We start from the raw sequence: 86025 nt of genomic DNA on the forward strand, positions 1-86025 counted from the left end.
CGGATCTGGCCAAGCCTGCGATCGGCTTCAAGAGTTCGGCCCGTGATTCCGACGACCAGGAGGCGATCAACCGCCTGTTCGCGCCGGAGTTCCGCAACCGTCTCGACGCGATCGTGCAGTTCGGCAATCTGCCGATCGAGGTCGTGCACAATGTCGTGCAGAAGTTCGTGCTTCAGCTCGAGGCGCAGCTGGCCGATCGCGGCGTCACCTTCGATCTCTCGCCCGAGGCGGTCGATTGGCTGGCGCACAAGGGTTACGATCGCCAGATGGGCGCGCGTCCGCTTGGCCGTGTGATCCAGCAGTACATCAAGCAGCCGCTGGCTGACGAGGTGCTGTTCGGCAAGCTCCGCAAGGGCGGCACGGTCAAGGTCACGGTCGAGACTAGGGAGAACGGCGAAACCGAGCTGCATCTCGAGCCGATCGAGGACGGACCGGTAACGCCGAAGCCGGAGCCGGAAGAACCGAAGGCGAAGGCCAAGCCGCGTCGCAAGGCGGCGAGCGCCACGGCCAAGAAGGCGGTGGCCGAGAAGCCGCCGACCTCGCCGAAGCGCGGAGGTCTGGTGCCGAAGGTGCCGCTGAAGACGGAGTGATCCGTTCAGCCCAAACGAAATGAAACGAGGCGCAGAGATGCGCCTCGCTTTTTTTTGGGGGGGGGCGTTCAGGCCCTATGCAGGAACGATGCGGCCGCGGCCAGCTTGTCCGGATTGCGCATGATGTAGATCGCGACGATACGGCCGTTCTCGATCTCGAGCGCCGTCGTCTGGACGAGGCCCTTGTCGTCGGCCGAGACATAACCGGGCAGACCGTTGATCCAGAGCGGCCCAGACCACGCCTGGAAGGCCTCCGGCCCGTGCTTCTGCGCGACGCCGGCGAAGAAGCGGCTGATCCGGTCGGCGCCGTGAATCACGTTGAGCGTTGCGATCCGCTTGCCGCCGCCATCGCTGTGCATCCGCGCGGCCTCGGCCAAGAGGTCGCGCAGCCGGGAGGCGTCGCCGCTGCCGATCGCCGCGAAGAACGCGGTCGTGACGTGAGCCGCTTCGTCGGGGTCGACCTCGAACCGGCGACGACCCTCGCCGACATGGCCGCGGGCGCGAACCAGCAGTTGGCGGCAGGCCGCCTCGTTGCGGTCGATCGCGCCGGCGATCTCGCCGAAGCCGATATCGAACAGGTCGTGCAGGATGAAGACGGCGCGCTCCAGCGGCGACAGCCGCTCCAGCGCCAGCATCAATGCGACCGGCGCGTCGATGCGTTCTTCGACAGCCAGCGTCGGATCGCTGGCGAGCGTCGCGATCACCGGCTCGGGCAGCCACTGGCCGACATATCTCTCGCGCTGGGAGCGGGCGGATTTCATCAGATCGAGGCAGAGACGGGTGACGGTCGTGCTGAGCCAGGCACGGGGACTGGCGATGCCGGCCAGCGCTGCCCCGTGCCAACGCAGAAAGGCGTCCTGCACGACGTCCTGGGCATCGGCCAGCGATCCAAGCATGCGGTAGGCAAGCCCGGTCAGGAAACGTCGGTGCTGTTCGAACTCGGCGGCGGAGACGTCGACCATCTGGCTCCTGTATCGCATTGTCTCCCGGCCACGACATAGCTGGCCGTGGCCGGAAGAGGGTTGGTCAGGCCGCGGCGCGGGCCGCCGCCCTGCGGTCGTTCGGATGAATGGTGCGGAAGCCGACGGACAGCCGGTTCCACGCATTGATCGTCCCGATCAGCAAGGTCAGCTCGACCTGCTCCTTCGGCGTGAACTCCGCCTTCAACGCCTCATAGTCGGCGTCGGGTGCCTGCGTCTGAGCGATCAGCGTCAGCGCTTCCGTCCAGGCGAGGGCCGCGCGCTCGCGCGGGGTGTAGAGCAGCGACTCGCGCCAGGCGTTGAGCAGGTAGATCCGCTCCTCGGTCTCGCCATGCTTGCGCGCGTCGGCCGTGTGCATGTGCAGGCAGTTGGCGCAGCCATTGATCTGCGAGGCGCGGATCTTCACCAGTTCCTGCAGGCTGTGCTCGATGCTGGAGGCAGTGAGCTTCAGGCTCGTCTCCTGCATCGCCATCACGGCGTCCGGGGCGGCGGAGTAGGCGTTGAGTCTCTCGTGCATGATCAGCTCCGTTGGTTGACGGAGTAAGACGAGTCAGTCGCAGCGTCTGTGACACGGCCTGAAGAATTATTCCGCGGCCAGCGCCTTGCGGACGCGTTCGGCGTTCTCGGCCAGGATTTCCGGCTTTTCCATCGTGCCCGAATGCGGATGCAGCGGCTCGCCGGCGAAACGCGGAATGATGTGGACGTGGAGATGAAAGACCGTCTGGCCGGAGGCCGGCTCGTTGAACTGCATCACGGTCACGCCATCGGCGGCGAAGGCGCTCTTGGCGGCGCGAGCGAGCTTCTGCACCACCGGCATCAGCCGGGAGAGTGTTTCCGGTGCTGCATCGAGCAGATTGCGCGAGGCGACCTTCGGCACGACGAGCAGATGGCCGGGGCCCTGCGGCATGACATCCATGAAGGCGATCGTCTCGGCGTCCTCATAGACGCGGTGCGACGGAATCTCGCCCCGCAGGATCCGGGCGAAGATGTTGGCGTCGTCGTAGCTGGTCATGGAGTTCTCCCGTCGTGGTAGCCAGATTTTCTAGGCTCGCTCCGGCACGGCTGACAAGGCCGGCGCAGCCTTGCCCAGATCGATCATGCCCTGCTCGATCAGCGTGCGGTGGAAGCGGTTCTTCCGTTCCGATTGGGTCGCCATATAGAGCGCGCCGCATTCGCGGATGAGGTCGGCGCGCGTGGCGGAGACGGCGTCCAGCGGCAGGCCCGACGCCTGTAGCGCCACGGTGCCGAGCATGGCGATGTCGAGTTGCGGCGGCACGGCTGCGATCTGCGGTTCGAAATTGACGCCTTCGATGACATAGAAGGTCTCGAACTGGCGCGGATCGTCCGGGGAAATGCCGCGGGCCTCCTCGATGGCGCGGGTCATCGTCGGCTGGTGATCGCCATAGCGGACGATCAGCATAGGCCGGTCGGGATAGCGCGACTGCAGCGCCGCCTTGAACGCGGCGTAGCTCTCCGCCGTCTCGGCGAGGCGGGCATAGTATTCGCCGTAATTGCCATCGGGCAGCGCGGCGAGCGCGAACTGCCGCTCTTCCTCGTAGCGCCCCGGCGGGACCAGCCGTGTCTCATGCGGGCCGTGGTTGAAATTGGTCAGTGCCATGACGAAACGCGGGGTCGGATCCCGGTCGATCGACCGCTCCAGCGCGCCCCGCGTTGCTGCGAAGAAGGCGGCGTCGGAATTGCTGATCTCGAAGGCGGCGAGGTCGAAGGGTGGCGGAAACTCGTCGGAAAATACACGCTCCTCGACCCCGAGGCCGGCATAGAAAGCGTCGTAGTTCATGAATTCGCGCCGGCAGCTGGTCGAGAGCAGGGTGCGATAGCCGAGCGCCGAAAGTTCGCTCGGCAGCGAATGGCGGAAGCGACCGACGCCCTTCTTGAACAGGAAATAGGAATCCGGGCCGAAGCTGGCGGAGGACAGGCCCGTCAGCAGGCTGAATTCCGTCTGCCACGATCCGCCGCCATAGATGTCTACATGCAGCCGGCCGGCCAGCGCGCCTTCCGGCGTCAGAAACTCGGCGATCCGCTCGTCGACCGGCAGGTCGTAGAGGCGGGGATCGAAGACCGATTCATGCTGGATGACGATGATGTCGGGGCGGCGATCCGAGCGCGCTGGAAGCGGTGGCGCCAACGGCAACGGGACCGGCGCGACGTCGAGCATTCGGAGGCCACCGGTCGGCCACCAGCTCGCAATATCGACCAGCGACGCCATGAAGAAGGAGAAGAACCGCTTCTGCTGCGTGACGTCGGTCCGGTAGGCGGTGGCGCCGCCCGTCCGCCAGAATGCGTAGAGCGCCGCGGTCGCGAGCGCCAACATCGACACCCGCTCGGGAACACCGAAGGCAGCGCCACGCACCCATGTCAGCGTCGCGATGGCGGCGAGGGCGAGCAGCGCCATGCCAGCGATGGTGAGTGTCGCCGTGCGTCGATACTGACGCAGCATGAAGGGGATCGTGCCGGCGAAGGTGAGGCCCAGATCGGCGACGGCGAGCTTCATGCCGCTGTGATGATGCTTGACCGCCGAGGCGCCGACGATGGTCAGTGCCAGGATCAGCGCCAGCGACGTCGCTCGCGGCAGGTCACCGACGACGAGCAGGAAGATGGCGGTCAGGAACGCGAAGGCCAGCAGGGCGAATACCGGCTTCGTCGCCTGCCGCTCGGTCGCGAGCACGATGGCGGCCGCCACGCCCCAGAGAAGAATCGCTGTCATGGAAAATCACGTATCAGCTTTGAAGGGGGTGTGCTCGTCGAGGAACTCATGGTCTGCGGCGACGGCGGCGCGCTCGCGGGCCAGATAGTCCGCCACAGCCCGTTTCAGGCCGCGATCCGCGATCCAGTGGGCAGAGCGGGTGACGATCGGCCGATAGCCGCGCGCCAGCTTGTGGTCACCCTGGGCGCCTGCCTCGACACGCGGCAATCGATGCGCGATCGCCCAATCGACGGCCTGATGGTAGCAGAGCTCGAAATGCAGGAACGGCACGTCTTCCGATGCGCCCCAATAGCGGCCATAGAGCGCGTCCGAGCCGATCAGGTTGAGGGCGCCGGCGATCGGCATGCCGTCCCGCTTGGCGAAGACCAGCAGGATCCGGTCGGCCATCCGCTCTCCCAGCAGCGAGAAGAAGCGCCGGTTCAGATAGGGGCGCCCCCATTTGCGGGCGCCGGTATCCATGTAGAAGCCGAAAAAGGCGTCCCAGTCCGCCTCGGTGATGTCCGCGCCAGTCAAATGCTCGACGGTGATGCCGCCGGCCAGGGCCTCGCGCCGTTCCCGCCGGATTGCCTTGCGCTTGCGAGAGGCGAGCGCATTGAGGAAATCGTCGAAGCTGCCATAGCCCTCGTTGAGGAAATGGAACTGCTGGTCGGTTCGCGCGAGAAAGCCGCTGTCGCCGAGGATGTCGGCGTCGACCGGATCGAGGAAGGTCGCGTGGATCGACGAGATGGCGAGCTGGCGGGCCAGTTCGATCAGGCCGGCGGCGAGCAGATCGCGGGTACCGGGCGGGGCGTCGGCGCGAACCAGCAGGCGCGGGCCGGTGGCGGGCGTGAACGGCACCGAGACCTGCAGCTTCGGATAGTAGCGGCCGCCGGCGCGCTCATAGGCGTCGGCCCAACCTTGGTCGAAGACATACTCGCCCATCGAATGGGGCTTCTGGTAGCAGGGAACGATCCCTAGGGGGCGGCCATCGGCACCCTCCAGCACGAGGTGGCGCGCCTGCCAGCCGGTCCGAGCGGTGGCCGAGCCGGATTCCTCGAGCGCCTTCAGAAAATCGTATGAAATGAAGGGGTTATAGGCCGGTCGCTGAGATTTTGATTCAGGTGTGCCCGGTTCAGGTCCTGATTCCGTTCCGCCATGGTAAGTCCTTAGAAACGTTGATGGATCGTCGCCGAACGGGCGGGCCGACGGCCAGCCGGGATTGGCGCAGGCGTCCCAGTCCTGGCGTTCGATTTCCGTGAGGGATGAAAGGACGCTGAGACGCGCATCGGGGGCAGCGGTCATGGGGGAAGGCGCTCTCGCTTCGCAGAATGCGGCATCCCAGCATCTAAGGCGAAACCCCGCAAGCACAAGTCGCGGCGGGCCACGCCATCGCGGCGAGAACTGGAAACCATCAGGCGGGGCGTGCGGGTCGACCCGTCGCTCGACGTTGAGGCCACGGCTGAATGGATCCCGGCTCGGGGGCCGGGATGACGGCGAGGGTGGGCGGAGGGCCGCCGTACGAGCGTGAGAGTCGGGCTCTCAGCCCTTGTCCGGATCAAAACCCTCGAAGGTGATCTGGTCGCTGTAGAGCTTTGCCTTTGCCGCCTGTTCGCGGCTGCGCACAGTCCAGGTGATGAGCGGCAGACCATTGGCGCGGACCTTCGATGGGGCGAAGGAAGGCAGGCCGTTCAGGTCATAGGAGACGAAGCTGGCGCCGACCTGGGGCACGGCCGAGAGATTGCGCAGCGCGAAGCGCCGGCGCGGCGGCAAGAAGCCCCATTCGTCGAGATCGGTGTAGCGATCGGCGACGATGCCGCGCGGCACGGTCGGCAGCAGCCATTGCATGACCGCCATCGAGTCCGGATCGAAGGACATGACCACGGCAGGCCCGGCATAGGCGGCGAGGATGGGGGCGACCGCTGCTTCCAGCCGTCGGTTGCCGTCCCAGTTGCTCTTCAGCTCGATGACCAGCGGCACCTTGCCGGCGACGGTCTCGAGCAGCTCGGCAAGCGTCGGCACGCTGTCGCTGCCCTGCTTGAACGCCGTCTTCTTCAGCGCAGCGAGCGGGATCGCGTCGACGCGACCGGTCGCCTGCAGCAGGCGATCGACCGTGTCGTCATGGAACACCACGACGGCGCCGTCGGCGGTCAGCTGCAGATCGACCTCGATCGCGAAATTGTGGTCGATCGCGGCGCGAACGGCCGACAGCGTGTTCTCGATCCGGCCGCTTGCCGGATCGTGATAGCCGCGATGCGCGATCGGGCGCGCGGTGAGCCAGGCGGGCGCTGGCGGGGCCGATTTGACCATGGTCGTCAGGCGATCTCGAGGATGGCTTCGACTTCGACGCCGACATTGAACGGCAGGGCGGCGACGCCGACGGCCGAGCGGGCGTGCCGGCCCTTGTCGCCGAGAACCTCGACCATCAGGTCGGAGGCGCCATTCACGACTTTGGGATGATCAACAAAGCTGGTGTCCGAATTGACGAAGCCGACCAGCTTGACGACGCGGCCGATCCGCTCCAGGTCGCCGAGCGCGGCCTTGGCCTGGGCCAGGATGTTGATGGCGCAGAGGCGCGCCGCGGCCTGTCCTTCCGGGATACCCAGCTCGCGACCGAGCTTGCCGACATATTCGACGCCGTTCGGCCCCATCGGAATCTGGCCGGAAATATAGAGATATCCCTTGCTCTCGACATAGGGGACGTAGTTGGCAGCCGGCGCGGCTGCCGCCGGAAGCACGATCCCGAGGGCTTCGAGGCGACTGTCGATCTGGCTGGTCATTCAGGGTCTCCCAAGAGCATGGATACGGATGGCTTCCGGTTTCGCCCGAAAGCGGAGCCGCCGCAAGGGTCGTTGAAACCAGGGCTTGTGGTGCGGCGAAAGCGGCTCGTAGACCTTTTGCCTTTTTGCTGATTGAAATGCGTCCTATGTCAGCCCTATGTCGGCTTGACGACGATGGGAGCCAGAATGACGTCCGTATCGATAAACGCAGGTCGTGGGGCGGTGGTCGCTGGCGTGAAGGCCGCGCTGGCCGTCGGCGCCTGCTGGCTGGCCATGACCGGGGCCGCCTCGGCGATCTCGGCCGCGCCGGCGCTGGGGATGTCGCCGCATGAGGCCGTCTATGACCTGAGCCTCGACACGGGCGGCAGCACGGACACGATCAGCGATGCCGAAGGCCGGATGGTCTATCATTTCTGGGGATCGCGCTGCGACGGCTACAATACCAAGCTCCGCTTCGTCACCCGCATCAGTGACGGCGACGGCAATGCGCGACTGACCGATGTCGCTACCTCGACTTTCGAGGATTCGGACGGCAAGAGCTTCTCGTTCGCCACCAAGAGCTATGTCGATGGAACGCTCGCCGAGGATTCTACCGGTTCGGCCGAGCGCGAGAACGGCAAGCTGCATGTGACGATGGCCAAGCCGAAATCGATCCGGTTCGACATCAATCCAAGCTTCCAGTTCCCGAACCAGCACCTGACGAAGATCATCGACGCCGCCATCCGAGGCGAGCATTTCGTTCAGGTCGACCTCTTCGACGGTTCGGAAAAGGGCGAGAAGCCCTATTCGACGGCGGCCGTCATCGGCGCGGCCAATACGGGCGCCGACAATCTCGGCGACGAGGCGACCGCCAAGGCGGCCGGCATCGCCAATGTCCGCCATTGGCCCGTGACGCTCAGCTATTTCGACGAGAACGCCACCGGCGAGCAGAAGCCTTCCTACGAGCTGTCGTTCATCGTCTACGAGAACGGCGTGACGCGGCGGATGCGGCTCGACTATGGCGATTTCGCGCTGACGGGGAAGCTGGTCCGGCTCGACATGAAGCCGGTCAACGTCGCCGCCAAGCGCTGTCCCTGACGTCGGCCTCAGGCGCGGACCAGCACCGTCGCGACGGCCTCGGCGAGCTGGTCGAAATGGCTGATGACGATGTCGGGACCGAGTTCGGTCACTGGCACCGGCGTGTAGCCGAAATCCACTGCGACGACGGGGACGCTGGCCGCCTTGGCCGTGTCGATGTCCGTCTTCGAATCGCCGATCATCACGGCGCGGCGCGGGTCGCCGCCGGCGCGCCGGATCGTCTCGGTCAGGGCGAGCGGATCGGGTTTGCGGGCCGCGAAGGTGTCGGCACCGCAGATCGCGACGAAACGGTCCGACAGGTCGAGTGCGTCGAGCAGCAGCATCGACAGGCCCTCGAGCTTGTTGGTGCAGACGGCGAGCAGCCAGCCCTCGGCGGCGAAATGGTCGAGCGCCGCGATGACGCCATCGAACGGGCGGCTGGTGTCGGCGATGTGGGCTGCATAATAGGCGATGTAGGTGTCGAAGAGGCGCTCGACGGTGGCGGCGTCGCGCGTCACGCCGTTTGCGGCGAGACCGCGTTCGATCAGCGCCCTGGCCCCATGTCCGACCATCGAACGGGCCTCCTCGTAGGCGACCGGGGTCAAACCTTCCTGTTCGAGAACGACATTGAGCGTCGCGACGAGATCGGTCGCTGTGTCGACGAGCGTGCCGTCGAGATCGAAGACGAGAATGGGGCGCATCGGGGAGGGGATTCCGCTACTGAGATTGGCGGAGCCTAGCAACTCATTCCCCCCTTCGAAAGGCTGGACGATGTCGCGGAGACGTTGGCGGCGGCGCTGCCCCATGCTAACAAGCCGCGCCGGTTCGGCGTCAATTCCATCATTTTGAAGTGTCTGATGATCACCAGCGATGAACTGAAAAAGCAGGCGGCGCTCGCAGCGCTCGAGAAGGTCGAGCCGGGAATGAAGCTCGGTCTCGGATCCGGATCGACCGCCAATCACTTCATTCGCGGTCTCGGCGCGCGCGTGCGCGACGGTCTCCAGGTCGTCGGCGTCCCCTCGTCCGAGCGCACCGCGACGCTCGCCCGCGCGGAGGGCATTGCCCTCACGACACTCGACGAAACGCCCCGCCTCGACCTGACGATCGACGGCGCCGACGAGCTCGACAGCCGACTGCGCCTGATCAAGGGCGGCGGCGGCGCGCTGCTGCGCGAAAAGATCGTCGCGGCGGCCTCCGGTCAGATGATCGTCATCGCCGACGGTTCGAAGCTGGTCGAGACGCTGGGCGCCTTTCCGCTGCCGGTCGAAGTCAATCATTTCGGCATCGGCGCGACCACGGCGGCCATCGCCGACACGGCCGAACGGCTCGCCATGCCGGTCACGCTGACGCGGCGTCTGGCCGCCGACGGTTCCCCCTTCGTCACCGATGGGGGACACGCTATCATCGATGCATCTTTTGGCCGTATTCGCGATCCAGAAGCCTTGAGTCTTGCCCTTGCGGCGATTCCGGGGGTCGTGGAGCACGGGCTCTTCATCGGACTTGCCTCCGCCGCCGTCATCGCTCGTCCGGAAGGCATCAGCTGGTTGGTGGCTTAACATCACTTCGCCCATCGGGAGTTTCTCCATGACCTTCATCCGCAATTCCATCGGCGCCGCCGTGCTGGCCGCCGGCCTTGCCATGGGCTCGGCCGGTTTCGCTCAGGCCCAGGAAGTGACCGATGCGCATGTCGCGGCCGCTCTGGACGCTGTCCATGCCGCCAAGACGTCGCGCGGCTTCGACAATCTGCTGCCGCTCCTGTCGCAGCAGACCCAGAACAAGCTGATCCGCATGCGCCCCGACCAGCACCAGGCGATCGCCGAGGTGGTCGACGCGCAGGCGCTTGAGCTCGTCGCCCGCCGCAAGGACCTCGACAACGACGTCGCTCGCATCTGGGCGAAGCACTTCTCCGAGGACGAGCTGAACGCGATCTCCGCCTTCTACAAGAGCCCGGCCGGTTCCAAGCTGGCCGAGATTGGCCCGAAGGTCGTCGGCGAGACGCTGCAGTCGGTCAAGGGATGGTCGGACCGCGTCGGCGAGGAGCTGTTCGAGAAGTCCCGCGAGGGCCTGAAGAAGAAGGGCATCGAATTCTAGGCCGACAGATCTCATGAGCCAGTTCGACGTCGATCTCTTCATCATCGGTGCCGGCTCCGGCGGCGTTCGCGCTGGCCGGATCGCGGCGGGCTACGGCGCCAGCGTCATGGTCGCGGAGGAATACCGCGTCGGCGGGACTTGCGTGATCCGTGGCTGCGTGCCGAAGAAGCTGTTCGTCTATGCGTCCCGCTTTGCCGAGGAGTTCGAGGACTCCGTCGGCTTCGGCTGGACGCCCGGGGAGGTGACCTTCGACTGGTCGCGCCTCGTGGCGGCCAAGGACAAAGAGATCGACCGTCTGAACGGCATCTATATCCGCAATCTGGAGCGCTCCGGCGCGACCATCGTCCAGAGCCGGGCGGTCATCGTCGATCCGCATACGGTGCGGCTGGTCGCGGAGGAGCGTCTCGTCACGGCGAAGTACATTCTCGTCGCGACGGGCGGCACGCCCTACGTCATGCCCGACCTGCCGGGCCGTGAGCTGGCGATCTCGTCGAACGAGGCGTTCCACCTGGCGAGATTGCCCGAGAAGATCGTGGTGGTCGGCGGTGGCTATGTGGCCGTCGAGTTTGCCGGCATCTTCAATGGCCTCGGTGTCGAGACGACGCTGATCCATCGCGGCGACGCGCTATTGCGCGGCTTCGACGGCGAAGTGCGGCGTACGCTGCGCGAGGAGATCGAGAAGAAGGGCATCCGCGTCCTACTGAACGAGACGCTCGCCGGTATCGAGAAGAGCGGCGACGGGCTGATTGCCCGGACGAGCAGTGGAGAAGCGCTCGACTGCGGCGAGGTCATGATCGCGACCGGACGCCGGCCGAATACCAGCGGACTGGGTCTGGAGAGTGCCGGCGTGGCGGTCGACGGCGCCGGAGCGGTGATCGTCGATGCCTATTCGCAATCGAATGTGCCGTCGATCTATGCCGTCGGCGACGTTACCAACCGCATCAATCTGACGCCCGTGGCGATCCGCGAGGGCCATGCCTTCGCCGATACCGTGTTCGGTGGCAAGTCGATCTCGGTCGATCATCTCGGCGTGCCGAAGGCTGTGTTCTCGCAGCCGGAGATCGGCTCCGTCGGCCTGACCGAGGAAGAGGCGCTGGCGGAATTCGAGGCTGTCGACGTCTACCAGACGAGCTTCCGGCCGATGAAGCACACGCTGTCCGGTCGCGACGAGCGCACGCTGATGAAGCTGCTCGTGGATGCCGACAGCGACCGCGTCGTCGGTTGCCACATCCTCGGACCGGATGCGGGCGAGATGATCCAGATCGTCGCCATCACGCTGAAGATGCGGGCGACCAAGGCCGATTTCGACGCCACGATGGCGCTGCATCCGACGGCGGCCGAGGAACTCGTCACCATGCGAACCCCGAGCAGCCGGCATCGCCGCAACGGCTGACAGGATCCCGCTTGCCGGTCCCGCGTGATGCTCCTCTGCGGACGCGGGGCGGGCCGACACCCTCCGGCGAATTCGAGAGCAAGAATCGGATCGCGCCATGGGCTCGATTTGCGTAGCCGACGCTCCGGATGGTTGAGACGAGGTCGGGATGAGCGTTGAAATCGAACCGGCTGCCGGCGGCGTTCTGGCATTGCCGCTGGGCGACAGCTATCGGCCGGAATATCCGCTCGCCTATCATGGTCGTGATCGGCTGAGCGTCAGCGAGCGCGTCGAAGGACGGACGATCGTCAAGACGATCCTGGTCGATGGCCGCGCGCATCTGCTGGAGATTGACCTCACCGAGGCCGATGGCGCCCAACCTCCCGTCGCGCGTGTCCGGATCGATCACGACGCCTTGCCGCCAGATCGGGTCGAGGCGATTGCCGCCCGCATGCTCGGTCTCGCCAGCGATCCTGTTGCCTTCGAGGCGTTGATCGCTCCCCGTGTCGATAGCGACAGGATTCTCGGCTCGCGGCGCGGGTTGCGTATTCCGCTGACGGCCGACATCTGGGATGCCGTGTGCTGGGCGGTGATCGGCCAGCAGATCAATCTGACCTTCGCCGCGGCGCTACGTCGGTCGATGATCGAGTTGACCGGTCCGCTGCATGCGGTGAGCGGCCTGCGGGCTCACCCGGATCCTGCCCGCGTCGCCGACCTCGAAATCGAGGATCTGACGGCGCTGCGGTTTTCCCGCTCGAAGGCGAGCTATCTGATCGGTGTTGCCAGGCTGGTCGCAGACGGCGCGCTGCCGCTCGACGATCTGGCGAAGGGAACGCCTGCCGATGCCGAGGCGGCTCTCGTCGCCGTGCGTGGCATAGGCACCTGGACGGCGCGCTACATCATGCTGCGCGGTTTCGGATTTCCGGATATGGCACCAATCGGCGATTCCGGTCTCGCCGCCGCCCTGCAGCGGCTGCTGGATCTGCCCGAGCGACCGGATGCCAAAATGCAGGAGGCTTCGATGCAAGCTTTCGCCCCGCATCGAAGCCTGGCGACCGCCCATCTCTGGGCCGGCCTTTCGGAGCCCTAGGACGCCGGGGCGAAGTCGAGGAAGCCGACAATATCAGCGAGCCTGCCTGCCTCGATGGTGGCGAAGTCGGTGCCACCGGCGAGGGAGGCCCCGCCGTCCGGACCGAGCTCCCACGAGAAGCGGACCCGGTTGTCATAGCCGTCGACCTTGCCGACCTGTTTGAAGGTGAGGCCGGCGAAGCGCTCCTGAAAGGCGACGAGCATCTGGTCGATGCCGTCATGGCCGTCGCTCTTCATCATCGGATCCACATAGGACGTGTCCGGCGTGAAGGTCGTGGTGATGAGGGCACGCCGCTTGGTGGCGTCCGTCTCGTTCCAGCTTTCGATGTAGCGCGCGATCAGGGTTGCGGTGTCGGTCATGTCGATCTCCATGGGTTGGGTTCGGGGCGGGCAGGATGGCGAAGGCCTTGCCTTCACCTGGGAAGGTTCAGGCGATCACGTGCGGTGCCTTGCGCAGGCTCATGGCCTCCAGTTCCGCGACGACGGCGACGATGAGCGCCTGCGCGATCACGAGGGCGATGCCGAGGGCCGTCGGCGCTGCGAAGCCACCGATCAACAAGGCGGCGCTGCCGACGACCCAGGCCGCGTTGCCGCCGATGATCAGCCAGACGGCGGGCCGCGAGAGGATCGGTCGGCTGGCGACGAACAGGACGAAGGCGGCGAAGGGCAGCAGCACCAGACCGGCTCCGCGCAGCAGGGCCGCCGGCAGTCCGAGCCTGTCGGCGACGAGCCCGGCGCCGAGCGCCAGAGCAGCGCCTATGGCGAGGCAGCTGGCAGCGTCCGCCAGGAGAAGGTTGCGCAGGAAGTTGGGGTGGCGGGTGATGTTCATGGTCCGGTTCCTCGGTTCGTCGTGGTGGCTGACAGGCCGGAGATTTGCCGGTGCGGGGCATGAAGTCGATTACGTCCGAGGTAATTGGATCGACGCCCGGGCTTGCCGTATCATCGTTCCATGGAACCGAATCCGCGCCCGGTCGGCGAACAGATCCGCGACTGGCGCCAGCGCCGCCGCATGAGCCAGATGGACCTTGCCGGCGATGCCGAGATGTCGACGCGGCATCTGAGCTTCATCGAGACCGGCCGATCGCGGCCGAGCCGCGACATGGTGCTGAAGCTCGCAGCCGAGCTGGAGGTTCCCTTGCGCGAGCAGAACCTGATGCTGGTCGCAGCCGGCCACGCGCCCGTCTACCGGGAGCGAAAGCTGGACGATGCCGGACTTGCCGTCGTCCGCAGCGCCGTCGAGCGCATCATCGCCGGACACGAACCCTATCCGGCGCTGGCGATCGACCGGCACTGGAACCTGGTCGCGGCGAACCGGGCCGTCATGCGACTCGTCGCGGGCGTTTCGCCGGACCTGCTGGAGCCGCCCGTGAACGTGCTGCGCTTGGCGCTGCATCCGAAGGGGCTGGCACCCCGCACCGTCAATCTGGCCGAATGGCGGGGGCATCTCCTCGGCCGTCTGGCCCATGAGATCGACCTGACAGGCGACGCCGCGCTGGCGGACCTGCTGGACGAGTTGCGCGCCTATCCCTCCGGCAGCACCGGCCGGCCGGCCGCCACGGACGATCTTGGCGGCATCGCCGTGCCGTATCGGGTCCGGCTCGGCGACGAGACGTTGTCCTTTCTCTCGGCGACGACCCTGTTCGGCACACCGGTCGACGTCACCTTGTCGGAACTCGCGATCGAATCCTTCTTTCCGGCCGACGAGGCGACGGCGGAAGCCTTGCGCCGGGCCGCCGCTGCGTCATGATGCAGGCTTCTGACTGGGGGAAGGGTCGATGGCGTCGGCGAAGCGAAGTCTTTCCGAACGGCTGAAGGTGCGCAATCTCGTCACGATCCTGGTCGTGGCGCTCGCGCTCTATGGGCTCGCGGCCTATGTCGTTCTGCCCATGGCCTGGACACATTACGAGCATCAGCCCGGCCTCGCCGATCGGCCGATGGTCACCCATACCGGCCAGGGCATTCCCGGCGATCCGCTCAATGTCGGCCTCGTCGGTGTGAAGGAGGACGTGCTCACCTCGATGCATGCCGCCGGCTGGTATCCCGCCGATCCGGTCACGCTGCGCTCGAGCATCGAGATCATCGGCAGCGTGGTGCTCGATCGGCCCTATCACGACGCGCCGGTGAGCCCGCTTTACTATGATGGCCGGCGCGAGGATTTCGCCTTCGAAAAGCCGGTCGGCGAGAGCGCCGACAAGCGCGACCATGTCCGGTTCTGGAAGGTTCTGGACAAGGGAGCCGAGGGACGCCCCGTCTGGCTCGGCTCGGCCACCTACGATCGCGGCGTCGGCCTGAGCCACGATACCGGCCAGGTGACACATCACATCGGACCCGATATCGACGCGGTCCGCGATGCGCTGACCGACGATTTGAAGAAGGCCGGCATGGTCGAGGCTACCTATCAAATCACCGGCATCGGTCCGACTGTGAACGGGCACAATGGCGAGGGCGATCCCTACTATACGGACGGCGAGATCTGGATGTCCCGGCTGGTGCCGGCGGGCGCCAAATCCACGGCGCCGCCGGTCGTCTTGCCGCCGCCGGCCTTCGTCGGCCTGAAGGATCGCCTGTGGCATTGGGCCGTTTCCTGGCTCTGAGCGATGCCGGCACGCGGCCCATCGCGTGTTTCCTCAGCGGGAGCGAGCGTGTATAAGGCACCACCTTTCAAGACCCGATGAGGTCCGTCGCGCGCGGTGGAGCGCGAAGGCGGGCAAGGGTGTGGAGTGCTGACGATGAAGACGAGTTGGAAGCCGGATAGCTGGCGGTCGATGCCGATCCAGCAGGTGCCGGACTATGCCGATGCAGCCGGTCTCGCGGCGGTCGAGGAACGGCTCTCGAGCTATCCGCCGCTGGTCTTTGCCGGCGAGGCGCGCAAGCTCAAGAAGAGCCTGGCCGCCGTATCGCGCGGCGAGAGCTTCCTGCTCCAGGGCGGTGATTGCGCCGAGAGCTTCATGGAGCATCACCCGGACAACATCCGCGACTTCTTCCGCGTCTTCCTGCAGATGGCCGTTGTGCTGACGTTCGCCGGCTCGATGCCGGTGGTGAAGGTCGGCCGTATCGCCGGCCAGTTCGCCAAGCCCCGTTCCGCGCCGACCGAAACCATTAACGGGATCGAGCTGCCGAGTTACCGGGGTGATAACATCAACGGCATCGAGTTCACGCCCGAGGCCCGCATCCCCGATCCGCGCCGGATCGAGGATTCCTATCGCCAGTCGGCCGCGACGCTCAACCTGCTGCGCGCCTTCGCGCAGGGCGGCTATGCCAATCTCGAGCATGTGCATCAGTGGATGCTCGGCTTCGTCAAGGACAGCCCGCAGGGTCACCACTACCAGGAGATCGCCGACCGCATCTCCGAGTCGATGGCGTTCATGCGTGCCTGTGGCGTCGATCCGGATTCAACCCCGTCGCTGCGCTCGACCGATTTCTTCACCTCGCACGAGGCGCTGCTGCTCGGCTACGAGCAGGCGATGACGCGCGTCGATTCGACGACCGGCGACTGGTACGCAACCTCCGGCCACATGCTCTGGATCGGTGATCGCACGCGCCAGCCGGATCACGCCCATGTCGAGTACATGCGCGGTGTGAAGAACCCGATCGGTCTGAAGTGCGGTCCGTCGTTGACGGCCGATGGCCTGCTGCAGCTGATGGACCTGCTCAATCCGGATAACGAGCCGGGCCGGTTGACGCTGATCTGCCGCTTCGGCGCCAACAAGGTGTTTGATCACCTGCCGCAGCTGATCCGCGCCGTCGAGCGGGAAGGGCGCTCCGTCGTCTGGTCCTGCGATCCGATGCACGGCAACACGATCAAGGCATCGAGCGGCTACAAGACCCGTCCGTTCGACCTGATCCTCAAGGAAGTGAAGAGCTTCTTCGAGGTGCATCAGGGCGAGGGCACGTTGCCAGGCGGCATCCATATCGAGATGACCGGCAAAAACGTCACCGAATGCACGGGCGGCGCCCGCGCGATCACCGACGAGGATCTGTCGGATCGCTATCACACCCATTGCGATCCGCGCCTCAACGCGGATCAGGCATTGGAGCTGGCCTTCCTGGTGGCGGAGCTTCTCAAGGCGAGCCGCCAGGGCGAGACCCGGCAGCGTCTCGTCGCCGGCCTCTGACATCGATGGCGGCGGGCGAGGAAATCCATTCCGGCGCCTGCCTCTGCGGCGCGGTGCGCTATCGCGTCGCCGGCCCGCTCGAGCCGGTCGTCGGCTGCCACTGTACGATGTGCCGCAAGCAGACCGGGCACTTTCTCGCCTCGACCTCGGTCGCGACCGAGGACCTCACGATCGAGGGCGCGGACAATCTTCGCTGGTACCAGTCATCCCATTTCGCCCGCCGCGGGTTCTGCGGCGAGTGCGGATCGGTGTTGTTCTGGGAAAGCGACAAGCGGCCCCGGACGGCGATCGCCATGGGTGGCTTCGACGGGCCGACCGGCGTGACCTGGGACAAGCATATCTTCGTCGCGGACAAGGGCGACTATTACGAGATCGAAGGCGACGCGCCAGCCTTCGACCGGCGTCTCAAACCTGCATCGGACGTGTGAGTTCCGGCTGCGGACGCACGAGGGTCCGCAGCCGGTCCTCTTTGGCCTTTAGCGGCCGCTGCCCGTGCGGGTCAGGTGCAGCGAGCTGACGCCGGCGGCGAGGTTCAGGCCGGTCTGCGCCGTCACCGACAGCGGCTGCAGCGCGACGCTGTTCTTGCCGCCGCCGACCAGCACGTTGGCGCCGAGGCCGACACCGATCGTCGCCTGAGCCGTCGCGCCGGTATAACGGCCGGACAGGTCGCCATGGCGGCGCGTCGGCTCGAACACGTTCCAGACGATCACGCTGTTGCGGGTGACGCCGACATCGAGGCCGATGCGGTCGATGCGGCCGCTATAGAACTCGACGCCACGGTTGGAATGGAATTCGCAGGAGACGCTGCGGCGCGAGCCGACGATCAGGCCGACGCCGGCGGCGACGCGGCAGGTCAGCACGCCGGTCTTGACGGCGGCCTGCGCCGTCGAGGCCAGCGGCAGCGTCGCAGTGATGGCAACGGCAGCCGCCAGAAGTACCTTGTGCAGCTTCGACATGTTCGACCTCATTCGTGGACGGAAAGTGCGGCGCGGGGGTTCGATGTGCGCCGCACTCCTTTTACACGCGAAACGTGCGCCCGGGCTATGCCGAGAAGCACATATCCGTGTTCACGCCAGCGCTGGCTTGAGTTGCGGCTGCCTGCGGCTGATCATCAGCGATAACAGCGCGGCGAGGATGCCGGTGGCGCCAGCGATCAGGAAGGCGTCGAGATAGTTGCCCTGGGTCGTGCGCATGTACCCGGCGAAATAGGCGGCGGATGCGGCGCCCAACTGGTGGCCGGCTGCGATCCAGCCGAAGACGATCGGCGCCTTGCTGTCGCCGAACGCTTCGTTCGCGAGGCGCACGGTCGGCGGCACGGTGGCGATCCAGTCAAGGCCGTAGAAGACGGCAAAGATCGACAGGCTGTAGATGTTGAAGTCGGTGAAGGGCAGGAACATCAGCGAGATGCCGCGCAACGCGTAGTAGACGAACAGCAGCTTGCGCGGGTCGAAGCGGTCGGTCAGCCAGCCGGACGCCGTTGTGCCCACCAGGTCGAACAGTCCCATCACCGCGAGCAGGCTCGCCGCCTGGATCGCCGGCATGCCCATGTCGCCGCAAAACGCGATCATGTGGGTGCCGACGAGGCCGTTGGTGGTGAAGCCGCAGATGAAGAAGGTGGCGAACAGATACCAGAACGTCTTGGTGCGCGCGGCTTCGAACAGGGCCTTGAAGGCGTTGGCCAAGGCGTTGCCCTGTGGGGCGGATTGCGGCAGTTCACCTTCGGCAGCGCCATAGGGGCGAATGCCGATATCCTGCGGACGCTCGGGCACGAAGAAATAGGCGAGGGGGACCAAGGCCGCCGAGACGATCGCGACGGTGATGACGATCGCCTGCCAGCCGCCCCATTCCGCCAGCGCTGCCATGCCGGGCAGGAAGATCAGCGTGCCGGTCGCGGTGCTCGCTGTCAAAAGACCCATCATCAGTCCGCGATTGGTGACGAACCAGCGGTTGACGATGGTCGCCCCGAGAACCATGGCGACCGAACCGGAGGCGATGCCCGAGAATACTCCCCAGGTGGCGATGTACTGCCATGGCTGGGTCATGAAGGCGCTGATGGTGGTCGATGCCGACATCAGCAGCAGGGCGCCGATCAGGACCCGGCGAATGCCGAAACTCTGCATCAGGGCGGCTGCGAACGGGCCGGTGAGACCGTAGAGAAAGATGCCTATGGCGGCGGCGAGCGAGATGGTGTCGCGGCTCCAGCCGAAGGCGGATTCGATCGGCAGGATCATTACGCCGGGAGCGGCGCGCAATCCGGCGCCGGCCAGCAGGCAGACGAAAATCACGCCAGCGACGACGAAGGCATAGTTCTGGCCGAAGGGCCGCCGACGGACTATATTCATGTTACTGACCGTTCCGTTACAAGGCGTCGGATGATACGTACCGTTCAGTTACATCGTCAAGCGGTAGGGAGGAATATGTGACCGCCAGTGCCGAAAAGCCGGCGAGCCGGGCCCGCGCAGCCGCAGAGGCGCCGCCGCGCGCCGCCGACCGGATTCGCGCGACCGTGCGTGATCTCTTCTACCGCCAGGGCATCCGCGCCGTCGGCATCGAGGAGATCGTGGAACGGGCCGGCGTCACCAAGCCCAGCCTGTATCGCAATTTCGCCTCCAAGGACGAGCTGGCGGCTGCCTATCTGCGTGACTACGACGTCGACTTCTGGGGCCGGTTCAACGCGATCGTTGCCCAACATCCCGGCGACCCGCGCGCGCAGGTTCTTGGCTATTTCACCGGCCTTGGCGTCCGTTCACAGAGCGCGGAGTATCGCGGCTGCGGCATGACCAATGCCGCGGTCGAGTTTCCCGACAAGGACAATCCGGCGCGTCTTGTCGCCGTCGAAAACAAGCGCGAGCTGCGCCGTCGGTTCACCGAACTGGCACAGGCCATGGGCGCGGCGGAGCCGGAGATCCTGGGTGACGGCCTCTATCTTCTTGCTGAGGGCGCCTATTCCAGCGGTCAGTTGTTTGGGGAAGGCGGTCCGTCGCGCTCGCTCGCTGCCGCGGCCGAGCGCCTGATTGATGCCTGCCTCAAGCAGACGGGTGCGTCCAGGATTGATCATGCAGGTTGAACACTGCGTGCGTTCTTGTGCACCTTCTGGATGAGGCGCGTCGGGACTACCTTTCGGTCAACACGCAAAGGATAGTCCGATGTCGCTCCCCACTTTCTTCCTGTCGCATGGCTCACCGATGCTGGCGCTGACCGATACGCCGGCGCATCGCTTCCTGCGGTCCTTCGCATCAACCGTTGGCCGGCCGCGCGCGGTCGTTGTCGTATCGGCTCATTTCGAGACTGAGACGCCAACCGTGGTGTCGGATGACAAGCCGGAAATGATCTATGATTTCCGTGGCTTCCCCAAAGCCCTGTATGAAATAGATTATCCCGCCCCGGGTGATGCGGTGCTCGCCCGCGAGGTGGCCGATCGGCTCGCCGCCGCCGGCTTGCCGGTGGACGTGGCGCCGAAGCGCGGCTTCGATCACGGCACCTGGATCCCGCTGTCGCTGGTCTGGCCCGAGGCCGACGTGCCGTTGGTGCAGCTGTCGATCCAGCCGCAACGCGATGCGTCCCATCATGTAGCGCTTGGCCGGGCGCTCGCCGCGTTGCGCGGGGACAATGTGCTGGTGATCGGCACCGGCGCTGCGACGCACAATCTCAGGGTCCTGTTCCGCAACCCCGGCGGCATGCCGGCAGTCGACGCGGCGCCTGTCGACTGGGCGCGGGAGTTCGCCGATTGGGTCGCCGAGAAGGCCGCGGCGGGCGATATCGCCGGTCTCGTCGACTATCGGGCGCAGGCACCGCATGCGGAGATGGCGCATCCCGAGGACGATCACTTCCTGCCGTTCTTCGTCGCGCTCGGCGCGGCCGGCGAGGGGGCCAAGGGCGAGCGCATCCACAATTCGTATGAATATTCCGCGCTTTCCATGGACATGTACCGCTTCGATTGAGGCGGAGAGCGGGTCGGAAGCGCCGGTGGCCGCGACGTTTTTCGGCGGGCCGAACACTTCCCGTTGCCGCCGGTCCGGCGGCGCGCTAAAGGCAGAATATGACCCGCCCCGATACGCTCCGCATCGCCCTTGCCCAGATCAACCCGATTGTCGGCGACATCGCCGGCAATCTCGAGAAAGCGCGCGTCGCGCGCGCGACCGCCGCGGCGGGACGCGCCGACGTCGTCATGTTCAGCGAGTTGTTCCTGTCGGCCTATCCACCGGAGGATCTGGTGCTGAAGCCGGCGTTCCAGGACGCCTGCCGCGCCGCCTGCGAGGCGATCGCGGCCGAGACGGCCGATGGCGGCCCCGCCGTGCTGATCGGCCTGCCCTGGCTCGAGGACGGCAAGCTCTACAATGGCTATGCGCTCTGCGACAACGGCCGCATCGAGAGCGTCCGCTTCAAGGTGGACCTGCCGAATTACGGGGTCTTCGATGAGAAGCGCGTCTTCACGCCAGGGCCGCACCCGGGTCCCGTCTCGTTGCGGGGGGTGCGCGTCGGGCTGCCGATCTGCGAGGATATCTGGGGCCCGGATCCCGTCGAGTGCATCGCCGAGACGGGCGGCGAGATCTTGCTAGTGCCGAACGGCTCGCCCTATCGCCGCCGTATCATGGACCAGCGCTTCAACGTTGCCGTCGGCCGTGTGACGGAAGCGGGCCTGCCGCTCGTCTATCTGAACCAGGTGGGCGGTCAGGATGAACTGGTGTTCGACGGCGCGTCCTTCGTGCTCAACGGAGACGGTTCGCTCGCTGTCCAGATGCCGGCCTTTCGCGAGGCGATCGAGATCGTCGAATTCGCGCGGGTCGACGGAGCCTGGCGCTGCGCCGACGGTGCGAAGGCTCGGGTCGAGGAAGGCGAGGAGGCCGACTATCTCGCCTGTGTGCACGGCCTGCGCGACTATGTCGGCAAGAACGGATTCCCGGGCGTCGTGCTTGGCCTGTCCGGCGGCATCGACTCAGCCCTGGTCGCGGCCATCGCCGTCGACGCGCTCGGAGCGGAGCGCGTTCACTGCGTCATGCTGCCCTATCGCTACACGTCGCAGGACAGCCTGGTCGACGCCAAGGCATGTGCCGAGAAGCTCGGGGTACGCTACGACATCGTGCCGATTGCCGAGCCGGTCGAGGGCTTCATGCATGCGCTGGCGCCGATGTTCGCGGGCCGGTCGGCTGACATCACCGAGGAAAACCTGCAGTCCCGTACGCGGGGCACCATCCTGATGGCGATCTCGAACAAGTTCGGCGACATGGTGGTGACGACGGGCAACAAGTCGGAAATGTCGGTCGGCTACGCCACGCTCTATGGCGACATGAATGGCGGCTTCAATCCGATCAAGGACCTCTACAAGACGCAGGTCTTTGCCATATCGCGTTTCCGCAACGGCCAGGTGCCGGAGGGTTGCCTCGGTCCGTCCGGTGAAGTCGTTCCGGAGCGGATCATCACCAAGCCGCCCACGGCGGAACTGCGCGAAAACCAGACGGACCAGGACTCGCTGCCGCCGTACGACATTCTCGACGACATTCTCGAAAGCCTTGTCGAAGGCGAGATGCGGGTCGGTGACGTTATCGCGCGCGGCCATGAGGCGGCGACGGTGAAGCGGATCGAGCATCTCCTGGCGATCGCCGAATACAAGCGCCGCCAGGCGGCTCCGGGCGTGAAGCTCAGCCGCCGCAATTTCGGCCGCGACCGCCGCTATCCGATCACCAACAAGTTCCGGGACAAGGCCTGATCCGGCCCTTGTCCGGAATGTCGTTGCACAAATGAAAAGGCCCTCCGGAAGGAGGGCCTTTTTTGTAGGTCGGGGCCGTGGCGATCCATCGTTGATGCCGGCCGGCCGAACCGGGTCGGACACTGGGCCGTCGTTGCTGGACGGGTCTAGCTCGGACGCGTTCCGCCCTTCGGCTGATTGGCCGCGACTGGCTCCGGCGTCGAATTGCCCAGTACCTGAACCTTGGTGCCGATCGGCGCGCGGTTGTACAGGTCGATGATGTCCTGGTTCATCAGGCGGATGCAGCCCGACGACAGCGACTTGCCGATCGACCAAGGCTGCGTCGTGCCGTGGATGCGGTACAGCGTGTCGACCTTGCCCTGGTAGAGATAGAGCGCACGGGCGCCGAGCGGATTGCCGGGGCCGCCGGGCATGCCGTTCGGCCACTTGGCCGCGTTCGGGTCGCGTGCCATCATTTCCTTGGGCGGATGCCACTTCGGCCACTGCTGCTTGGCCTGGATGGTCGCGTCGCCCGACCAGGCGAAGCCCTCGCGGCCGACGCCGACGCCATAGCGCAGCGCCGTGTTGTTCTCGAAGACGAGATAGAGGAAGTGGTTGTACGGGTCGACGACGATCGTGCCCGGCGCGGCATTGATGCTCGACGGCAGATCGACAACCTGGCGATAGTAGCGCGGGTTGATCTTCGACAGGTCGATCGCCGCGATCGGGAACGGCTCATCCGTGATCGGGCCGTACATGGAGGCAAAGCCCTGATCGATCGGAGGGGCGCTGCCCGGACCGGTGACGATGCTGGACGACGAGCCGGGAGGCTGCGTCGTCTGGCAGGCTGCGAGCACGACGGGGAGGCCAATCATGAACGTACGGCGGCTGAGCTTGCCTGCCGACTTTAGAGGCTTCGTATCGTTCAAAGCCTGTTCCTTTTCATCATCATAATGGGACGAACCCAATGAAAGACCGGAACGCCGGGGGAGCGGATCCGGGACCAATCGTCTCGATTGGCTCGTTTCCGCCGCCGCCCTGGCGGCGCGATCCAATAAGAATGATTGACAGTCTTACTGGTTGCTTTCGCATTTCACCGCAATGACAATTTCGCCACACCAATGGCCAATCCAATGCCCATGAAGCCAAGGATGACGCGGCGTAGGCTCAATTTGTGCGTTCGAGATGAGCCGAAACCAAGGCGCGTTAAGCATGTTGCAGCGGTTGGGCCGCGATGCCGGCGACTGTTGCCGAAATGACGCGGCGTTTCCCCGAGCTTGTTTCTACATGTCGTGCGTGAATCGGCTATCAGGGGCGGGTCAAAGTTCGGAGCCTTCATGCGCTGGTCACCCCAACAGGAAAATGCGCTCTCCGCCGTGTCCGAATGGCTGCGGCGCGGAGACAGTCCCGTCTTCCGTCTGTTCGGCTATGCCGGAACCGGCAAGACGACGCTTGCCCGCCATATCGCCGAGGACATCGACGGTGACGTCGCCTTCGCGGCCTTCACCGGCAAGGCGGCGCATGTGCTGCGCTCCAAGGGGTGCGAGGGCGCCGGCACGATTCACAGCCTGATCTACCGGCCGCGCGCCGGCGATGACGAGGAGCAGCCGGTCTTCGCGATCAACCATGAGAGCGCCGCCTCCAAGGCAGATCTCATCATCATCGACGAATGCTCGATGGTCGACGAGGAGCTCGGCCGCGACCTGCTGTCCTTCGGGACCCCGGTGCTGGTGTTGGGCGACCCGGCGCAGCTGCCCCCCGTCAAGGGCGGCGGGTTCTTCACCGAGCAGGAACCCGACTCGATGCTGACCGAGGTGCATCGTCAGGCCCAGGACAATCCGATCATCCGCCTGTCGATGCAGGTGCGGGCCGGCGAGCCGATCGAATATGGCGAGCACGGCGAGAGCCGGGTGATCTCGCGCCGCGAGATCGACGCCGCCCAAATTCTCGCCGCCGACCAGGTGCTGGTCGGCACCAACAAGACGCGACGCCTGTACAACCAGCGCATCCGCGAGCTGAAGGGCCTGTTGAGCCCGATGCCGGCGGTCGGCGACAAGCTGGTCTGCCTGCGCAACGACAAGCAGAAGGGCCTGCTCAACGGCGGTACCTGGGTGGTCTCCGAGCTCGGCGCGCCGCGCAAGAGCCTGCTGCGCCTCAGCCTGAAGCCGGAGGAAGATGCGACCGGTAAGGCGGTGAAGGTCTCCGTGCATCCGAACTTTTTCGAGAATGGCGGCGAAGACCTTCCCTATGCGCAACGGCGCAATTCGGACGAATTCGACTATGGCTACGCGCTGACCGTGCACAAGTCGCAGGGCTCGCAGTGGGACGATCTCGTCCTGTTCGACGAGAGCTACGCCTTCCGCGAGCATCGCGACCGCTGGCTCTATACCGGGCTGACCCGGGCGGCGAACTGCATCACCATCGTGCGCTAACGAACGAGGCGAGCGCGAAGGCGCCATCGCCTCGATGTCGCTTTTCAGGCAGGATAGGTGCGCTCGGCCGGACGGATCCGGCCGGCATTGCCGAGCTCGATGACGTAGCCGAAGTCCTTCTCGGTATCGAGGTAGTAGTGCTCGTCGTCATCGATCCGGCCGCTCTGGATCACTGGGTAGCCCTTGCGGGCGAAATTCTCGACTGCCTTTTTGCAGTCGGCATAGAACAGCTTGATGTGATGCAGGCCCTCGCCGTGCTTCTCGAGGTGTTCGTCATAGATGCTGTAGCCGGTCAGCGGCTGCATGAGTTCGAGCTGGGTGTCGCCGCTCCAGGTGACGGCGATCAGGCAGGTGTGCGTCGCCGGCTTGCCGCGATAGATGTAGTCCTGAACCTTGCCTGCCTCGAACTGGTAGATATCCCAGGGGCCGATCCCGAAGGTCTCCCAGTGCCGCTTCATCGCGGCTTCCAGGTCGCGGACGACATAGGCGACCTGCATGGTGCCGCCCTCGGTGAAAATTCGCATCCTCGTTCCCCTCTGACCGCGTCGCCGGTTTCCGGCAGGCGGAGCGCATCCTGACGGCGGGTATCGGAACTATGGCCCGCTGCTCCCCATGCCGCGTCCTTCCGCGCGAGGCGCAGAACGTCAGCTATGCATGGGGTCCGCAGGCGGTCAAGCCACCGGATTCCCTACGGCAGGTGGCGCGGCGGTGGAAGCGGGAGGGCTGGCGAAAAGGCCGCTCAGTTGTGAGCGGGCAATGCCGGGCGGGCGCGGGGAAGCGGCGCGGCGATACCCCCCGCGGCTGAAGGTTGCTGGCAGCAGGCCTGGGCATCCGACAGGGACCCCTCATGCGTGGCGGCGAGGCGGACGGCTGTGGGCAGCGGGGAGGTGGCGGTCTGCCGTGGTGCCGCCCGGGGAAGTGCGATCGCGGCGGAGGTGGCGTTGCTGGCAAAGGTGGAGGCTGTTCCGGCCAGCGCCAGTTCCGGCTGAGCGATGATCTGGTCGGCGTTGACCGATTGCGCCATCCTCGATGGCGGAACCAGCGCAGTTGCGTAAAGAAGGCCGCGCGGCGGAGCGGGCTTCGGCTCGACGAGAGCCGCGAGCTGGACCAGTGCCGCCGGCCGTCGCCGCGGCAGAAGAGGCATGGCGATCTCGGCCTTGGCCACGACGGGCTTCGCCACCTCCGCTGGGGGCGCGTCCAGCTCGACGCTGACGGTCGCCGGCTTGGCGATGGCGGGCTTCTCGGCTTCGGGCTTGGCGGCCAGGCTGGCGACGACCAGCTTGCCGCTTTCCGGGGCTGCCGCGGCCGGCTCGGTGACGGTCCTGCCGGCGACCATCACCGGCGCGGTGCCCATGGGAACGTTGATCAGCTTGGCGAGCAGGCGCTTGCGCTTGGCTTCGTAGTAGTAGCCGCTCTTGTAGAGGCTGTGTGCGCGCCGGTCGTTGCCGCCGGCGACGATATAGGCGTTGGCGAGATAGGCGCCGCCATAGATGAGATTGGTTTCCGCGTCGAGGAGGCCGGAGGCCGGACCGCGATAGCCGAGGCCCTTCGCCGTGTCGTGCCGGATCTGCATCAGCCCCCAATAGGGCCCGTTGCGGGCCGCCGGATTGAAGGTGCTCTCCGTCTTCACCACCTTGCGCAGCAGCGCGAACGGGATGCCGTAGACCTTGGCGTAATGCGCGATGCGGGCTTCGATTTCGGCTTGCGTCGGACCATCGTCGGCAAGCACCGCCGCCGGGATCAGGACGCAGAATAGCAGCACCAGAAGGCTGCGCATCCGTCCGGCGAATGCGGATGTGATGCGACCGGAACCGCGGCGCATCAAGGGCGAGGGGCTGATCAAGGAGGCTCCGAGCCTGGTTAATCGTTCGATAAAACTCTCACGCGCCGGCCGAGGAGGCAAGTCGTGCGTCCAGCATGCGTGCCATGCAGGGTCGCGAACCGCTCCATCGGGCCACCATTGTCGCCGTCAAAATGGCGTTTCAAGGGCGCCTTGGCGTGTGCGCGCGGCTGGCGCCAAGGACCTCTGAAAGCGGCACGCTTGTGCCGTCGCCGCTTGCTGCTACATTGGGGGCAACAAGGCACGCGATGAGCTGCGCGCCGGGCCCTTTTGCCCTGTGTCCGCGCAGCCGAAGGATTTGATGTGACAATTTCGGGCGAGGATCCGCTGATCGCGGAGTCCAGGACGCCCGCCACTGATTCTGCGGCCGGGCCGCGGGATCATGTCGGGACCGCCGGCGGTTCTGCCCAGGGCCCTCGTGGCGCTGGACAGGCACTGCCCGGCAAGAAGAAGGGCAGGCGGCGCAAGAAGCGCCGGCCGGTCTATGCCTCGGGCGAAAAACCGGCCGAGGCGAAGGCGACCGAAAAGAGCCGATCCGGCTCCGTCGATCGCGCGCAGAACGGGCGCGGTATCGCCATGGGCGGCAAGCCGGGCCCCGGACAGGTGCGCCCGGCCAGCGTCCCGTCGCGCAATGGATACATTCCGCAGCCGCAATCCATTGCCCGCGCCGTGCCGCGCCAGGACGAGCGCCAGCGTGCCGATTTCGCGGCGCCGCAGGAGACGCTCTATGCCGCGCTCGATCTCGGTACCAACAACTGCCGCCTGCTGATCGCGCAGCCGCGCGAACGGGGCTTTCGCGTCGTCGATGCGTTTTCGCGGATCGTTCGTCTCGGCGAAGGCGTCGGTCGCAGTGGCCGGCTTGGCGAGGCGGCGATGGACCGCGCCGTCGAGGCGCTTCGCATCTGCCGTTCCAAGCTTTCCGATCGTGGGGTCTTGCGAGCGCGCCTAATTGCGACGGAAGCGTGCCGCTCGGCTGAGAACGGCGCGATCTTTCTCGAACGGGTGCGTAGCGAAACAGGCCTCGGGCTCGAAATCGTCTCGCGCGAGACCGAGGCCCGGCTCGCCGTGTCCGGCTGCGCATCGCTGATCGATCCCAATTCCAACGGCGCGCTGCTGTTCGATATCGGCGGCGGATCGTCGGAGCTGGTGTGGATCGACCTGACGCGCCCCGCCGAGGGGCGTCGCCGTCGCATGTCGGATCGCATTCGCACCTGGGCGTCGCTTCCGGTCGGCGTCGTGACGCTCAGCGAGCGCCATGGCGGGGAGACGGTGACGGCTGAAGTGTTCGAGGCGATGGTGTCGGAAGTGGCCGACATGCTCCGCACCTTCCCCGAAGCCGTGGCCCTCGATCAGGCGGTCGCGGCCGGCAATCTCCATATGCTCGGCACGTCCGGAACCGTGACAACGCTGGCGGGTGTCCATCTCGGCCTCGAGCGTTATGATCGGCGCCGGGTTGACGGCACCTGGATGACGGCCGATGAGGTCAATCTGATGATGAACACGCTGACCGGCATGGACTACGCCGCCCGCATCGCCAATCCCTGCATCGGCAAGGAGAGGGCGGATCTGGTGCTGGCGGGCTGTGCGATTCTCGAAGCCATTCGCCGACGCTGGCCTTGCCAGCGGCTGCGGGTGGCTGATCGCGGTCTGCGTGAGGGAATTTTGGTAGAAATGATGGCTGAGGACGGCGTCTGGCGACGCGCGCCCCATCGACAGGGGGGACGCACGTCATGAGCGCAACCAAGGGCAAGGGATCGGGTGGACGCGAGCTGACCGTTCGGGTCAAGACGTCGCGCGGCCGGACGGCGTCGTCGCAGCGTTGGCTCGAGCGCCAGCTGAACGATCCGTATGTCGCGCGCTCTAAGCGCGAGGGCTATCGCTCGCGCGCTGCTTACAAGCTGATCGAGATCGACGACAAGCATAAGATCCTGCAGCCGGGCATGAGCGTCGTAGACCTTGGCGCGGCGCCGGGCGGCTGGTCGCAGGTCGCCGTCGACCGCGTTGGCTCCACCGACGAAAAGAAGCTCGTCGTCGCCATCGACTATCTGGAAATGGACGAGCTTCCGGGCGTCATCCTGTTCCAGAAGGACTTTCTCGACGAGGACGCTCCCGCGATGCTCGAAGAGGCCTTGGGCGGACGCGCCGATGTCGTCATGTCCGACATGGCGGCTCCGACGACAGGCCACCAGAAGACCGACCATCTCAGGACGATCTTCCTCTGCGAGGTCGCCGTCGACTTCGCCATCAACGTTCTGAAGCCCGGTGGTCACTTCCTGACCAAGGTGTTCCGCGGCGGAGCCGAGGGGACGGTGCTGACGCAGCTGAAGCAGCATTTCACCAGCGTGCACCATATCAAGCCGCCGGCGAGCCGGGCAGGCTCAGTCGAGCTCTTCCTGCTCGCCAAGGGCTTCAAGGGCCGCAAGGCGCATGCCGACGGCGGCCCGAGGGAAGACGATGCGGTCGACGAGGGCTGGCGCCCCTAGACGTCTCGCACTCCGGCAAGCACGTCGGGTCGTGTCTCATCGCATGAATGCCGAGCGCGCCTTTTCAGGCGCGTTCTCGCATGGCGGTGACCGGGTCAGGCGCCAACTCCTTGGTAACGAGCTTCCGGCCTGACATTTCCTCGCCCGCGTCGCGCGGCATGCGGAGGAAGAAGATGACCGAGCTCATGGCGATCAGGCCGACGGCGATGAAGGCCGGATGAAAATCAGCGAGGCCGAGCTCGCCGCCATGCGCCGACATTGTCAGTTGCAGCGAGATCGCGCCGGTTGAGATACCGAGCGACAGCGACAATTGCTGGAAGACGCTGGTCATGCTGGTGGCCCGGCTCATCTTCGACAGCGGCACGTCGGCGAAGGACAGCGCGTTGGCGCTGGTGAACTGCAGCGACCGGAAGAAGCCGCCGATAAACAGCAGTCCGGTGATCAGGTGCATCGGCGTGCCGATCGAGAAGGCGGCGGGAATGCCGACGAAGAACGCCGCGATGAATGAATTGGCGATCAGCACCGGGCGGAAGCCGAACCGGCGCAGCAGCGGTGGCGCGACGAACTTCATCGCGATCGCGCCGAGTGCCGAAACGAAGGTGATGGTTCCCGACTGGAAGGGCGATAGCCCGTAACCGAGCTGCAGCATGAGCGGCAGCAGGAAGGGCAGGGCGCCGATGCCGATCCGGAACAGCATGCCGCCGAAGACGCTGGCGGCAAAGCTCGGAATGGCGAACAGCGACAGGTCGAGGATCGGGTTGGCGACGCGCCGGCTGTAGAGGAAATAGGTGATGAGCAGCGCAGCGCCGCCGAACAGGCAGGCGAGCACATAGGGCCAGGGCATCAGGTTGAGACCGAGCGAGGTCGAACCTGTGATGAAGCCGGCTATGCCGAAGGCGGTCAGCAGGAAACCGATGAAATCGAAGCGAACCCGCTCCTCGCCGCGAATATCGGGAATGAACAGCGTCGCCAGCGTCACGCCGAGAATGCCGATCGGCACATTGATCCAAAAGATCCAGCGCCAGTCGAAATAGGTGGTTATGAAGCCGCCGACCACGGGGCCGACCACCGGGCCGATCAGCGCCGGTACCGTCAGCCAGGCGAGGGCGCCGACCAGTTCGCTCTTCGACACGGACTTCAGGATCACCAGTCGCCCGACCGGCACCATCATCGCGCCGCCGATCCCTTGCAGAACCCGCGAGGCAACGATCTCGGGGATCGAACTGGACAGGCCGCAGCAGATCGAGCCGATCGTGAAGAGCGCAATGGCGAGCCGAAACACCGACCGCGCGCCGAACCGGTCCGCGATCCATCCGGAGGCGGGAATGAAGATGGCGATGGTGAGCAGATAGGAGGTCAGCGCCAGCTTGAGATCGATCGGGCTGACGCCGAAATCCCGTGCGATCGCCGGAAGCGACGTCGAGAGCACCGTCGAATCGAGGTTCTCCATGAACAGCGCGCAGGCGACGATCAGCGGGAGTAGAATCCGGGCGGGAGGGCGATGCGGAGCCATGAGGCCTCTGGGCGGGCAATGCTATGCCTACCTTAGAGCGACCGCGGGGCGATTCCGAGGCGGGATCGCCAGTTCACGCTTCCGTGATGGCCACGCCCATGTCGCGGATCGAGCCGAACAGCGCCGGGTCTTGCCAGAGGCGGCCGAACAGCCTGTCGCAGCCAGGATGGCTCCACTTTGTCTGCCCTGCGCCGTGATAGGGTGTCAGCTCGCCGATCCGCAGCCCCTGGTCGGTGAGGTAGATATCGACGCGCATATGGCTGAAGCCGGCGGCGGCCTTTGCCGAGACGGCGGCCAACCGGCGCGCCATCTCAGGCGCCAGGACAAAATCACCGGGGCGGTATTTCAGGGAGTGGAACGGCAGGCGGGCGCCATGGACGTCGAACCAATTGTCGAGCCGGTCCGGCGAGTGCTTGGCGCCCGTGTAGATCCGGATCGCCACCGTCTGGCCATGGAAGGTCATGACGTTGGCTTCCGGCACGCCACCGCCATCCGGGCCGATCAGAAGCGGCTCGGCGAGCACCCGGCGCGGGATGCCCCGATAGCCCCACTCTGGCGAGAGGTCGAAGTAGTCGTGCTGAAGCCACTCCTGCGCTTCTTCGGTGAGGGCTTTGAAATCGCAGCTGGACTTGTCGTGGATAATCGCGAAGGGCCCCGAAGTGTGGCTGGGCTTGAGGACGAAACGGTCCGGCAGCGCATGCCACGGGATTTCATCTGGACTATCCCAAAACCCGATTATCGGCGTAACATAGTCTTCGCCAAGCCGCTCGCGGATGACGCCGCGCACCGCGATCTTGTCGCAGATGCGCTTCAACATCGGGTCGCGATCGTAAATCAGGCGATGGACGATCAGTGCATTGAAGCCCGCGGGCGGATCCATGGCTAACGGCTCGCCCAGGAACGCTTCGCAGCGCTGCACAACCTTGGCTCGGTTGAGCCTGTTGCCGATCAGCGGCGCCCGCGACAGTGCGCGCTTGAACGCGGCTTTCGAGAGCCTGATACGCCGGCGAGGCCGCGCCTGGCCACGCTTGCCCGTCAAATCAAGTAAGTTAACCATTCGATGTATCACCGTGCCAGCCGGCGGCTCGAAACGTCCCCCGTGACATGTGCTTCTCCATGATTCTCCGTCCAATACCAACCTGAAGCTGTAGGGGAGATCGATGTATGCCGGCGTTGGGGCGCTGGGCGAGCTTTCGCCATGCGGATTCACTTTTGGACGCCGCGAGCCTTTCCTCCGCCGGCTACTCCGTGATAGAGACCACCGCCAACTCTATTCGCTGAAACCTCGATCCGCCGGTGACCCTTTGGTCCCACGGCTGGTCTTTTGCATTCGGAGCGTTGGCCATGGCCCAGATCGTAGAATTGTCGACCGGACGCGAGGCCCTCACGTTCGACGACGTGCTGTTGCAGCCGGGCCATTCGCTGGTCATGCCGGGCGAAGTCGACATCCGCACGCGGCTAACACGCGAGATCGAGCTCAACATCCCGATCATCTCCTCGGCGATGGACACTGTCACCGAAGCACGGCTCGCCATCGCCATGGCGCAGGCCGGCGGTCTTGGCGTCATTCACCGGAACTTGTCGCCCGAGCAGCAGGCCGAAGAGGTCCGGCAGGTGAAGAAGTTCGAATCGGGCATGGTCGTGAACCCGGTCACCATCGAGCCGGACGCGACGCTGGCCGATGCACTGGCGCTGATGAAGGCGCACCGGATCTCCGGCATCCCTGTCGTCGAGGGCGGCGGCAATCCCGGCCGGCTGGTCGGCATCCTGACCAACCGCGACGTGCGCTTCGCCTCGAACCCGAACCAGAAGGTCTACGAGCTGATGACCCGCGAGGGTCTGATCACGGTCAAGGAGGGCGTCAGCCAGGAAGAGGCCCGCCGGCTCCTGCACCAGCACCGGATCGAGAAGCTCGTCGTCGTCGACAAGTCCTATCGCTGCATCGGCCTGATCACCGTCAAGGACATGGAGAAGACGCAGCTCAATCCGAACGCAGCCAAGGACGAGCAGGGTCGCCTGCGTGTCGCCGCCGCCACCACGGTCGGCGACAACGGCATCGAGCGGACCGAGCGCCTGATCGATGCCGGCGTCGATTTGATCGTCGTCGACACGGCGCACGGCCATTCGCAGCGCGTCCTCGACGCCGTCGAGCTGGTGAAGAAGTTGTCGAATCGCGTGCAGATCATGGCCGGCAATGTTGCCACCGCCGAGGGCGCCCAGGCGCTGATCGATGCGGGCGCGGACGCCGTCAAGATCGGCATCGGCCCCGGCTCCATCTGCACGACCCGCGTGGTCGCCGGCGTCGGCGTCCCGCAGCTGACCGCGATCATGGAAGCCGTCTCGGCCGCCGACAAGGCCGGCGTACCGGTGATCGCCGATGGCGGCATCAAATATTCCGGTGATCTTGCCAAGGCGCTGGCCGCCGGCGCCAGCTGCGCCATGATCGGCTCGCTGCTGGCCGGCACGGAAGAGAGCCCTGGCGAGGTCTACCTGCACCAGGGCCGTTCGTTCAAAGCCTATCGCGGCATGGGCTCGGTCGGTGCGATGGCGCGTGGCTCGGCCGATCGTTACTTCCAGGCCGAGGTGCGCGATACGCTGAAGCTGGTGCCGGAGGGCGTCGAAGGTCAGGTTCCGTTCAAGGGCCCGGTCAGCGGTGTGCTGCATCAGCTCTCCGGCGGTCTTCGCGCCGCCATGGGCTATGTCGGCGCCGAGAACCTCGAGGCGTTCCGCGAGAAGGCACGCTTTGTCCGCATTTCGACGGCCGGCCTGCGCGAGAGCCACACCCATGATGTGACGATCACCCGCGAGAGCCCGAACTATCCCGGCATCGGCTGATCGCACCTTGGTGTGCTGACGCAATCGAAGAGGGGCAGGGGTCGGAACCTTCTGCCCCTCTGTCTTGTTTGCGCCCTGCCGGGTGCGCCCGGATTCTGTCTTGCACCGGAACACATATCGGGGGCTCCATGCTGAAGACCGTCATTCTGTGGCCGGCGATCGCGCAATTCGTCCTGATTGCCTGCGTCTATCTCTGGCTCAGCGTTACCCGGCAGCGGGCGCTCGGCAGCGGCGCCGTGCCGAACACCGATTTTCCGCCGGGCGGCGACGAGCCGCGTGCGTCGGCCGACGCTCGTCGCCATCTCGCCAACCAGTTCGAGCTGCCGATACTCTTCCTTGTCGTGATCGGCTTCCTGTTCGGCATCAACGGCACCTCTGTTCTCGAGGTGGTCGTCGCGTGGCTCTTCGTCGCGTCGCGCCTGCTCCACACCCTGGCATCGCTTCGGGGCCTGCTGATGCTGCGTCATGTCAGCTTTCTTGTCGGATTCGTGCTCGTCTTCTTCCTCTGGCTCGACCTCGCCGTTCGTATCCTCTAGAAGCCCGGACCATGATCCCAGCCGCACGCATCTCCGCCGCCATCGAGGTCCTCGATGATATCGCAACCCGCCGCCGCCCGGCGCCCGACGCCCTGAAGGATTGGGGTCTCGCGCACCGCTTCGCCGGTTCGAAGGACCGGCGCGCCATCGGCGATCTCGTCTTCGACGCGCTCCGCCACAAGAACTCGTCCGCAGCGGTGGCCGGCGGCGATGACGGCCGCTCCATCATGCTCGGCTTGTTTCATTTTCACCGTGGCCTCGACATCGCCGCGATCGAGAAGCTGTTTTCGGGCGATCGCTTCGCGCCGGCTCCGCTGACGGAAGACGAGCGCGCGACGTTGAGCGTCGAGCGCCTCGCCACGGCTCCGGACTATGTGCGCGGCGATTACCCGGAGTGGATCGCCCCCAACCTTGCCCGGGTCTTCGGCGACGATGTCGTTGCCGAAATGCAGGCATTGGCGACGCCGGCGCCGCTCGATCTGCGCGTCAACACGCTGAAGGCCGAGCCGGATCACGCAGCTTCCGAACTGACGGCCGCGATCGGCCGCGCGCCGGAGCGCCCGGCGCTCTCGACGCTCTGCCTGCGCCTGCCGCTCGAGCCCGAGCGGGGCGAGCCGCACATCGCCTCGACCGAGCCTTTCCTGAAAGGCCAGATCGAGATCCAGGATCTCGGCAGCCAGCTGGCGGCGGAATTCGCCGGAGCGCGTCCGGGCCAGCAGGTGCTTGATCTCTGCGCCGGCGGTGGCGGCAAGACGCTGGCGTTGGCGGCCGCGATGCAGAATCACGGCCAGATCTTCGCCCATGATGCGGACCGGCGCCGTCTGGCGCCCATCCACGACCGCCTGACCCGGGCCGGTGTCCGCAACGTCCAGGTCCGCACGCCGCGGCCGAATAGCGATGTGCTCGACGATCTTGAACACCGGATGGATCTGGTCCTTGTCGATGCGCCCTGCACCGGCACCGGGACCTGGCGCCGCAATCCGGACGCCAAGTGGCGCATCCGTCCCGGCAGCCTGGCCGAGCGCAACAAGGACCAGGCGCTGGTTCTCCAGGCGGCGAGCCGCTACGTGAAGCCGGGCGGCCGGTTGGCCTACATCACCTGCTCGGTGCTGGAGGAAGAGAACTCCGACCAGATCAACGCGTTCCTGGCGGCGCATCCGGGCTTCTCGGTGGTGCCGCCGCAGGCGGTGGTCGAGGCCTATGAACAGGAATCAATGAACATCCTCGGTCCCACTGTCAGGTTGCTCGAAAACGGCCTGCTGATGACGCCGCTGACCAGCGGAACGGACGGATTCTTCGTCTCGGTGCTGATACGAAGCGCCTGATTGCATTCATCTGTGCGCCTTTGCCTGCTGGCGGGCGGCCTGCCTCGACACGGTGCGGATGCGCCGATAGAAGGGCCGCCCCGGGGTTCCCCCGACTAGGAGGTCAAATCTTATGCGCAGGTTGCTCAGGCTCATCGCCATTCTGATCGTGGTGTTCGCCGGATACTGGGCCTACTACGTGTTCGCCGCCGGCAATCCGAGCGACCCGCTCGGCGTCGAGATCAACAAGTACATGCCGACAGCGGCGCGTGAATTTGCGTGCAAGAAGCTGAAGGAACGTTTCGCCGACGCCAAGACGGCGCCCGAGGGTTGCGCCGAGTTCGCGTTCTGGGCCCCTGCGCCGGCACCCGTCGTCGAGCCGGCTCCGGCAGCCGTCGAGCCGCCGGCAGCAGCGCCTGCCGTCGAGGCTCCCGCTCCGGCCGCGGAAACCGCACCGGCAGCGCCTGTCGCTCCGGCGCCTGCGGCCGAGGCTCCCGCGGCACCGGCTCCCGCCGCCGAGACGCCTGCGGCGCCGGCTCCGGCCGCCGAGGCTCCCGAACCGGCTGCGCCGGCGGCTGAGGCTCCGGCTTCCGACACGCCCGAGACGGCAGCGCCCTGATCGAAATGGCGGCCCGCTCCCACCGGAGCGGGCCGTTTTCTTGACCTATGCATGCGGAGATCGGCAGCTCCGCGATTGCAGTTTGCGGCGCAATCGCTTAACCGAGGGGCCATTCCCCTCAGACGCCGGGCCGCTTCCATGACCGACAGCATTCTCATTATCGATTTTGGATCGCAGGTAACGCAGCTGATCGCGCGTCGCCTCCGCGAAGCCGGCGTCTATTGCGAGATCCATCCGTTCCAGAATGCAGCCGCCGCATTCGAGAAGCTGCAGCCGAAAGGCGTGATCTTCTCCGGTGGTCCGGCCTCGGTCACCGACGCCAACAGCCCGCGCGCGCCGCAGTCCGTCTTTGATTCCGGCGTGCCGATCCTCGCCATCTGCTACGGCCAGCAGACGCTGGCGCTGCAGCAGGGCGGCAAGGTCGAGGGCGGCCACGCCGCCGAGTTCGGCCGCGCCGAAGTCGAGATCAAGGATGCGAGCCCGCTGTTCGAGGGTTTCTGGGAGGTCGGCCAGCGCTATCCGGTCTGGATGAGCCATGGCGACCGCGTCACCGAACTGCCGCCCGGCTTCAAGGTGGTCGGCACGTCGGAGAACGCGCCCTTCGCCATCGCGGTGAACGAGGATCGTCGCTACTACACGACGATGTTCCATCCCGAGGTCGTCCACACGCCGGACGGCGCCAAGCTGCTGTCGAACTTCGCCCACAAGATCGTCGGCCTTCAGTCCGACTGGACGATGTCGGCCTATCGCGAGCAGATGATCGACAAGATCCGCAAGCAGGTCGGCAAGGGCAGGGTGCTGTGCGCTCTTTCCGGTGGCGTCGACTCGGCCGTCGCGGCCGTGCTGATCCATGAGGCGATCGGCGACCAGCTGACCTGCGTCTTCGTCGATCACGGCCTGATGCGCCAGCATGAAGGCGACCAGGTCGTCTCGCTGTTCCGCGAGCACTTCAACATTCCGCTGATCAGCGTCGACGCGTCCGATCTCTTCATCGGCAAACTCGAGGGCGTCTCCGACCCCGAGACGAAGCGCAAGATCATCGGTGGCCTGTTCATCGACGTGTTCGACGCCGAGGCGAAGAAGATCGCGAGCGACGGCAAGGGCGCGCCGGAGTTCCTCGCCCAGGGCACGCTCTATCCGGACGTGATCGAGAGCGTTTCTTTCTCGGGCGGCCCGTCGGTGACGATCAAGTCGCACCACAACGTCGGCGGTCTGCCGGCCCGCATGAACATGAAGCTGGTCGAGCCGCTGCGTGAACTGTTCAAGGACGAGGTCCGCGCGCTCGGCCGCGAACTCGGCCTTCCCGATAGCTTCGTTGGCCGCCATCCGTTCCCGGGCCCCGGCCTCGCCATCCGCCTGCCGGGCGGCGTGACGCGCGAGAAGCTCGATATCCTGCGCAAGGCCGACGCGATCTATCTCGACGAGATCCGCAAAGCAGGCCTCTACGACACGATCTGGCAAGCCTTCGCGGTGCTGCTGCCGGTGCAGACGGTCGGGGTCATGGGCGATGGCCGCACCTATGACTCGGTGCTGGCGCTGCGCGCCGTCACCTCGGTCGACGGCATGACGGCAGACTTCTTCCCCTATGACATGAACTTCCTTGGCCGGGCCGCGACCCGGATCATTAACGAGGTCAAGGGCGTCAACCGCGTCGTCTATGACGTAACGAGCAAACCCCCCGGTACGATCGAGTGGGAGTGACGACGCGGCGGCGTCGTTAAAGCTGGCGCCGCGGCCAACCACGCGACCCTTGCAGTCTATCGCACCACTGGTTCTGACGCGTTCGTCTGCGCTTCGCCCGTCCGGTATAGTTGGGGGGTGATGTCGATTTTCTGGCTCCCCGTTCGTCGCATTCATGCCAGCCTGATGAGGCGGCGCGAACCAGGAGGCAAATGATGCGCGTGATGGTTTTGGTGAAGGCGACGGACGACAGCGAAAAGGGCATGCTCCCGACGACGGAGCTGCTCGAAGCGATGGGCAAGTTCAACGACGAACTCGCCGAGGCCGGCATCCTGCGCGCGGCCGACGGGCTCAAGCCTACCTCGCGGGCCAAGCGTGTGGGGTTCGATGGAGCTGGCCGTACAGTCATCGACGGCCCCTTCGCCGAGACCCGAGAACTCGTCGCTGGCTTCTGGCTTTGGGAAGTCAAGGACATGGACGAAGCGGTCGCGTGGGTGAAGCGCTGCCCCAATCCCATGCCGGGCCCGAGCGAAATCGAAATCCGGCCGCTCTACGAGATGTCCGATCTGCAGCCGTGATGGGCACCGGACATCCTGGCCTGCCGTCGCGGCCGGGAACAGTTGTCGGCCGCAAGGGGGAGTTGTCTCTCTTGGGAGAAGTCACTCGGTCGGAGGGAGCATTCGAAGTTCGACGATCGGCACTCCGTTGCTGCTTCTCTCAACCGCTGCCGCCGGCCGGCCTGGTCCTGGCCCTTTGCCGGATTTTGGGTTCGGTCGTGGTCGGCGGGACGTCCGTCGTCGCGGTGCCGGCGGCAGGCACGGGCCCGCCCTTGTCCCAGTCGATGTCGCGGGCGAGCTGCTCCATTTCGGCGCGCTCGGCCGCTATCGCCGCGTCGTAGCGCTGGATCATCTCCTGCTTCTGCGCTTCCAGTTGCTTGACGCGCGCGTCGATCTCGCCGACCCGCTCTTTGCGAAAGGCGAGCGGCATGGCGAGGATATCTTCTGGCCGATCTGGCTTCGCCAAGCGTCCGGCTGCTTCATTTAGCCATTTGCGCTGCTCGTTCAGGATGTCGTCGATGCTCATGATCCACCTGTGCCTTCCCGTCACATGATCTGGTTGAAATCGCCTTCGGGCGTCGGGAAATCGACATGATTGATGCTGCCGCCGGCTGTGACATTGCCGATGAACGGGCCCGGCATGCTGTTGAAATTGACCGACGCGATTCGGCCGGGCATCGCCTTGATCTGATTGCCGCTGACGGTCGCGGCATTGCCGACCAGAACGACGGTCGCCTGACGTTCATCGAACCTCTCAGCGATCACGTGGCTGCAATAATTGCCGTGGAAGAATACCCGGTCAAAGCGCGACCAGACTCGTTCATCCTGAGTGGGCTCCTGCGTCAATTCTACCAGGGCGGTGCGGCCGGTGCCGTAGAACTTGTTGGAGAGGATCTGGACCGGAAAGCCCAATCGCGCCCGCCCGTCGACTTCCGGGTCGGGCCCGTCAAAGGCGCCGCCCAGCAGCAACGCGCGATCTTCCCGCTCGCGGTCGCGCTCGCGTATATCCGTGTGGGTGACGAGATTGCTCTCGATGCGCGCCTCGAGGACATAGGTGCCGAAGATGCCTATTGCCTGCGGGGCCTGCACCTTGTTGTCAGGTGTCATGCCGGTATTGGTCACCTCGTTGGCCTCGACATGCAGTTCGCCGGCAACCATTTTGACGCCAATCCCGACCGCGCGCTCGGCCTCATAGGCGCAATGGGTGAAGCGGTTCTGGACGATGTCGGTTCGTCCGATGAGCGTGGAGCCCTGCATGCCGACGAGCGTCGTGTCGCTGATGCGGTTGCCCGTGATCGAGGCTCCGGTTTCTCCGGCGAGTGCCAGCCCAGCCTTCACGGAGGAGACGTCATTCTCGCTGAAGCGGCAAGCACGCCCCGACAAGCTGAAGAGCCCGCCGGAGACGCCCGACACGCGATTGCCGCTGACGAGGGTTTCCTGGCACTTGGTCAGAAAAATGCCGAAGGCGGTGCCCTCGCGCGTCCCGACCAGTGCGTTGTCCCGAATGGTGAGGCCACGCGCGAACGTCGCGATCACACCGTTCATCGCACCCTCCATGCGGTTGTCGGCGACGATGACCTCGATCGTGGGGACCCCGTTCTTTTCGGCCTCATAGCCGATCTGGATGCCGATCGGCATGCTGACGGCGACGGAGTCATCCGGCTTCGAGGTTATGACATTGCCGGTGACGACGGATTGAGAGCCGGCGGCGCGGATGCCGACATTGATGGCAGAATGGAGCCAGATCCGGTTTCCCGTGATCGTGGCTCGTGGTGCCGCGACGTCGATCGCGTACAGGCGGTTCGCGTCCTCTCGCTCGTATTGCGTCATGACGAAAATGTTGTCGATCACCGCTGATCCCTCGGCGGCCGATGAGGGGGCGTCGGTCGCGTGGGTGTCGTTGATGACGACGCCGAAGGCGCAGAATCCGATGCGGTTGCCAGAGATGGTGAGCGGGGCGCTCGATCCTTCCGACAAGATGCCGACCGGCCGCACGCGGCGATCCTCGCCGCCGGGCGCGATCAGATTGTCGGCGAAGATCGGGCATTCGCAATAGCCTTGCATGCGAATCCCGACCTCGACCATGCGGATGGTCGAGCGCTCCACGCGCAGCCGGTCCGTCCGCAGCACCTCGATGCCGACAACACGACGGGAATCGCGGTTCTCCATGCTGCAATCGAGGAAGGCGACATCATCGCAGCCGGCCAGCGAAACCACGCCTTCGCCGGACTCGATACTGGCGCGAAAGGCGATCGTCTCGACGCGGATCGCAATGCTCCGCTCGATCCGCAGCACCGATTGCCCGTTGGTCAGCGCGACGATGGTGCCGGGGCTCTCGCCTGTCAGTTTCACATTGGGCCGGCGGATGCGGATCGTATCACGCGGCTTGTGGACGCCGGCCTTTAGGCAGACGCAACCGCCCTCCGGCGGCAGCGCGTCGATCGCGTCCTGGATGCTCTCTCCGACGGAAACCGTTATGCTGCAACAACATTCCTCGTCGCCGCCGTCTTCGGCGGGCGGTTGCGGCCGGCAGTCCGATACCACCGGCGGCGCGCCGGCCGTGATGGCCGCGAGCTGGACGTAGTGGTGGCGGATATCGCGCGGTGGCGCCTTGACCAGCGTTTCCACCGAGGCATCGGCGACGCGGGCGGCGAACACCCAATGGTCGAACGTTCGGAAGCCGCCGCCTGCCGGCATCAGATCGAAGCTCACCTCGATGCCGTCCTCCAGCTCGATCGGGCCGGGGCCCGTCGAGATCAGCCCGTCGGCGTCGACCGTGTTGGTGGCGGCGGTCTGGTCCCAGCGCTGGATACGGGTGTGGCGGGCGACCAGTTCTGTCGGACTGGCGCCGAAGGCGCGGCCGCCGGGGGATGGCAGGGCGCGGTCGAGCACGATTTCATTGCGGGTCTCGTTGATGTCGATGACCCGCGCCATCTGGCCGGGCTCCCCCATCAATTCGCGGTGGTCGTCGGTGATGGTGACCCAGTCGTCGATGCGAAAGCGCAGCACGGGATCGCGACCGATGCGGTTGACCGTCAGTGTCGTCTGACCGCCAGCGACGGCCAGTGCGCGCACCACCGAGACCACCGAACCATTGTCACGCGACCACTTGAACCGCGCGACGCCCAGTCCGCCCGGGTCGTGGATCTCCACCCGGTACAGCCGGTTCTCCAGCCCGCGATAGCCGGCGATCGGCGGCAGCAGGCAGGGATCGCTTGGCGCGGGCGAAAGGATCGCGGCGGTTGACAGAAGGCCGGCGGAAGGCGCCTCGCCGACATCCATGCCGCAGGCCGCCGCGTCGCGGGCGTCGACCCGAACCTGCCAGACCGTCTGGGTCCTCGTCGTGGTATCGGCACCGCCGAGCGCGACGTCCAGCAGCGAGGCATCCTCGACATAGGTGATTTCACGCTCCCAGATATCGAGGAACACGACCGCGTCGCTTGCCGGCAGCGGCGGCGGGGCGGGATAGAAGGGCTGGGCGAGGTAGCTGGCGGTCTCGGTCTCGAAATGTTCGACGAGATTGCCTTCCACATAGAGCCGGCCTGGCTCGATGCTGAGGTTCGGGGTCGGCCCGCCGAGCCAACCGATCAGGAAGGCGTCCGGCGTCGTCTGGTAGGGCACGCCATAGGGGCCGAACGTGTCGAGCGACTGCAGTCGTTGCCGGCGCTTGGCGATGGCGACGAACTCGTTCCAGTCGGAATCCAGCTGAACGCGGCCCTGCTGCATCAGCACGCCGCTGCGCCGCTTCAGCGGGTCGTGCGTGAATCGCGTATAGTCTCCGCTCATCTAGGTACCCCGTTGTTCGGCTTACGTTACGTAGATGAGGCCCGCCTCCAGGCCGAATGGCATATATTCCTCGAGCCGGATCGTCAGATTGGATTCGCGCTGCGGTTGCTTGAGGTGGCAGTAGACGCCGATCTCGGAGCCGTCTTCGGCGCCGAGCGCGATTTCCCTCGGACCGGCGAGCGACAATTGCAGATAGGCTGGCAGGCCATATTCCTCGGCCGAATACTCTGGCTTCACCCGTCGCTGTACCCTGGCTTCAACGGTGGCGCGCTGGACCGTCGTCAGCGGGCCCGACACGGCCTCCTCGGCCTCGATCGCCTTGGCGACTGCCAAAGACGGTTGGCAGCGATACTGCCGCGGCAGGCGCGAGCCGGCGGGGACGTAGCAGAAGCGGACGCAGCCGCGCTGGAGGCGCTCGGCGCGGGCGATGCCGTCGAAGATGGTCTCGGTGGCGAACGCCATTTCGCGCACCCGGCACGCCCCGCGCAGGGTCGAGCGCTCGACGTGCAAAGGCGGACCCGCCGCCCCGGCAGCGCCGGGCGCTGTGAGAGCGTCGCTACCCGCGCCGTCGAGAATGCTGTCCAGCACGAAGACGCCTTCAGCATGCTCCGGAACACGGAGCGGCCCCGTGATGGAGAAGGCGATCTCCAGCCGGAATTCCGTATTGATCGGCGCGCCGGCGGGGTCGGCTGCCGCGATCTCGACCGAGGCGGGCGGAGGTGCCGGCGCCCCGGCGGGCTCGGTGATGCTGCCGCCGGGCACCAGCGTCGTGTGCAGCAACCGCAGCCGCTTGAGACTGCCCGTCACCTGGAGAGTGCCTTCGACCAGGAGGCCGCCGAGCGTGAGGCTGGCATCGGGATGGTCGCCGGTCACAGTAAGCGGCCCGTTCAGCCGCAGATGGGGGCGGAAGCCGTCGGCGGCCTCAATCGCCAGGAGGCGGCCGGTCTCCGGCTCGATGGTGATCGCTTCCGCATAGGTACGGTTGTCGCGGATGCGGATGATGGCATTGGGCTTCAGCGCGGCCGTCCACGCTGCGAGTGCGGCGCCGATGGTGGGAAACACGTTGGGATCGCCGCTGCCGCCGACCAGCAAGATCTGGTCGGCCAATTTGGCGCTGGTGAGCCAGGCGCGGCGTGCATAGGGACCGCCACCGAGATCGGCCGGGAAGCCGTAGTGATAGGACACCTCGACGCTGGCGGCGGGTGTGAGATTGGGCCCCAGCGTGAGCCGCCCCAGCGCGACGTCGACGGCGACGAAATCGGTGGGCGGGGCGGACCAGACGCCGAGATTGCGACAGACTATGCGGTCTGCCGGAATCGGGGCGCCGTCGACGGTTATGCTGAAACTGGGGTGCGGGGCGGCCGGGACCGGGGGCCGGGCATCGAACAGCCCGTAGCATTCGCTATGCGGGGGATGCGGCAACGGCAGGGCGTGGTGCGCGCGCAGATCCTCGTAGAAGAGGGCGGGGCGGATCGCCTGCGGCACGTGCCACTCGGTGGCGAGCCCGGTCTCGTCGCCTTCCGGCCGCCGCCGGCTGAACAGCGGGGCGGAACGGCCAAGCTGCGAGAAGAAATAGCGAAAATCGCCGGAATTGCCGAGCCGCCGCGCCTCCGCCGACTCGATCGGGTAGGCGCCGAGCCGCCACAGGAAAAAGCCGATGTTGCGGATGTTGTGGCGACCGTCCAGCTGACCGACAGGGCGCACATCGACGGTATGGCAGATGACGTCGAAGGCGGTGCCGAGTCGGTCCATGAATTCCGGGGAGCGGATGTCCGGCGTCCGTGGCGCGACGGGGCGCTGGTGATTGCGCAGCCATTGCGTCCATCCGATGCTTTCGAAGAACTCCACCGCATGTGCTGCCCAGCCGGTGACGTCGCGCGCCAGTTCCTCCAGCATTGGCGCCGTACCCTTGCGGCGCCGGTAATAGATGGTCTTGGCAATATCCGCCCGGTTGCGCAGCGCAATGGCGGGCTTCAGGTTCGGCCCTTCCAGCTCCGGGAACAGCTCCTGCGCCATGTCGCCGTCGCGCACGCGGCTTTCGTCGAACAGCGGCGTGGTACCGACGAGATCGCCGATATAGGGGACGACCCAGGGCTCGGCGGTTTCGATGAAGGCGTTGGCGTGCACCTGCGCGATGTTCGCCTCGACCGTGTCCGCCTGGCGCTCGACGATTTCCAGCAGCGCCCGCAGAGGCTCGCCGCGACCGGCGTCCTGCTCGCGGATATAGGCTGGCAGCAGATGATAGAGCTTGTCGTCCTTGCGGGTGGAGTAGGCCATCATAGCGCCTCCACCACGGTGAGCGAGACATCGGCGGGATCGAGGATCGCGGCCTGTTCGGCCGCCAGCACCGGCGGTATCGCGCTGCCGTCGAAGCCGGCACGGGCGAATCGATCGATCTGGGCGGGATCGGCGGGGCTCGGGCGGGCCGGATAGATCCGGATATGCGGCTGCACCGGCGCGATGGTGATCGAGCGCACGCCGCGTTCCGTCGCGCTGAGGTCCAGATAGCCCTTGAGCTGGAACAGATCGACATCCACCGCCCGGACGCCCGTCACCTCCTGCAGTCGGGCGAAAATTGAGCTGGCATGCACCGCCGCTCCAACCTCTTGCGCCTCGAACGCGAAGGCCGCCAGCAGATGGGCCCGTGCCCGCGCGGCGATGTTGTCGGCCTCATAGGCAGGGTCGCGCAGCAGCCTGGCACGGATGACCAGAGGCACACGCACGAGGGCAGAGAGCACCAGCGGACGATTGGTGTCGCGGATGGTGTTCAGCGAGGCGTGCAGATCGTCGAGCGCTTCGGTCGACAACGTTGTCCCGCCCACCGCCGCGACGGTCAGGTGCACGGTGCGTTGCAGGTCGAGCCAGACCCATGTGGCGAAGGCCCGGGCGATAAGGCCGGAGGCCATGGCAAGGCCTTCGAAATCCTGCAGCGAGACGGCGCGTCCGAAGGTCTTCACCGAGGCTGGGGCGGCCCGGCGGGCATCGTCACGGGCTTCCGCATCGGCGCCGCCGTCGCTCGGCAGCGGGTTGTGCACGCCGCGCAGGCCGACGGGTCGTTCCAGCGGGATCGCCAGTTGTCCCGCGCGAACCCGGCCCTGCAGCCCAAGCCCGGTGCGGTAGCGTGCCGTCACGTTCATCGCCCCGGTCTTCAGCCGTGCGCCGGTCCGACCGTCACCGAAGCCGACTCGCGTCTGCCCGGCATCGTTCTGGCGCAACGTGTAGACGCGATCGGTGGATCTGGCGCCGTAGAGGCTTGGCACCTGTTGCCACAGTTCGTCATTGACGCGGATTTCGATCTCCGCCTTGCCGCCGGCGTCCTGGCGCGAGGGCAGGTAGGTCAGTGGCCCGCGGCTGAGCGGGAAGCTCTGGAACGCCTTGGTCGCGTCGCCATTGCCCAGCGGCTCGAAGCCCGGCGTGCCGTCAGGATTGGCGCTCAACGGCTGACTCTCGCCGTGGCTGGTCTCGGCGACGTTGCCAAGCATGCGGACCTCGCCGGCAAGGCCGTCTACCGGGGGAACGAAATCGACCAGCAAGTGGTCGGGATCGCCGCCGGGACTGGTCGAAAACTCCGTGCTCGCCGTGACCCGAACGCCGAGCTGGCGCGCCCCGTTGTCGAGGATCAGCCGTCGACCCTTGGCGATGCCTTCCAGCCCGGTGGCGCCGACGAGGGCGATGGCGAGACGGCCTCCGGTGAGCTGCGTCGGATAGCCGTGGGGGCGCAACGCGATGTCGGGGCGCGACAGCCGGTACATCCGGGTGTGGCGCCGGTCGGGAATCGCGTCGAGGCCGAAGCCGATCGGCGCCCATGCGGACCACTCGCCGCCGGTGAAGGCGCGGAACGACACACCGCCATCGCCGTCGCGGACGAAGATGCGGAGTACGCCGTTCTGGATCGCGCAGGTCGGAACCGAGGTGACGGGGCCGCGCAGGCTGGACCAGGCTGTCCAGTTGGTGCCGGTGCGCTGCGTCGTCCAGACGTCGCTGTCGCGTCCGCGCGCGAAGACCATCAGGAGTCCGGCCCCGGTTACAGCCAGCGCGGGCTCGCCCTCGACGTCGCCGCCGAGGTCGAGCCAGTCGCTCCACGCCGTGCCGTCAAAGTGGCGATGGCGCAGCCTGCCGTCTGGGCCGGTGATGAACAGCTCCGGCCGCCCTGGCGTCGGGAGCGCCAGGACCGGCGTCGCAGCTGCGACGCCGCCGAGCGACATGAAGCCGGACCAGCCCGCCGGGCCCTTGACGGCATGCCAGATGCCCCGATCTGTGCCGCGCGCCACGACGTCGACGCGGCTGCCGTCGAAGGTCGCGATTGTGGGGGCCGAAGTGGCCGCCATCGTGAGAGTCTGGTCCTCGACGATGCCGCCGGCGCCGATGCGCAGCACGCGCACCTTGCCATTCACGCTGGTGCAGGCGACCACCGCCTGACCGCCCGGGTGCCACACGGCGGCCGGCCGGGCGAGCGTTGCGCCGCCGAGCACCGACACGCTCCAGCCCGCGCCGGAGCGGAATGCCTGCATCAGCCGGCCTGCGTCGTCGCGGTAGAACAAATCGACGTCGTGCGGGCCGCCATTGACAGCAGCCGGCTCGTCACAGGCATGCGCTTCCTGGCCCGCAGCCTTGACGACGGTGTCGATCTGCGAACCACCGCCGCGCAGCAGCAGTTGGAGCACGCCGGCGCCCGAGCGGGTGGCCACGCGCAACGAACCAATTGGCAGACCGGCGGGCGCCGCCACGGGTACCGGCCGGCCGCTTATGGTCTGTCGCAGCGTGGTGTGGGTGACGCTGTCCGAGAGTGGACCGACCGCGGTGGCGAGGCGGTCCTCCGCGGCGTGCACGACCGCGGTGCGCAGGCGGGGCACGCCGGCGCCGCAATCGATCAAGAACTGGTCTCCCGGTTTGACGTCGTCATGTCGCGCGTCGAGCGGATATTGGGTCTGGGCAGGACCGAACGAAGCGTCGATCGGGGTCGTTTTCCAGCGTTTGTGCGGCGGCGTGGCAGGGTTGGTATCGTAGATGTTGTGACTGGCCGGAGCGTTGTAGCCGAAGAACCGCAGGCGCTTGTCGGCGCGCGCCAGCCGCGCCACTTCCGGCCGCAGCCCATCGGCCTGGATTGGCGGATCGAATCCCAGCCGTTCGCCGTCGGCGCGCCGGTCGAGCGCAGTGACGGTCTTCTCCTCGATCGTTCCAAGGCCGAAGGCGACGACACGGTCGCCGATCGACAGCGGGTCGGGTCGTGATAGGGCTATAGCGGAGGCACTGCCGCGCGCGAACGGATTGAACGGCAACGGGGGACCGTAGACCGGCAGCGCATTGAGCCCGGCGAAGGCGGTGACGCTCTCGACGGTCTCGTAGGTTTGGGCACGCTCGTCCTGGCCGGGCATGCTCATGATGCGCAGGCCGCGGCGGATCCGCGTGGTGGCGTGTTCGTCGAGCGCGAAGGCGACGAGGGCGGTGGCCGCCAACCCCGGCCGCGGCCGGTAGCCAAGCAGCGCCACCATCCGCAGCACCGAATCCCGCTCGACCGCTGTGCGGATGAAGAATTCGTTGCTGATGCGCTCGTTGTAGAAGCACAGCACGTCGGCGACCGCGGCGAAAAGTTCGAGCAGCACGATCGCGTAGTCGTCGCTGTCGCGGGTCGAGAGCGCGCTGAGGCGCGGGTCGCTTGCGATGCCGTCCAGCATGGAGCGGCGGAAGCTGGCGAAGCTGCCGATCCGGTAGGAGAGGGCCGATAATCCCTGCCGGTTCGACACCGTCATCGGAGCATCGGCCATGCCGCTGGAGCAACAGGAGCAGAAGGCGGGATGGGGCGCCATCGCTACTGGCCTCCGACCGCTTCGACGTGGAGCACGCCGTTTTCGGGAAAGTTCGGGTCGTTGTCGAGCATCTGGATCTCCATCGGACCCATCGGCAGATAGCCGCGCTCCAGCCCGCTGCCTGGCGGGTCCCAGTAGCGCTTGAACACCACGACGGTGGCCGACTCGACGCCCTCCACCGCCTCTACCGCCTGATAGAGGCGGGACAGATAGGTGGCATCGCCAAAGCCGAAGGCGAGCGGGTGGAAGAAGCCGCGTGTGCCATCGGCATAGGCGCGGTTGGAAAGTACGCGGCGCACGGCGGCGATGACCTCGCCTCGGAAATGGCCGCGCTGGACGCAAAGCTTCAATTCGATCTCGAGCGGGACATAGCGCGCGGCATTGACCGTGAGGTCGTAGCCGGCGATGCGGAAGCGACCGAGATGAGCGCACATCGTGCTGGCGAACTCCGGCTCCAGCGCAGCGCCGCCCCCCGGAAGCCGAACCAGATTGCCAGCGTCGCGGGGATGAATGGCGACGAATACGGTGTGCCAGCTGCCGGTCCAGCGGAAACGGGCCTTGGCGGCCGCGACATCGGGATGGCGCCGCGCCGCCTCTTCCCAGTCGGCCTCCGTCACGGCGCGGAACTGCACGGCACGGAACGCCTCGGGCGCGAGCTGTCGGACTTCCTCGATGGTTTCGGGATCGGTGCCGAGGCGTGCCGGCAAGGGCTGGAACACCTGCTCGATGCCGACGAACGGCAAGGGTGGGCCAGCCGGGTTGGCCGGATCGGTCATCTCGGCCGCGGTCGGCTGCACGATATGGACCAGCGCGTTGGCGCCGAGATTGCCGACGCGACCGTTGCCGATCCGGTAGCGCGCCGAGATGGCGGTGACGTTGCCGGGCGAGCGGCCATAGCGGTCGTCGCCGAAGCGCAGATGGGCGACCTCATCATTGTCGACCTCGACGACGAAGTGGCGGTCATAGGCTCCGCTCTCGAACAATTGCGGCACCGGCTCCCACAGCTCAGTGTCGCCCTCCAGCGTCTTCATCAGCACGATCGCCGCCGGGCCGACGGCGCGCACGTCGGCGCCGAGCTCGTGGCGGCCCTGGATCAGGCGCCCGTCGGCGGCATAGGCGGGAGCCGCCGGCATTGCCTGGTGCGACAGCGGGCCGTCCGGGAGAGGGACGGTGGCGATCGGCCAGGCGAGCGTGGCGGCGGAAGGAACTTCGAGAGCGCGGGTGACGGTACGCCCGTGATCGGCCGGGGCGACATTGCCATATGCCAGCGAAACAGGATCGATTGGCCCCGTCTGTGGCGTTTCCGCCGAGAGGCAGAGCGGGAAGGCGAGGGCGTCTTCCCGACGCCAAACCACGTGCTGCAGCGGCAGCGCGGCCTGTCCGACACTGGTTCGCGGCGTCAGAGCGCCACCGGTCATGGTGCGCCGGAAAACCGGGTCGGTGTCGTCGGTGACACGCAGAATGCGGACGATCTGCGCATGGGACGGATCGGCGTCGGCCGGTGCGCCGGTCACGGGGCTCACCGCCTCACGCAGCAGCAGATAGTCTCCCTCGACGAAGGTCGGCCGAAACGCGGCGGGGTTGGCGCCGGACGGCACGCCATAGAGCCAGGCTTCGGTGGCGCCGCGGGCAAGGCAGCATCCGGTATCTCCCCAGGAATGGATACGCAGCACATTGTGGGCGGCGTCGACACGGGTCAGCGCCGTAGTCTCGAACACGGCCGCGTCGGCGAGTGCCGGGTCGGTGTCGAAATCGGCGGCGGCGGAGAGGACGGCGCCGGGCGCGCCGGCCTCGCCCAGCAGCGGGCGACCGACGCGGGTGAGCAGCTTCGCGCCGGCCGGGACGAAGCCGGGGGCGCCGGCGGTTGCCTCGAAGCGCACATAAGTGAAGGCGTTGCGTCCCTGGTGCATGCGGTAGTCGACGAGGCGGGCATGGCGCGCGGCGCTGATGCGATGCAGGCAAGTGTCGAGGAAGGCCTCGGTGCCGGCGGCGTCCTGGAAGTAGCTGAGATAGTCGCCGACATAGGCGAACAGCTCCAGCACGGCGATGCCGATATCGGCCGGCGAGTTTTCGAGCCAGTCGGGATGACGCTCGGCGACCAGCTCGACCATCAGCCGCCGGAAGCTCTGGTAGTCCTTCGACAGGTAGTCGAGTTCCGGCTCGTCGAGCACGGTCGGTGGGCAATCCGGCTCCTGCCGGCAGTCGATGCTGCTGGGGCAGCCCGCCTTGAAGGAGAAGCGCGCCTGGCTGCGCTCCGGATCTAGCCAGGGTGGGTTGACAGCGAGCACGTAGCTGGAGAAGTCGCCCTCGCGGTCGAGGTAAATGCGGATCACCAGCGCGGCGCCCGGATCCGGCTCGGTGGCAAGCACGCGGATATCCACGATGCGCACGCCGCCGAGCACGGCGAAGGCATCCGGCGCGGCATCGAGCCCGGCCGGCGGCGTCTTCAGGAAATGCAGCTCGAGCACATGACGGCGGCCCGCGACGGCGAGCGGGTCACGCCGGTATTCGACATAGTCGATGCCGTTCACCGGGCTGGTGGGCGCGCGGATGAGGCCGGACCGCCGCTCGTCCTCGCACCAGATCGTCCCTGCGCTGGAGATGACCATGCCTAGACCGCCTCCGACTTGACGAAGGTATCTTCCATCCGTTCGCCGGTGGTGCGCCGCCGATAGACCACGCTGACTTCCAGGCGTTCGTCGACGGCGTTGACCGATACGCGTTCCACCAGGATGACGGCGTCGAGCCACCGCAGCAGCGAGCCATGGATGAGCTGTTCGGTCGCCGCGGCCAGCGCATCGGAGGCCGGGGCGAAGGTGAGCTGCTTCACGCCGCTGCCGAATTCCGGCCGGTTCACCCGCTCGCCGGGATTGGTGAAGATCACCTGGCGGATCAGGTCGCGCACATGCTCGTCGGCATTGGTCAGCGCCGAGCGGCCGCGCTCGTCAATGGCGAAGGGAAAGTCCAGAAAGAGAGGTTCCGTCGCCATCGCCGCTCCCTCACACCTGCAGCACGGGAGTGACGACCGGCGAGCCGGGCAGCGGCAGGGTGATCCGGAACGCCGTCTCCTGCTCCTTCATGTGGCGCACGACCCCGCGCGCGATCGCCACGAACAGTCTTCGACGCGCCCGCACCTCGCGATCGTTGTCGTCAACGTTCAGGCCCGGCATGCCGTCGAGCAGCAGCAGCGCATTGAGCTCGGCGTCCATGGCGGCTGCCATCGAGTTCACATAGTCGGTGTAGTCCGTCTCGTTCGCGCGGAAATTTCCGGCTCTCAGTGGCATGCTTGCGTCTCCTCATTCATTCCAGCAGAACCTTGAGCGACAACAGGCTCGGGCTCGGCGGCGGCATCGGCGCGACTGGTGGAGCCGGGGTCACTGGCAAAATGCCGAGCGCCATCTCGCCCGGATGCACATGGGTGTTGAACAGCGTCACCAGCTGGGTGAGATAGACGAGCAGCTGATCGCCGAGCACGGCGGGGTGGAACGCCGCCTGGCTGCCCTCGTGGATGAGCGGCCCTTCCAGCACGACGCGGGCGAGTCCCTTCACCGTGACCGTGCCGGTCGCCACGCTGACGACAATCTGGTTGGTGGTGAGCGCGTCGGAGAGCGTGAGGGTCTGGGTCAGGTCGTCCAGGACGGCCGAGAGGCCGAGGTCCGAGCGCCAGATCTTGGTTGTCGGCAGTGGCGGGGCAGCCGGCGGCGCCATCGGTGCCTCGCCTACCGCCCAGTAGCCACCCGTCCAGATCGGTCGCGACACGTCGCCCGCCTCGAATTCGATCCACACGCCGGACCCGACCATGGGAACCGCGAAGAAGCCTGCATTGATGCCGGCGACAGGGGCGCAGGGCGTCGCCCAGCTGGTCGGTACTTCGCCGAGCACATCGACGACGGTCGCCTGGATGCGGCCCATGTTGAGCGGGTCGGTATTGTTGAAGACGATGCCGCGATACTTGCCGTAGACCCGTTCGCGGTCGCCGGTGCGGGCGGAGGCTCGTTCTTCAGCGTATGCCATCGTCAGTCCCCGTCAGGCCACCGCCTCCAGTGGATCGATGAATATCTCCGCGCCGGTCAGCCCGACCGCGTTACGCGAGGCGCTGAAGCTCTGGCTCCAGCCGTCGCGCGAGATGCGGTGGGTAACCGACGTCACGTAGTACAGCCCGCTGTTCTGCCGTCCGGCGCCCCGCACCAGGACCGGCAGTCCGGCGAGCAGGGGGCGCGAATATTTCAGCCCGTCGACCTCGCCCTGCGCCCGGATGGCGCGGCTCGAACTCGAGGCGCGTGCCAGTGCCCGTGCCTGCATCTCGATCGGATTGGCGGCGTCCTCGGACAGGGATCGTTCGATCGGTGGCGGCAGAATTCGGTTCAGTGCCGGCTCCAGCCCCATCGGCGGCTCGATCGACACCGGTGCGATCGCCGGGACCGGCACGCGCGTGCGCGGATCGATCGAGGCCGAGATCACGCTGCGCGGCTGCAGCATGTCGTTGGAGACGCTGAACGAGCTCAGGTTGGTGTGCAGGCCGAAATCGATCGACAGCACGCCTTGCGGCGGCGCCATGGTCAGCGCGGGGTGGAAGTGCCCCATCATCAGCCCGCTGAGCGGCTCCGGCTGCAGGTAGATCTCGTAGGAATTGCGGCCGGCCAGCTGCATCACATATTCGGCGTCGGTGTCGCGCTGCGTGGTGATGGTGTCGACCATGGTGCGGCTCGGCGGCGTCGGCACCACCACGGGGATCAGCGCATATTTGGCGAAGATGGTCCGCACCACCTCGCTATCCGGCAGGTTCGGCCAGATGAAGGGCTGCTGGATATGCGCCATGATCGTGCCGATGGCGTCCATCCCGACCACTTCCAGCGTCGAGCCGCCGGGCGTGTTGCTGGCGCCGAGCCGCGCGCCCTGCACGAAGCCGCTGGCGAGCGTCATCGGCACGCCGAGCCCGAAGGCGAGCCGGATGGTGATGGGCAGCAGCGGTCGGAAGATGTCGATGGCCAGGGCGTCGAAATCACCGAAGCTGTTGCGGCTCAGGTCGAAATGCAGGCGGAAGATCGAGGCCTGGCCGACCGACGTCTCGATCTCGATCTCGCTCAGCGCCTCCATGAAGGGCAGGGGAAGTGGCGCGAAGCCGATCTGGACGACGAAATAGGATGGCAGCAGGCTCATCTGCTCACCCTCCGCCCGGCGCGGGTACGCGGATGCGACGGCCCGGCGTCGCTGTCAGTTCGATCGGGCGCATCGTCCGGTTGACGTCGGCCAGCCGCCAGAACTGTTCGGCGTCACCCAGCGCGCGGTAAGCGACGAGGTCCGGGCGCTCTTCCTCGCGGACCTGGTAGCCGAATGCCCCCGGGGTCGAGGGGATGAAGCGCATGCGCTTGTAACGGACGCAGCGTCCGTTGCGGTCGGTCGTCTCGGCATCGGCGATCGCCTCGTAGCGGCTTCCACGAAAGAACATCGCGCATCCTCAGATTGGCAGCAGGGAGCGGATTTCAGTGGCGTCCTCGAACGTGTTGAGTGCGGCCATCACTTCCTTCTGCGTGAAGGAGGCCATGTAGACCCAGTAGCCCGGATTGGTGATGCTGAGGTCGCGATAGGTCAGGACCTTCAGCGAAATCTCTACCTTGGCGCGGATTGGATTGAGCTTCTGGTCGAAAGCTTCTTCGCGGATCGAGAGGGACTGCACTTGCACGGGTAGCACCCGGCGCGGCCCCCAGACCAGCAGGGCCAGCGGCGACTGTTCCCCCAGGATGAAGGCGCTGCCGGCGAAGGCCAGAGCCTGGTTGGCGATGACGAGCGGGTAGGGAGGATAGGTCAATCCTTCCAGCGCCGCGATGATCGGATGCAGGCCGTTCGCGACTGCGAGCGCATTCTGCGCCGGGTGCTCGAGCTGGTCGGCGGCGTCGATCTCGACCGTAAAGGAAAGCGTTTCCTCCGGCGGGCCATTGACCCGGTTGGCGTCGCCCCGCCCACCACCGGACGCGCCGCGCATCTGCAGCGAGCGCGTGACCTCGTCGGGGTTGTACTGAAACACGATGATCGTCGGCAGAAGCTCGGGGAACTGATAAGCGACGATGCCGCCTTTCAGCAAATGCGGGCTTCCTGGAAAACTGGAAGGCATCGTCCCACAACCTCCGCCGGCATTCGGTGCCCCGAGGAAGAGAGGAGGCTAGCACAGCCAGCTGGGGCTGTCCCGCGCGATGCTTGCCATAACGGAAGATCGAAGGCGGTTGTGCGGTCATGGGCATGGCGGACCGACGCTGTGTTGGCTGATCAGCATGCCCCAGGCGAGGAAGGCGGCGACCCTGCGTTCCGCATGGTTGCGGAGCAAGGCGATCGAGGCGCCCGGGTTCAAGAGAAGGAGGGGCGACTCCGACCACTTGCAGTGGCGCCACAATGCCTGGAATTCCATGTCGATGGCCTGGTCCCGCTGGTCTCCCATCAGAAGGCCGTGATGATCGAAGATGAAATCCGCGGTGCGGCATCCGATGTTGTTGTCGACGCAGAGCGCTCCGGCGTCCGGCTTGACGCGGCGCGTCGGGCCGGACGGGGCAGGGCCCATGGAAGGACCCTTGTAGGGCGCCGGGTCGATTTGCGGCGCGGGCGCCGGCGGCGGGATCACCGGGTCGGGATCGGGATCCGGCGTTGGCGGCGGCGAGCCGGGGATCTTCATGTAGCCGGAGGTTTCCCATTGATGCCAGCCGGCCATTCGCGCCCGACCGAGGCAGCCATCGACCGCGCCACCCTGGAAATAGAGGTGGAAGCGGTATTCGGAGCCGGGCGGGCGTACGGCCAGCGGGAATCCAGGCGAGTCGCTGCCGGAGTAGCTGCATCCGGTCTCGCTGTCGGGGATGAACTCGTCGCCTTCGCGACCGGGGCGCGGCACGGCGCGAAGCGGGTCCCAATAGCGGCGACCATAGGGTCCGCGCTCATGCGTGTCTTCCTGGAACGTCGTGGAACTGAGCTTCGCGGGATGGACAAGGCTATGCGTGAGCGCTTCCCAGCCTGAGCCCATATTCCGCTCGAAGGTCCCCTTCACCTCCTGACGGAACTCGCCGCAATTGCAGCTGCATCCGGTCTCCGGGTCTTCGCTGAAGGTGAGGCCCATGTCGAAGGGCGCAGAAAGCGTGGAATTCGCTCCGAGGATTAGGGAACGGGCCTTGATATGGCCGCTGGGCAGGTTGGAGGAAACCAGGCAGGCGCGCTTGGGTTTGCGCTTCTTCTTCTCCTTTTCCTTTTCTGGGTCCTTGTCGGGATCCTCGCCGCCAGGCGGTTCGCCCCCGCCCGGCAAGATCGGCGGCAGGCCCGGGATCGGTACACACGCCAGCGGATTGGCGAGACAAAAGAGTATGCCGACGCCAACGCCGACACCTACCCCCACGCCGACCCCGACCCCGCCACAGATGATCGGGTGGCGCTCGCAGAAGCTGTCGTCTGGCGGAGGAGGCGGGGGTGGAGGCGGGGTCGTCTTCTCCGGCGGCGGACTGGTCTTTTCGGGCGGTGGCTTGGTGTCCTCGGGCGGCACCGGGGTGGTGTCGTCCTTAGGTACAGGCTGCGGCTCCGGCTCCGGTTCCGGCTCGGGCTTCACCTTGATCGCCGGACCAGGCAGGAGGAATATCTCGACCCGGCGGTTGCGCTTGCGGCCCTCCAGCGTGGCGTTGGAAGCCGCCGGTTGCGCCTCGCCCAGGCCAAGCGTCTCGATGTTGGTACCCCCCACCCGGCGCAATCGCCGCATCGCCGCCTCCGCGCGCCGGCGCGACAGGCCGAGATTGTGCGCATCGGCGCCGGTCTCGTCGGCATGGCCGACAATGACAACGCGCAAATTGCCGGCGGGCGCCTTCTTGAGGATGTCGACCAGTTCATCGACAGCGCCTTCGTGGAGCTTCTTGAGGTCGCTGGAGTCGACGGCAAAATCCTCCAGCGTGATGCGGAAGGGCTGGATCGTGGTGCGCACGCCACCGGGCGAGGTGCGGGATTCACGAATCTCCGCTTCGCGCAGTTCCTGGGTCGTCGGTTCCTTGATGTCGGCTTCCGTGGCCTCGGGGCTGGGGCCGCCTTGCTCTTCCTGGCGGCGGATCACCGGCAGGCCGCCGTCCTGCTGCGCCACATGAGCGAGCTCATGCGCAAGGAGGCGTCGACCCTCGATGCTGTCGGGCGCGTAGGCGCCGGGGCCGAAGGCGATGTCGCGACCGAGCGTATAGGCGCGCGCATGAATGGCGCGCGACGCAGTGGAGGCGGCGGCGTCGGTATGCAGACGCACATCGCCGAAGTCGCGGCTGAAGCGTGGCTCGAAATAGCGGCGCAAATCCGCAGGCATCGGCGCGCCGCCGGTCGCGACGGCCTGTGCGGCCTCGCTGGCACCGTTTTGCAGCATGGCGCCGTCCGCCTTCGGCAGGATACGATCCCCGCCGTCGCAGGCGCGCCGGATGGTTTCACCGGAGCAGTGCTCGCAGGGCGTCTCCTCGCCACGCTCCTCGGCCTCCTCGCAGGCGGCGCATTTTCGCTGCACCAGTCCCCGCTCCATGCCCGGCCGCGTTCCGGTGATCGGCATGTCGAGCCGCCCGGCGATGACCGCGTCGGCGGCGCGATCAGCCTCGCGCTCGAGTGGGTCGTCGACTGCGCCGATGACCGGCTTGCGCTGCAATGGCGAGACCAGCTGCGCCGGCAGCAGTTTGGGCCGCATCGGCGCGCGGGCGGCCGTGGTTCGCGTCGGAGCCATCGTGTGGGCGGCGGTGGTACTCATGGGCCACCCACCGGCTTGGGCTTCTTCAGCTTCAGCCGCCGGATCAAAGCGGCGACAGTGGCGGCGCGGTTGGCTGGCCAGAAGAGGTCCTTCCAGTAGGTCTCGATGCGGTCGGCCGTATAGTAGGAGTAGAGCGGCGCGTCTTCCGCCGCATTGTCGCCGGGCAGGTCCCGGTTGGCGGCCGAATAGGCTCTGTAGAAGACGACCTCCAGCTCGGCCGAGGCGGCTGCGACGAAGCCGGCGTCGCTTGTCGCGACGCTGTAACCCTGCGCATTGATCTCGGTGGCGAGTTCCGCGATCACTCCGGCGCGCAGGCCGCCGAACACGAATTTTGCGGCGTAGGACTCGCCCTCCGCGCCCTTTCCGGCACGGGTCTCGAATACCCTGAGTGCGAAGTTCCGGCTGGTGTGGCCGACGGTGGTGTGGCCCCAGACGGAGCCGGCGTCGATCTTCTCGTCGGCTAGCGTGTCGCGCACAAGGGAGGCGAGCGAGCCCTTGCCGCCGCTGCGCATGGTGCCTTTGACCCAGTCCTCCTCCTCGTCGGTGCCGCGCGCCGAACTGCACGTGTAGAGCACGACCCGCACGGTGGGGGACAGACTGGGGGCGATCTTCTTGAACACGGCCCCTGCGTTGCCGACCGTAAGGCCGGCGCTGCACCATTGCGGCGTGCCATGCGCGAAAATGGCGATGGCCCTGACCTTGCCCGGCGCCGCCGCCGTGGCTGGCGGATAGTTCGCCGGCGCCGGCACCCGCGCCAGCGCGTCGTTGACCACCTTGGCGATGGCCGGGACCGTGGCGTCGATCGTCCGGACGCTGGGGATCGCCTTGCCGAAAACGAGATTGGCGGCGTCGATGCCCGTCCCCTTGAGGCCGATCGCATTCTCGCGCGTGGCGAAATCGGCCGCCCGCCGCTGCGCCTCCGGCTCGTTCTCGTCATAGAAGGCGAGCGCAAAGCCGTTCGAAAAGCCGGGCCCGCGCAGCGTGTTGCCGAGTTCGAGCTCCGCGTCGGCAGGCTTGGCGGTCTGTGGCCCGTCACGCTGGATGCGCAGGGCGCCGCTGCGCTGCTGCAACACATGCGCCAGCTCATGGGCGATCAGGCGCCGCCCCGATGCGGTTCCGGGCGCATAGGCGCCGGGGGCGAAGGCGATATCGTTACCGTAGGTATAAGCGCGCGCGCCGATGGCGTTCGCAGCCGTTGCCGCCGGAGCATCGGTATGCAGCCGCACGCCGGCGAGATCGGCGCCGAAGCGGGGTTCGAAATAGGAGCGCAGCGGCGAGGGCATGGCTTGACCGCCCGCCGCGACGGCGTCGGCCGCCCGCTGGCCATTGCCTCCGCCGGCCCGCTCGCTGGCCGAAACGCGCTGCACCTTGACCGGCGCAGGATGGAGGCCGGACGCACGCCCGCCGGCGGAGATGGTGTCGGCGGCGCGATCAGCCTGCTGTTCCAGCGTGTCGCCGGCGCTGCCGATCGCGATGGAAGGGCGCAGTCGATCGGCCAAAGCCTCCGTCGGAGGCTGACGCCGGCCGACGGACGCGCGGATCGTTCGCGCGGAACTCGCGCAGCGCACCGCCTGTCTCACGGCTTCCTCCCGAGTTCCGCCGCGATCGCGCGCCGCAGCGCTTCGCGCATGGTCCGAGCATCGGCATTGGCGGGGAGACGAACCCGCAGGCGTTCGATGTGACGGTCCACCGCCGGCGGCGCGGCGCCCACCGCGGCTTCGGTCGCGGCTCGCACATGGTCGGCGAGGCCGGCCCGCATGGTAGCGGTGGCGAAGGGCGAGGAGGAGCGGGCGCCATCATGGGCCACGGCGCACCTCCGTCGGGTTCGGCATGCGGAATTCGCGGTCGAGCTTGCGGAACTCCGAGCGCGCAGCGCGCGCCACATGCACCATGCTGATCGGCAGGCCTTCGCCGGCGGCTAGAAAGGCGGCGTTCACCGCGATGACGACGATGTTGCCGCCAGGCACGTCGAGCCGCGCCAGCGCTTCGAAGTCGAGGCCGACCGTGGGAGCCTCTGGCGGGAAGGCGCGCTGCCAGATCCGGCGCCGCGAGGCGCTGTCGGGGAACGGAAGGTCCACGACATAGCGCAGCCGGCGCAGGAATGCCGGGTCGAGATGCGTCTTCATGTTGGTGGCGAGGATGGCGAGGCCGCCATAGGACTCCATGCGCTGCAGCAGGTAGCTGACCTCGATGTTGGCGTAGCGGTCGTGGCTGTCCTTCACCTCGCTGCGCTTGCCGAAAAGCGCATCTGCCTCGTCGAAGAACAGCACGGCTCCGGCCCGCTCGGCCGCGTCAAACACCCGCTTCAGGTTCTTCTCGGTCTCGCCGATATATTTCGAGACGACGCCGGAGAGGTCGATGCGCAGCAGGTCGAGATCGAGATCGCGGCAGATCACCTCGGCTGCCATGGTCTTGCCGACGCCGCTTGGCCCGGCGAACAGCGCGGTGATGCCGGTATTGCGCACCAGCCGGTCGCCAAAGCCCCAATTGCCATAGACCTTGGCGCGGTGCCGCGCCTGGCCGGCGATCGCCCTGAGGTCGTTCAGTGTGTCGTCCGGCAGCACGATGTCGTCCCAGCCGTAGTGCGGGCTGACGCGGTCGCCGAGCTCGTCGGTACTGCCTCGGGCGCGTTCGCGACAGGCCGCCCAGAGCGGGCCGCGCGCGAAGGATGGCACCGCTGCCGCCACCTGGGCGATCTCCTCCGGCGCGAGGGGGAACTGCGCGGCGACCTCTCCGAGCAGCGTCTCGTCCGCACCCGGCGCCACCTCGCGCCAGACCTCCAGCCGGTCACGATCGCCTAGCGGGGGGACCTCGATCGCCAACAACCCGGCCGAGGTTTCGCGCGCCTCTTCCTCGATCAGGACGCAGGTGCAGTCGAGCGCGGCGACCAGCGCCGCGATCGTCTCGTTCGCGGCCTCCCGGTTGTCCGGCGCTGCCAGCCGTCGCACCCGCGCGGCGTCCACCAGCACGGCAAAGCCATGTAGCCGCGCCGCGCGGGACAGCGCGATCAGGGTCTGGCGCAGGGTGGCCGGATCGGCATCGGGGCGCGGCGGGCGCAGTTCGAACAGGGGCAGGCCGAGTTGCGCCATCGCCTGAGCAGCGATCGATCGGCGCCCACTTCCGGCGGGCCCGCGCAGCTCCATGGCGTCGACGCTGCGAATACGTCGTCCCAGTGCCTGCGCTGCCTGCTGTTGGGCTGCTGCTGTCGGCACGGGTGGCAGCGGCGTCAGGCAGGCGGCCACGCGCGGGGCGAGGCTGGCATCGCCCATCAGGAAGCGGGCGACGCTCTCCTCCAGCACCAGCGGCGACAGCGAGTCGATCCCGCCAGGCTCGTCCACCATCAGCAGACCGAAGCGCCGGAGAGGCGCCCCTGGCCCGAAGCAAAGATGCGCCGCCAGCGCCGCCTCGCCGCGCATACCCGAAAACAGCCGGAGTGCGAGGTGGAGCGGTGGATGCGAGGGACCACCGCCGCGCGAGCCAAACAACGCGGCCACCGTCTCGTCCACCCGCGCTGCCATGGCGAGCAGGCAGATATCCTCCTCGAACGGCGACAGGCCGAACATGGCTGACAATTGGTCAAACGCCACCGGCAGGCCGTCGCGCCGCAACCGGTCGCGCTCCGCGTCATAGGCCAGGCGGGCCGACGCGGCGGACTGTTCGGCCCCTGAAGCGGGGGCGGGGCCTATGCGCGCCTGCAGCAAGGCGGTCAACCAGGCCATCCCCAATTCGACGACGCGCCAATTGCCCGTCGCCCGGAGCGCTGCGGTATCCGGGGCGATCTCGAGGCTGGCGGGGTCGGCTCTCTCGGTCATCGCCTCATCACGGCGTCAGGGTGAAGTCGAACGAGCGGCGGCTGCGGGCGCCGTCGATCTCGACGGCGACCGGGTAGGCGGTTCCGGCGGGCGGCGGGTCTGGCAGCAGCGCCGCGGCCTCCGAAACCGGAATTTCGATCTGGATGGGCGTCGGCGCCGCCCATGGATCGGCACCGACCGGCGGCCGGATGCGCACCGCCGCGTCGCCGATCACCGTCCAGGCCTCGCGGGCAGCGGGCCACCAGAGACGCGTGCCATGAATTTGCAGCAAGACGCCGGGGCTGCCGGCGGCCGGGTTGATGGCGGTGATCTCGGGCACCAGCTGCATCAGCGCGACGTTGGAGGCGAAGCGGCGCTCCGCGACCAGGCTGGCGCCCCTGTCCAGCGCGCCCGCCACGCCCTCGACCCCGTTCATGGCGATCAGTTGCACCTCCAGCAGTCCGGGTTGCAGGCGCTGGGCCGGCGGGATCGGGCGCAGAGCCGGTATGTCGAGGTCCGGCGGGTATTGATCGTCGGGAATGCGGATGCGGTAGCGCCCGTCGGCGCTGGGCGGCAGCCGGATCGGATCGAGCCCGCCCAGGCGCACATAGATGCGCTCGGCGTTGGCGGCGTCGGCCTCGATGCTGATTTCCTCGCCGACCGAGACGCGCATCTCGCCGATTGGCTCCGATCCGATCGGCGTCACATAGGCGCGGCGCACCACTGGGCGGCGGTTCGGGCCGGAGAGGACCTGACGGCTCTGCACCGGCGGCGCGCGACGCGCCGGTTCGGTCGTCTCGATCTGCACCACCTTGACCTCGTAAACTACTGAGCGGCGGAAGTTCTCCTCCGACAGCGCCGACCAGAGCTTGGTGATGTCGTCGAGGCTGCCGGGATGCAGGCGGAGCTTCACCCGCTCATATTCGCCGGCTAGCGCCGGGTCGAGGATCGGATCGCCAATGGTGCCGGCGGTCGCCCGGGTTACATTCAGCGCGTCGATTCGATTGCCGAAGAAATGCAGAACGCGCATGGCGTCGCCCAGCAGCGTCTGGGCATTGAGATCGGCATCGGCGGTGGTCTCGATGGCGCTATGGGTTGTCATCAGATAGCGCAGGTCGAGCGCCAACGGCGGCCGGCCGTAGCCGCCCGAGCCGCTGCCTGGGATTTCCTGGTTGGCGAGGTGCGGGTTTTCCTGCACCTGGTACAAATAGAGATTGATGCGCGCGCCCTCGATGCCTGCGACCTCGATATCCGGCGGCGCCAGCGTTACCTCGGAGGCAATCGCCATGCGGTCGCGCAGCAGGGTGCGGAGCGAGCGGCTGACGGCGGCGATGGCGGAATGATCGGCCATGCTTCACCGCCGACCACGCCGGATATCTTCATAGCCGGCAAATCCCCGGCTGCGCTGGGGTCCGGGTCGCGCCGCTGCCCGGGCCTGAACCGGGGCGGGCAGGATTTCGACCTCGATGCGGCCGATCGAGACGGAAACCGCAGGCGCCCCCGCCGCGACCGGCATGCGTTCGGCCATAGCCGGACCTTCCTCGTGGTGGGTCGGTAGCGGCGTGAGCCGTGCTTCCTGGGCAAGGGGCTCGCCGAACGCGCGCAGAGGCGGCGGATCGTATGTCTCCGATGGATCCCGCGCTGTGGTCGGATTGGGCGTCGGCCCCTCGAAATGCAGGAACGCCGGTTGGATTTCATCGATCTCCGGCGGCGCCGGCTCGCGGCGCATGGCGACGGGCGGCTCCTGGGCTCGGCCTGACACCAGCCGGGCCGCGTCCTGCCGTACTGGTACGGCCGGAATCGTGATCGCGACAGCGCTTGGCGGCGCGGCGGTCGGTTCCCGGGGAGATCGGGGCGCGGTTCGGGGTGGCGGCTCCGCGCGGGTCGCGTCGAGCGCTGGCGTTCCCCGCGCTGGCGTCGGCGCGGGCTGGGCAGTGGACCGGCCTGGCATGCCCGTGGCGATCTCTTCCAACTGCCCCGTATCGGATCGAGCGTCTGGCTCGGCATCCATCGTCGCCGTCCAGGCAGCCTGGCCCGGCTCGAAGCGCGTGACCGGGCGCGGGGTCAACATCGGCGTGCCGGCGGGGCTCTGGCCGGTGGCGCGGGCGACGAGGGAAGGGAACAGCCCGCTCACCGGATGGCCTCCTGGCTGGCGGCCAGGTCAAGATAGCGCCGGCGGCGTTGGCGGGGCAGGGCAAGGATCTCCGCCTCGCTCCAGTGATAGACGCGGGCGAGGCGGGCCACCTCCGCGTGGATGCCCTCGCCCATGGCGCATCGGGCGCGCAGGATCGCGCCGGCGTCGAGCAGGGCTTGGGTCGCTGTCCCGCATGTGGGGCATGTGACCGCGATGCGGATATCGGCTTCTGGGTCCCGATGTTCCACCTCCCTGGCGAGCCTATCGAGGAGGGGAGGATCGCACGGTCCGGACGACTCGCTGGCGGCCACGAGGCAACGCGCAACGAGTGCATCAGCGGCGGCGGCGGGGTTGGTCCGGCCGAGCTCCGCCACGGTCTCCAGGTCGCCGGCCGTCGGCAAGTGACAGGTCACCTGCGTCTCGCCTTCGGCAATTGTGAAAGTCTGCGCGCCGTCACCTCGTCCCGGCCGCCCGGCGAGGAATGTGGCAAGGTCGAGCTGCAATTCGATGGTTTCGCCGCAGCCTTCCTTGCCGCAGCTCAGCACCATGTCGGCGGTGCCGGCGAAATTCGCGGCATAGGCGGCGAGCAGCAGCCGTTCGCGGTCACCGAGGCTTAGCGACCGCACGACGGGAAGACCGACCGGGCTGCCGGATGCCAGATCGAGTGTGCAAGCCGCCAGCAACCGGTTCGCCCAGGCCGCCGGCGTTAGGCTGGTTTGTTCCTCCAGTTGCATCTCGTCGCCGCCCGTCAACGGGCGCACCACCAATTGCAGCGCGACGGCCCCGTCGCTTCGCCATCCATTCCTGAGGTCGACGACGAGGCTCATGTCGGGTTCGTGTCCGTGTTGATGCGTGGGCTATTCCGGGTTGTTGAAGGCCGGCTCGGCCGGCTCCGCCACCGAGAGGTCGCGCTCCCAGCCTTCGTTTTCGAGCTTGAGAGTCTGGATCGCCACGGCATTGGCGTTGGCGTCGAATTCCGGCAGCGCCTGGTATTCCGAGACCCAGCAGCGATAGACGAAATAGGACAGCACGGTCTGGCCGGACTCGTTGAAGACGTCGATGATGACGTCCTTGCGGAAGTCGGCCAGCGAGACTTCGCCGCCATTGGTACCGCCGAAATTCCAGACCTTGTTGGCCCAGCGCTCGAATTCGAGATCGTGCGTCACGCCGCGTTCCAGCGTGATCGCCTCGTATTTGGAACGGCCCGGCGATTTGCGCGATGTGCTCGGGTCGCCGCCGTCACGGTGCTCGACCACTTCGGTGGTGCGCCGCAGCGCCGAGATCTTGCTGACCCCGGCGACGTAGCGCCCGTCCCAACGGATGCGGAACTTGAAGTTCTTGTAGGGATCGAAACGTCGCGGATTGACCGTGAACTGAGCCATGTCGGGTTCCTCAGACGTCCGCCTGCCGGGCGATTTGCTGGATCTTGAGGATGACGAACTCGGCCGGCTTCAGCGGTGCGAAGCCCACCTCGATGTTGACGATGCCGTTGTCGATGTCCTGCTGCGTCGTCGTCTCGCCGTCGCATTTGACAAAATAGGCCTCGCGCGGCGACTTGCCCTGGAAGGCGCCCTTACGGAAGAGGTCCTGCATGAACGCCCCGACATTGAGCCGGATCTGCGCCCAGAGCGGCTCGTCGTTCGGCTCGAACACCACCCATTGAGCGCCGCGGTAGAGGCTTTCCTCAAGGAAGAGTGTGATGCGCCGCACCGGTATGTACTTGAAGTCCGACGCGATGACGTCGGCGCCTTCCAGCGTGCGCGCCCCCCAGCAGATGCTGGAATAAACCGGGAAGGTGCGCAGGCAGTTGACGCCGAGCGGGTTGAGCACGCCATTCTGCTGGTCGGTGAGATTATAGTCCAGCATCACCACGTTGCGCAGCCGGGCGTCCGTCCCGGCCGGCGCCTTCCAGACGCCGCGCTCGCCGTCGGTGCGCGCCCACAGGCCGGCGATCGTGCCGCTGTTGGAAAGCGAGCGCGGGCGGTTGCGGTTGAGTGGGTCCGGCACATGGGAGCGGGGGTAGTAGACCGCTGCATTGGAGTGCCGCAGCACCGCATTGTCCGCCAGCCAGGTCTGCATGTCGTCGAGATCGCGTATGGCTTCGGGAATGTCGACGATGAGCATGGCACGGCGATCGCGGACATAGTTCTCCGCCTCGGTATAGAGGCTCTGCATGTCGCCGGGCGACAGGGTGGTCGCTTCGGGAATGCAGAGGATGTTGAACAGGTCGACATCCTCCAGCGCATACATGCCGGTCTTCGGCACCAGCGAACCGCGGAAGAAGCCAACCGGGATTGGTCGATGCGTCGTGCCGACCGCGGGAGGGCGCCCGTCGCGCCCACCGGCAAGCGGTTGCTGCTGCGCATTGACCACGGCGCCGTTGGCGGAGGCAAGGCGAATGCCGCTGGCGCCGCCGACCGCCGCCGCGCCGCTGAAGTCGACCGTGACGCCAGGGTCAAACGGCCGCGCGCCCCTGCCGAGGGTGACCAGGAAGCGGAACGGATTGGCCGTCGAATTGTCGCCGAGCAGCCGCACGCTGGCGCCGGCAAGCAGCGGCTTCTGGGCATCGGCGAGCGACGCCGCTGCCCGGTGGATCGCTTCCTCGACGAAGGGCCGGAGCTGGGCATAGCTGGTTGGCGGCGGCCCGCCATAGGTGATCGTGCCGTTGATGGTTGGCGTGCCGCTGAGCGTGACATTGAACGCCGCCCCGTCGGCGGGGATCGCGGTCGTCGTCGGCAGAGCCCCCCCGAGGGTACCGCTTGAGGCGGGCCTGACCCAGGGTGTGCCGGGCGCCGGGGCGGCGAGCGGCGGCAGGCCATCGCGATTGAGCTGTACGAGCTGGGAACCCTGGTTGACGACCTCCAGCGCATTGTTCGGCGTGTCCGGCTCCAAGGTGAGGTTCCGGAACGTCTCGGTCTGCAGCACGAGGGTGCGGTCGCCGTCGAGGCGCACTTCCTGCACCGAGAGATTGAACAGGTTCGCGGGGTCGGCGGTGTCGTAGTTCACCTCGATCCGAATGAAGTTGCCCCAGAAGCCGGGATTCTCGGCCGGTTCGCCACGGATGCGACGGCCGGCGATCACGCGGAACACCTGCACGCCCCCCCCCGGCACCGACGCGACCAGCACCGCTGCGGTGTTGGCGTTGGTCGGCGGGGCATCGGCGGCGCCGGTCGCGGTGTCCGCGACCCGCACGACCCAGGCCTCGGAGCCGCCGTTCAGGAAGAATTGCTGGATGGTGTAGCTGGTCTCGCTGTTGCGATCGATGCCGCCATATTCGCGCTCGAAATCGCTGATCGAGAAGATCTGTACCGCTTCGTCGAGCAGCCCCTTGCGAAAGCTGCCGACGAACGCCGCGACCGATGTCGCGACGCCGCGAATGGTGCGCACACCGCTGGAGATTTCCTCGATATAGACGCCGGGATAGGTCGGATTAACGGGCATGCCGTCCTCCGTGATGCCGCGACCGCCTGGTACTGAGCGCCGATCCGGCACACCCATGGTGCCAATGCCGTTTCGGGCACGGAGGCCGCAACGCCACGCTGGCCACCCTGCAGGAAAGGTAATCGCTTTTGTCCGTTGGAGCAATTGTCTCTGCAAGTAATGATCTATGTCAGTATTATCGTTCTTGTATATCAGGGGGATTTGACTGCTGTTGGTGAATTATTTCACGTCATAAACAGACGATAATCCATGGAAATGTCTTATTTTTAATAAGTATTGGCGATAATTTGTTTTGCATGAGAATTGTTAAGCTGGGCTGAGCGAAGCGGCTGTAGCTTGCAGGGGGATGCGGAGGAGGCGCTGGTTCGTCTGATGAAGCGGGTGATCCGGAGCCCGACGAGGCCAGGTGGCAGACCCACGGCACTCGCTGTCCTCTGTGCAGCAGCCAGCTTGGCGAGGCCGCTCCAACAAGCGGGATGGTCTCACCCTCAGGTCTCGGGGATCAGTCCGGGCCAATAATGCGCATCGCTGCCCGGGCGCGCGCCGAAGATCGCCTGTCCCACCCGTACGACGGTGGCGCCTTCCTCGATCGCGATCTCGAAATCTCCCGACATCCCCATCGACAGTTCCCGCAGGGCCGGATTGAGCTCGAGGGCCTCGTCCCGCAAGGCGCGCAAGCGCTGGAAACAGACGCGGACGCGCGCGCTGTCCGGGCTGAAGATCGCCAGGGTCATCAACCCGCGGGGCTTTAGCCGCGGAAACTCGTCGAGGCGCTGCACGAAAGGCAGCAGGTCGTCCGGGGCGAGGCCGAACTTGGTCTGTTCGCCCGAGGTGTTGACCTGCACGAAGACGTCGAGATCGCGCCCCTCGGCATCGAGGCGCCGATTGAGCGCGTCGGCGAGCTTGAGGCTGTCGAGCGCCTGAAATTCCGAGGCGAACCGGACCAGGTATTTGATCTTGTTGCTCTGGAGATGCCCGACGATGCTCCACCGTATCGGCAGGTCGATGAGGGCCGCATTCTTCCCCTGCGCTTCCTGCAGCTTGTTCTCGCCGAAGTCACGGATGCCGGCGGCCCAGGCCGATCGCAGGACAGCAGCCGGGACGGTCTTGGTGATCGGGAGCAGTCGCACGGAGGCGACATCGCGTCGGCTGCGCTCGCAGGCCGCCTGGATGCGCGCGCGAACGGTGACGAGGTTCGACGCGAACGTCTCTGCCGGACGGGCCCCGAACCGCTCGATCTCGTCCTCGCAAAGGGGGAGGCCGCCGGCGGGGTTGTGGTCGAGTGGTGCGGCGGGCGGCGGCATTCGGGGGGCTCCTTCAAGGCGCGCGAGTGCCCGATCGCGGATGCCTTGCTGCATGCCGGCGGGCGAGGGCGTTTCGCCGTCCCTGCCTTAGCACGCGAGTGGTATGGCAGATCCCGCCACTTTCAGTCGACGGACCCAGCCAATCGGCGTCGCCCTTCGATCAGGCGGGGCGAACGGCCTTCAGCGCCTCTGCTAGCCTTCGAGCGGCGATGTCGATTTCCTCTGGCGTGTAGGCGGCGAAGCCCATCAGCCAACCTGGCTGGCCGCCGGGGGCGGCATAGAGCCCGGACAGGCTTGTCAGTTCGATGCCGATCCGACGGGCAGCGCCGATCGCCACGCTTTCGGAAATGGCCCCGGTGAGGATGCAGGGCATTTGCAAGCCGCCCAGCGGCGGAAGAGGCTCGGCGATGCCGCCCAGATGTTGCCGAACGGCATTTTCTAGCGTTTGCAAGCGCTTGGCGTAAATACCTCGCATTGCCCGGATGTGTGCGCCGAAATGGCCGCCCTCGATGAAGCGGGCCAAGGTGAGCTGCGCGATCGACGCCGTATGGCCGTCGAGCAGCGTGCGCGCCACGGTCATCGGCTGCACCAACTGCGGCGGCAGCACGACATAGGCCAGCCGCAGGCCGGGAAACAGCGATTTGGTGAAGGTGCCGATGTAGATCGTTCGGTCATGCGGATCGAGCCCCTGCACGCAGGCGGTCGGCTTGCCGGAATAGTGGAACTCGCTGTCGTAGTCGTCCTCGATGATCCAGGCTTGATTGCGGGCAGCCCATTCGATCAGGGCGAGGCGGCGGTCGAGGGAGAGCGTCGCGCCGGTGGGAAACTGGTGCGAGGGTGTCAGGAACACTGCCCTGGCGTTCGGGGCGTCGCGCAATTGTCCGACCTGCAGGCCCTGGGCATCGACGCCGATCGGCACGCAGGTCAGTCCGGCCGCGTCGAATGCCTTGCGGGCTCCGTAGTAGGCGGGGTCCTCGATCAGGATCGGGTCGCCGGGGTCGAGCAGGACCGTTGCGCAGAGGCTCAGCGCCTGTTGCGAACTCGTCAGCACGACAATGCGATCCGCCGTGGCATGGCCGCCGCGCTCCAGATTGACGTAGTCGGCGATTACCCGTCGCAAGTGCTCCATTCCCTGCGGATCACCGTGATGGAGGGCGCGGGCTCCAAGCTCCCGAAGAACTTGCCGCTGCAGCCGCTCCCATAACGAAATCGGAAAGGATCGCGTTTCGGGCACGCCCGGCGCGAAGGGTCTTGGCTCGAGATGTTCGCGCACGCCGCCACCCTGGAAGATCGCCATGCCGCGCCGGCTGAGGCCGGGCGTCGGGCCGCCGGCTACCGGATCCAGGCGGAGGGCGCGTGAAATGGGGCGTTTGCCGGCGAAGCGGGTCATCTTGGAGACGAAGCTGCCGCTGCCGACGCGTCGGGTGATGAAGCCCTCGGCATGAAGCTGGGCATAGGCGGCCTCGACGGTGTCGCGCGACACGTCGAGCGATCGCGCTAGCGTCCGGGAGGCCGGCAGCGGCTTGCCGGCGCCGAGTGCTCCGTCGAGGATCAGCTGCCGGATGGCACGCTGGATGCGGGCGTGGAGCGGCAGCCCTGCATGGGCCGGGTGGGCAACGAATGCCTGCACCGATTCAAATTGCGCGTGCTTGAACACGTGGTCTGGCCTTGGCTATCAGAATGTCAGGTCACGGCAGACCATTTTCGGTCGCGATGTCAACCGCGCGCGCGGCTGGTTCTAAGTGGCTCGCTCTCCGTCTTTGGCGGCTTCATGCTCTAGCCACTCCATGAACCGGGCAAGCGGCTGGCGCTCGATCGCCTCCGGCAGCGTCACGACATAGTAGGCGAACTCTGTCGGCCAGGGCTGGTTCAGGGCCAGCGCCAGCCGGCCCCTGGCGATTTCCTCTCTCGCATAGATATCGCGGACCAGCGCCAGCCCCTGGCCAGCCTCGGCGGCGCGAATGAGAAGGATGTCGTCGTCGAAGGAGGGGCCGCGATCCGAACGGGGATCTTCCGGCACGTCCAGCGCCTTCAGCCAGAGTGGCCAGTCGGCCCGGTCGGAATCCTGCAGCAGCGGATAGGCGAGGCAGTCGGCGGGTTCGTGGATCGGCGGCCCCGCCGCCAGTAGGGCCGGGCTCGCGACGGGCAGGAAGACCGGCGCCATCAGATGTTTCGAGACGAGACCGGGATAGTGGCCGAGCCCGTGGCGGATCGCGACGTCGACCCGATCGCGCCGGAGATCGACGAGACCGGTTGTCGCCTCGACCCGAAGCTCGACGTCCGGATTCTGGCTGGTGAAGCCGCCGAGACGCGGCACCAGCCAGGAGGCCGCGAAGGAAGGAACCGTGCTGATCGTGATCGTCTGGCGCGCCTGGATCGCCTCCAGGGCTTCCAAGCTGTTGCCAATCTGATCGAAGGCTCGGAGCAGGGCCGGATGAACCTTGGCTCCGGCCTCGGTCAGTTCGACGCCATAGCGGGTGCGCCTGAAGAGAGGCACGCCAACCCGTTCCTCCAATTGCCGGATCTGCTGGCTGACGGCCCCGGACGTGACGCCCATGGTTTCGGCGGCGCGCTTGATGCTGCCATGGCGCCCGATCTCGGCGAAGGCCCGCAGGGCGAGAAGCGGAAGGACGGTATTCATAATTCAGTTTTTCTAAATTCTATCGGCAGAATTAATTGTTTCAGTGAATTGGATTCGTGACCTATCTCTGCTTACGAGGCGCGCCGGAACAATTTAGCGCACCTCGCTTCTGAAAGCGAGATCCATGACAATTCAATCGATGGTTCGACCCTGTGAACCGGATCGCATAACCGGTCTTCGGCGCAGGCGAGGTCCTGCGGCAACCGGGCCAGCCGGCGCCATGCCGGTCACAGCGGGGCAGGCGCCACGCGATCCGAATGCGAGATCGGGGCGGTGATCGAGCTCTATACCGATTCCTCGCCGAACGGCTTCAAGGCGACGATCGCGCTGGAAGAGCTGGCTCTGCCCTACCGTCTGCATCATGTGAAAATCGACGAGGGCGCGCATCGCCGTCCCGAATTTCTGGCGCTCAATCCGCATGGGCGCATACCGGTCATCACTGATGATGAAACCGGCATAGCCCTGTTCGAATCCGCGGCGATCCTGCTCTATCTCGCCGACAAGACGGGCCGGTTTCTGCCGAGCGCGACGAAGGCGCGCTGGCAGGCCATCCAGTGGCTGCAATTCCATGCGTCGAGCATGGGGCCGATCCTTGGCCAGCGTGTCCATTTCGAGATGTTCGCCGAGACCCGGATCCCGGCTGCTATCGCCCGCTACCGGCGTTTGACGGAGGAGGCCTTCGCAACGCTGAATCAGCGGCTTTCCGAAAGCCCCTGGCTCGCCGGCGAGGACTATTCGATCGCCGATATCGCCACCTTCGGCTGGACCCATATTGCCGAGATCTGCGGCTTCGACTTCAGCCAATACCACCATCTTGCCCGATGGCAGGGGCGCGTCGCCGCGCGCCCGGCCGTCCAGCGCGGCATCGCGCTTCCTGCGCCGGCAACAGGACCGTGAGCGGAAATCATTCGAGGAGACCCCAATCCATGAATATCGCCACCCGATCCGCTCCGGCAGGGGAAGTGCCCGTCGGGGCGTCGGCGGACGCCTTCGCGTCGCATCCTGGCTATCGCCGGATGTTTGCGCCCGACCAGCTCACGCTTGGCATCTTCCTGCCGCTGCGCTTCTTCCAGGGGGATATGTGCGTGCTGGCTGGCCAGGCCGACCTCGTCGCCGACATCGACCGGCGCGGCTTCGCCGCCGTCTGGGTGCGGGACGTGCCGCTATTCGATCCCAACTTCGGCGACGCCGGGCAGGTGTTCGATCCGTTTACCTATCTCTCCTATCTGGCCGCGCAGACCGAGCAGGTGGCTCTTGTCACCGGCAGCGCGATCTTCTCGCTGCGCCATCCGATCGATCTCGCCAAGATGGCGACGACGATCGATCATCTGTCGGGTGGTCGCCTCGTCCTCGGCATCGCATCAGGCGACCGGGCGGTGGAGTTTCCGGCCTATGGCATCGACATGGAAACACGAGGCGAGCGGTTTGCCGAGGCGGTTCGCTATTTCCGGCAACTGGTCGGCGTGGGCCGTCCCTCTGTAGTCTCACCGCTTGGAGTGATGGAGGGTGTCGATTTCCTGCCCAAGGCGGCGACGGGGCGTGTTCCGTTGATCGTCACGGGATCCAGCCGGCAGAGCCTCGACTGGGTGGCCGAGCATGCGGATGGCTGGCTGACCTATCCGCAGGCGACCCACATATCGGAAGGGCCGCGTCAGCTGGCACAGAAGATACGGGCCTGGCGCGAGCTGATCCCCGGCGGAGGCTTCCGGCCACACATGACCAATGAATGGCTTGATCTCGTCGATGATCCGGATTTCCCGCGCACGCCGCTTCGCGGCGGCTACACTTTGAGGACAGGTCGCAAGGGCCTGATCGATCTCCTCGGCTAATGGCGGCAGGCCGGCGTCAATCACGCGGCGCTGGGCATCCAGTTCGCCGAGCGCCCGGCTGCGGAGATCGTGCAGGAACTGGCCGAGGAGGTGCTGCCCTTATTCCCGTCACTGGCGGGGCCGGCGCCGCTCGGCGTCAAATGGTGAGTCTTGCAGCGGCGAGGCCGCCGCTTCATGTGTCGTGGCTAGGTCGTGGGCGCCGCGGCATCCGCTTGCGTGATGCGGTAGGCGCATCGCCTGGCGCCCGAAAGGATGTGCTCGACCCGTTCGACCTGCACGCCGGTGCCCAGGACGCTCCGGAAGATGTCCAGTTCCGACCGGCAGAAGCCCTGGCACGCCGTGGCGGCGGCGCAGATAGGGCAATGGTTTTCGACCAGAAGCAGGGAGCCGTCGGGCGCTTCCTGCCAGTCGGCCATGTACCCCTCCGCCGCCCGGATCCTGGCGAGGCAGTCGACGCGTTCCCGCCAATCGGGCAGGGGCTCCAACTGCGCCTTGTAGTGGCTTCGGATCTCCTGCTCGCGGGCCGCGATGATGGTGTCGAGCGCCGGCTCGCCCAATGTGGCACGGATGGTGCGCAGCAGCTGCACCGTCAGTTCGGCATGCGTGTCGGGGAACTGGTCGTTTCCTGCCGGGGTCAGTTCCCAGACCTGCGACGGCCGACCGACGCCCCTGGCCTCGGATCGGGCGTCGACGAGCCCTTCGTCGGAAAGGCGCACGAGTTGCTGGCGCACGGCTTCTCCGGTGATCGAGAGCCGCTCGCCGAGGGCGGGCGCAGTCTGTGGGCCGTGCATCTTCAGCGCCATCAGAATTCGCTGGGCCGGCGAGCGCGTCGACCAACCGCCCGAATTTAACAAGGCATTCGTTGACATATTAACGGGGCCCATTTAACAAAGAACTATCTTGGTAAATGAGCGATCCGCGGCGAAAGTGCAAGTCGCCAAGCTGCGTACCGCATGTCGCATTGGCCCTATCCGGCCGGATAGCCCGAAAGGAAATCTCCATGGCTTTCGAATTGCCGTCTCTGCCCTACGCCACTAGCGCGCTCTCCGAAGCGGGAATGAGCACGGAAACGCTGGAGCTTCATCACGGCAAGCACCATCAGGCCTATGTGACGGCCCTGAACGGCTTCGTCGAGAAGAACGATGCGCTGAAGGGTAAGACGCTCGAGGAGATCGTCCGCTTCGCCGATGGCAAGGCGGATCTCGCGCCCGTCTTCAACAACGCCGGCCAGCATTGGAATCATATCCTATTCTGGCAGTCGCTGTCGCCGAAGGGCGGCCAACTGCCGGGCGCGCTGGAAGCGAAGATCGTCGAGGATTTTGGCAGCGTGGCTTCCTTCAAGGATGCCTTCAAGACCGCCGCGACGACGCAGTTCGGCTCCGGCTGGGCCTGGCTCGTACTCGGCACCGACGGCAAGCTCAAGGTGACCAAGAGCGCCAACGCCAGCAGCCCGCTGTCGTCGGCGGAGGGCCGGGCGCTTCTCGGCCTCGATGTCTGGGAGCACAGCTACTATGTCGATTTTCGCAATCGTCGCCCGGATTATGTCGCCAATTTCCTCGATAGACTGGCGAACTATGAATTCGCGGAAGCACAATTGAGCGCGGCCTGATTTGCTCATGCGGCGGCTGTCCCCCATATGGGGGGCAGCCGTCGCCCGGATCAGGATCCAGGGCGCGCCACCCGTCGACCCTCGCATACTGGCGCAATGCAAGTAGAAAGCCTCCGGCATGAGCAACTACCATCAGGAAACCATCCTCGACATCCATCATTGGACGGACAGCCTGTTCTCGTTCCGAACGACCCGCGACCCGGGATTTCGGTTCCAGAGCGGTCAGTTCACGATGATGGGGATCGAGGCGGGTGGCAAACCGCTCCTGCGGGCCTACTCCATCGCCAGCAGCCCGTATGAAGATTCGCTGGAGTTCTTCTCGATCAAGGTTCCGAACGGGCCGCTGACCTCGAAGCTGCAGCACCTGCGCGAGGGCGATGCGATCCTGGTCGGGAAAAAGCCGGTCGGCACGCTGCTTTACGACAATCTGATGCCGGGCAAGCGGCTTTACCTGCTCTCCACCGGAACGGGGCTCGCACCCTTCCTGTCGATCATTCGCGACATGGAAGTCTATGAGCGCTACGAGAAGATCATTCTCGTCCATGGCGTCCGCCAGGTCGCGGAGCTGGCCTATGCCGATTTCATCGGCAAGGAACTGCCGGAAGACGAGTTCATCGGCGAGGCCGTCCGCAGCCAGCTTCTCTATTACCCGACAGTGACGCGCGAGCCCTACCGCAACCGGGGCCGGCTGACCGACCTGATCCGTTCCGGTCAGCTGTTCGCGGACCTGTCGCTGCCGCCCTTTGACCTCGCCGAGGACCGCATGATGCTCTGCGGCAGCCCGGAAATGCTCAGCGAAAGCAAGGCGCTTCTGCTCGATCGCGGGTTCACCGAAGGTAGCCAGAGCACGAGCGGGCATTTCGTCATCGAGAAGGCCTTCGTCGAGAAATGAGCGACACCGAGACTGCCCGCCTCGACTGGATCGAGGCGGCCACGGCCGTTCCCCGAGCGCAGTTTGCCGAGGTGATGTCGCGGATGGCGGCGACAGTCTGCGTGGTGAGCGCGGTGGACGGCGCGGGCCGTCACGGTCGCACGGCGACCGCCGTCCTGTCCTTGTCGGCCGATCCGCCCAGCATCCTGGTTTCGATCAAGGCCGGCAGTGTGCTGGCGGGCGCGATCAAGGCAGCGGGCGGGTTCTCCCTGGCCATGCTGGCGCAGGGACAGGAACTCGTCGCCGATGCGTTCGCCGGCAGGGTCGCCCCGGACAAGCGCCATCTGATCGGGGTCTGGAGGGCATGGCCATCCGGCCGGCCACATCTGCTCGGCACGTCCGCCGCGCTCGATTGCGAGCTGTCGGCTGCCATCGCCGCGGCCGATCATGAGCTTTTCGTCGGCACCATTGTCGCCACGGATATTCCGGAGCATTCCCGACCATTGCTCTGGAGCCGGCGCGACTATCGAGCTCTGAAGGACGACCATGACCACCCAGCGCGGGAGGCCGCGGAACAGCCGCCATTGCCGCGCGCAGCCTCGATTGTCGGCTGAGGGCGTGGTGATGGTTCGACCTGGTTGCCAGCGCGGGAGGCATCGATGCGAGAGAGATTGCTGAAGCGTCTGGCTGACGGTCATGACGACTCGATGCTGCGCTTCGGGCTCGGCAACGCGCTGGTCAGGGACGGCGATGTCGAGGGCGCCGTCATCCATTTCGAACGGGCCACTGAGCACGATCCGACCTATTCGGCTGCCTGGAAGCAATTGGGCGTCGCGCTGCTGGCGGTCGATCGTCCGGATGCGGCGGAAGTCGCCTGGAACCGCGGCATCGATGTCGCCGAGCGACGCGGCGATATCCAGGCCGCCCGCGAGATGGCCGTTTTCGTCAAGCGATTGAAGCGGCAGCGACCGGCGCAGTCCGAGCCGGGCGCATCGTGACGCTTCTCCAGTCTCAGGCCGGTTGCTGTGCCGCGATGGACCGCGGCGCGTAGCCGTACCGCTTGCGGAAAGCGTAGGAGAAGTACTGGCTGGAGTTGAAGCCGCAGGCCATGGCGATGTCGGTGATGCTGGGTCGCTTCGCATCCTGCAGCATGACGGTCGCCCGTTCGAGCCGGACATGCTGCAAATATTGCAGCGGGCTCATATTCGTCAGCAGCTTGCAGTAGTCGGCAAAGCGCGTGCGCGACAGCCCGCACTCATAGGCCATCATCTCGAGCGTCCAGCTTTCTTCCGCCCGCGCGGGGAGCCGGCGCAGGAAGATCGCGACAGTGTGCTGCGCGGTCGACAGATTGGGATCGAGGGCAGGGGCCTGTTCCATCATGCGATCGATCAGCGCCAGCATCACGGTATTGATTGCCACCTTGAGGCGGGTCTCGCCGGTCTCCGGGGTGCGGCCTGTCAGGATCGGTGCGATCGCCTCGAACGCATTGCCGAGCTCGCTGTTGCCGTCCCAGACCGGCTGGTTGTTCTGCGTCAGGATCTTGCCGAGCGTATGCGCCTCGGTCTCCGAGAAGACCATCCATTCGGGCCAGCTCCAGCTCTCGTTCGGCCGCCGCAGGCCGCCGTCGAGGATCAGCCATAGCAGCCGGCTTGGCCCGACCACCGGATCGCCGATCGAGTGCAGCTGCCAGGGCCGGATGACGATGAACTGGCCCTGTTGGAGCAGATATTCGGTGTCGTCGACGACCAGCTGCAGGCTGCCGCGCGACAGGAACGCGATCTTGAAGCCCTCGTTGCAATGGCGCTTGAGCCCCCAGGTTTGCTGGTATTTCGCGTCCCAGTAGCCGGTCGTGCAGATACCGGGTAGCCGCTCGCCGAGCGAGGTGCCGGGATAGCTTCCCCGCGTCCAGGCCCGCAATTCGACCTCGCCCCGGCCGGCCGCGATCTGCAGGTCGCGGCAATTGTCGGCGTACATCAAGGATCCCGGCTGGCGGAACACCGTGGGCCTGGGTTTCGCATCGATCTCGGCATTGACGTGCTGGTTCATGGTCCCCCCCTCGCGTATCCGGCCGCCCCTCCCGGCTCCCGAATGCTTTTACGATATTTACCAACGTTGATTGTTGCAAGCCACGATTGCGGCGATGTGGCACCGTCCGCGAAATGCTTGGGAGATCGGTCTGAATGCCAGTTTCAGGGGGGAGCCGGGTTTGAAGGTCGCGTTCAATCTTCTCGTCGCCGGCGCCGAAATCACGGCCGCGCACGCGCCGCTACTCGAGCGGCTCAAGTCGCTCGGCTATGATGGCGTCGAGGTGCCCGTCTTTTCCGGAGACGTGAAGCGCTATGCGGCGCTCGGTGCGCTGCTGCGTGATTTCGGCCTGTCCGCGGCGACCGCCGGCACCGTGCCGCCGGAGGCCAATCCGATCGCGGCGGACCCGGCGGTGCGAGCTCGCGCCCGGGATCATCATCGCTGGCTGGTCGATTGCACCCATGCCATGGGCGGCGAGCTGATCGCCGGACCGGTCCACTCGCCGGTCGGGCATTTCACGGGGCTTGGGCCGACCTCGGATGAACTGGCCTGGTGCGTCGATGCGATGCACGCCCTGGCCGACTATGCGGCGCCGGCCGGGGTGATGATCTCGGCGGAAGCGGTCAACCGCTTCGAATGCTACATCATGTCGACCATGGCCGAGGCCTCCGCCATCTACCGGCGGGTGAACCATCCCAACTACGGCTACATGTTCGACACCTTCCACGCCAACATCGAAGAGAAGCAGCCGGCGGCGACTTACGAAGTTTACCACCGTGAGATCAACCACTACCACATCTCCGAGAATGACCGCGGCGTGCCGGGAACCGGGCATGTGCCGTTCGCGGACCACTTCGATGCCCTCCGCCGCTGTTCCTATGATGGCTGGCTGACGGTCGAGGCGTTCGGGCGCGCCGTTCCCGAGCTCGCCGGCGCCACGCGCGTCTGGCGCGACCTGTTCGAGGATGCGGACCGCTTGTTCGCCGACAGCATCACGCTGATCCGGCGCGAATGGCGGGCGGCTGGCGAACGTCTGACGTCCGGCACGGTGGTCGCATGAGCCCCGTTCTCGAGATGCGGTCGATCAGCAAGGCCTTCACGGCCGTCAAGGCGCTGGACCAGGTCGATTTCGACTGCCGCGCCGGCGAGGTCCATGTGATCTGCGGCGAGAACGGCGCTGGCAAGTCGACCCTGATGAAGGTGCTCGGCGGCAGCTACCGGCCGGACGAGGGGGAGATACGGCTCGACGGCGCGCCAGTCCGTTTCCAGCATCCGCGCGAGGCGCGGGCGGCCGGCATCTCGATCGTGCATCAGGAGCTGAGCCTGCTGCCTTTCCGGAGCGTGGCGGAAAACATCTTCACCGGCATGGAGCCGACGCGCTGGGGGCTGCTCGACCGCCGCCAGATGGACGAGCGCGCGCGGGCCCTGCTTCAGCGCCTTGGCTCGTCCATCCCGACGGGCGCGCAGGTCGCGGACCTCTCAATTGCCGAGCAGCAGCTGGTCGAGATCGCCAAGGCGATGCTGCTTGATGCCAAGGTCCTGGTGATGGACGAGCCGACGGCAGCGCTGGACGATCGCGACGCCCACGCGCTGTTGCGCCTCATCAGCCGGATGAAGGCCGAGGGCGTGGCGATCATCTACATTTCACACCGCATGCCCGAGGTGATGGCGATCGCGGACCGGATCACCGTCCTCAAGGATGGCCGCCTCGTCTGGACGCGCGACCGGCAGGACGCGACGGTCAATGCCATCGTTACCGCCATGGTCGGCCGCGAGCTGCAGGATTTCTACCCGGCGCGCGCCGCGACGGAGCCGGGTCAGTCGGTGTTGCAGATCCGTGGCGCTGGCAACCGGCACCTGCGCGATATCGACATGGTGGCCCGTGCCGGCGAGATCGTCGGCATCGCCGGCCTGGAGGATTCCGGCAAAGGCGCGCTGGCGCAGGCCCTGTTCGGCGACCAGCCTTTTACGCAGGGCGAGGTCGAGATCGGCGGTAAGCCGGTCGTGCTGCATTCGCCCCGTCAGGCGATCGCCGCCGGCGTCGGCTATCTGCCGGGCGATCGCAAGCGCGAGGGGATCGTGCCGCGCCAATCGGTGCGCGACAATGCGCTGCTGACGTTGCAGGCGATGGCGGCCGTGCTGTCGTTGCCGAATGCCGGCGTTCGCTCGGTGGCGGAGGCCGACCGTAACCTTCGGACGATGGACGTCCGGGCCGGGGATTTCGGTCAGGAGATCGCGACGCTTTCCGGCGGCAACCAGCAGAAGGCGATCATCGCCCGCTGGCTGATGCAGAACCCGGACCTCTTCGTGTTCGTCGAGCCGACGCGCGGCATCGATGTCGCGGCGAAGGCCGCCATCTACGAGACGATGCGCGCACTCGCCAATGAGGGCCGTGCCATCGTGATGATCTCCTCCGACCTGCCGGAAATCGTCGGTGTCAGCGACCGGATCCTCGTCATGCACCAGGGCCGGATCGCCGGCGAGCTGCCGGGCGGCGCGGAAGAGGGGGCCGTGATGCAACTGGCGCTCGGTGTCACCGGCAATGCGGCCGAGCGGGAGATGGTGTGATGAGTGTCAACGCGACTCCTGTCGCCATGACGAGGCGCGGCTTCCGGGATGTCCCGGTGCCGGTTGTCGTCATCGCCCTGGCCGCTTTGATCTATGTGACGGCGGCGATCGTTACTGGCCAGGCGAACCAGATTTCCGCCGCCGGCCTGACCGGGCTGCTGCAAAGGACGGTGGCGCTCGGACTGGTCGGCCTTGGCCAGACCTTCGCCATCCTGGTTGGCTCAATCGACCTTTCGGTCGCGGCGCTGATCAGCACCGTCGCCGTGCTCGCCTCCTATCTGATGCAGGGCGACCCAAGCATGATCGTTCCGGCGATCGCCGCCTGCGTCGCGCTCTCGCTCGGCGTTGGGGCCATCAACGGTGTTCTCGTCGCCTATTGGGGGATCAATCCGCTGATCGCCACGCTCTCGACCGGCTTGATCCTGCAAGGCCTGCTCTCGGCGAGCTTCACCTTCCTCAGTGGCAGCGTCGCGCCGTCGTTCCAGGCTCTCGCCTACCAGAACCTGCTCGGCGTGCCGCTGCCGGTGCTGCTGCTGGCGGTGTTCGCCCTGGCGGCCTGGTTCGTCCTGGCCAAGACCCGTTTCGGCGCGCATCTCTATGCAGCCGGCGGCAATCCGGACGGCGCGAAACTCGCCGGGCTTCGGGTCCAGCGCCTTGTTCTCGGCGCGCATGTGATCGCCAGCTTCGCCGCCTGCGTCGCCGGCCTCTATCTGGCGGCACGGCTGCAGTCCGGCACGCCGTGGATCGGCCGCGACGGCATCTACGATCTGGAATCGATCGCCATCGTCGTGATCGGCGGCACGCTGCTGTCGGGCGGCAAGGGCGGCGTGCTCGGCACCATCGCCGGCGTGCTGCTGTTCGCCAGCCTCGATGCCAGCTTCAACATGTTCGGCGTCGATGCCTTCCTCAAGCAGGTCCTGCGCGGCGCCATCGTCATCGCGGCGGTCTCCGTCTACGCGGTTCGCAACAGGGGGCACGTCGCATGACGGTACTTCTCAATGCCGTCCGTCCGACCCGCCGACGCACCGCGTGGCTGAGCGTCAACCTGGCGCTGGTGATCTTCGTCGTCCTCTACGGCGTGATCGCGATCCTGCAGCCGAACTATCTCGACGCCGCGCTGTTCATGAACTTCCTGCGCCGGGCGGCACCGCTGATCATCCTCGCCTGCGGCCAGCTCTTCGTCATCCTGTCGGGCGGTTTCGACCTGTCGATGGGCGCCGTCGTCACGCTGGTGGTCCTCGCCGCCTCGATGCTGATCGGCGGCGATCCGGACATGACGTGGACAGTCATCGCCATCCTCTATGCGATGGGGCTGGCGGTCGGCCTCGCGAACGGGCTCATCGTCTCGTTCCTGAAGGTGCCGTCGATCATCGCCACGCTGGGCACAATGCTGCTGGTCAATGGGCTGGCGCTCGCCTGGTCGGGCGGCGCGCCACGCGGCGATCTGCCGGACAATTTCCGCAATCTGGGAAGGCTGGTGCTGAAGGACGTGCCGCTCGTCGGCAGCCTGCCGATCGCCGTCGTCATCCTGGTCGTGGTGACGCTGCTGGCCTGGTGGGGGCTGCATGCCACCGCCTATGGCAAGCGGTTGCTCGCGGTCGGCGACAATCCGCGCGCTGCCGAGCTCGCCGGCGTTCCGGTCAAGCCGACCCGCATCTCCGCCTTCGTCGTCTCCGCCCTCTCGGCGGTGACGGCGGGCATCCTGATCGGCGGGTTTTCCGGCGTTTCCGTCAATGCGGGGCGCGGCCTCGAACTGCAGGCGATCGCCGCCTGCGTCATCGGTGGCGCGCAGCTGCTCGGCGGCCGGGGAACCATCGTCGGTGCCTTGTTCGGCGCGCTCAGCCTGTTCGCGCTGTTCACCCTGCTCAACCTGCTCGGCCTGCCACAGGCCCTGCGTGACAGCTTGCAGGGGCTCATCCTGATTGCGGCCGTGGGAGTGACGGTCCTGCGCTATCGCCGCTCAACCTGATTGCCCGCCGCTGGCGGCAATTCACGAACAAGTTCGTCAATGGAGAGGAGACGAGGGATGCAATTGAGAACCATTTTGGCGGCAACGCTGGCGGTTGCGTTTTCGACCACGGCCTATGCCCAGGAGTTCAACGACCCGGCCGAGTTCAAGAAGCAGCGCGAGCTGCTGTCGACCAAGGCCGAGGGTCCCGAGGGGAAGCCCTGGGAGCAGCATCTCGGGGGCGGCATGGTCGATACCGCCAAGTTCAAGAAGGACGGTCCGCACACGATCTGCTTCTCGAACGCCGGCGTCTTCAATCCGTGGCGCGTGGTCGGCCTCAACAACATGAAGGGCGAGGCGGAACTGCAGAAGGCGCGCATCAAGGAGCTGATCGTCCTTGATGGCGAAGGCAAGGACGACAAGCAGATCTCGGACATCCAGTCGCTGCTGGATGGCGGCAAGTGCGACGTGCTGATCGTCTCGCCGACGACGACCGCCGCCCTGACGCCCGCCGTCGAGGCCGCCTGCGAGAAGCTGCCGGTGATCGTGTTCGACCGTGGCGTCAACACCAAGTGCCCGGTCACCTATATCCATCCGGTCGGTGGCTACGGCTTCGGCATCACCTCGGCAGAGTTCATCGCCAGCAAGCTGCCGAAGGGCTCCAACGTTCTGGCGCTGCGCATCGTCCCCGGCGTCGACGTGCTGGAGACGCGCTATTCGGCCGCCAAGTCGATCTTCGACGAGGCCGGTATCAACGTGATCGGCTCGGAGTTCACCGGCAGCGACCGCGCCAAGACGAAGTCGGTCGTTGAGGACTACATCAATCGTGGCGAGAAGATCGACGCGGTGTGGATGGACGCTGGCGATACGGCGACGGCCGCGCTCGAAGCCTTCGAGGATGCCGGTCTGCCCTATCCGGTGATCAGCGGCGAGGACCAGCAGGACTTCCTGCGCAAGTGGCAGAAGGACAACCTGGTCGCGATCGCGCCGTCCTACCCGACTTACCAGTGGCGCACGCCGATCATCGCGGCCCTCGACATCCTCGACGGCAAGCAGGTCCCGGGACCGGAGTGGAACCTGCCGCAGCCGGCCATCACCCAGGAGACGCTCGCGAGCTACATAGACGAGCGCATGCCGCCGCTGCACTACAGCCTCTGCGGCTGCCAGGACCTGCCTGGCTATCCCGAGCAGTGGGGCGGCAAATAAGGCCGGCCTGATGCAAGACTGAGAAGGCCCCGACCGCACCCGGTCGGGGTCCTTTTCGTTGGCAGGTGCTGGTGTAGCCGCCGAGGCGAAGCCCGCATGCCGAACAGGGCCTGGAAGGCATCGATCTCCGGCAATAGTGTTATCGCGAAATCTTGCTCGAAGCTGTCCTTGTCAAGGGTCGCGAGTCTCGGTAGAGATGTCCCTACATCAAGAGTTGGGGCGACGCCCAACGCCAACCTGCCTTTCCGGGCAAGGTGGTGCTCCCGTCAGGGAGGATGTGGCCGAGCCGGCAACAAAACGGAAAGAGCCACACGCGTCCGCCTCGCCATTGAAGGACAGACGCGACGATGCCGATCAAGATTCCTGACGATTTGCCTGCCCGCCGTACCCTTGAGGTCGAAGGCGTCGTGGTGATGCGCGAAGCGGCCGCGATGCGCCAAGACATCCGGCCGCTGCGGATCGGCATGCTCAATCTGATGCCGAACAAGATCACGACAGAGATCCAGATTGCCAGATTGCTCGGCGCGACGCCGCTGCAGGTCGAGCTGACGTTGGTCCGCATGACCGATCACGTCGCCCGCAACACGCCCGCCGACCACATGGAATCGTTCTATCGGCCGTGGGACGAGGTGAAGAGCGAGCGCTTCGACGGCTTCATCATCACAGGCGCGCCGGTCGAGCGCATGCCGTTCGAGGACGTCACCTATTGGGACGAACTGCAGCGCGTGTTCGACTGGACGCAGACGCATGTCCATCGCTGCTTCATGATCTGCTGGGCCGCCCAGGCGGCGGTGCATCACTTCCACGGCATGCCGAAATACGAACTGCCCTCAAAGGCTTACGGGATCTTCCGCCAGCAGAATCGTGCGCCGGCGTCGCCCTATCTGCGGGGCTTCTCCGACGATTTCTCCATCCCCGTTTCCCGCTGGACGGAGGTTCGCGCCACCGACATACCGTCCGATAGCGGCATGGCCGTCCTGGCTGAGAGCGACGAGACGGGATTGTGCCTTCTCGACGACGCGAAACACCGGTCGCTCCATATGTTCAACCATATCGAGTACGACACGACCTCGCTGGCGGACGAGTATTTCCGGGACATCGCGGAACGCAGCGACTTTCCCGTTCCCGCGAACTATTTCCCGAAAGATGATCCGGCGCGGCGGCCGGAAAACCGCTGGCGCAGCCATGCGCATCTGTTGTTCGGCAACTGGATCAACGAAATCTACCAGACGACCCCGTTCGACATCAGCCAGATCGGCCAGCGCGAACTGGTGACCTCCGAAGCGGGCTAAGCGGTGCGGCGCTTTGGCGCCGGGCGAAGGCATGCTGATCCCCGGGCGTTTGCGCCTGGGGATTCCAGCTTGTGGCGCGGCCTAACAACCGGCTGTCAGGACTTCTTCTTGAAGAGACCGCCTTGCAAGGGGCCGTGCGGATGCGGCTTCAGATCCGCCTTCGGCAGCAGGAACAGCCAGGTCACGAAGACGAACGGGGCCGTGAAGGTCGGAATGCCGATCGGGGCCATGCCGGCATCCATGGCCCCCTGAACCAGCACGGTGAAGATGGTGCCGAGCAGGGCGAAGGCGAGGACGCGCAGCGAGGGCTGGTAGAAGACGCAGCCGAGCGCCACCGCGGTAAGCACCGGGCTGAAGCCGTAGAGCCCTGCCGTCACGGCGGCGAGGCTGGCGCCGAGCGCCAGCGATACGGCAAGCGCCACCGCCGCGCCGAGGGCGGCGAGCACGGCCGCCCAGGGCGATGAGACGAGCAGGCCGATCAGCACCAGCACGCCGCTGATCGGATTGTTGATCAGAAAGACCTGGGCCGGTCCCTTGAGCCAGGCGAGGAACAGTTCTGAGACCTTAAGGGCCGATTCCGTGCCGGTGGCGGCAAGCGCGTGCGGCAGCGCCGGCGGGCCCATCGAAGCGATCGGCACGTGCCCAAACGAATAGGCGCCAAGCACCAGGAACCAGGTGGTGAGCACGAACGGGAAGGTCAGGGCCGGGGCTTCCCAAGTCTTCATCACCTTGGAGACGGCCAGCATGACCACGGTCGAGACCGCGGCGCCGACAAGGAGGATGAACCACATCGCCGCGCCATCGGCGAGGAAGGTCGGCACGGCGGCGCCGACCAGCACGCCGTTGAAGCCGAACATGCCCTGCTCGAGCGATGTCTCGTCGGCGTTCAGCAGCATGGCCGTGACGGTCGCCACCAGGAGCGCCACGATTGCGCCGATGGCGATGTCGATCTGGCCGCCGGAGATGGCTCCCCAGACGATCGCGGCGAGGAAGAACAGCCCGGTCAGCGGATTGTTCTGGAAGATGACCTGGCCGGCGCCGCGCAGGTTGATATCGAGGAAGCGCGCCAGCGCATTCTTCTGCGTTATGCCTGTCCAGGCGGAGAGCGCATCCGACATCCTGTCCCCCTCATCATGGCCGCCGGTCGACGACGCGGCGTTCCAAATCCATTGCCGCCGCCGGCCGTCGCCGGCGGATGTCCTTGTTGCGCGGCTCGCCTCAAGCCCAGAGGAAGTTTTCGGGCACCTTGTGACCCGCGGCGATCTCGCGGGCTGTCGACCAGAATTCGCGGATCTTGGCCATGACGGGCGCCGTTTCCATCGCCAGCACCTTGAAGATGATGCCGGCGTCATTGGGCAGGCGGCTGGCGCCGTAGGCGATCTCGTTCTCCGCGTCGAAAGCCGGCGTGACGAGTTCGAACAGCGCGTCGGCGTTCTCCTTCGGCGTCAGCACGATGACGTTGCCGAAGACATGGAAATCACCCATCACCCCCATGCGCGCCAGATCGTTGACGCCGGGCTCCAGCACGAACTTCTCCGTGAACAGCGACGTGCCGTCCGGGCGCGCGCCCTCGACCGTCGAGGAGAACAGCTTGTACTGGAAGACTTCGCCGTCGCCATAGTACTTGCGGCCAGGCATCATGATCTCGGAGTAGACCAGCGTCGCCGTCGGGTCGATCGAGATCCGGGTGGCCTGGATAAAGCGCGAGTTCTTGTGCGGGATGATCGGGCGCGGAATGTATTCCAGATAGGAGCTGGGCCCGAGCGTCAGCTGCTGGGTCTGGCTGGCATAGTTGGCGTCCATCTCGTGGATGCGGGTCGCCGACTGGGTCGTGACATGCGCCTGCGCGTCGGCCGCCATGTCGATCTCGATGATGTTGCGATCCCCCTGCAGGATGCCGCCGGCATTCGAGATGATGGAGACGCAGGGCAGGCCCGGCATCTCCTCGTCCCAGTAGAGCGCCTGCTGGACGATCAGCGGCGCACGGCGATGCAGGGTGCGCAGAACGCTCCGATGCGGGCCCGGTTCGAAACCGAGCCGCAACATCGCGTTCTTGCCGAAGGAGCCGCTCGGCAGCTGAGGGGGCTCGTCCTGGTAAGCCCCCAGTTCCCGGGCGCCGCTGAACATCACGCGTCTGCTTTTTCGTTGGTTTCGAAAAGCAGGTTCTGGCGGATCAGGCTGGTCAGTTCCTCGATGCCCTCATTGGTCTTGCAGTTGGTGAAGACGAAGGGCTTCTTGCCGCGCATCATGCGGGAATCGTCGTCCATCACCTGCAGGCTGGCGCCGACATAGGGGGCGAGGTCGGTCTTGTTGATGACCAGGATGTCGGAATGGCTGACGCCGGGGCCGTTCTTGCGGGGGATCTTGTCGCCGGCGGCGACGTCGATCACGTAGATGAAGAAGTCGACCAGCGCCGGGCTGAAGGTGAGGGTGAGGTTGTCGCCGCCGCTCTCGATCAGCACGAGGTCGGAATCGGGGAACTTCGCTTCCATCTCCTCGACGGCGGCGAGGTTCATGCTGGGGTCTTCGCGCACGGCCGTGTGCGGGCAGCCGCCGGTCTCGACGCCGATGATGCGCTCTTCGAGCAGGATGCCGCGCAGGGTGCGCTGCACATGCTTGGCGTCCTCGGTGGTGACGACATCGTTGGTGATCACCAGGATGCGATAGCCGAGCTTGACCAGCACGGGGGTGATCGCCTCGATGATGGCGGTCTTGCCGGAGCCGACGGGTCCACCAATGCCGATGCGGGGGATCTTTTTCATAGTGCTATCCAGCTACCT

Annotated in this window: 79 protein-coding genes and 1 riboswitch (1 of these 80 cut by a window edge); of the genes, 34 read left to right on the forward strand and 45 right to left on the reverse strand. The window is 66.4% G+C overall.

Annotated elements, in window-relative coordinates; translation table 11 throughout:
* A protein-coding gene (gene clpA, locus G342_RS0120110; protein WP_018184969.1) for an ATP-dependent Clp protease ATP-binding subunit ClpA crosses the window boundary here: on the forward strand, positions 1-590 show its 3' end. 1855 nt of this gene lie to the left of the window's left edge; 590 of the gene's 2445 nt are visible here — the last part of the coding sequence; its start codon lies beyond the left edge, outside the window; its stop codon occupies positions 588-590.
* Positions 591-658: 68 nt separating this feature from the next.
* Here clpA and G342_RS0120115 read toward each other — a convergent pair whose 3' ends face one another.
* The 7 genes from G342_RS0120115 to G342_RS0120145 form a co-directional block, all read right to left on the reverse strand.
* Entirely contained in the window at positions 659-1552 is an 894-nt protein-coding gene (locus G342_RS0120115; protein WP_018184970.1) for a sigma-70 family RNA polymerase sigma factor, read from the reverse strand.
* Between the two features lie 64 nt (positions 1553-1616).
* Positions 1617-2087: a carboxymuconolactone decarboxylase family protein gene (locus tag G342_RS0120120; protein ID WP_018184971.1), complete on the reverse strand. Its 471-nt coding sequence runs from the start codon at positions 2085-2087 to the stop codon at positions 1617-1619.
* A 66-nt stretch (positions 2088-2153) separates the two neighbouring features.
* Positions 2154-2582, reverse strand: a complete 429-nt coding sequence (locus G342_RS0120125) for an HIT family protein (protein WP_018184972.1) — start codon at positions 2580-2582, stop codon at positions 2154-2156.
* Positions 2583-2612: 30 nt separating this feature from the next.
* Positions 2613-4295, reverse strand: a complete 1683-nt coding sequence (locus G342_RS0120130) for an LTA synthase family protein (protein WP_018184973.1) — start codon at positions 4293-4295, stop codon at positions 2613-2615.
* Positions 4296-4301: 6 nt separating this feature from the next.
* The gene (locus tag G342_RS24765; RefSeq protein ID WP_051094384.1) at positions 4302-5576 is read right to left on the reverse strand and encodes a GNAT family N-acetyltransferase; all 1275 of its coding nucleotides are present in this window, start codon (positions 5574-5576) and stop codon (positions 4302-4304) included.
* Between the two features lie 237 nt (positions 5577-5813).
* A complete protein-coding gene (locus G342_RS0120140) occupies positions 5814-6581 on the reverse strand; it encodes a glycerophosphodiester phosphodiesterase family protein (protein WP_018184975.1) in 768 nt (255 codons plus the stop codon).
* Between the two features lie 5 nt (positions 6582-6586).
* Positions 6587-7051, reverse strand: a complete 465-nt coding sequence (locus tag G342_RS0120145; protein ID WP_018184976.1) for a RidA family protein — start codon at positions 7049-7051, stop codon at positions 6587-6589.
* A 186-nt stretch (positions 7052-7237) separates the two neighbouring features.
* Between G342_RS0120145 and G342_RS24770 the strand changes: the two genes are divergently transcribed.
* A complete protein-coding gene (locus G342_RS24770; protein ID WP_198010840.1) occupies positions 7238-8128 on the forward strand; it encodes a cell envelope integrity EipB family protein in 891 nt (296 codons plus the stop codon).
* Positions 8129-8136: 8 nt separating this feature from the next.
* Here G342_RS24770 and gph read toward each other — a convergent pair whose 3' ends face one another.
* Complete coding sequence (gene gph, locus G342_RS0120155; protein WP_018184978.1) at positions 8137-8808, reverse strand: phosphoglycolate phosphatase; 672 nt, start codon at positions 8806-8808, stop codon at positions 8137-8139.
* A 156-nt stretch (positions 8809-8964) separates the two neighbouring features.
* Here gph and rpiA point away from each other — a divergent pair, with 156 nt between their 5' ends.
* From rpiA to G342_RS0120175, 4 genes are all read left to right on the forward strand, one after another.
* Positions 8965-9663: a ribose-5-phosphate isomerase RpiA gene (gene rpiA / locus G342_RS0120160; protein WP_040879195.1), complete on the forward strand. Its 699-nt coding sequence runs from the start codon at positions 8965-8967 to the stop codon at positions 9661-9663.
* Positions 9664-9691: 28 nt separating this feature from the next.
* Positions 9692-10198, forward strand: coding sequence for a DUF2059 domain-containing protein (locus tag G342_RS24775; RefSeq protein WP_018184980.1), 507 nt, complete (start codon positions 9692-9694; stop codon positions 10196-10198).
* A 13-nt stretch (positions 10199-10211) separates the two neighbouring features.
* Positions 10212-11591 (forward strand): glutathione-disulfide reductase, encoded by a 1380-nt coding sequence (gor, locus tag G342_RS0120170; RefSeq protein ID WP_018184981.1) that lies wholly within the window; start codon positions 10212-10214, stop codon positions 11589-11591.
* Between the two features lie 148 nt (positions 11592-11739).
* Positions 11740-12660 carry a DNA-3-methyladenine glycosylase family protein gene (locus G342_RS0120175; protein WP_018184982.1) on the forward strand — a complete coding sequence of 307 codons (921 nt, stop codon included), beginning with the start codon at positions 11740-11742 and terminating at the stop codon, positions 12658-12660.
* Here the strand turns inward: G342_RS0120175 and G342_RS0120180 are convergent.
* Together G342_RS0120180 and G342_RS0120185 are read right to left on the reverse strand one after the other, a co-directional pair.
* Positions 12657-13019 carry a nuclear transport factor 2 family protein gene (locus G342_RS0120180; protein WP_026304643.1) on the reverse strand — a complete coding sequence of 121 codons (363 nt, stop codon included), beginning with the start codon at positions 13017-13019 and terminating at the stop codon, positions 12657-12659. The genes G342_RS0120175 and G342_RS0120180 overlap by 4 nt on opposite strands.
* Before the next feature lie 67 nt (positions 13020-13086).
* Positions 13087-13488, reverse strand: coding sequence for a hypothetical protein (locus tag G342_RS0120185; protein WP_018184984.1), 402 nt, complete (start codon positions 13486-13488; stop codon positions 13087-13089).
* A 120-nt stretch (positions 13489-13608) separates the two neighbouring features.
* Here G342_RS0120185 and G342_RS0120190 point away from each other — a divergent pair, with 120 nt between their 5' ends.
* The 4 genes from G342_RS0120190 to G342_RS0120205 all read left to right on the forward strand — a co-directional run bounded on the left by G342_RS0120190 (position 13609) and on the right by G342_RS0120205 (position 17202).
* A complete protein-coding gene (locus tag G342_RS0120190) occupies positions 13609-14406 on the forward strand; it encodes a helix-turn-helix domain-containing protein (RefSeq protein ID WP_018184985.1) in 798 nt (265 codons plus the stop codon).
* Positions 14407-14434: 28 nt separating this feature from the next.
* Positions 14435-15253, forward strand: coding sequence for an LssY C-terminal domain-containing protein (locus G342_RS0120195; RefSeq protein WP_018184986.1), 819 nt, complete (start codon positions 14435-14437; stop codon positions 15251-15253).
* Positions 15254-15388: 135 nt separating this feature from the next.
* Positions 15389-16774, forward strand: a complete 1386-nt coding sequence (locus tag G342_RS0120200) for a class II 3-deoxy-7-phosphoheptulonate synthase (protein ID WP_018184987.1) — start codon at positions 15389-15391, stop codon at positions 16772-16774.
* A 5-nt stretch (positions 16775-16779) separates the two neighbouring features.
* Positions 16780-17202, forward strand: a complete 423-nt coding sequence (locus G342_RS0120205) for a GFA family protein (protein WP_018184988.1) — start codon at positions 16780-16782, stop codon at positions 17200-17202.
* Between the two features lie 48 nt (positions 17203-17250).
* Here G342_RS0120205 and G342_RS0120210 read toward each other — a convergent pair whose 3' ends face one another.
* On the reverse strand, positions 17251-17730 hold the full coding sequence (locus tag G342_RS0120210; RefSeq protein ID WP_018184989.1) for a DUF992 domain-containing protein: 480 nt from the start codon (positions 17728-17730) through the stop codon (positions 17251-17253).
* 111 nt (positions 17731-17841) lie between these two features.
* Positions 17842-19116: an MFS transporter gene (locus tag G342_RS0120215; RefSeq protein ID WP_018184990.1), complete on the reverse strand. Its 1275-nt coding sequence runs from the start codon at positions 19114-19116 to the stop codon at positions 17842-17844.
* A 77-nt stretch (positions 19117-19193) separates the two neighbouring features.
* Here G342_RS0120215 and G342_RS0120220 point away from each other — a divergent pair, with 77 nt between their 5' ends.
* From G342_RS0120220 to G342_RS0120230, 3 genes are all read left to right on the forward strand, one after another.
* Entirely contained in the window at positions 19194-19841 is a 648-nt protein-coding gene (locus G342_RS0120220) for a TetR/AcrR family transcriptional regulator (protein ID WP_018184991.1), read from the forward strand.
* Between the two features lie 79 nt (positions 19842-19920).
* Entirely contained in the window at positions 19921-20715 is a 795-nt protein-coding gene (locus tag G342_RS0120225) for a DODA-type extradiol aromatic ring-opening family dioxygenase (RefSeq protein ID WP_018184992.1), read from the forward strand.
* A 98-nt stretch (positions 20716-20813) separates the two neighbouring features.
* Positions 20814-22481: an NAD+ synthase gene (locus G342_RS0120230; protein WP_018184993.1), complete on the forward strand. Its 1668-nt coding sequence runs from the start codon at positions 20814-20816 to the stop codon at positions 22479-22481.
* Positions 22482-22627: 146 nt separating this feature from the next.
* Here the strand turns inward: G342_RS0120230 and G342_RS0120235 are convergent, their stop codons facing one another.
* Positions 22628-23389: a L,D-transpeptidase gene (locus G342_RS0120235; RefSeq protein ID WP_018184994.1), complete on the reverse strand. Its 762-nt coding sequence runs from the start codon at positions 23387-23389 to the stop codon at positions 22628-22630.
* 408 nt (positions 23390-23797) lie between these two features.
* Between G342_RS0120235 and G342_RS0120240 the strand changes: the two genes are divergently transcribed.
* Entirely contained in the window at positions 23798-24892 is a 1095-nt protein-coding gene (locus tag G342_RS0120240; protein WP_018184995.1) for an ATP-dependent DNA helicase, read from the forward strand.
* A 44-nt stretch (positions 24893-24936) separates the two neighbouring features.
* On the opposite strand, the gene G342_RS0120245 is transcribed toward G342_RS0120240, so the two are convergent.
* Positions 24937-25416, reverse strand: a complete 480-nt coding sequence (locus G342_RS0120245; RefSeq protein WP_018184996.1) for a VOC family protein — start codon at positions 25414-25416, stop codon at positions 24937-24939.
* Between the two features lie 215 nt (positions 25417-25631).
* On the reverse strand, positions 25632-26669 hold the full coding sequence (locus G342_RS26325) for a transglycosylase SLT domain-containing protein (RefSeq protein WP_245557311.1): 1038 nt from the start codon (positions 26667-26669) through the stop codon (positions 25632-25634).
* 366 nt (positions 26670-27035) lie between these two features.
* Between G342_RS26325 and G342_RS0120255 the strand changes: the two genes are divergently transcribed.
* Together G342_RS0120255 and G342_RS24785 are read left to right on the forward strand one after the other, a co-directional pair.
* Positions 27036-28466, forward strand: coding sequence for a Ppx/GppA phosphatase family protein (locus tag G342_RS0120255; protein WP_018184998.1), 1431 nt, complete (start codon positions 27036-27038; stop codon positions 28464-28466).
* Positions 28463-29215 carry an RlmE family RNA methyltransferase gene (locus G342_RS24785; protein WP_018184999.1) on the forward strand — a complete coding sequence of 251 codons (753 nt, stop codon included), beginning with the start codon at positions 28463-28465 and terminating at the stop codon, positions 29213-29215. The genes G342_RS0120255 and G342_RS24785 overlap by 4 nt, the downstream gene beginning before the upstream one ends.
* 64 nt (positions 29216-29279) lie before the next feature.
* Here the strand turns inward: G342_RS24785 and G342_RS0120265 are convergent, their stop codons facing one another.
* Together G342_RS0120265 and G342_RS0120270 are read right to left on the reverse strand one after the other, a co-directional pair.
* On the reverse strand, positions 29280-30728 hold the full coding sequence (locus G342_RS0120265; protein WP_018185000.1) for an MFS transporter: 1449 nt from the start codon (positions 30726-30728) through the stop codon (positions 29280-29282).
* 73 nt (positions 30729-30801) lie between these two features.
* Positions 30802-31785 carry an ATP-grasp fold amidoligase family protein gene (locus G342_RS0120270; protein ID WP_083931298.1) on the reverse strand — a complete coding sequence of 328 codons (984 nt, stop codon included), beginning with the start codon at positions 31783-31785 and terminating at the stop codon, positions 30802-30804.
* A gap of 287 nt (positions 31786-32072) precedes the next feature.
* On the opposite strand from G342_RS0120270, the gene guaB reads away from it, so the two are divergent.
* The 6 genes from guaB (at position 32073) to G342_RS0120300 (ending at position 38280) form a co-directional block, all read left to right on the forward strand.
* Entirely contained in the window at positions 32073-33563 is a 1491-nt protein-coding gene (guaB, locus tag G342_RS0120275; RefSeq protein WP_018185002.1) for an IMP dehydrogenase, read from the forward strand.
* Positions 33564-33691: 128 nt separating this feature from the next.
* Positions 33692-34099 carry an MAPEG family protein gene (locus G342_RS0120280; RefSeq protein WP_018185003.1) on the forward strand — a complete coding sequence of 136 codons (408 nt, stop codon included), beginning with the start codon at positions 33692-33694 and terminating at the stop codon, positions 34097-34099.
* Positions 34100-34110: 11 nt separating this feature from the next.
* Positions 34111-35424 carry an RsmB/NOP family class I SAM-dependent RNA methyltransferase gene (locus G342_RS0120285; protein ID WP_018185004.1) on the forward strand — a complete coding sequence of 438 codons (1314 nt, stop codon included), beginning with the start codon at positions 34111-34113 and terminating at the stop codon, positions 35422-35424.
* A 112-nt stretch (positions 35425-35536) separates the two neighbouring features.
* Positions 35537-36022, forward strand: coding sequence for a hypothetical protein (locus G342_RS26330; protein ID WP_018185005.1), 486 nt, complete (start codon positions 35537-35539; stop codon positions 36020-36022).
* Positions 36023-36160: 138 nt separating this feature from the next.
* The gene (gene guaA / locus G342_RS0120295; RefSeq protein WP_018185006.1) at positions 36161-37723 is read left to right on the forward strand and encodes a glutamine-hydrolyzing GMP synthase; all 1563 of its coding nucleotides are present in this window, start codon (positions 36161-36163) and stop codon (positions 37721-37723) included.
* 194 nt (positions 37724-37917) lie between these two features.
* Positions 37918-38280: a YciI family protein gene (locus G342_RS0120300; protein WP_026304645.1), complete on the forward strand. Its 363-nt coding sequence runs from the start codon at positions 37918-37920 to the stop codon at positions 38278-38280.
* 139 nt (positions 38281-38419) lie between these two features.
* Here G342_RS0120300 and G342_RS0120305 read toward each other — a convergent pair whose 3' ends face one another.
* The 23 genes from G342_RS0120305 to G342_RS0120415 all read right to left on the reverse strand — a co-directional run bounded on the left by G342_RS0120305 (position 38420) and on the right by G342_RS0120415 (position 69897).
* Entirely contained in the window at positions 38420-38785 is a 366-nt protein-coding gene (locus G342_RS0120305) for a hypothetical protein (protein WP_018185008.1), read from the reverse strand.
* A 20-nt stretch (positions 38786-38805) separates the two neighbouring features.
* The gene (locus G342_RS25460; protein WP_018185009.1) at positions 38806-42045 is read right to left on the reverse strand and encodes a DUF6519 domain-containing protein; all 3240 of its coding nucleotides are present in this window, start codon (positions 42043-42045) and stop codon (positions 38806-38808) included.
* A gap of 21 nt (positions 42046-42066) precedes the next feature.
* Positions 42067-44325, reverse strand: coding sequence for a hypothetical protein (locus tag G342_RS0120315; RefSeq protein WP_245557312.1), 2259 nt, complete (start codon positions 44323-44325; stop codon positions 42067-42069).
* Complete coding sequence (locus G342_RS24800) at positions 44322-47795, reverse strand: DUF8189 domain-containing protein (protein WP_018185011.1); 3474 nt, start codon at positions 47793-47795, stop codon at positions 44322-44324. Before G342_RS24800 ends, G342_RS0120315 begins: the two co-directional genes overlap by 4 nt.
* 59 nt (positions 47796-47854) lie before the next feature.
* Positions 47855-50461: a baseplate J/gp47 family protein gene (locus tag G342_RS0120325; RefSeq protein ID WP_018185012.1), complete on the reverse strand. Its 2607-nt coding sequence runs from the start codon at positions 50459-50461 to the stop codon at positions 47855-47857.
* 2 nt (positions 50462-50463) lie between these two features.
* Positions 50464-50841 (reverse strand): GPW/gp25 family protein, encoded by a 378-nt coding sequence (locus G342_RS0120330; protein ID WP_018185013.1) that lies wholly within the window; start codon positions 50839-50841, stop codon positions 50464-50466.
* Positions 50842-50851: 10 nt separating this feature from the next.
* Complete coding sequence (locus G342_RS0120335; RefSeq protein WP_018185014.1) at positions 50852-51136, reverse strand: hypothetical protein; 285 nt, start codon at positions 51134-51136, stop codon at positions 50852-50854.
* Positions 51137-51152: 16 nt separating this feature from the next.
* Positions 51153-51866: a phage baseplate assembly protein V gene (locus G342_RS25465; protein WP_018185015.1), complete on the reverse strand. Its 714-nt coding sequence runs from the start codon at positions 51864-51866 to the stop codon at positions 51153-51155.
* A gap of 12 nt (positions 51867-51878) precedes the next feature.
* On the reverse strand, positions 51879-53012 hold the full coding sequence (locus G342_RS0120345) for a phage late control D family protein (RefSeq protein WP_018185016.1): 1134 nt from the start codon (positions 53010-53012) through the stop codon (positions 51879-51881).
* 4 nt (positions 53013-53016) lie between these two features.
* Positions 53017-53301 carry a hypothetical protein gene (locus G342_RS0120350; RefSeq protein WP_018185017.1) on the reverse strand — a complete coding sequence of 95 codons (285 nt, stop codon included), beginning with the start codon at positions 53299-53301 and terminating at the stop codon, positions 53017-53019.
* A 9-nt stretch (positions 53302-53310) separates the two neighbouring features.
* Positions 53311-53934, reverse strand: coding sequence for a hypothetical protein (locus tag G342_RS0120355; protein WP_018185018.1), 624 nt, complete (start codon positions 53932-53934; stop codon positions 53311-53313).
* A 147-nt stretch (positions 53935-54081) separates the two neighbouring features.
* Complete coding sequence (locus G342_RS26335) at positions 54082-56586, reverse strand: eCIS core domain-containing protein (protein ID WP_018185019.1); 2505 nt, start codon at positions 56584-56586, stop codon at positions 54082-54084.
* Complete coding sequence (locus tag G342_RS25475) at positions 56583-58085, reverse strand: eCIS core domain-containing protein (protein WP_018185020.1); 1503 nt, start codon at positions 58083-58085, stop codon at positions 56583-56585. The genes G342_RS26335 and G342_RS25475 overlap by 4 nt, the downstream gene beginning before the upstream one ends.
* Positions 58086-58162: 77 nt before the next feature.
* Positions 58163-58393: a hypothetical protein gene (locus G342_RS26165; RefSeq protein WP_018185021.1), complete on the reverse strand. Its 231-nt coding sequence runs from the start codon at positions 58391-58393 to the stop codon at positions 58163-58165.
* On the reverse strand, positions 58383-60398 hold the full coding sequence (locus G342_RS24820) for an AAA family ATPase (protein ID WP_018185022.1): 2016 nt from the start codon (positions 60396-60398) through the stop codon (positions 58383-58385). The genes G342_RS26165 and G342_RS24820 overlap by 11 nt, the downstream gene beginning before the upstream one ends.
* A gap of 7 nt (positions 60399-60405) precedes the next feature.
* A complete protein-coding gene (locus tag G342_RS0120380; RefSeq protein WP_018185023.1) occupies positions 60406-61728 on the reverse strand; it encodes a Pvc16 family protein in 1323 nt (440 codons plus the stop codon).
* A 3-nt stretch (positions 61729-61731) separates the two neighbouring features.
* Positions 61732-62511, reverse strand: coding sequence for a hypothetical protein (locus G342_RS26170; RefSeq protein WP_156831036.1), 780 nt, complete (start codon positions 62509-62511; stop codon positions 61732-61734).
* The gene (locus G342_RS25480; protein ID WP_018185025.1) at positions 62508-63338 is read right to left on the reverse strand and encodes a hypothetical protein; all 831 of its coding nucleotides are present in this window, start codon (positions 63336-63338) and stop codon (positions 62508-62510) included. The genes G342_RS26170 and G342_RS25480 overlap by 4 nt, the downstream gene beginning before the upstream one ends.
* A gap of 30 nt (positions 63339-63368) precedes the next feature.
* Complete coding sequence (locus tag G342_RS0120395; RefSeq protein ID WP_018185026.1) at positions 63369-63893, reverse strand: phage tail protein; 525 nt, start codon at positions 63891-63893, stop codon at positions 63369-63371.
* A 10-nt stretch (positions 63894-63903) separates the two neighbouring features.
* On the reverse strand, positions 63904-65952 hold the full coding sequence (locus G342_RS0120400) for a phage tail sheath family protein (protein WP_018185027.1): 2049 nt from the start codon (positions 65950-65952) through the stop codon (positions 63904-63906).
* 488 nt (positions 65953-66440) lie between these two features.
* Positions 66441-67256 (reverse strand): YggS family pyridoxal phosphate-dependent enzyme, encoded by an 816-nt coding sequence (locus tag G342_RS0120405; protein ID WP_018185028.1) that lies wholly within the window; start codon positions 67254-67256, stop codon positions 66441-66443.
* Between the two features lie 160 nt (positions 67257-67416).
* Positions 67417-68913 (reverse strand): MocR-like pyridoxine biosynthesis transcription factor PdxR, encoded by a 1497-nt coding sequence (gene pdxR / locus G342_RS0120410; RefSeq protein ID WP_018185029.1) that lies wholly within the window; start codon positions 68911-68913, stop codon positions 67417-67419.
* Between the two features lie 81 nt (positions 68914-68994).
* Entirely contained in the window at positions 68995-69897 is a 903-nt protein-coding gene (locus tag G342_RS0120415) for a LysR substrate-binding domain-containing protein (RefSeq protein WP_018185030.1), read from the reverse strand.
* 273 nt (positions 69898-70170) lie between these two features.
* On the opposite strand from G342_RS0120415, the gene G342_RS0120420 reads away from it, so the two are divergent.
* Entirely contained in the window at positions 70171-70794 is a 624-nt protein-coding gene (locus G342_RS0120420; RefSeq protein ID WP_018185031.1) for a glutathione S-transferase family protein, read from the forward strand.
* Positions 70795-70823: 29 nt separating this feature from the next.
* Positions 70824-71726 carry a TIGR03571 family LLM class oxidoreductase gene (locus G342_RS24830; RefSeq protein ID WP_018185032.1) on the forward strand — a complete coding sequence of 301 codons (903 nt, stop codon included), beginning with the start codon at positions 70824-70826 and terminating at the stop codon, positions 71724-71726.
* A gap of 185 nt (positions 71727-71911) precedes the next feature.
* On the opposite strand, the gene G342_RS0120430 is transcribed toward G342_RS24830, so the two are convergent.
* On the reverse strand, positions 71912-72529 hold the full coding sequence (locus tag G342_RS0120430) for a helix-turn-helix transcriptional regulator (protein WP_018185033.1): 618 nt from the start codon (positions 72527-72529) through the stop codon (positions 71912-71914).
* A 197-nt stretch (positions 72530-72726) separates the two neighbouring features.
* Between G342_RS0120430 and G342_RS0120435 the strand changes: the two genes are divergently transcribed.
* The 4 genes from G342_RS0120435 to G342_RS0120450 all read left to right on the forward strand — a co-directional run bounded on the left by G342_RS0120435 (position 72727) and on the right by G342_RS0120450 (position 75204).
* On the forward strand, positions 72727-73335 hold the full coding sequence (locus G342_RS0120435; protein ID WP_026304648.1) for a superoxide dismutase: 609 nt from the start codon (positions 72727-72729) through the stop codon (positions 73333-73335).
* A gap of 118 nt (positions 73336-73453) precedes the next feature.
* Positions 73454-74227: a ferredoxin--NADP reductase gene (locus tag G342_RS0120440; protein ID WP_018185035.1), complete on the forward strand. Its 774-nt coding sequence runs from the start codon at positions 73454-73456 to the stop codon at positions 74225-74227.
* Positions 74224-74820, forward strand: coding sequence for a flavin reductase family protein (locus G342_RS0120445; protein ID WP_018185036.1), 597 nt, complete (start codon positions 74224-74226; stop codon positions 74818-74820). Before G342_RS0120440 ends, G342_RS0120445 begins: the two co-directional genes overlap by 4 nt.
* 45 nt (positions 74821-74865) lie before the next feature.
* Positions 74866-75204: a tetratricopeptide repeat protein gene (locus tag G342_RS0120450; RefSeq protein WP_040879188.1), complete on the forward strand. Its 339-nt coding sequence runs from the start codon at positions 74866-74868 to the stop codon at positions 75202-75204.
* A gap of 13 nt (positions 75205-75217) precedes the next feature.
* Here G342_RS0120450 and G342_RS0120455 read toward each other — a convergent pair whose 3' ends face one another.
* On the reverse strand, positions 75218-76252 hold the full coding sequence (locus tag G342_RS0120455) for a helix-turn-helix transcriptional regulator (RefSeq protein ID WP_018185038.1): 1035 nt from the start codon (positions 76250-76252) through the stop codon (positions 75218-75220).
* A gap of 160 nt (positions 76253-76412) precedes the next feature.
* On the opposite strand from G342_RS0120455, the gene G342_RS24835 reads away from it, so the two are divergent.
* The 6 genes from G342_RS24835 (at position 76413) to G342_RS0120485 (ending at position 83245) form a co-directional block, all read left to right on the forward strand.
* Positions 76413-77291 (forward strand): sugar phosphate isomerase/epimerase family protein, encoded by an 879-nt coding sequence (locus G342_RS24835; RefSeq protein WP_018185039.1) that lies wholly within the window; start codon positions 76413-76415, stop codon positions 77289-77291.
* A complete protein-coding gene (locus tag G342_RS0120465; RefSeq protein ID WP_018185040.1) occupies positions 77288-78799 on the forward strand; it encodes a sugar ABC transporter ATP-binding protein in 1512 nt (503 codons plus the stop codon). The genes G342_RS24835 and G342_RS0120465 overlap by 4 nt, the downstream gene beginning before the upstream one ends.
* On the forward strand, positions 78799-79785 hold the full coding sequence (locus tag G342_RS0120470) for an ABC transporter permease (protein ID WP_018185041.1): 987 nt from the start codon (positions 78799-78801) through the stop codon (positions 79783-79785). The genes G342_RS0120465 and G342_RS0120470 overlap by 1 nt, the downstream gene beginning before the upstream one ends.
* Entirely contained in the window at positions 79782-80768 is a 987-nt protein-coding gene (locus G342_RS0120475; protein WP_018185042.1) for an ABC transporter permease, read from the forward strand. Before G342_RS0120470 ends, G342_RS0120475 begins: the two co-directional genes overlap by 4 nt.
* Positions 80769-80825: 57 nt before the next feature.
* A complete protein-coding gene (locus tag G342_RS0120480; protein ID WP_051094394.1) occupies positions 80826-81953 on the forward strand; it encodes a substrate-binding domain-containing protein in 1128 nt (375 codons plus the stop codon).
* A 199-nt stretch (positions 81954-82152) separates the two neighbouring features.
* A riboswitch (SAM-I-IV-variant riboswitch) is annotated at positions 82153-82260 on the forward strand.
* Between the two features lie 40 nt (positions 82261-82300).
* Positions 82301-83245: a homoserine O-succinyltransferase gene (locus tag G342_RS0120485; protein ID WP_018185044.1), complete on the forward strand. Its 945-nt coding sequence runs from the start codon at positions 82301-82303 to the stop codon at positions 83243-83245.
* A gap of 95 nt (positions 83246-83340) precedes the next feature.
* Here the strand turns inward: G342_RS0120485 and yut are convergent, their stop codons facing one another.
* The 3 genes from yut to ureG all read right to left on the reverse strand — a co-directional run bounded on the left by yut (position 83341) and on the right by ureG (position 86007).
* Positions 83341-84363, reverse strand: coding sequence for an urea transporter (yut, locus tag G342_RS0120490; RefSeq protein WP_018185045.1), 1023 nt, complete (start codon positions 84361-84363; stop codon positions 83341-83343).
* A 100-nt stretch (positions 84364-84463) separates the two neighbouring features.
* Positions 84464-85372 (reverse strand): urease accessory protein UreD, encoded by a 909-nt coding sequence (locus G342_RS0120495; protein WP_018185046.1) that lies wholly within the window; start codon positions 85370-85372, stop codon positions 84464-84466.
* Entirely contained in the window at positions 85372-86007 is a 636-nt protein-coding gene (gene ureG / locus G342_RS0120500; protein WP_018185047.1) for an urease accessory protein UreG, read from the reverse strand. Before ureG ends, G342_RS0120495 begins: the two co-directional genes overlap by 1 nt.
* Between the last annotated feature and the right edge of the window lie 18 nt (positions 86008-86025).

Origin of the sequence: Kaistia granuli DSM 23481, from assembly GCF_000380505.1 — a bacterium.
Classification (GTDB): Bacteria; Pseudomonadota; Alphaproteobacteria; order Rhizobiales; family Kaistiaceae; genus Kaistia; species Kaistia granuli.

Coding starts and splice junctions, on each gene's coding strand:
- G342_RS0120115 (WP_018184970.1), bottom strand. CDS start 1,552: ATGGTCGACGTCTCCGCCGCCGAGTTCGAACAGCACCGACGTTTCCTG.
- G342_RS0120120 (WP_018184971.1), bottom strand. CDS start 2,087: ATGCACGAGAGACTCAACGCCTACTCCGCCGCCCCGGACGCCGTGATG.
- G342_RS0120125 (WP_018184972.1), bottom strand. CDS start 2,582: ATGACCAGCTACGACGACGCCAACATCTTCGCCCGGATCCTGCGGGGC.
- G342_RS0120130 (WP_018184973.1), bottom strand. CDS start 4,295: ATGACAGCGATTCTTCTCTGGGGCGTGGCGGCCGCCATCGTGCTCGCG.
- G342_RS24765 (WP_051094384.1), bottom strand. CDS start 5,576: ATGACCGCTGCCCCCGATGCGCGTCTCAGCGTCCTTTCATCCCTCACG.
- G342_RS0120140 (WP_018184975.1), bottom strand. CDS start 6,581: ATGGTCAAATCGGCCCCGCCAGCGCCCGCCTGGCTCACCGCGCGCCCG.
- G342_RS0120145 (WP_018184976.1), bottom strand. CDS start 7,051: ATGACCAGCCAGATCGACAGTCGCCTCGAAGCCCTCGGGATCGTGCTT.
- G342_RS24770 (WP_198010840.1), top strand. CDS start 7,238: ATGACGTCCGTATCGATAAACGCAGGTCGTGGGGCGGTGGTCGCTGGC.
- gph (WP_018184978.1), bottom strand. CDS start 8,808: ATGCGCCCCATTCTCGTCTTCGATCTCGACGGCACGCTCGTCGACACA.
- rpiA (WP_040879195.1), top strand. CDS start 8,965: ATGATCACCAGCGATGAACTGAAAAAGCAGGCGGCGCTCGCAGCGCTC.
- G342_RS24775 (WP_018184980.1), top strand. CDS start 9,692: ATGACCTTCATCCGCAATTCCATCGGCGCCGCCGTGCTGGCCGCCGGC.
- gor (WP_018184981.1), top strand. CDS start 10,212: ATGAGCCAGTTCGACGTCGATCTCTTCATCATCGGTGCCGGCTCCGGC.
- G342_RS0120175 (WP_018184982.1), top strand. CDS start 11,740: ATGAGCGTTGAAATCGAACCGGCTGCCGGCGGCGTTCTGGCATTGCCG.
- G342_RS0120180 (WP_026304643.1), bottom strand. CDS start 13,019: ATGACCGACACCGCAACCCTGATCGCGCGCTACATCGAAAGCTGGAAC.
- G342_RS0120185 (WP_018184984.1), bottom strand. CDS start 13,488: ATGAACATCACCCGCCACCCCAACTTCCTGCGCAACCTTCTCCTGGCG.
- G342_RS0120190 (WP_018184985.1), top strand. CDS start 13,609: ATGGAACCGAATCCGCGCCCGGTCGGCGAACAGATCCGCGACTGGCGC.
- G342_RS0120195 (WP_018184986.1), top strand. CDS start 14,435: ATGGCGTCGGCGAAGCGAAGTCTTTCCGAACGGCTGAAGGTGCGCAAT.
- G342_RS0120200 (WP_018184987.1), top strand. CDS start 15,389: ATGAAGACGAGTTGGAAGCCGGATAGCTGGCGGTCGATGCCGATCCAG.
- G342_RS0120205 (WP_018184988.1), top strand. CDS start 16,780: ATGGCGGCGGGCGAGGAAATCCATTCCGGCGCCTGCCTCTGCGGCGCG.
- G342_RS0120210 (WP_018184989.1), bottom strand. CDS start 17,730: ATGTCGAAGCTGCACAAGGTACTTCTGGCGGCTGCCGTTGCCATCACT.
- G342_RS0120215 (WP_018184990.1), bottom strand. CDS start 19,116: ATGAATATAGTCCGTCGGCGGCCCTTCGGCCAGAACTATGCCTTCGTC.
- G342_RS0120225 (WP_018184992.1), top strand. CDS start 19,921: ATGTCGCTCCCCACTTTCTTCCTGTCGCATGGCTCACCGATGCTGGCG.
- G342_RS0120230 (WP_018184993.1), top strand. CDS start 20,814: ATGACCCGCCCCGATACGCTCCGCATCGCCCTTGCCCAGATCAACCCG.
- G342_RS0120240 (WP_018184995.1), top strand. CDS start 23,798: ATGCGCTGGTCACCCCAACAGGAAAATGCGCTCTCCGCCGTGTCCGAA.
- G342_RS0120245 (WP_018184996.1), bottom strand. CDS start 25,416: ATGCGAATTTTCACCGAGGGCGGCACCATGCAGGTCGCCTATGTCGTC.
- G342_RS26325 (WP_245557311.1), bottom strand. CDS start 26,669: ATGCGCAGCCTTCTGGTGCTGCTATTCTGCGTCCTGATCCCGGCGGCG.
- G342_RS24785 (WP_018184999.1), top strand. CDS start 28,463: ATGAGCGCAACCAAGGGCAAGGGATCGGGTGGACGCGAGCTGACCGTT.
- G342_RS0120265 (WP_018185000.1), bottom strand. CDS start 30,728: ATGGCTCCGCATCGCCCTCCCGCCCGGATTCTACTCCCGCTGATCGTC.
- G342_RS0120270 (WP_083931298.1), bottom strand. CDS start 31,785: ATGGTTAACTTACTTGATTTGACGGGCAAGCGTGGCCAGGCGCGGCCT.
- guaB (WP_018185002.1), top strand. CDS start 32,073: ATGGCCCAGATCGTAGAATTGTCGACCGGACGCGAGGCCCTCACGTTC.
- G342_RS0120280 (WP_018185003.1), top strand. CDS start 33,692: ATGCTGAAGACCGTCATTCTGTGGCCGGCGATCGCGCAATTCGTCCTG.
- G342_RS0120285 (WP_018185004.1), top strand. CDS start 34,111: ATGATCCCAGCCGCACGCATCTCCGCCGCCATCGAGGTCCTCGATGAT.
- G342_RS26330 (WP_018185005.1), top strand. CDS start 35,537: ATGCGCAGGTTGCTCAGGCTCATCGCCATTCTGATCGTGGTGTTCGCC.
- guaA (WP_018185006.1), top strand. CDS start 36,161: ATGACCGACAGCATTCTCATTATCGATTTTGGATCGCAGGTAACGCAG.
- G342_RS0120300 (WP_026304645.1), top strand. CDS start 37,918: ATGCGCGTGATGGTTTTGGTGAAGGCGACGGACGACAGCGAAAAGGGC.
- G342_RS0120305 (WP_018185008.1), bottom strand. CDS start 38,785: ATGAGCATCGACGACATCCTGAACGAGCAGCGCAAATGGCTAAATGAA.
- G342_RS25460 (WP_018185009.1), bottom strand. CDS start 42,045: ATGAGCGGAGACTATACGCGATTCACGCACGACCCGCTGAAGCGGCGC.
- G342_RS0120315 (WP_245557312.1), bottom strand. CDS start 44,325: ATGATGGCCTACTCCACCCGCAAGGACGACAAGCTCTATCATCTGCTG.
- G342_RS24800 (WP_018185011.1), bottom strand. CDS start 47,795: ATGACGGTGTCGAACCGGCAGGGATTATCGGCCCTCTCCTACCGGATC.
- G342_RS0120325 (WP_018185012.1), bottom strand. CDS start 50,461: ATGGTCATCTCCAGCGCAGGGACGATCTGGTGCGAGGACGAGCGGCGG.
- G342_RS0120330 (WP_018185013.1), bottom strand. CDS start 50,841: ATGGCGACGGAACCTCTCTTTCTGGACTTTCCCTTCGCCATTGACGAG.
- G342_RS0120335 (WP_018185014.1), bottom strand. CDS start 51,136: ATGCCACTGAGAGCCGGAAATTTCCGCGCGAACGAGACGGACTACACC.
- G342_RS25465 (WP_018185015.1), bottom strand. CDS start 51,866: ATGGCATACGCTGAAGAACGAGCCTCCGCCCGCACCGGCGACCGCGAA.
- G342_RS0120345 (WP_018185016.1), bottom strand. CDS start 53,012: ATGAGCCTGCTGCCATCCTATTTCGTCGTCCAGATCGGCTTCGCGCCA.
- G342_RS0120350 (WP_018185017.1), bottom strand. CDS start 53,301: ATGTTCTTTCGTGGAAGCCGCTACGAGGCGATCGCCGATGCCGAGACG.
- G342_RS26335 (WP_018185019.1), bottom strand. CDS start 56,586: ATGAGTACCACCGCCGCCCACACGATGGCTCCGACGCGAACCACGGCC.
- G342_RS24820 (WP_018185022.1), bottom strand. CDS start 60,398: ATGACCGAGAGAGCCGACCCCGCCAGCCTCGAGATCGCCCCGGATACC.
- G342_RS0120380 (WP_018185023.1), bottom strand. CDS start 61,728: ATGGCCGATCATTCCGCCATCGCCGCCGTCAGCCGCTCGCTCCGCACC.
- G342_RS25480 (WP_018185025.1), bottom strand. CDS start 63,338: ATGAGCCTCGTCGTCGACCTCAGGAATGGATGGCGAAGCGACGGGGCC.
- G342_RS0120395 (WP_018185026.1), bottom strand. CDS start 63,893: ATGGCTCAGTTCACGGTCAATCCGCGACGTTTCGATCCCTACAAGAAC.
- G342_RS0120400 (WP_018185027.1), bottom strand. CDS start 65,952: ATGCCCGTTAATCCGACCTATCCCGGCGTCTATATCGAGGAAATCTCC.
- G342_RS0120405 (WP_018185028.1), bottom strand. CDS start 67,256: ATGCCGCCGCCCGCCGCACCACTCGACCACAACCCCGCCGGCGGCCTC.
- G342_RS0120415 (WP_018185030.1), bottom strand. CDS start 69,897: ATGAATACCGTCCTTCCGCTTCTCGCCCTGCGGGCCTTCGCCGAGATC.
- G342_RS24830 (WP_018185032.1), top strand. CDS start 70,824: ATGAATATCGCCACCCGATCCGCTCCGGCAGGGGAAGTGCCCGTCGGG.
- G342_RS0120430 (WP_018185033.1), bottom strand. CDS start 72,529: ATGGCGCTGAAGATGCACGGCCCACAGACTGCGCCCGCCCTCGGCGAG.
- G342_RS0120435 (WP_026304648.1), top strand. CDS start 72,727: ATGGCTTTCGAATTGCCGTCTCTGCCCTACGCCACTAGCGCGCTCTCC.
- G342_RS0120440 (WP_018185035.1), top strand. CDS start 73,454: ATGAGCAACTACCATCAGGAAACCATCCTCGACATCCATCATTGGACG.
- G342_RS0120445 (WP_018185036.1), top strand. CDS start 74,224: ATGAGCGACACCGAGACTGCCCGCCTCGACTGGATCGAGGCGGCCACG.
- G342_RS0120450 (WP_040879188.1), top strand. CDS start 74,866: ATGCGAGAGAGATTGCTGAAGCGTCTGGCTGACGGTCATGACGACTCG.
- G342_RS0120455 (WP_018185038.1), bottom strand. CDS start 76,252: ATGAACCAGCACGTCAATGCCGAGATCGATGCGAAACCCAGGCCCACG.
- G342_RS0120465 (WP_018185040.1), top strand. CDS start 77,288: ATGAGCCCCGTTCTCGAGATGCGGTCGATCAGCAAGGCCTTCACGGCC.
- G342_RS0120470 (WP_018185041.1), top strand. CDS start 78,799: ATGAGTGTCAACGCGACTCCTGTCGCCATGACGAGGCGCGGCTTCCGG.
- G342_RS0120475 (WP_018185042.1), top strand. CDS start 79,782: ATGACGGTACTTCTCAATGCCGTCCGTCCGACCCGCCGACGCACCGCG.
- G342_RS0120480 (WP_051094394.1), top strand. CDS start 80,826: ATGCAATTGAGAACCATTTTGGCGGCAACGCTGGCGGTTGCGTTTTCG.
- G342_RS0120485 (WP_018185044.1), top strand. CDS start 82,301: ATGCCGATCAAGATTCCTGACGATTTGCCTGCCCGCCGTACCCTTGAG.
- yut (WP_018185045.1), bottom strand. CDS start 84,363: ATGTCGGATGCGCTCTCCGCCTGGACAGGCATAACGCAGAAGAATGCG.
- G342_RS0120495 (WP_018185046.1), bottom strand. CDS start 85,372: ATGTTCAGCGGCGCCCGGGAACTGGGGGCTTACCAGGACGAGCCCCCT.
- ureG (WP_018185047.1), bottom strand. CDS start 86,007: ATGAAAAAGATCCCCCGCATCGGCATTGGTGGACCCGTCGGCTCCGGC.